This is a genomic window from Streptomyces nidicola, assembly GCF_050106155.1.
Classification (GTDB): domain Bacteria; phylum Actinomycetota; class Actinomycetes; order Streptomycetales; family Streptomycetaceae; genus Streptomyces.
In genome coordinates this window covers 4252540-4364070 of record NZ_JBNBPI010000001.1, presented here as the reverse complement: position 1 = coordinate 4364070, position 111531 = coordinate 4252540, and the positions used below count along the sequence as shown (strand labels likewise).

The following is a 111531-nucleotide window of genomic DNA, read 5'->3' as shown; positions in this document are numbered from 1 at the left end:
CGCTCGGCGGCAACGGCCTGACCCGCGAGTTCGGCCTCGCGTCACTCATCACCGGCTCGCGGGTGGCGCGGATCGCCCCGGTCAGCCGCGAAATGATCCTCAACTACGTGTCCCACCAGACCCTGGGCCTCCCCAAGTCGTACTGACCCCAACGTCCGTGCTGTAGCGAGGAGTTCGTCATGATGCACGTGAGTGCGTACGCGGACGTCGCGGTCGTCGTCGAGCCCGTCCACGGCGCGGCGTGAACCCAGGGAGATCCGATGACTGTTGAGGACCGTTCCGGCAACCTGGTGGCGCACGCCCACGAACGCGGCGTCACCACCCTCGCCCTCGATTCGCCCGGCAACCGCAACGCCCTGTCGTCGGCCCTCGTCGGCGAGCTGAGCGACCGGCTGCGGGGCGCGGGCAAGGACCGCGACGTACGCGCCGTCGTCCTCACCCACACCGGCGGAACCTTCTGCGCGGGCGCCGACCTGCGGGATCCTCCGGACCCTGACGCGCTGGTGGGACTGCTGCGGCAGATCGTGGAGTTGGGCAAGCCGGTCGTCGCGCGAGTCGACGGGCACGTACGGGCGGGCGGCCTGGGCCTGTTGGGCGCGTGCGACATCGCGGCGGCCTCCGCGGCGTCGTCCTTCGCCTTCACCGAGGTACGCATCGGGGTCGCGCCCGCGGTGATCTCGATGCCGCTGCTGCCGCGCGTCGATCCGCGGGCGGTGGCCCGGTACTACCTGACGGGTGAGCGGTTCGACGCGGCGGAGGCGGCGCGGATCGGGCTCGTGACAGTAGCGGGGGAGGAGGTGGACGAGGCGTTGGCGCCGGTCCTGGAAGGGGTACGCAAATCGTCCCCCGAGGGCCTGGCCGAGACGAAGAAGCTGCTCACGGTTAAGGTCCTGGAGGCCTTCGACCGGGACGCGGAGTCTCTGACGGCGCTGTCCGCGCGGCTGTTCGGCTCCGCGCAGGCCCGCGAGGGCATGACTGCCTTTCTCGAACGACGGGATGCCGCATGGGTGTTGTGACGCTGCCGAAGCAGGACCGTTCGCGGGTGACGCGGCAACGGCTCCTGGAGTCCGCGGTCGCCTGCCTCGCCGCGCACGGCTGGGCCGGTTCCACGGTCTCCGTCGTCGCCGAGCACGCCGGTGTCTCGCGCGGGGCCGCCCAGCACCACTTCCCCACCCGGGAGGACCTGTTCACCGCGGCGGTGGAGTACGTCGCCGAGGAGCGGTCCACCGCGCTGCGGGGGTTGCGTCCGCAGGGGCGGGCGGAGGCGGTCGCGGCGCTCGTCGACCTCTATACGGGGCCGTTGTTCCGGGCTGCGCTGCACTTGTGGGTGGCCGCGTCGAACGAGCCGCAACTGGGTGGGCGGGTGACCGAGTTGGAGGCGCGGGTCGGGCGTGAGACCCACCGGATCGCGGTAGAGCTCCTCGACGCGGACGAGTCCCTGCCGGGGGTGCGGGAGGTCGTCCAGGGCCTCCTCGACATGGCCCGTGGCCTCGGCCTCGCGAACCTCCTCACGGACGACGGGGCGCGGCGGGACCGGGTCGTGTCCGAATGGGCCGGGATCGTGGAACGCGCACTGTCCTGACCCGCTCACCCCCGCCACCGGGCTCCGCCCCGGCCCCCCCCGCGCCGCACACCCAGAGCGTGGCCCACGCCACGGGGCTCTGCCCCGGACCCCGCGCCTCAATCGTCGGCGGGGCTTGAATTGCTCCGGTTCCGGGACCTCGATCGCGGCGGGGGCTTGATGTACCGGCACGGTCCTCACGCCACGGGGCGATGCCCGGCCCCGCGAGTCTCGTCCCGGAGCGGGGCTCAATAGGGCCGATCTCCCCCGCCCATCTCCCACCCACCCGCCCCCTCCGGGGGCTCTGGCCCAGAGCGTGGCCCACGCCACGGGGCTCCGCCCCGGACCCCGCGCCTCAATCGCCGGCGGGGCTTGATTTGCCCTGGCTCCGGCGCTTCGACCGCCGCAGGGGCCGATGCACCGGCATGGTCCTCTCAGGCCACGGGGCTCCGCGCCTCAATCGTCGGCGGGGCTTGAATTGCCCCGGTTCCCCACCCGTCGCGGTCAACCGCACCCGGCTTGGACGGCCTGCCGCAAACCCCGGCTCCCGCCCCGTTGCGGTCGACCGCACCCGACTTGGGCGCCCTGCCGCCAACCCCGGCTCCCCACCCACCGACGGTCGGCGTCAGCCGACTTGGGCAATCTGCCGCCTGGGGCGGCAGGGTGGGCAAGGCGGCGCCCCGGTGCAGGCTGCGTCTGACGAGGGCGCCGGCCACGGCACCGCCAAGAATTACGGTGCCGCGCAACAACCTCCGGCTAACGGGCGATGTTCCCGAAACCGTCGATGTCCTGCGGAGGACGTGAGGCGGGGCCTACGTAGCGGGCCGAGGGGCGGACGAGGCGGCCCGTGCGCTTCTGCTCCAGGATGTGCGCCGACCACCCCGCCGTACGGGCGCACGTGAACATCGACGTGAACATGTGCGCCGGCACCTCCGCGAAGTCCAGCACGATGGCGGCCCAGAACTCCACGTTCGTGGCCAGGACACGGTCGGGCCGCCGCGCGTGCAACTCCGCCAGCGCCGCCTTCTCCAGCGCCTCGGCGACCTCGAAGCGCGGCGCTCCCAACTCCCGTGCCGTACGCCGAAGTACACGCGCCCGAGGATCCTCCGCCCGGTACACCCGGTGCCCGAACCCCATGAGCCGCTCACCCTTGTCGAGCGCCCGGCGCACATACGCCTCCGCGTCCCCGGTCCGCTCGATCTCCTCGATCATGCCGAGCACCCGGGACGGCGCACCGCCGTGCAGCGGCCCCGACATCGCACCGACGGCCCCGGACAGCGCCCCCGCCACATCGGCCCCGGTCGACGCGATGACCCGGGCCGTGAACGTAGACGCGTTCATGCCGTGCTCGGCGGCCGACGTCCAGTACGCGTCGACGGCCGCGACATGCTTCGGGTCCGGCTCCCCGCGCCAGCGCTTCATGAACCGCTCGACGACCGTGTCCGCCTTGTCGATCTCCCGCTGCGGCACCATCGGCAGCCCCTGCCCGCGCGCGGACTGCGCGACGTACGACAGCGCCATGACGGCCGCGCGCGCGAGGTCGTCACGCGCCCGCTGCTCGTCGATGTCGAGCAGCGGCTTCAGCCCCCACACGGGGGCGAGCATGGCGAGCGCCGACTGCACGTCGACGCGGATGTCACCGGAGTGCACAGGAATCGGGAACGGCTCGGCCGGCGGCAGGCCCGGGTCGAAGGCCCCGTCGACGAGCAGCCCCCAGACGTTCCCGAACGACACGTGGCCGACCAGGTCCTCGATGTCGACGCCCCGATAGCGCAGGGCGCCGCCTTCCTTGTCCGGTTCGGCGATCTCGGTCTCGAACGCGACGACACCTTCGAGGCCTGGAACAAAGCCGGGGGTGAGGTCGGACATCGGGCGGCTCCTCTGGATGCGTGGGCGGGTCCGGGTGCTGGATCACCCGTGGTCTGTACGGGGTACACCCGTAATGCCCCGTACGGCAGGCGGCTGAACCGTTTCGGCCTCTGGAACATAACCCTCCGTGCCACAGTTGGCGAGGGCTCGCGGCACTCAGTGCCATGTCTCACCCTGGGTGCGTCCGTGACCGTCCGTCCGGCAGGATGACGCCGTGAGCGCCCACGACGATCCCGAACTCGACCTCGCCGACATGCGCGAGCAGTACCGCGCCAAGAACGGCGGCCTGCTGGAGGGGGACCTCGCCCTGCACCCGATGGAACAGTTCACGCGCTGGTTCAAACAGGCGGCTGCCCCCGGCTCCCCGCTGCCCGAGCCCAACGCCATGGTCGTCTCCACCGCCGACGCCGAGGGCCGGCCCAGCTCCCGCACGGTGCTGCTCAAGTCGTACGACGAGGCGGGCTTCGTCTTCTACACCAACTACGGCTCCCGCAAGGCCCGGGACCTCACCGCGAACCCGCACGTCGGGCTGCTCTTCCCCTGGCACCCGATGGGGCGCCAGGTCCTGGTGACCGGGACGGCGGAGCGTACATCGCGGGCCGAGACGGAGGCGTACTTCCACACCCGCCCGCACGGCTCCCAGCTGGGCGCGTGGGCCAGCGCGCAGTCGTCCGTGGTCGCCTCGCGGGAGGAACTCGACGCGCGCTACGCGGAGCTGGCCGCGCGCCACCCGGAGGGCACGGCGGTCCCGGTGCCACCCCACTGGGGCGGCTACCGGATCACTCCGGAGACCATCGAATTCTGGCAGGGCCGCGAAAACCGCCTCCACGACCGTCTGCGTTACGTCCGGGAGCCCGGGACCCCGACAACCTGGCGAACGGAACGCCTGAGCCCTTGACGACAATCCACATCTGGCCTCGGCGACGGGTATCCACATCGGTCTCGGCGGCGGGTGACCATTTTCAGCCCCCGCGGCGATTGAGCGGCGGGGCCCGGGGCGGAGCCCCGCAACGTCAACCCCGCCTCCCGGTCACAACTCCGCCAAGACCCCGTCCAGGAACGGCTCCACCGCGGAGCGCCACGCCTCCGGCTGGTCGTAGTGCACGAGATGCCCGGCGTCGGCCACCTCCGCGTACACCCCCCGAGGCAACACCCGCACCATCTCCTGCGCCTCCGCCCGCCCCAGCTCCCCGTCGAGCCCGCGCAGTACGAGCGCGGGGCACTGGACCGCCGCCAGTTCCTCCCAGTGCGCGTCGAACACCCACGTGGAGCGCGCCTCCAGCATCTGCCGCCGCGAGAACACCGGCCGCCAGCCGTCCGGCGTCTCCGTCATCACCTCGGCGTAGAACTCCCCGCGCGCAGGGTTGGGCCGCTCGACCCAGGGGTCGTCCTCGCCGAACCACTTCCGTACGTCCGCGAGCGTCGCGAACGGCAGCGGCCACGCCTTGAACCAGTCCTCCCACTCCCGCTGGGAGGCCGCCCCGAGCGCGGAGGCCCGCATATCGCAGATGACCAGGCCGCGGACGAGATCGGGCCTGCGGGCGGCGAGCTGCCAGGCCGTGAGCGCCCCCATGGAGTGCCCGATCAGTACGGCCGGTTCGAGGCCCAGCTGGACGAGTGCCGCCTCCGCGTCCAGGACGTACGCCTCCCGGTCGAACGGGCCTTCCGGCGGCTTGTCGCTCTGTCCGTGCCCGCGCTGGTCAAGGGCGACCGCGCGATGTCGCTCGGCCAGCCAGCGCGTCGTTCCCGCCCAGTGGGACGCCCGCCCCATGAGCCCGTGCAGCAGCAGAACTCCGGGATTGTGCCCGACCTCGCCCGTCTTGGGCGGGTCGGCGAACTCCCAGGCAGCCAGGTGGATCCCGCCTGCTCCGGTCACGTCGATGCGCCGTGCCATAGGCCCTGGCACCCCCTCGTGGTCGCGCCTGCAGTCGCGTACCCGCGCACGCTATCGAACCTGTTTTCGAAAGCGCGGTGCTCTCGGACAACACCCCTCATTTGAGTGACAGAACTCAAGGAATGACCGGCGCTGTCGAGGGGATCTCTTCAGCGGGAGGCGGACCGCTCGGGGAAATCGGTCCGAGGGGATCGACCCTGGGAGCTCGGGGCTCCGGGTCGGAACAGGGGAGGACAGGCCCCGGCGCCGCAAGGCGCCGGGGCCCTCTGTATGCGGTGCGGCGTTCGACGCCGCCTCCGGTGCACCCCGTGCCCCCCAGGCCCGTCGCGCCCCGATCGGCCGGTCCATGCGGCCCCCTCTGGTCATATGCCTCTCGCGACAGCCTTGCACGCCGAGCGTCCGATCGCTGCCGTTCCGCACAGTGAATCTTGTTTTCTGCGCGGAAGTGCAGCATGTGCGGATACAAGTCAACTTACCCGCACGACACGGAAGTTGACGCCCGGCCCGCAGCCGGTCGCCCGGCTCAGCGCTTCGCCACGAGGACGCCGGCGCTTCGCCACGAGGACGCCGGCGCATCGCCACGAAGACGTCAGCGCTTCGCCACGAAGACGTGCGAGGCGATCTCCGCCTCCAGCTCCGCCGCCTCACCGCTGCTGCCGACGAGTACCCCGCCCGGCGACTGCGTCACGCTGACCACCGAACCGGGCTGCACACCCGCCCGGCGCAGCGTGTACATGAGCTGCGCGTCCGTCTGGATCGGCTCGCCGATGCGGCGCACCACGACCGTCTTGCCGTCGGCGCCCGGGTCGAGGTCGGACAGCGAGACCATCCCCTCGTCGAGGAACGGGTTCGCCCCGTCCTTCTCGCCCAGCTCCTCCAGGCCCGGGATCGGGTTCCCGTACGGCGACTCCGTCGGGTGCCGGAGCAGCTCGAGGACGCGGCGCTCCACCGCCTCGCTCATCACGTGCTCCCAGCGACAGGCCTCCGCGTGCACCTGCTCCCACTCCAGGCCGATCACGTCCACGAGCAGACACTCCGCGAGCCGGTGCTTGCGCATCACGCGCGTCGCGAGCCGCCGGCCCTCGTCGGTCAGCTCCAGATGCCGGTCGGCCGCCACGGCCACCAGGCCGTCCCGCTCCATGCGGGCCACGGTCTGGCTCACCGTCGGCCCGCTCTGGTCGAGCCGCTCGGCGATCCGGGCGCGCATGGGGACCACACCTTCCTCCTCCAGCTCGAGGATGGTGCGGAGGTACATCTCCGTGGTGTCGATCAGTCCGGACATACGTGCCCCTCGTGTAGCTCTCTAGCTCCGCGGCAGCTCCGCTGGCTGTCCGCGCAGCGCGTGCGCTGGCCCCAGGGCCCTTCTGACGGATCCTGCTGGAGTCGCGGGCCCTGGCACGCGCATCTGCGGCGTTGTCGTCGGTTGCCAACGCTCCGCGTTGACGCCCTCCTCCGCCTTGCAGCTGCACGCTTCCCCAAGCTCTCGGCTTCGCTCGAGCAGGGGAGGCCCCACTACCCCGCTCGCCGGAACCGAACATTCACGGCCTCCCGCGTCCAGCCTGATCCGTCAGAAGGGCCCTGGAACCCAGAACTCAATTCTGACGCATACCGCTGACAACCGTGACGCGCCAGGGAAACACCGGGCCCGCGGGGGCCGGGAACCGTATTGACAGAGCACTGGTCCAGACCGCACCGTGATCCGCGAACGCGCCGAGCACCACCGGGACGCGACCCGACTCACCAGGACCCAAGGGGCACGCCGATGAGCGAGAGCAAGCTGGCAGCGCAATACCTCGACGCCTCGATCGGACTCCTGACGCGGATCCGTGACGAGGAGGCCGACAACATCGCCGCCGCCGGCACCCTCCTCGCCGACACCGTCGCCGCCGGCGGCCGCCTCTTCGCCTTCGGCGCGGGCCACTCCGGGCTCGCCGCCCAGGACGTCGTCTACCGGGCGGGCGGCCTCGCCCTGATGAACCTGCTGTCGGTGCCCGGCACCGTCGGCATCGACGTCATGCCCGCGACGCTCGGCTCCGCCCTCGAACGGGTCGACGGGCTCGCGGCGGCCGTCCTCGAGGCCAGCCCCGCGCAGGCAGGCGACGCGCTGGTGATCATCTCCCTGTCCGGGCGCAACGCGCTCCCCGTGGAGATGGCCCTCAGCGCCCGTGCGGCCGGCATCAAGGTCATCGGCGTCACCTCCCTGTCGTACGCGACCGGGCCCGACGCCCCCACCTCCCGCCACGTCTCCGGCAGCTACCTGCGCGACCACTGCGACGTCGTCCTCGACTCCAAGATCGCGATCGGCGACGCGGAGCTCACCCACGAAGGCGTCGACACGCCCTTCGCGCCCGCCTCCACGGTCACCGCCAGCGCCCTCATGCAGGCGACCCTCGCGACCTGCGCCGCGAACCTGGCCGACCGGGGCATCCAGCCCCCGCTGCTGCGCTCGGGGAACGTCGACGGCGGCCTGGAGTGGAACGCGAAGGTCTTCGAGCAGTACGGGGACCGGATCTACTACCGGCGCTGAACCGGCCCGGCCGGGCGCTCCGAGCGTCCCGGGCCCTACCGCTCCGCCGCCAGCGCCCACGCCAGATCCACCGCACCCGCGATCCGCACCGCCACACTCTCCGCGTACACGGCGTCCCCACGCTCGAACCCGACCCTGCTGGCGCCCCGCAGAAACGTCACCACGCCGACCGTCCGGCCCCGGCTGCGCAGCACCGCGCACAACGCGTACACCGTGCCCTCCGGCCACTGCCGGTCCTGGGCCCAGTCCCCGCGCACCACGCCACCCTCCGCGGCGGCCCGCACCGACCCTGCCCGCTCCACGCACTGCAACGCCGGATGCCCCTCCGCGTACCGCACCGGCAGGGCGCCCCGCGACACCAGGAGGCTCGGCCCCGGCGCGCCGGAAGGCGTGGCCGCGGACCGTACGAGACGCAGCGGCTCCTCGCTCGCCACCAGGTCGATCACCGCGTGATCCGCGAACCCGGCGAGCGCGAAGTCCAGGTGCACGGTCGCCGCCTCGGCCGGGTTCTCGCACTCGGCGGCGGCCCGCGCCGCACGGTGCAACTGCTGCGACCGGAAGCGGAGCTGCGCCGCCTCCTGCTCGGTCTGCTTCGACTCGGTCACGTCCTGGAACAGCCACCCCACGCCCAACGGCACCGGCTCCTCCGCGAGCGGCGACGCCAGCCGCACGAAACCGCTGCGCCAGCACCGGCGCTCCGCGCGCCCACCGGCCTCACCGGGCCGCCGCAGCGTCACCCACACCTCCGTAGGCGACGGCGGCGGACCCTCGGCGAGTACATGGGCGAGCGCGCTCTCCAGCTCCTCCACGCCCTGCCCGATCAGATCCCCGAGCGGCCGGCCCAGCGCGGCGGTGCGCCCGGTGCCCATGGCCCGCGCCGCATGCCCGTTCACCACGGCGGGCCGCAGGTCCGCGTCGACCAGCACGACACCCCACGCGGCGTCCTCGAACAGCGCCTCGCTCAGGGCGATGGACCGCTCCAGGTCGATCTGCGCGTGCACCTCGCTGAAGGCGCAGTACACACCGGCGGGCTTCCCGTCGGGACCCCGTACGGCGGCCGACTGCGTCCGTACGAGCACCCGCCCGCCGTCCTTGGTGAGCAGCGCGAACTCGTTCACCTGCCGTCCCGGAGCGTGCATCGAGGCGAGCAGCCGCCCCTGCACCTCCTCCGCGTCGGCCGGCCGCACGGCCCACCCCGCGAATCCGTGTCGCCCGACGGCCTCCTCGGCCGACCAGCCGAGCACCCGCTCGGCCTCCCGGTTCCAATGGGTCACGACCCCATCGGCGTCGAAGGCGCACAACGCGGCGTCCATGCCGTCCAACAACGCGGCCAGCAGATCGGCCCCGTCCGGCTCCGGCTCCTCGGGCCCGAGCTCATCAGTGGTCCCACTACGCCGGGAAGCACTCACCTGGAACCCCCTGCAGGCTGTGTCGGCGCGACGAATTCCTCGTACCGCTCCAGATCATTCAACTCGAACGTGACGCATCCCACACGGACTTCACGCAAGTTCGGAGAAACCCAAGAGCACATACAACAAGCATGCAACGCATGACGACATTGCCCGACGGCCGCCCCGTCCCGCCCGTGACCTCCGACGAACGCGCCACTCTCGAAGGCTGGTTGGACTTCCACCGCGAAACACTGGCCGTCAAATGCGCGAACCTGACGGACGAACAGGCACGCACGCGCGCGATCCCCTCCTCGTCCCTCACCCTCCTCGGCCTGGTCCAACACCTGGCCGAGGTCGAACGCAACTGGTTCCAACGAGTCTTCGCGGGCGCCCCCGACACCCCACCGGTCCACGAAACAACCGGCCCGGACGCCTTCACCCTCACCCCTGACCGCACCCTCTTTGACGCCCTGGCCGCCTGGCGCACCGAGGTCACCCGCGCCCGCGAACTCACCGCGACGGCCCCCCTCGACGCCACCGGCACCCTCTCCCCCCAGGAAGCCGCCTTCACCGGCGACCCCAAGGTCTCCCTCCGCTGGATCCTCACCCACATGATCGAGGAATACGCCCGCCACAACGGCCACGCGGACCTCCTCCGCGAGGCCATCGACGGGACGGCGGGAGCCTGACGGCACGGCCGCTCGTCGTGGTCAGCCGGCAACGCTGTCCAGGTAGCGCAGGACTGCCAGGACCCGACGGTTCCCGCCGTCGGCGACGGGCAGTCCCAGCTTCACGAAGATGTTGCCGATGTGCTTCTGCACCGCGTTCTCCGTGATGAACAGACGCTTGCTCAGCTCCGCGTTGTCGAGCCCCTGCGCCATCAAGGTGAGCACCTCGCGCTCGCGGGCAGTCAGCGCGTCGACGGCGCCCCCGCCCGGCCCCGCCAGCAACTGCGTGACGACCTCGGGATCCATCGCCGTGCCGCCGGCCGCCACGCGCCGCAATGCGTCAACGAACTCGCCGACCCGGCTCACCCGGTCCTTGAGCAGATAGCCGACACTTCCTGATCCATCGGTCAGGAGCTCACGGGCGTACACCTTCTCGACGTACTGGGACAGAACCAGTACGGGCAGTCCCGGGCGCTCTTTGCGGAGTTGGAGCGCTGCCCTGATGCCCTCGTCGCGGAACGAGGGCGGCAGCCTGATGTCCGCGATCACCGCGTCCGGGGCGTGGTCAGCGACCGCGGCCAGCAGGCCCGGCGCGTCTGTCACCACCGCCGCGACCTCGATCCCTTTGGTACCGAGGATGAGTTCAAGACCCGCCGACAGGAGCACGTTGTCCTCGGCGATCACGACGCGCACGGCAACTCCACCGTGACGGCGGTCGGCCCGCCGGCCGGGCTGCTGACGAGCACGGTCCCGTCGAGTGCGGCCGCACGGCGCCGGATCCCGATGACACCGGAACCGAGTGTCTCGTCCACACCGCCGAGGCCGTTGTCAGTGACCTCGACCAGGAGGGCCGCGTCCTGCCGGGACAGCCGTACGGTGACCCGGGTCGCGCCGCTGTGCTTCGCCGCATTGGTGAGCGTCTCGGCCACGATGAAGTAGGCAGCGGCCTCAACGGCCGCGGGCAGCCTGCCCAGTTCACCGAGCTCCACCTCGGCGGGAATGCCCGCACCGGCCGCCACCGCGGACACCGCGCCCTCCAGGCCCCGGTCGGCGAGGACCGGCGGGTACATGGTGCGGATCACCTCGCGCAGCTCCGTCATCGCTTCCTCGGCGCCCTCATGAGCGTCCTGGAGAAGCTTGGAAAGGGCCCCCGAGTCGTCGGGCAGCTCCTCCCGGGCCAGGCCGAGACGCATCGCGATGGCGACGAGGCGTGCCTGGGTACCGTCGTGCAGATCGCGTTCGATACGGCGCAGCTCGGCACCATGGGCGTCGAGGACCCCGGCGCGGCTGTCGGCCAGCTCACCGACGCGCCTGACGAGCCGGGCCTCCGCAGACGGCTCCAGTGCGGCCACTGTGCTGCGCGCATGCATCCCGGCCAGGCGAGGCACGGCCCACCAGGTCAGAGCGCCGGCGCCGGCGCCCTGTACGACACCGAGAGCGAGTGCGGCGCCCCAGCCCTCCACCGGCACCGCGCCGAGCAGGCGCAGCGGCTCATCCGCCGGAAACACCTGCCACAGCAGGGCCGCGACCACACTGAACACAGCGACCCCGACACAGGCGAGGGCGGCAAGCCCTGCGGGTATGCCGGTGACGACGTGCCTCAGGACCCACCGCAGGTCACGGCGGCTCTCGGCGTCGTCGAGCAGCTGCCGCCACTGCGCGCCCAGCCCTTTGGGCAGTTCGGCAACGCGCGGACGTATGTCGACGCCGAGCAGTGCGGCGGCTCTGCGCCGATGCCACTCCGACCAGTGCCGCAGAGCCCTCATCAGCACGGGTAACGCGGTCAGACCGGAGACGACCGCGCCCACGACCAACAGCGGCAGTACGAGCATGGACACCATCGCCGTGAACAGGCCGACCAACAGGTACCGGCTGCCATGTCCCACTTGTCTCTGTGGCTTCTGCATGCGGCCCAGTGTCTTCCACGGAAGGCCCCACGAGCACTACAGCCAACTGCCCCTTCCGCCAGCCAACTTCGCCAAGAAGCAGCCCCTATCAGACCCAATGTCTGTTGCGCGACCGAACAGATCGCATTCGCGCGATCGTGGGGGTGATCGACGCATTCATGTGGCACTTGGCACTCACACATAACGTCTCTTGTACACATCAGAAGGGAGGCCGCCTGTTCCCCGGCCGAACAGCCGATGGGCGGCCAGCCCCAGTCATCGTCACGAAGGAGATGCCCCTTCGATGGCTACGTTTCCGACAGGCGAGCAGACCCACCCCGGCGTGCTTCCTCAGCGCCGGGCTCTGGAATCCGTGGGAGCAGACACCTCTGGGAGCAGGGACGAAACGGCTCACGGACATCCCGCGGCTCCGCGGCGGGACACCGGTCGGGAACATGGGCGAGGGGAGACCGACGGGCACGGCACCCAGGCCCGTCGGCGTCACGCCGATCAGGCAGAGACCGGGAGCGGTGACGCTCCCACACCCCAGAAATACGAAGGCGGCTACGGAGCGGGCAGGGTCTTCGTGCTCGCCAAGGACGGGCAGCCGCTCATGCCCTGCCACCCTGCCCGCGCACGCGAACTCCTCCGGAAGGGACGGGCCGTGGTGGTGCGGCAGGTTCCCTTTGTCATTCGGCTGAAGGACCGGACACGCTCCGATTCCGAGGTCGAGGGAGTGCAGCTACGTATCGACCCGGGCTCCAAGGGCTCAGGAATCGCACTCACCGACGAGAAGTGGGAAGCGTGCTCCACCGTACGGCGAGGGTTGCTGAGCGCCGAGCTGCGGCACCGCGGCGACCGAATCAGCCATGCCATGCGACAACGCGCCGGATACCGCCGCAGACGCCGCTCGGCCAACCTCCGCTACCGCGCCCGTAGATCAGACAACCGCGCACACTCAGCAGACTGGCACCCACCCTCGTTACGGCACCGCGTGGACACCATCACCTCCATCGCGTCCCGGTTCTGCCGCTACGCCCCCGTCACCGAAATACACATCGAGACGGCGACATTCGACACCCACTCCATGAGCGTGGGCAGACAGCTGTACGGCAGCGAATACCAACAGGGCGCGCTCGCCGGTATCGGCACACGCGGCTATCTACGTACAAGGTGGTCCCGCACCTGCGCGTACTGCGGCGCGGCGAACGTGCCCCTCAACATCGAACACGTAAGGCCTCGAAGCCACGGCGGCTCTGCCCGTATCTCCAACCTCGTCCTGGCCTGTGTGCCCTGCAACCAAGCGAAGGGAAGCAGGGCTGTGACGACGTTCCTGTCACAGGCCCCCGAGCGCTCGGCCGAGATCGTCGCCCAGCTCAAACCCTCGCTGCGCCACGCCGCAGCCATGAACTCGATACAGCCCGGGCTGTATCGCGCATTGCACCGCCTTGCTGTGCCGATCCGGTCATGGCCGAGCAAGGTGACCAGCGACAACCGCAGAGCGGCCGGCCTGGACAAGACCCACACCCTCGACGCCCTCGCCGTCGAACCTCTCGACCAGGACAGGGGCGACACCATCGTCCGTGTCCCGGACCGGGTACTCGTGCTCGAAGCGACCGGACGAGGCTCCTACGCGCGTACGACACCGGACCGCTTCGGATTCCCCCGGCTCCGCCGAGAGCGCAGGAAGCAGCACTTCGGATATGTCACCGGCGACCTGGTGCGAGCGGTTATCCCGAAGGGGAAATGGGCCGGCACCTGGACCGGCCGCATCTCGGTCCGGGCCCGTGGCCAGCACAGTCTCACCACGCCCGGCGGCCGCATCAACGTCTCGTACCTCCACCTGCGCCTGCTGCAACGGGCGGACGGCTATGCGTACAGCAGTCGTCAGGAAGCCGGTGTGTCAATGTCTCGAAAAATCGGTTGAGACCTGCCGTGCGGGTTCCTAGGCTGCGTAGCAAGACGGAAGGAGGTGGTTCGGAGCATGCATGAACGCCGGACAGTCGAGGTGACTGCGGGCTAGCGGCCCGACGTCGCATTTCGAATTCGGCGCCGGACCAGTGCGCGATATGTGCGCGCAGCCGGCCCAATCCCAAGCAGTCACCCGACCCGCGAGCCGCCGGTACGTCCGGCCGGCTTCCGACCGTCCTCAGGGGCGGGAGGAACCAGGCTCGCGGGTCGTCTGCGTTCCCGGGGGGCGTGAGGACTCAGCCCTTGCTTACCGCCAGCAGGATTTCCGGGAGGCGGTTCGATGTGCGGGGGGCCGCGAGGCGGAGGCCGAGGAGCGTCGCCGCCGCGCCGTATACCGCTCCGATCGGGAGCAGGATCCAGGTCCAGGACGCCGAGTCCGTCGCGTGCAGGGTGATCGTGAGGGCCAGGACCGGGGTGCAGATGAGGGCCGCCGCGACCATGCCGCCGAAGATGGAGATCCACGCCAGGCCCGCCTGCCCCGGAGCCACGTTCTTGTAGCTCTCCGCCGGGATCGAGTACGGGAAGCGCGCCGAGGTCCACGCGCCGGTGGCGAGCATCGCGCCGAGCAGGGCGTAGGAGAGGCCGAGGACCTCGGGGAGGTCGGGCCAGGCGTCCAGCATCGCCGTCGTGACGACGGTGACGAGCGTGGCGTACGGGAGGGTGATCAGGAGCAGGGCGTACGCACGCGCGCGTAGTTCGGTGTAGGCGTCCTTCGGGGACGCGATCGTCATCGCCACCATCCAGAACGCCGATGTGTCCTGGCCGAACTGGTTGTACATCTGGATGCCGAGCATCCCGGAGGCGAAGCACGCGAAGTAGACGGTGCCGGTGCCCTGGAGGGCGTTGAAGACGGGGACGATCAGGCCGATCGCCAGGGATGTCACCCAGGCCGCCTTGGTCTTCGGGTCGCGCCATACGTAGCGGAGGCTGCGTTCCATGACCGTGCCGGTGCGGCCCTCCGGGAGCAGCCGTGGGCCCGTACGGGTGCGGCGGCGGCCGGGGGTCGCCGCTTCGAGGGTGGAGCCGTCCGGCGCGGTCATCAGGCGGGTCAGGGCGCGGCGCCAGAGGGTCAGGAGGGTCAGGAGCGCCGCGGCGCAGAGGGCGAGTTGGGCGAGTGCTGTTCCGTACGATGCCTTGCTTGTCGCGTCGACCGCCGCGATCGCGGACGCCGGGGGGATCCAGCTCAGGACCTTCGCCACCGGGTCGAGCGCGTCGACCCCGCCCGCCGCACCGAGCCGCTGTATCCCGAAGTTCACGAGCTGCGCGCCGACCGCGATGACGAGCCCGCTCAGGACGGCGAGGTCGCGGCCCTTGCGGCTGGTGAGCAGCCGGATGTTGGCCGCGGCCACGGTCCGCGCGAGGGCGACGCAGGTGAGGACGGTGAGGGGGACCGCCAGTACCGCGACCACCGCGCCGGCCGCCCCGTGGGCCACCGCGTACGCCGCACCGAATGCGAGGCACAGCGTGAAGAGGGGGCCGATGCCGACCAGTGATGCCACGAGGAGGCCGCGGACCAGCGGGTCGGGGCGCAGCGGGAGCATCGCGAGGCGGGTGGGGTCGAGGGTCTCGTCGCCGCTGGGGAAGAAGAGCGGGAGGACGGCCCAGCCGAGGGCGAGGAGGGTGGTGAGGGGGATGCCGACGGTTGCGGCGTGCGCGTTGCCGTGGAGGAGGATCAGGCCGAGGAGTTGGAGTGCGGCGACGAGCGTTGCCGCGAGGAGGGATGCGATGTAGGCGGCGCGCCTGCCGGCGGATTGGCGGAGGCCGTTGCGGAGGAGGGCGAGTTTGAGCTGGACCAGGACGGATGTCATGGGCGGGTCCGCTTGTCGCGCCGCGGCGGGGTTGACGTCGCGGGGCTCTGCCCCGGGCCCCGCTGGCTCTCGTCCAAGAGCGGGGCTTCAATTTGTGGTGCTGACTTGCTCCCAAGCCAGTCCAGCGTTCCCCCGGCGCCTCGTCCTTGCGCCCCCACCAAGTTCAGGAACGCCTCCTGCAAGGAGTTCGCCTCGCCGCGGACCTCCGCCAGGGGGCCCTGGGCCCGGATGCGGCCCGCTGCCATCACCGCGACCCAGTCGCAGAGTGACTCGACCAGTTCCATGACGTGGGAGGAGAAGACGACCGTCGCGCCGGAGCGTGTGTAGCGTTCGAGGACGCCGCGGATCGTCTGGGCCGAGACCGGGTCGACGCCCTCGAACGGTTCGTCCAGGAAGAGGACTTCGGGGTTGTGGAGGAGGGCCGCGGCGAGGCCGATCTTCTTGCGCATGCCGGTCGAGTAGTCGACGACGAGTTTGTTGCGGGCCCCGGCCAGGTCGAGTACGTCGAGGAGCTGGTCCGCGCGTTTGTCGACCTCCGTGCCGGGCAGTCCGCGCAATCGGCCGGTGTACGCGAGGAGTTCGTGGCCGGAGAGGCGTTCGAAGAGGCGCAGGCCCTCCGGGAGGACGCCGATGCGTGCCTTGACCTCGGCGGGGTCGGCCCAGACGTCGTGTCCTGCGACGTGCACGGTGCCCCTGTCGGGGCGGAGCAGGCCGGTGACCATGGAGAGGGTGGTGGTCTTGCCCGCCCCGTTCGGCCCGACGAGGCCGATGAACCGGCCTGCGGGCAGGGCGAGTTCGATGCCGGCCACGGCGGTCTGCTGCCCGAACGACTTCCATAGGTCGTGTACGCGTACGGCTGCGGTTTCCTCGGCCGAGGTCAACTGTGCCCGCCCTTCCTCGTCTTCGTCCGTCCGGGCACGATACGTCGGCCGGGGGCGGGGCACGGGGAGGCGCCGGGTCCTGTCCTGAAGACTGCCCTACCCGCGTCGGCCTTCGCGCCCGCACGCGTACGCCAGCGGGGAGACGAGTTCCTCCGCGTCCGGGAGCCAGCGGTTCGCGGCGGTCGGGCGGCAGGCCCACTGGGCGGCGCCCCGGCTGCCGAAGCGGGTCGGGGGAGCGGCGACGTACTGGCCCTCGCCGAGCGTGAGCAGGTCGAGGGAGGCCGGGGGCCAGCCCAGCTTCCGTACGAGGTCGGGGATCTTGGCGGTGGCGCCGGGGAGCACGAAGAACTGCATGCGGCGGTCCGGGGTGCAGGTCACCGGGCCGAGGGTGAGTTCCATGCGCTCCATGCGGGCGAGGGCGAGGAACCCTGCGGTCTCCGGCACGTCGATCGCGTCGAAGGTGCGGCCCGTGGGGAGGAGGATCGACGCGTTCGGCTGCTTCGACCACAGCCTGCGGGCCACGGTCGCGCTGCCGGTGGCCTGCGTCGCCCAGTCGGGGCGGGCGGGGTGCGCGCCCGGGGCGGGGCACTGGGGGGAGCCGCACGAGCAGCGCTGGACACCGTCGCCGATCTCCAGCCAGGTGCCCGGGACCACGTCCCAGTGCCGCTCTTCCGCGTAGCGGACGGCGGTGTCCAGGAGGGAGTCGCCGCGCTGCTGCGGGATCTGCCCGGTGGCGGTGACGGGAGGGTTGACGTCCGAGGTGCCTGCGATGGTCTCTTCCACGTGGTTCTCAACTCTCGCCGCCACGGAGGGTTACGGGCGCACGTACGGGCGGAGCGGGGGCATCGTTCCCGCATGTGGGGCGCATGGGTGCATGGGTGGGGGCGCGCGGGCGAGGAGGCCCCGGGTGGTGGGTAGTGCGGGGAGGTAACGAGCGCGGCAACGCGGCGGGCCGGCGTCACACGGGCGTGTGTTTGACACCCGTTTGTGGTGCATCTTCCGTTTCCACTCAGGGCAGTGATGATCCAACGACCGGCTGTTGACCGGCAGTCGGACACCCGGACGGGCACAGCAGGGGGTACGTCATGGCCGCACGGCCTCTGGTAGCGCGACAGCCCAATGAACGGCTGCAGGCGCTCATTCAGGAAGCGGGCTGTTCGAACGCGGGGCTCGCGCGCCGGGTCAATATGTGCGGTGCGGAGCACGGGCTAGATCTGCGCTACGACAAGACGTCCGTGGCGCGTTGGCTGCGTGGGCAGCAGCCGCGCGGCCGGGCGCCGGGGATCATCGCGGAGGCACTTGGCCGCAAGCTCGGGCGCACGGTGACGATCGACGAGATCGGGATGGCGAACGGGAAGAACCTCGCCTCCGGTGTGGGGCTCCAGTTCTCGCCGACCGTGCTCGGTGCCATTGAGCAGGTGTGCGAGCTGTGGCGAAGCGACGTGGGGCGCAGGGACTTCCTGTCCGGTTCGTCCGTCGCGTCCTCGGCGCTCGTCGAGCCGAGCAGGGACTGGCTGATCTCCGTGCCGGACTCGCAGGTGGCGCGGGCGGCAGGGCCGCGGGTCGGTCCTTCGGACGTGGCGGCGGTGCGGGCGATGACGCAGGCGCTGACCGACCTCGACCATCAGTACGGGAGCGGGCACGTGCGCCCGGTGCTCGTGCACTACCTGAACAGTGTGGTGAGCGGGCTGCTCGCGGGCTCGTACCGGGAGGCGGTGGGGCGTGAACTGTTCTCCGCCGTCGCGCGGTTGACGGAGCTCGCCGGGTACATGGCGATCGACACCGGTCAGCCGGGGCTCGCGCAGCGGTACTACATCCAGGCGCTGCGGCTCGCGCAGGCGGCCGGTGACCGTGGCTACGGCGGGTACGTGCTGGCCGCGTCCATGAGTCATCTGGCGGCGCAGCTCGGCAACCCGCGTGAGATCTCCCAGCTCGCCCGCGCGGCTCAGGAGGGGGCGCGCGGGCGTGTGACGCCGCGCGCTGAGGCGATGTTCCACGCCGCCGAAGCGCGCGGCCACGCACTCCTCGGGGACGCGCGGTCGGCGCAGTCCTCCTCCTCGCGCGCGGTCGCCGCCCTGGAGCAGGCCGAGGGGCGGACGGACTCGGGGGACGACCCGGTGTGGATCGCGCACTTCGACCACGCCTATCTGGCGGACGAACTGGCGCACTGCCACCGGGACTTGGGTCAGTCGAGGGACGCGGCGCGGTGTGCGCAGGAGTCGTTGGACGGGCATCCGGAGTCGCGGGCCCGGCGTCGCGCGATCGGTCTCGTGCTGCTGGCGACGGCGCAGGTGCAGCAGCGGGAGGTGGAACAGGCCTGTCATACGGGACTTCGGGCCGTCGAGCTGCTCGGCACGGTGCGTTCGAACCGGGGCGCGGAGTATCTGGACGACTTCAGGGAGCGCCTCGATCCGTTCCGGGAGGAGCCCGTGGTGCGGGAGTTCGGGGCGCGCATGGAGCTTCAGGCGGCGTGAGCGGCGCACTTGTGTGGACATGGGCGGCGTACTGGTGTGACGTGAGCTGTGTCATAACGGGCAAGCCGGCAGGCGGTTTTGTTAGTCGCGTCACTGGGGAGACTTCCGGGGTTTGAGGTGCGTAGCACGGGCGTACGAAGACCCGGTAGCGTGAGCCGACGATTCCGACCCCCTACGTAGGAGTCTTACGGTGACGGAGCAGAGCGGGCAGAGTGGGCAGGGCGAACGCCCGCACCTTCCGCAGGCGCGGCAGGCGCACGAAGGTGTCGTGCTGCCTGCCGACGGCGGTGAGCCCCTGTTGCCGGGCACGTACGGCGACCAGGCGGGTCCGGCGGGCGCGAGCCCGTGGGGGCAGCCGTGGGGGCCGGAGTCCCAGCAGGCGCACAACGCCGGGCCGATGCCGACCTACGACGGGTCCGTGCCCACGTACGAGTGGGGTCAGCCGCAGGGCTCCGCACCGATGCCGCCCGCGCCGCCGCAGAACCCCGGTGCGCTGCCGCCCCAGTCCTACGGTGCCGCCCTGCCGCAGCAGCAGCCCCCGCAGGCGCTGCCGCAGCAGTACGCGGAGGCAGGGCCGCTGCCGCCCGCGGCTCCCGCGGGGCCCGCCGCCGGTGCGTACGACGGGGATGCCACGCAGTACATACCCCCGGCGGACCAGCAGGCCGCTCAGCACGCGGCCGGTCCCGGGCTGCCGCCGGAGGCTCCCGCCCCGGACGCCACACAGTTCCTCGGGCGCGCGCAGCCGATGCCCGACGCGGCGCCGCCCGGCTACGGGGGATCTCCCGACAGCGAGGCCACGCAGTACATACCGCCGGTTCCCGGCCAGCCGATGCCGGGCCAGGCGATGCCCCCGCAGGGGATGCCGCCTCAGGCGATGCCCGCTCAGGACCAGGGCTACGGGGTACGCCCCGGAGCGCCCGGTGAGCGGCAGCCGCCGGCCGAGTTCGACGCCCTGTTCCGCACGGAGCCGGAGGGCGGCGCTTCGGCGACGCAGCAGATGCCGCGCTTCGACCCGCACGCGGCGCAGGCCGGACCCGGTGGACCGGGGATGCCGGGCATGACGCCGCCCCCGCAGCAGTACGGGTACGAGCCCGAGCCCCCGCGCGGCGGCAAGTCCCGCACCGGTTCCAAGGCGCCGCTGATCGCCGCGGTCGGCGTGGCCATCCTCGTCGTGGGTGTCGGCGCGGGCGCCATGCTCAGTGGCGGGGACGACGACGACAAGAAGACGGACGCGACGAAGAACGTGTCGAACTCGGCGCCCGCGTCCGAGTCGGCCTCGCCGTCCGCCGACCCGGCCAAGGCGCAGGCCGTCGAGCTCGACAAGCTGCTCGGCGACTCCAACAACAGCCGTTCCGCCGTGGTGCGTTCGGTCGCGAACATCGGTAGCTGCAAGGCGCTGCCCCAGGCGTCGAAGGACCTGCGCGCCGCGGCGAACCAGCGCAACGACCTGGTGACGCGCCTCGGCTCGCTCCAGGTGGACCAGCTGCCCGACCACGCCCGCCTCACCGCCGCGCTCACCAGCGCCTGGAAGGCCTCCGCGTCCGCGGACGCCCACTACGCGAAGTGGGGCGACCAGGTCGCCGCGAAGAAGCACGCGCTGTGCAAGAAGGGGCACGCCAAGCCGACGTCCGAGCGCAGGGCCGGTGACGGGTCGAGCAGCACGGCGTCGACGCAGAAGCAGCAGGCGTCGAAGCTGTGGAACCGGATCGCGAGCAAGTACGGGCTGACCCAGCGCTCGGCCGTCCAGCTCTGACGGGTTCGCAGGCAGCGGCGGTTTCGGAAGCGGTCGCGATCAGGAAAGCCCGGAGAGCGTGCCCGTCACGTCCACCGAGGACTTCCTGGTCGCCTTGAGCCGCCCGGAGACGACCTTCTGGAAGGTCACCCGCGCGTTGACCAGGCGCGGGAAGTCGCCGACCGTGGACATGTGGTTGTAGCCCCAGCGCAGCGGCGGCGTCAGCCCGCCCGTCGTGACCTTGAGATCGTCGTCGAGGGCGGTGCGCACGGTGCGCGCGGTGACCGCGCCGTCGCCGACCGACTCGATGACCTGCCGCAGCACCTCGTACGCGATCCAGGTGGTCTGCACGCCCGCGTCCGCCGGATCGATCCGGTTGTCGCCGAAGGCCTGCTCGTTGATCGCCCGCTTCATGGGGTCCCAGCGCGCGTCGCCCGACGCCGGGTACCAACTGGTGACGTACGCCCCTTCGTACGGGCTCTCCGCGCCGCCGGTGCGGTCGACGACGGTCTGGTCGACGCTGCCGAGGACGGTGGCGGTGCGCACGGAGGGGTAGTCCTCGCGCAGCCGCCGGAACGAGTCGAAGAACGTGTTCGTACGCTCCCCGAGCACCGCCGCGACGCAGCCCTCGCCCTGCGGCGCCCGGCTCGCGGTGTCGAGGGCGCGGCGGGCCTGGTCGGCGTAGTCGGTGGCGTCGTCGGCGGCGAGTACGTCGACGGCGGCGGGGCGGTGGCGCAGCGCGAGGCCTGAGTTGAGCAGGGGCGCGAGCTGGTCGCCGGCGATGGAGTCGGGGCGGATCAGGACGGTGCGGGCGCAATCCTCGGACAGCTGGCGCCCGTTGCCGGCGAGGAGGGCGGCCTGGCCGCCGTTGACCGGGTACGACAGCGGGCTGGTGAACTCCGCCTCGGTGGCGCCGTAGCCGCCGATGTAGGGGATGCCCGCGGACTCCAGCGGCGGCAGGAAGGCGTTCGAGTGCTGGCTGTACGAGCCGACGACCGCCACGGCGTCGTGCTCGACGGCGGAGCGGGCGCACCGGGCGGCGCCCACGCTGTCGTTGTGGTCGTTGCAGGTGAGGACCTTCAGCGTCCGGCCGCCGATGCCGCCGTGGGCGTTGATCCAGCGCGCGTAGGCCCGCGCCATGGCGGGCACGCCGGGCATGTTCGTCGCCTCGGTCTTCTCGGGGGCCCAGGTCATGACGGTCACCGGCTCGTCTCCCGCGCTCTTGGCGTCGGTGGGGACGAGCCCGCACCCGGCGACCAGGGCGGCGCTCAGGAGCACGGCCGCGGTGCGTATGTGGCTTCGGGGGGCGATGCGGTTACGGGTGCTGCTGGGACGCCTGCCGGTCATGTCCCCGCACGATTCCGCCGCGCCGCCAACGGTCGAGTGACCCGCGGTCAACGTGTGGTGACGATGAGGTGAATTACGGGGGTCGTGCGGGGCTCGAGGGGCCGGGACGTACGATCGATGACCGTGCAAACCTCGGACAAGTCTTCCCGTCGCGGCCGTCGCTCAACGAAGATGGGCGGCATGCCACTCAACGACATGCCGTGGTGGCGCTGGCGCAGCAACGTGCGTTCCGCGCTGCACATGCTCTCCGACCCGTCGTTCCAGCGGGACGTCTGGCAGGCAGGCGTGGACGGATACGGAGACGTGACCGACGCCGTGTACCGCCTCGTCGAGGACACCTGGCTGGACAACTGGTCCGCCGAGAAATACGTCGGGACGATCTTCCGGGACTCGCAGGAGGCGGCCCTCGTCGACTCCGCCGTGCTCCGGGTGCTGCGGATCATGCACCAGGTGGGGCCCGACGCCCCGGTCGCCGCGTACCTGAACCACGAGGGCTGGCCGGAAGCGGTCCGCGCGGCCCGCGACGCCCATGTGAGGCTCGCCACGAGCGACGCCGAGGACCCGGACACGGCCCCGCAGACCCTCGAGGTCCTGCGGATCATGACGAGGGCGGCGTAGCCGGGCAGCCCGGTGGGACGGGCCGAGGGTATGGGACCCTTGGGGCCATGAACGCGCAGTCCACTCCCGAGCAGTACGTCCTCACCCTCTCCTGCCCCGACAAGCAGGGCATCGTGCACGCCGTGTCGAGCTATCTCTTCATGACCGGCTGCAACATCGAGGACAGCCAGCAGTTCGGTGACCACGACACAGGACTGTTCTTCATGCGCGTCCACTTCAGCGCGGACGCCCCCGTGACCGTGGAGAAGCTGCGCGCCAGCTTCGCCGCGATCGGCGACTCGTTCCAGATGGACTGGCAGATCCACCGGGCCTCGGACCGGATGAAGGTCGTCCTGATGGTCAGCAAGTTCGGCCACTGCCTCAACGACCTGCTCTTCCGGGCCCGGATCGGCGCGCTGCCCGTCGACATCGCCGCGGTCGTCTCCAACCACACGGACTTCGCCGAGCTGGTCGCCTCGTACGACATCCCCTTCCACCACATCCCGGTGACGAAGGAGACGAAGGCGCAGGCGGAGCAGCAGGTGCTGGATCTGGTGCGGGCCGAGGGCGTCGAGCTGGTCGTGCTCGCGCGGTACATGCAGGTGCTGTCGGACGACCTGTGCAAGCAGCTCAGCGGGCGGATCATCAACATCCACCACTCGTTCCTGCCGAGCTTCAAGGGTGCGAAGCCGTATCACCAGGCGCATGCGCGTGGTGTGAAGCTGATCGGTGCGACCGCGCATTACGTGACGGCGGACCTCGACGAGGGGCCGATCATCGAGCAGGAGGTCGAGCGGGTCGGGCACGACGTCACGCCGGACCAGCTGGTCGCCATCGGGCGGGACGTCGAGTGCCAGGCGCTGGCGCGGGCCGTGAAGTGGCACGCGGAGCGGCGGATTCTCTTGAACGGCCGGCGTACGGTCGTCTTCGCGTAGCCGTCACCCGGGGTTGACGTCGCGGGGCTCTGCCCCGGACCCCGCGCCTCAATCGCCGGCGGGGCTTAATTTTGCCGAGCCGGGCTTGATGGCACCGAACGGAACCTGGCTCGGCGTTACAAACGGCTCAGGCCAGCCGTCGCAGACAGGACGTCGCGGATGGCCTCGCGGTCGCCGACCTGGCCCGCGGCCGCTTCCTCCGGGAGGACGTGGCCGGCGGCGAGGCGGCAGAACTCGACGCCGTCCAGGGCGACATGGGCCACTTCCCGCTCCTCGGAGCCGACCGCCGCGGGGGAGTCGAGGGCGATCAGCCACTCGCCGCCGCCCGCTCCCTCGACCTCCAGGCGCAGGCTGCGACCGGGGCGCCCCGCACCGATGAGCTCCCGGGCGGGGGCCGCGAGGCCGTGCCTGCGGCGCGTGGCCAGGGAGCCGGGGAGCAGCCGGGCGGCGAGGTCGATCATCCGGTTGAGGTGACGCGGGGCCGGGGCCTCGTAGGGGTAGTCGACCGCGTCCGCGATGTCACCGGCGTGGATCCAGCACTCGAAGGCCCGGTCGATCATGGCGTCGCGCAGCGCGAGCTCGAAGTCGCCGTACGAGACGGGGAGTTGCCCCGAGCCGCCGGTACCTGCCTCGTCCGAGCCCGCGAAGGACACCGTGCGGATCACGGCGTGCGACTGCTCGCGCCAGGGCGCCCGTACCGCGCGCGTGGGCGGGAAGTAGGAGGACTTCCAGTACGCCTTGGTGCGAGCCGTGGGGCCGAGCTCGACCGGTACGGGGGAGGGGTCCTCCAGGCCGAGGGTGCGGGCGACCAGGCCGTCGACGCTGGTGAGGTGGGCGATCACGCCCGCGACCGTGGTCTTCTTGCCGACCTGCTCCGCCCCCTCGTACCAGCGCAGCCGCACCGGCGCGTGCCACTCGCCGTCGCCGATGTCCTGGAGCAGCGCGTCGAGCCGGGCGGTCTCCGCGTCGTACGGAGCGGCCCAGCCGGGGACGGGGATGCGGGCGGGGCGCCGGGTGAGGCAGCCCTCCAGGACGCGGGAGCGCAGCATCGGGTCGAGGTCGAGGCTCTCCTCGGCGTGCAGCAGGCCGACCGCGTCGCGCAGCCGCAGCGCCTCTTCGGCGCAGGTGCCGCAGTCGCCGAGGTGGATCTCGACGGCGGCCGCTTCCTCGGGGGAGCAGGCGGCCAGCGCCCAGGCGCCGAGCAGCGACTTGAGGACGCGGTGCTCCAGGACGGCCGGTTCGGCCGCCGTCACGTCGGGCAGCGGGCGGCCGGTGTCCTCGACGGAGGAGCGGGGCGTCGGTATCCAGGGCCGGTCCGCGGGGCCGGGGCCCTCGGGCTCCCCCTCGTGGGGGTCGAACCGGTCCGGTCCGTTCGCCGCGCTCACGCCGGCCTCCCGTAGCCGCGGCCGGGCGGTGTGCCCGCGTTGTGGGCCGTCGACAGGAGCTGGAGGCCGAGGCGGAGCCTGCGGCGGGCCTCGTCCTCCGTGACGCCGAGGTCGGCGGCGGTCTGGCGGTAGTCACGGCGCTGGAAGTACGCGAGGTTGAGCGCTTCGCGCAGCGGGGCGGGCATGGACGTCACGATGTAGTCGGCGCGGGCCGCTGCGGAAGCGTGACGCACCTTGCGCTCCAGGTCCTCGGTGGTGCCGAGCCCGGTGCGCACGAGGGCGGCGGACTCGGTCTGGCGCAGGCGCTGCACCGCGTGCCGGTGGGTGAGGGTGGCGATGAACGAGCGCAGCGGGCCCTGCTTGGGGTCGTAGGACTCCGGATTCTCCCAGATCTGCGTGAACACGTCACGGGTGATCTGGTCGGCGGCCGTCTCGTCGTCGAGCACGCGGTGTGCCAGGCCGTGCACCAGCGAGGCGAACCGGTCGTAGAGCTCACCTAGCGCGGCCGCCTCCCCGTGGGCCAGGCGCTGCTGCATCCTGCGGTCCCAGCGGGACGGGGTGTCCTTGGGCATGGGGCCCCCTCACCGACTGCCCGAACTACGTACTCTGCCTTGTACTCGCTCTGCCTTGTACTCGAATGTAACTGTCGGCGCCGACAGCGCACTCTCCTTTGCCGCATTGTGCGCGCCTGGGGAGCAGTAGGTGGTAAAGGCATTCGCCCCCGGAAACGCGCTGAGCGATTCGCTTCACATGTGACCGGCCAGGGCTTAACCAGGCCATATGTGATAGGTCTGCGGGAGTGTTTCATCCCGGTGCGGCAGGGCAGCCGCGCAGAAGAAACGTAGGGACAGATTCCGGATCGTCGATATTCCCGAACGAGAGGCGTGGCGCGTGACGCTCAAGGTGACCGAGTCAGGGCAGGGCGACTGGGCCGTCGTGTGCGTGTCCGGCGAAATGGACCTGGTGACGTCCCCGGCGCTGCGCCAGCAGGTGCACGAAGCGGTGGCGGAAGGCCGCCGCAGCGTCGTGCTCGACCTCTCCGACGTGCTGTTCTGCGATTCGAGCGGCGTCGGCGTGCTGATCGCGGCGCGCCGCCTGATGCGCTCCTGCCAGGGCCGCCTGCGCCTGATCCTCCCGGCCCAGGGCGCGGTCGACGGCTCCCACGTGAACCGCGTGCTCGGCGCCCTCGGCGTCCGCCGCCTCTTCGACGTCTACCCGGACGTCGCCTCGGCGGTGGACGAGGACGCGGCGCCGATGTCGGCGTAGCGGCTCGTACCGGGTAACGGCTTGTACCGGATTTTCACCGGCCTTGACACAAACACCGCAGTTCGGGGCGTGCGCGCCCGGCGCCGTCGTACGCTCCGATGCGTAGCACCCAACGACTCGAGAGGCGGCCCATGAGCATGGACGAGCGGAGGATCGCGGCCCGGTTCGCCGGCTTCGACCAGGACGGCAACGGATACATCGACCGCGAGGACTTCTACGTCGCCGCGAAGGCGCTGCTCGCCGAGTTCGGTGTGGCGGCCCGCTCCGAGCGGGGGCAGGCGCTGTTCGCCGGGGCCGAGGCGTTCTGGCAGGGCATGGCCGGGATCGCGGACGTCGACGGGGACCAGCGGGTGACCCGTGAGGAGTTCGTGACCGGGGCCGTGAAGCGGTTGCGGGACAACCCGGACCGGTTCGCCGAGATCGCCAGGCCGTTCCTGCGGGGGGCCCTCGCGGTGGCCGGCGCGGAGGCCTCCGGGGGCGGGGTCGATGTGGATACCGCGGTGCGGGTGCTTGGTGTGCTCGGGGTGGAGGCGGATGTGGCGCGGGCGGCGGCCGCCGCGTTGGATGCGGATGGCTCCGGGCGGATTTCGGAGGATGCGGCGGTCCGGGCGTTCGCCCGGTACTTCACCGTCCCGGAATAGCCGGCGCATCGGCGTTGCGGTCGCGGGGCTCTGCCCCGGGCCTCGCGCCTCAATCGCCGGCGGGGCTTGAGTGGAAGCGTTCCCGCAGTTTGTACTTCAGGACCTTGCGGAGCGTCTCGTTGCGGGGCAGGGCGTCCAGGGTCTCCAGTTGCTCCGGCAGTTTGAACGTGGACAGGCCCTGGTCGCGCAGGTACGTGGTGAGGTCGGGCAGGGTCAACCGGTCGGCGCCCGACCGGAGTTCGAGCACCGCGCAGACCCGCTCGCCCCGCTCCGCGTCGGGCAGGCCGATCACCGCCGCGTCCTGGACCGCGGGGTGTGCGTGCAGCAGGTCCTCGATCTCCTTCGCGGAGATGTTCTCGCCCTTGCGGATGATGACGTCCTTGGCGCGGCCGGTGAGGACCAGGTGGCCCGTGGGCAGCAGGTGCCCCAGGTCGCCGGTGATCAGGAAGCCGTCCTCGTCGAAGGCGTCCGCGGTCTGGCGCGGGTCCAGGTAGCCCTGGCAGACGGCCTCGCCGCGCAGCCGTACGTCGCCGTCGACGCCGGGCGGCACCTGCTTGCCGTCGGCGTCGACGACGCGGATCTCCATGCCCTCCGGCGGGCGACCCTCCGTCGTCGCCAGCATTTCGGCGGTGTCGTCGGGCGCCCCCATCGTGATCATCGGCACCTCGGTCATGCCGTATCCGTGGGTGAGTTGGACGTCCATCTCGCGGACGACCGAGTGGTAGACCTCCGGCGGTTTCGGGGCGCCGCCGCCCGCCAGGAGGCGCAGGGTCGGGATCAGTTTCTCGGCGGGCTGCTTGCGCTGTTCGGTCAGGAACATCGAGTAGAAGGCCGTCGAGCCGCCCGCCACCGTGACGCCGTGCCGCCGGTACTCGTCGAGGCAGTCCGGCATCGCGAAGTGCTCGAACATCGCCGCCGGGAAGCCGTAGAGGAGCAGCATCACGGTGTAGTCGGGGCCCGCTATGTGCGCGAACGGGAACGCCATCGAGCCGACGTCGGACGACGACAGATGCAGGGCGTGGGCGAGGCAGGAGCCGCCCGCGATGAGGGAACGGTCCGTGTGCAGCACGCCCTTGGGGTCGGACGTCGTGCCCGACGTCCAGTAGATCCAGCGGACGTCCGTGCCGGAGGCGGGCGGCGGGGGCAGTACGGACGGGTCGCCCTCCGGCAGGTCCTCGTACGCCTCGAAGATGCCGCGCGCGCCGAGCCGTCGGGCCATGTCGGTGTGGTCGAAGCCGCGCCACACGCCGGGCGTCGCGAAGAAGTCGGCCTTCGACTCCCGTAGCGCGAAGCCGACTTCGCGGTCCCGGTAGAAGGGGATGACCGGCGACTGCACCGCCCCGATGCGGGCGAGCGCGAAGGAGAGCAGGGCGGTCTCGATGCGGGTGGGGAGCTGCCAGGCGACCACCGTGCCGGGGCGGACGCCCAGGTCGTACAGGCCCGCCGCCACGCGCTCGCCCCGGTCGCGCAACTCGCCGAAGGTCAGGGTGCGTTCGCCCTGGAGGAGCACGGGGTGGTCGGGGGTGAGTTCGGCGCGGCGCTCGACCAGCTCCCAGAGCGTGCGGGAGGCGCCCAGGGCGTGTGCGGTGTCGGTCATCTCCAGAACCCCTTCACGGCCGGTGCCGCGACCTGACGGGTTGTCAGATCTGGCTGAGAGCGTAAGTCCGCGCTCCTTGTCGGTCCAGAGGTGCGGGGCTAGCCTGCTTTCTGACGGGTCATCAGATACGGCGAGGGGCTGAACACTCATGACGGAACTGCCGCGCATCGTCAGCGTCGACGACCATGTGATCGAACCGCCCCATCTCTTCGAGACCTGGCTGCCTGCCAAGTACCGGGACAAGGGGCCGAAGCCGCTGACCGAGGGAATCGGTGAACTCGCCTACGTGGCGGGCAAGTACCAGATCACGATGGATCCGGCGGGGCCGCCGACGGACTGGTGGATCTACGAGGACCTCAAGTTCCCGTACAAGCGCAATATCGCGGCCGTCGGCTTCGACCGCGACGACATGACCCTGGAAGGGATCACGCGGGCCGAGATGCGGCGCGGGTGCTGGGACCCCAAGGCGCGCCTGGCGGACATGGACCTCAACCACGTCGAGGCCAGCCTCTGCTTCCCGACCTTCCCCCGCTTCTGCGGACAGACGTTCGCGGAGGCGCACGACAAGGAGGTCGCGCTCGCCTGCGTGCGTGCCTACAACGACTGGATGGTCGAGGAGTGGTGCGGGGACAGCGGCGGCCGGCTGATCCCGCTGTGCATCATCCCGCTGTGGGACGTGGACCTCGCCGTCGCGGAGATCCGGCGCAATGCCGCGCGCGGCGTCAAGGCCGTGACGTTCTCCGAGATACCCACCCACCTGGGGCTTCCGTCCATCCACTCCGGCTACTGGGACCCGTTCTTCGCGGTGTGCGAGGAGACCGGGACCGTCGTCAACATGCACATCGGCAGCAGTTCCCAGATGCCCGCCGCCTCCCCCGACGCACCACCCGCCGTCCAGGCCTCGCTCAGCTTCAACAACGCGATGGCCTCGATGATGGACTTCCTGTTCAGCGGCGTCCTCGTGAAGTTCCCCCGCCTCAAACTCGCGTACAGCGAGGGGCAGATGGGCTGGGTGCCGTACGCCCTGGAGCGCGCCGACGACGTGTGGGAGGAGCACCGCGCGTGGGGCGGCGTCCGCGACCTGATCCCCGAGCCCCCGTCGACGTACTACTACCGGCAGATCTTCTGCTGCTTCTTCCGTGACAAGCACGGGGTGGCGTCCATCGACACCGTCGGCCGGGACAACGCGACGTTCGAGACGGACTACCCGCACGTCGACTCGACCTTCCCGAACACCAAGGAGGTCGCCCTCGACCACGTGAAGGGCCTCGACGACGAGACGATCTACAAGCTGATGCGCGGCAACGCCATCCGCATGCTCGATCTCGACCTCGACAAGTAGGGGTCCCTCCATGGACCTCACGTACACCGACGAAGAAGAGGGGTTCCGGGCGCGGCTCCGGGAGTGGCTGGGCGGCGTGCTGCCCACGCTCCCCCCGAAGCCGTCGCCCGACGACTGGCCGGGCAGACGCGCGTACGACATGGGCTGGCAGCGCCGCCTGTACGACGCCGGGTACGGGGAGGTGCACTGGGACGCCTCACCTACGAAGCGGCTCATCTTCCTGGAGGAGACGGAAAAGGCGGGCGCACCCTACGTAGGCGCGAATTTCGTCGGGCTGCTGCACGCGGGGCCGACCATCGCCGCCGAGGGCAGCCCCGGCCAGCGGGACCGCTGGCTCGAGCCGATCCTGCGCGGGGACGAGGTGTGGTGCCAGGGGTTCAGCGAACCGGACGCCGGATCCGACCTCGCGGCGCTACGCACGAAGGCCCGGCGCGAGGGCGACGAGTACGTGATCAGCGGCTCGAAGATCTGGACCTCGCACGCGGAGGTCGCCGACTGGTGCGAACTCCTCGTCCGCACCGATCCGTCGGCCCCCAAGCACCGAGGCATCTCCTGGCTCGCCATGCCGATGGACGCGCCCGGCATCACGGTGCGGCCGCTGCGCACGCTCGCCGGGTCGACCGAGTTCGCCGAGATGTTCCTCGACGACGTGCGGGTACCGGTCGGCAACCGGGTCGGCGAGGAGAACGACGGCTGGCGCGTGACCATGGTGACCCTGTCCTTCGAGCGCGGCACCGCGTTCGTCGGCGAGGTCGTCGCCTGCCGCCGGGTGCTCGGCGAGCTCGCCGCCCACGCGAAGAAGACCGGCCGCTGGGACGACGCCGTGCTCCGCCGCGAACTCGCCCTGTTGTCGGCCGAGTTCGGTGCCCTGTGGCGGCTCACGCAGTGGAACGTGAGCGAGGCACAGGCGACCGGCGGCGTGCCCGGCGTCGGCGGCTCGGTCTTCAAGCTGCGCTACTCGCACGCCAGGCAGCGGCTGTACGAGGCCGCGGCCAAGGTCCTCGGCGGCGCGGGCGCCCTCGACACCGACCAGGAGTGGACGCTCGACCGGCTCTCCTCGCTGTCGTACACGATCGCCGCCGGCACCTCGCAGATCCAGCGGAACATCGTCGCCGAGCGGATCCTCGGGCTGCCCAGGTCTTCAAAGGGGGGACGGTAGGCGTGCACTTCCAACTGACCGAGGAACAGCGGGCGTTGCGCGACGGCACGCGGGAACTCCTCGCCGGGCGGTTCGGGCGCGACGCGCTGCGGGCCGCGGTGGACGCCGACACTCCGGCCGTCGACCGGGGGCTGTGGCGCGAGCTCGGCGAGGCCGGTCTTTTCTCGCTGTGCCTGCCCGAGTCGGAGGGCGGGGTGGGGCTCGGCCTGCCGGACGCGGTGGTGGTGTTCGAGGAGGTGGGGCGAGCTCTTGTGCCGGGCCCGCTGGTGGCGACCTTCCTCGCGGCGGGCGAGGTGCCGGGCGCGGCGACCGGCGAGACGGTGGTGACCGCGCCGTACGGGTCCCTGCTGCCGTGGCGGGACGACGCGGACGTGGTGCGCGGCGACGCCTCCACGGCCCGCCCGATCGCCTCGGCGGACCCGCTCACCCCCCTGCACGCGCTCCCCGGGCCCGCCCCCGTACCGCTCGAAGCGACCCTCCTCTACGCCGCTGAACAGCTCGGCTCGGCCGGCCGGACGCTCGACATGGCGGTCCAACACGCCCGGGAACGTGAGCAGTTCGGATCACCGATCGGCTCGTTCCAGGCGGTGAAACACCTGTGCGCCGAGATGCTCGTACGGGTCGAGGTGGCCCGCGCCGCCGTGTACGCGGCGGCGGTCACCGCCGATCCGGTCGAGGTCGCGGCGGCCGAACTGCTCGCCGACGAGGCCGCCGTGCAGGGCGCCCGGGACTGCCTCCAGGTGCACGGCGGCATGGGCTTCACCTGGGAGGCCGACGTGCATCTGCATCTGAAGCGGGCGTGGGTGCGGGCCGAGTTGGGCGGCAGCGCGAGGGACGCGGAGGAGACGCTCGCGGCCGCGCTCTGACCTGCGTACGAAGACAGCCGCGCGTCCGGAAAGCGGACGCGCGGCTGTCTGAGCGGAGGGCCTGAGCAAGGGTGCACGCACAGTGACCGTGCGTGGTTATCGGGTTGTGTCCTGTGCGGGGCTCGTCACGGCACGGAGTCGGCGTTCCGCTCCGGTACCTTGTGGCAGATGCGAGTGGTGCTGAACCCGAGCGACGGCGCCGGTGTTGTCTCCGAGGCAACTCCGGGCCCCTGGATGTGCGCCGCTCGCAGCGCAGGGCGGGGTTTCGCACCCGTCTGTTCGACCCCCGGCGAGACGCGTCGCACAGTATGCCGTACGCGTACTCCTTCGCGCTGGAATATGCCCGAAGCGCTTGTTGGGGTGACTGTACGTCAACCATGCTGTGCTCCAAGGGGTTCACGTTCCGTGATCCCTCTCACTGGACAGCACGGTACGTGGCGCGAGGCAGTACTCCAGCGGTCCCGCCGGATTCGGATGGTGTGAGCGGTGCAGGTGCTTCAGGTTCAACTGGAGGTCGGGGCCGACCCCGCAGAGGTGGGGCGGGCCCGCAGGTGGGCGCGTTCGCGTCTCGCCGGTTCGGGCATAGAGGCCGATGAGTCCTTGGCGGAGACGCTGATTCTGATCGTCTCCGAGCTGGTCACCAACGCCGTGGTGCACACGGGGCATCCGGCCGTGCTGCGCATGGCGCTGCCCAGCGGTGTCCCGGCGGCGTGCCTCGGCACGGTCCGCGTGGAGGTCGCCGACACCTGCGAGCGGCCGCCGACGCCCCGGCACGCGGACGGCGAGGAGACGAACGGGCGGGGGCTCGAACTCGTCGACGGGCTCGCGGATCGCTGGGGCTGGCGCCCCGAGGGGACGGGCAAGGCGATCTGGTGCGAGATCGACCAGTGCGCGGTCGCGACGACCGGCGCGTTCCAGGGTGTGGCGTTCGAAGCGGTGTGAGCGCGCACGAAGCGGCGCGGGCCCCGTGGGGGGTGCCCGCGCCGCTTTCCGTGTCCGGCGGGACCGTCAGAACACCGCCACGGGAGCCACCGGCGTCCCCGTTCCACCCTTGAAGGGTTCCGGCATCGCCGACAGCAGGAACGAATAACGTCGAACTTCTCCACAGGCTGTGGACAAGGATTCGAGATTCCAGTTCTGGCCCTGGAGCATCCCCATCTCGACCAGGTCGAGCGCGTGCACGGGCAGCCACAGGTTCTCGATCTCCGGCGGGAAGATCTCGAAGGTCAGCGTGTCGTTGGCGACGGCCGCCACGTCCCGCGCGTGGAACCACTCGGGCGTACGCACCGAGAGGCCCGGCGACGGATAGCCGTAGCCGTGCTTGTCCCCGGCCAGGTACACCTGGATCTGCCCGGTCCGTACGAGCACGATGTCGCCGGCCCTGACCGTCACTCGTCCGAACTCGGCCGCCTCGTCCAGGTCTTCCGGTGTGACCGCGTGGTCCCCGGGCAGCCGGTCGAGGCCCTTCGCCGCCGCCACGTCGAGCAGCACGCCGCGCGAGACGATGTACGGCGCCTTGTCGATGCCGCTGAACTCGGCGCCGTGGTGCGCCGTGATGGTGTCGGCGGGACGGCCGTTGTAGAGCTTGCCCGAGTGCGAGACGTGCGTGAGGGCGTCCCAGTGGGTGGCCGCCTGAAGGCCCATCGTCACCGCGTCGTCGCTGGTGGCGACGGTCTCCGGGCCGAAGATCTCCTGGTTGATCTGCACCATCGTGTGGAACGGGTTGATCCGGCCGGGGATCAGACCCGACTGCACGCCGTCCTCCTTGAGAGGCAGCGCGAGGGGGACGCGGCGGCCCGTGCGGACCTCGGTGGCGGCCTCGCGCACACAGTCGTCGGTGACGAGATTCAGGGTGCCGATCTCGTCGGCCTCCCCCCAACGCCCCCAGTTGTTCACGCGTTTGGCGATGTCGTGGAACTCGGCGGGCAGGGGCATCGGGTCCTCCCGAGGGTTGTGTTCCAGGTCTTGTGTTCCCGTATCTGACGGGTCGTAGAATCCGATCGGAGTGAAAATCTAACGGGTCGTCAGAAACCGCGGGAAGGGTCGGGCATGGGGAACTTCTTGGCAGGCAAGGTCGTCGCCGTCACGGGAGCGGGGCGAGGCATCGGCAGGGCGGTGGCGCTCGCGTGCGCCGCCGAGGGCGCGAAGGTAGTCGTCAACGACTACGGGGTGTCCATAGAAGGCGGCGAGCCCACGTCGGAGGTCGCGCAGGGCGTCGTCAAGGAGATCGAGGCTGCGGGCGGCACCGCGGTCGCCGTGGCCGACGACGTGTCGACCATGGCCGGTGGCCAGCGCATCGTGGACACGGCCGTGAACGAGTACGGGCGGATCGACGGAGTGGTGTGCGTCGCCGGGATCCTGCGCGAGCGGATGCTGTTCAACATGGCCGAGGAGGAGTGGGACCCGGTGGTCCAGACGCACCTCAAGGGCACCTTCACCGTCTTCCGCGCCGCGTCCGCCGTCATGCGCAAGCAGAAGACCGGCACGCTCATCGGCTTCACCAGCGGAAACCACCAGGGCTCCGTGGCGCAGGCCAACTACAGCTCCGCCAAGGGCGGCATCATCTCGCTCGTACGCAGCGCGGCCCTCGGGCTCAACAAATACGGGGTGACCGCGAACGCCGTCGCGCCCGTGGCCCGTACCCGGATGTCGGCGAACGTGCCGATGACGCTGAAGGAGATCGGGGAGCCGGAGGACGTCGCGGCCTTCGTCGTCTACCTGCTCAGCGAGCGGGCCCGCGAGGAGAAGATCACCGGGCAGGTCTACACGGTGGCCGGGCCGAAGATCGCCGTGTGGGCGCAGCCGCGCGAGCTGCGCGCCGGGTACGCGGAGGGCGGGTCCTGGACGCCGGAGAAGATCGCGGACTTCCTGCCGGGGACCGTCGGCACCGACCCCATGCCGCTCCTTGAACAGCTCCAGGAGATGGCCCGGGCGGCGGCCGCCAAGGAACGACCCAACCAGTAACGGGGGTGGCGGGGCGTGGAGTTCGGGTTCGACAAGGCGTCCAACGAGGACACAGCCTTCAGAGGCGAGGTCCGGGAGTGGCTCGAGAAACATCTGGACGAACGGTTCACGGCCGCCGTGGGGCGCGGCGGCCCGGGCAGTGAGCACGAGGGCGGCGCCGAACGGCGCGCCTGGGAACAGGAGTTGGGCACGGGCGGCTGGATCGGCATCGGCTGGGGCCGGGAGGGCTTCGGCAACCGCGTCGCCACGCTGACCCAGCAGGTCGTCTGGGCGGAGGAGTACGCGCGCGTACGGGCGCCGGGCCGCTACGGCCACATCGGCGAGAACCTCCTGGCCCCCACCCTGCTCGCGTACGGCACCGAGGAGCAGCAGCGCCGCTTCCTGCCCGGCATCGCCCGCGGCGAGGAACTGTGGTGCCAGGGCTACAGCGAACCAGGAGCGGGCTCCGACCTGGCGTCACTGCGCACATCCGCGAGCCGGGGGAGCGACGGTCGCTGGCGGGTGACCGGTCAGAAGGTGTGGACGTCGCTCGCGCACGAGGCCGACTGGTGCTTCGTGCTGGCCCGCACCGACCCGGACGCGCGCCGCCACAAGGGCATCTCCTTCCTCCTGGTCCCCATGGACCAGCCGGAGCACATCGACGTACGGCCGATCCGGCAGCTCACCGGGACGAGCGAGTTCAACGAGGTGTTCTTCGACGGCGCCGTCGCCGAGGAGGTCGTCGGCGGCGAGGGCGACGGGTGGAAGGTCGCCATGGGCCTGCTCGCCTTCGAGCGCGGCGTGTCGACGCTGGCCCAGCAGATCGGTTTCGCCGAGGAACTGCGGGCGGTCGTGGTGGCCGCCGTCGAGTCCGGGGCGGACCGTGACCCGCTCGTCCACGCCCAGCTCGTACGCCTGTGGGCCGAGCTGCGGACCATGCGGTGGAACGCGCTGCGCACCCTCGGCGGCGCACCCGACGCCGGCGCGCCGAGCGTCGCCAAGCTGCTGTGGGGAGGCTGGCACCAGCGGCTCGGGGAGCTGGCCCTGCGGGTGCGGGGCGCGGCGGCCTCCGTCGGCCCCACGGACTGGACACCCGAAGCACCCTACGAACTCGACGAACAGCAGCGGCTGTTCCTCTTCACCCGCGCCGACACGATCTACGGCGGCTCGGACGAGATCCAGCGCACCATCATCGCCGAGCGCGTGCTCGGCCTGCCCAGGGAGGCCACGTGAGGGGTGTTGTGTTCGACGGCCAACAGGCCGTCGTCGTAGACGACTTGGAGATACGGGACCCGGGCCCGGGCGAGGTGCTCGTCGGTGTCGCGGCGGCGGGACTGTGCCACAGCGACCTGTCGGTGATCGACGGCACGATCCCGTTCCCGCGCCCGGTGGTCCTCGGGCACGAGGGCGCGGGCGTGGTGGAGGCGGTGGGAGCGGGCGTGACCCATGTGGCGCCCGGTGACCATGTGGCGCTGTCCACGCTCGCCAACTGCGGGGCCTGCGCGGAGTGCGACCGGGGCCGGCCGACGATGTGCCGCAAGGCGATCGGCATGCCGCAGAAACCGTTCGCGCGAGGCGGGAAGGATCTCTTTCAATTCGCCTCGAACTCGGCGTTCGCCGAGCGGACCGTGGTGAAGGCCGTGCAGGCGGTGAAGATCCCGAAGGAGATCCCGCTGACGTCGGCGGCGCTGATCGGCTGCGGGGTGCTGACGGGTGTCGGAGCCGTGCTGAACCGGGCGAAGGTCGACCGCGGCGACTCGGTCGTCGTCATCGGCACGGGCGGGGTGGGGCTCAACGTCCTTCAGGGGGCCCGTGTCGCGGGCGCGCTGCGGATCGTCGCGGTCGACACGAATCCCGACAAGGAGGAGGTGGCGCGGCAGTTCGGCGCGACCGACTTCCTCACCGACGTGGGGGCGGTGCGGGAACTGCTGCCGGACGGCGCCGACCACGTCTTCGAGTGCGTGGGCCGGGTCGAACTGATCCGGGCGGCGGTCGACCTCCTCGACCGGCACGGCCAGGCCGTGATCCTCGGCATGCCGGCGGCGAAGGCGGAGGCGAGCTTCGTGCCCGCCGAACTGTTCCTCGACAAGTCCATCCTCGGCTGCCGCTACGGCTCCTCCCGCCCGCAGCGCGACATCAAGCTGTACGCGGACCTGTACGCGGAGGGCCGGCTGCTGCTCGACGAGCTGGTGACACGGACGTACCCGGTGGAGGACTTCGGGAAGGCCGTCGAGGACGCGGAGGCGGGGAGGGTGGCGCGCGGGGTGCTGACCTTCTGAGTCCAGGAGGGGGTGTCGGTCGCCCGTGGCAGTGCCGCACCCCTTCCAATCTGACGCCCCGTCAACTTCAATGGATTCCATGAGGGGAAACGCAGCATGATGGGACACGCAGGGATGGCGGCCACCGTCGTCCGCTACCTCAGGTCGGTCGGCGCTCCCACTGCGGAGTCACCGGTGGAGGCGCTGCCGCGCCCGCATCTCCGGGCCGTCGGGGACGACGAGCGCGCACCAGTCGATCCGGCCGAATTCCGGCGCGTCATGGGCGAGTTCGCCAGCGGCGTGACGGTGGTGACGGCGGCCGAACCGGACGCGGGCCCCGCCGGGTTCGCCTGCCAGTCCTTCGCGTCCCTGTCCCTCGACCCGCCGCTGGTCGCGTTCATGGTGGCGCGGACCTCGACGACGTGGCCGCGGATCGCCCGGGCGGGGTCGTTCTGCGTGAACGTACTGGGGGCGGACCAGGGCGAGTTGTGCCGGGGGTTCGCGGTCAGCGGGGCGGACAAGTTCGCCGGTGTCGCCTACGACGAGGCGCCGGTGTCCGGCGCGCCGCGGCTGGACGGCGCGGCAGCGTGGATCGACTGCGCCATCCACGCGGTGCACACGGGCGGGGACCACCTGATCGTGGTGGGCCGGGTGGCGGCGCTGGGCTCGCAGGGCGGCGGCGCGGAACCCCTGGTCTTCCACCGGGGGGCCTTCGCGGCGCTACGCGACTGACGCGACCGGCGGGACGGGAGCGGTGTCGGCCCGGCCCCGGCGGATGATCAGTGACATCAGCGCCGCCGCCGCGCACAGCGCGCCCGAGGCGTACCAGACCACGTCGTACGAGCCGAAGACGTCCCGCGCCACACCACCCAGGAAGGCCACGACCGCGGCCCCCACCTGGTGCGAGGCGAGCACCCAGCCGAACACGATCGCGCTGTCCTCGCCGTAGTGCTCGCGGCACAACGCGATCGTCGGCGGCACCGTGGCGACCCAGTCCAGACCGTAGAAGACGATGAAGAACAGCATCGGCGGCCGAACGTCCGGCGCGAGCAGCATCGGCAGGAACAACAGCGAGATGCCGCGCAGCGCGTAGTACACGGCGAGCAGCCGGCGCGCCTCGATCCGGTCGGTGAACCAGCCCGACGCGACCGTCCCGACGACGTCGAAGACACCGATGACCGCGAGCAGTGAGGCGGCCGTGGTGATGGGCATGTGGTGGTCGTGGGCGGCGGGCACGAAGTGCGTCTTGACCAGGCCGTTCGTCGAGGCGCCGCAGATCGCGAAGGTACCGGCGAGCAGCCAGAAGGGCCCGGTGCGGGCGGCCTTCACGAGGACGGTCACGGCCCGCTTCCCGGCGCCTCGTACGGGCGCGGGCTTCGGCACGAACTCCTCGGCGCCATAAGGCTTTACGCCCGCGTCCGCCGGATGATCCCGCAGCAGCAGCCACACCAGCGGGACCACGGCGAGCGCCGACAGCGCCACGGTCACTGCGGCGGGCCGCCAGCCGTGCCGGTCGACGATCCAGGACAGCAGCGGCAGGAAGACCAGCTGCCCGGAGGCCCCGGCCGCGGTCAGCACGCCGGTGACGAGCCCGCGCCGCGCGACGAACCAGCGGTTGGTGACGGTGGCCGCGAAGGCGAGCGCCATCGACCCGCTCCCGAGCCCGACCAACACGCCCCAGTACATGACGAGTTGCCACGCGGCCGTCATCCACACGGTGAGCAGCGACCCGACGGAGATGACGGTCAGCGCGACCGCCACCACCTTCCGTATCCCGTACCGGTCCATGAGCGCGGCGGCGAACGGGGCCGTGACCCCGTACAGCGCGAGGTTCACGGACACGGCGAAGCCGATCGTGCCGCGCGACCAGCCGAACCCCGTGCCGGGATCGTGCAGCGGCTCGATGAGCAGCCCGGGCAGGGAGGCGAAGGCGGCGGCGCCGACGATGGTCACGAAGGTCACGGCGGCAACGGCCCAGGCACGGTGGGGCCGGCGGCGTCTCGGTCGGGCGCCGTCCTGAGCCTTGGGTGGTGTCTGCGTCTCGGTCACCCGAAAAGCTTCGGCGATCCCCGCACCCGGAACGAGTGGCCCGAATGCCAGCATTCGCTAGGATCGGGCCATGGGACCCATGCGAGGCACCGGACGTATCCGAGGTACGGGACCTACCCGAGGCACCGGACGCACCCGACGGCATACCCCGCACCGCATCGCGGTGCTCGCGCTCGACGGCCTCATCCCCTTCGAGTTCGGCATTCCCCAGCGCATCTTCGGCCGCGCCCGTGACGCCACGGGAGCGCGCCTGTATGAAGTGGTGACCTGCGCGGTCCGCGAGCCGGGGAGGGTGCGGACCGACGCCGACTACGCGATCCACGTGGAGCACGGCCCGGACGCCCTCGCCACCGCGGACACGGTCATCGTCCCGGCCTCGTACGAGATGGGGCCCGTCTACGAAGAGGGCCGTCTCACGCCGGAGTTGGAGGCGGCGCTCGCGTGGATCCGCCCCGGGACCCGGATGGTCTCGATCTGCACCGGCAGCTATGTCCTTGCCGCGGCGGGCCTGCTCGACGGCCGGCCCGCCACCACGCACTGGGCGGACGCCGACCACTTTCAGAGCCTCTTCCCGCACATCAAGGTCGACCCCAACGTGCTGTTCATCGACGACGGTGACGTGCTCTCGTCGGCGGGCGTCGCCGCGGGCATCGACCTGTGCCTGCACCTCGTACGGCGCGACCACGGCGCCGCCGTCGCCAACGACGTGGCCCGCCGCACCGTCGTACCGCCGCACCGGGACGGCGGCCAGGCCCAGTACATCGAACGCCCGCTCCCCGAGCCCCAGTTGGCATCCACCGCGCGCGCCCGCGCGTGGGCGCTCGAGCACTTGGGCGACCCCATCCAGCTCCGCGATCTGGCCGATCGCGAATCCCTGTCCGTACGCACCTTCACCCGCCGCTTCCGGGAGGAGGTGGGGGTGAGCCCCGGCCAGTGGCTCACCGGCCAGCGGGTGGAACGGGCCCGCCACCTCCTGGAGACCTCCGGCCTCTCCATCGACGAGGTGGCCCGCCGCTCCGGCTTCGGCACGGCCCAGTCCCTGCGCCAGCACTTCCACGCGTCGGTGGGGGTGACACCGACGGCCTACCGGCGGACGTTCCGGGCGGGGGTGCCGGGGTGAGCGGTGGGGGCACCGCGCCAAGGGGCGGGCCCGCACGAACCGTGGCGGGAAATGACAGCCGAGTCGTCATTTCCCGCCACAGTCACACGCTCAACCGCCTCAGCGGCCCCTGAACTCCGGCCGGCGCCGCTCCACGAAGCTCGCGACACCCTCGTTCGCGTCGTGCGTGCCCATGTTGAGTTCCTGGGCCGTGGCCTCCGCCGCGAGGGCCGTGGAGCGGTCCGAGTCGAGGGAGGCGTTGACCAGCGCCTTGGTCATGGCGAGCGCACGCGTGGGGCCCGCCGCGAGGCGTTCCGCCCACTCCCGCGCCACCTTCGCCAACTCGCCGTCCGATACGACCCGGTTGACCAGCCCGAGCCGCTCCGCGTCGGCGGCGGGCAGCGCGTCGCCGAAGAACATCAGCTCCTTGGCGCGCTGCGGGCCGATCAGGCGGGGCAGGAGGTAGGCGCCGCCCCCGTCCGGGACGAGCCCCCGGCGGACGAACACCTCGATGAAGCGCGCCGACTCGGCCGCCAGGACCAGGTCGCAGGCGAGTGCGAGGTGCGCGCCGATGCCTGCCGCCGTGCCGTTCACCGCCGCGATCACCGGCTTCTCGCAGTCCTGGACCGCGGTGATCAGGCGCTGCGCGCCGAGGCGGATCATGCGGGCGACGTCGCCCGTGACCCGCTCCCCGGCGTCCGGGCCCCCGCCCCGCAGATCGGCCCCGGCGCAGAAGCCCTTGCCCGTCGCGGTGATCACGACGGCCCGTACGTCCGGGTCCGCGGAGGCCTCGGCGAGCAGCGCGATGACGCGTTCCCGCTGGTCCCAGGTGACGGCGTTCATCGCCTCGGGGCGGTTGAGGGTGATCCACGAGACGCCGTTGTCAGTGGCGTGCAGTACCAATGAGTCCAGGGACTTTTCGGGTTGGGCGGGTTCCGCGGGGGAGGGCTGGGTCATGGGGGAGCTCCGTTACGTGGGTGAGGGGTCAGCGGCACACGGCGAGGGCGTCGAGGGCGACGGCGCCCTGGCCGCGCGGGAGCACCATCAGCGGGTTGATGTCCAGTTCGGCGAGTTCGTCGCCGAGTTCGAGCGCCATCCGCTGCACGCGCAGGATCACCTCGACCAGTGCGTCGATGTCGACGGGCGGCGCGCCCCTGACCCCGTCGAGCAGGGCCCGCCCGCGGAGCTGGTCGAGCACGGCCCGCGCCTGGCTCTCGCCGAAGGGGGGCACGGCGACGGCGGTGTCCCGCAGTACTTCTACGAGTACGCCGCCGAGGCCGACGGTCACGGTGGGGCCGAACAGGTCGTCGCGGGTGACGCCGACGACCATCTCGACGCCCCGCTCGACCATCTGGCAGACGAGGACGCCGTCGAGCTCGATGCCTTCGTAGCGGGCGATGTCGGTGAGTTCGCGGTACGCGTCCCGTACCTGGCTCGCGGACGTCAATCCGACCTTGACCAGGCCGAGTTCGGACTTGTGGGCGAGCTGGGGCGCCGATGCCTTCATGACGACCGGGTAGCCGACGAGGGAGGCGGCCCGCACCGCCGCCGCGGCGCTCGTCACCAGCTGCTCGCGCGGCACCCGGATCCCGTACGCCCGCAGCAGTTGCTTGGCCGCGTGCTCGCTCAGCTGGTGGCCCGGGCGCATCAGGGCCTGCGCCTTGCGGAAGGACGGCGAGGGCGTGCGCGGCGCCTCGTCGAAGGGGGAGACGTACGAGGCGGTGAAGCGGTGGTGGTCGAGGTAGGCGCGGACCGCGCCGATGCAGTTGGCGAAGGTGCGGAAGGTGGCGACGCGGGAGGAGCCGAGGAGTGTCGTGCGGTAGGCGTCCTCCGTGCCGACGGGCGAGCCCCACACCACGCACACCAGCTTGTCCGTCTGCTCGGCCGCGTCCACCAGGTCCTGCGCCAGCTTGTCGCTCATGGGCGGGAAGGGGCCGGTGATCGGGCAGATGAGGACGCCTACGGACGGGTCGGCCAGGATCGCGTCGAGGATCTTGCGGCCGCGCCAGTCGCCGACCGGGTGGCCCCCGTTGTCGACCGGGTTCGCGACGCTCAGGTACTCCGGTATCCACTGGTGCAGTTCGTCCTGCTTCTCCTGCGGGAGCGTGGGCAGTTGGAGGCCGGCTTCCGTCGCCAGGTCGGAGAAGTGGGCGCCGGTGCCGCCGGAGATCGAGTAGACGACGACGCCGTCGGCCTGCGGCTTCTTGGCGCGGGCGAGGAGGGCGGAGGTGTCCTGGAGCTCGTCGAGCCCGTCGACGCGGATGACGCCGAACTGCCGCATCGCGGCGTCCACGACGGTGTCGGCGCCGGTCAGCTTCCCGGTGTGGGAGGCAGCGGTGCGGGCGCCGGTCTCGGTCCGCCCGACCTTCACGGCGACGACCGGCACCCCTTCGCGCGCGGCCCGGTCGGCGGCGAGGAGAAAGGAGCGGCCGTCCTTGAGGCCCTCCACGTAGCAGGCGATGGCGCCGACCTCGGGGCGCTGCGAGAAGTACGAGATGAAGTCGGCAGTCTCCAGGTCGGCCTCGTTGCCGGTCGGGGCCCAGTGGGAGAGCCGGATGCCGAGCTCCTGGAGGGAGAAGACGGGGCGGCCCTGGTGGCCGGACTGGGTGATGAGCGCGATGGCCGGGCCTTCGAGGTCGTCGCGGAAGCGCTCGAAGGCGTTGAGGTTGGTGTTCGGGCCGAGGAGTCGGATGCCGGAGCGCTCCACGGCCGCGGAGAGCCGCTCCTGCGCCGCGGCGCCCTCGCCACCGGTCTCGGCGAAGCCGGAGGCGAAGGCGACCGCGAACTTCACCTTCGACTCGGCGAGCTGCTCGATGACGGGCAGCGGATCGGCGACGAGCAGCACGGCGAGGTCGACCTGCTCGGGCAGCTCCGCGACGGAGGGGGAGCAGGGGAGGCCGAAGACGGTCTCGCGGGTGGGGTGCACCGGATACAGGCGCGCGCCGACCCGCTCCGCCCAGCCCATCAGCTGTCGGGTGATGCCGGTGTTGGGCCGCCCCTCGGCATCGGACGCGCCGACGACGGCGACGGACTCGGGCCGGAAGAACCGGTCCAGGTCCGGTACGTCGGAGTGCAGCGGGAGGCCGCTGACGTCCAGCTCTTCGGTACCGGCCCGCCCGTGCACGGCGGGTCCGGGCTGCTCACCGCAGGCGATCACGCGGGCCCGGCGGGAGTCGGTGGTCAGGGTGCCATACGTCGATCCAAGCATCGGTCCGCCCGCTCCTGTGTGTCAGCGACATCTCTTGCGTGTGCAGTGCCTCGAAGTCCCCCGAGGGGTCATTGGAACTCAATAACTGACGCATAGTCAGATTACTGAACTGACGCTGTGTCAGGAACAGGGCTGCAGCAAAGAGATGGGGCGAATGTTCCGCGCGGCGGGCTCAGGAGGGGAGTTGGGCGGCCACTGCCTTGCCGATGCGGCCGGCGTCCAGGGCCAGTTCGCGGAGCATGCCGGAGATCGGGTTCGTGTAGCCGGTGAAGTGGAGGCCGGGAGGTGAGGGGGTGTGCCGCGAGGGGATGCGTGGTCTTCCGGTGGCGGGGTCCAGGACGTCCAGGTGGCCCACCAGGTCCTGGAGGCCCTGCTGGTAGCCGGTGGCCGCGATCACCGTGTCCGGGGTGACACGGGTGCCGTCGGAGAGGACCACCGCGTCCGCGTCGAAGGAGGTGACGGCGGCGACGGGCTCGACCTTCCCGGACCGTACGGCGTCGATGAAGCCGACGTCCTGCACCGGGATGGCCCCCTGGCGCGCCCGCGAGTAGAGGCCGGTGTCGGGACGGTGCAGGCCCTGCGCCGACAGGTCGGGGACGCTCAGCTTGCCGAGCGGCACGGCGAGCCGGTCGACCAGGCCGACCGGGAGGCGCCGGCAGAGGATGCCGGTGCGCTGGGCGGCCCAGCCGAGCGTGGAGCGGCGCACGATGTGCGGCGCGGTGCGCACGGCGATGCGGACGCGCGCGGCGCCGCCCTCGATCAGGTCGACGGCGATCTCGGCACCGGTGTTGCCCGCGCCGACGACGAGGACGTCCTGGCCGGTGAAGGGGGCCGGGTTGCGGTACTCGCCCGCGTGCAGCAGCTTCCCGGTGTACGTGGCGGCGCCGGGCCAGTCGGGCAGGTGCGGGGTGTGGTTGTAGCCGGTGGCGACGACCACGGCGGCCGAGGTCAGCTCGCGGCCGCCGGTGGCCCGCAGCAGCCAGCCCGAATCGTCGGCGGTCCGCTCGATGCGGGTGACCTCGACGCCGGTGACGACCTCCAGGTCGTGGTGTTCGACGTACTTCTCCAGATAGCGCACGACGTCGTCGCGGGCGACCCAGCGGCCGAAGCGGCGCGGCATCGGGAGCCCCGGGAGGCCCGAGAGGCGGCGCGTGGTGTGCAGGTGGAGGCGGTCGTAATGGCCGCGCCAGGAGGTGCCGACGCGGTCGGACTTCTCGAGGACGACGGCCCGGACGCCGTGCGCCTCGAGCCCGACGGCCGCGGCGAGTCCGCCGGGGCCGCCCCCGATGACGTACACGGGCGGGCGTTCATGGCTGCGTGCCGGTGCGTGTGGGGAGTCGGCCATGTACGGAGCGTATTGCGGCGCCGGTTTGAGCGGGACCGGTCAAGACGGAAACCGGTTGCGAATTGATCACGGGCCGCGATCGGGGCCGCGCGGCCGTTGCCCCGTGCGGGGCCCTTGCGGAGGCGGTGCCGGATGCGTTGAACTGGCCTACCCGAGTAACTGACGTACCGTCAGAAAATGGAGGAGGGGCCGGACTTCATGGACGCGATAGGGCTCAGCGGCGCCGAATGGCTCGCCGTGCTGCGCATCGGGCTCGGCCTGTGGTGGCTGGAGAGCTGGCGGCACAAGGACAAGAAGGGCTGGTTCGAGCGCGGGACGGGGATCGCCTGGGCCGCCGATGTGGCCGGCAAGCACAAGTGGAACGCGGTGCGCAGCGGCTTCGAGGTCGTCGTGAAACCGCGGCCGAAGACGATGGCGTACGTCGTGGTGTATGCCGAACTCGCCCTGGGGGTCGGCCTGATCCTCGGGTTCCTGACGCCGATCGCGCTGGTCGGCGGACTGCTGCTCAACCTCCTGTACTTCACGCTCATGATCCACGACTGGGCCGAGCAGGGGCAGAACGCGATGATGGGCCTGATCTCGCTCGTCGCGCTGTTCGCCATGTCCTGGCAGGCCTGGTCCCTCGACCACGCGATCGGACTGTTCTCGTGAGTGCTGACACCGCCGGTGCCGCCGGCGCCGACGTACGTTTCGATGTTCCCGAGCCCGATGCCTTCACGCGGCCCTACTGGGACGCGGCCGCCGGGGGGCGGCTGCTGCTCAGGCACTGCGTGAGCTGTGGGCGTGACCATCACTATCCGCGCGAGTTCTGCCCGTTCTGCTGGAGCGAGGACGGGCGTTGGGCGGACGCGAGCGGCCGGGCCACGCTCTACACGTGGTCCGTCGTGCACCGCAACGATCTGCCGCCCTTCGGGGGCCGCACCCCGTACACCGCCGCGGTCGTCGACCTCGCGGAGGGGCCGCGGATGATGACGGAGATCGTGGGGTGCGCGGAGGCCGACCTGCGGGTGGGGATGGAGCTGACGGTCGACTTCCGGGAGGGCGGGGACGGCTTCGCGGTGCCGGTGTTCAGGCCGGCGGTGTAGCGGGGCGGGCGGTGCCGTAGCTGGGCGGGCCCCTGTGGTGGCGCGCGCCGTAGCCGGGCGGGTCTGTCGTGGTGTGCACCGTGACCGGGCGGCCGTGCAGGGCGGGGACGGCTTCGCGGTGCCGGTGTTCCGGCGCGCGCCGTGACCGCACGGGGCTGTCGTGGCGGGCGGCGTGACCGCGCGGCCGTGCCTTGGCCCGCGCCGTAATCCGGTGGCTGTGCGGCTGCGGGCGCGGCCATCATGGCCCGATGACGACCTCACGGACGCGCACGGGTGAGTGGCTGCTGACGTCGGCCCTCGACGAATTCGACGAGCGGGCCGGGGAGTTGCTGGCCTCCGACCCGGCCCTGCACACGGTGGCGCTCAGCGTCACCGCGCGCATGCGGGCGTCCGGCTGGGCGCGTGACGGCGCGCGCTTCGGGGTGTGGACGGGGCCCGGCGGCAAGGCGGACGGCTACTTCTTCTGGACGCCGCCGCACTTCCTCTACGTGGCGCTGCCCGGCGAGGACGCGGGCCGCGAGGAAGCGGCGGGCGCCCTGGTCGACGCCCTCGCCGAACTCCCGGTCGACGGTGCGAACGGCGCGCTGGAGTCGACCGCCGCCCTCGCCGAGGCCTGGCTCGAACGGCATCCCGGCGCGCGGGCCGAGCGCGTGATGCGGCAGCGGCTGTTCCGGCTCGGCGAGCTCACGCCGCCGAAGAGCCTGCCCGAGGGCGGGGCGCGGATCGCGGGCGAGGCCGACCGAGGCCTCCTCGCGGACTGGTATCTGGCATTCGAGACGGAGGCGCACGCGGGCGCCGCCGTGACGCGGGAGCAGGCCGAGGCCTGGGCCGACGAGCGCATCGCCTACGGCGGCATCACGCTGTGGGAGGACGCCGACGGCGACACCGTCTCGATGGCGGGCGTCACCCGCGGGTCGGTGGGCACCGTCCGGGTCGCCCCCGTCTACACGCCGCCCGCACTGCGCGGTCGGGGGTACGCGGCCGCCGTCACCGCCGAGGTCAGCCGGGCCGCGCGGGCCGAGGGCGCCGAAGAGGTACTGCTCTTCACGGACCTCTCCAACCCGACGAGCAACGCCCTCTACCAACGCCTCGGCTACCGGCCGGTCCGGGAGTTCGCGGTGTGGGAGTTCACGGGCTGAGGGACACGGCCGGGGAGGCGCGGGGCCCGGCTGACGAGCTGAGGGACACGGCCGGGCGAGCCGAGGTGCCCGGCGAGCCGACGTGCCCGGCCGAGAGGAGCTGAGGGGCACGGCCGGGAGTCGAGGTGCCCGGCCGTCGGGCTGAGAGGCACGGCTGAGGAGTCGCGGGGCCCGGCCGACAGGCTGAGGGACACGGCCGGGCGAGCCGAGGTGCCCGGGCGAGCCGACGTGCCCGGCCGAGAGGAGCCGCGGGGCGAGGCCGGAGAGCCGAGGCGCGCGGCCCACGCCCTGGCGGCCTCGGGCGGCCCGGCCCCTCACGGCCACAGCAGCTCCTTGGCCCAGCCCTCCGGCGTGCGCCGGTACCTGAGGCGTACGTGGCGGCGGCGGGCGTCGCCCTGGAAGAACTCCACCTCGTCCGGGGCCAGCTCGTAGACCGTCCAGGACGGGGCGGCGGCGTCGGGTTCGCGCTGCGCGCGTTCCCACGCCGCGTCCGAGGCACGCTCCAACTCTTCGTACGAGCCGAGGAGTTCGCTCTGGTGGCCGACGAGGGCAGAGGCGAGTGCGCCGGTCGAGCGGGCGTGCAGATCGGTGTGGGCGACCTCGGGCGGCGCCGTGCGGACGGGGCCGCGGACCCGGATCTGGCGGCCCTGCGCCGGCCAGTAGAAGCCGAGCGCCGCGTACGGGTGCGCGGCGAGCTGGCGGCCCTTCGCGCTGCCCGCGTGCGAGGCGAAGTGCCAGCCGTGCGCCTCGTCCGCGCCGTGCAGCATCACCGTACGGACATCGGCGCGGCCCTCGGCGTCCGTCGTCGCGAGCGAGGGGGTGTGCGGCTCGGGCTGGCCCGCCGCCACGGCCGCGGCGAACCACTCCGTGAACAGGGGGAGGGGCGCGGCGGGCGCGTCCCGCGGGTCGAAGGCGGGCAGCTCGGTGTCCCATACGCGCAGGGAGCGCAGCAGGTCGTCGAGATCGGGTGCGGATTCCGGTTCCATCCCCCGATTCTCACTCCCCGCCCCTTCGGCCCCGCCCCCGGCGCCACGGTCCCCGCCCGCTCGATCCTGCCCCCGGCGCCACGGTCCCCGCCCTCTCGGGCCGGCCCCGTCACCGCCGCACCATCGCCCCGCCCCTCACTCCCGCCCCAGCACCACCGTCCCCGCCGAGCAGAACCACCCGCCCGTCCCCGACGCCACGGCCAGCTGCGGCAGCGAACCGTCGGGCCGTCGCACCTGATGGCCGCCCGCCTCGCCGCGCAGCTGTCGCGCCGCCTCCACCAGGAGGAAGAGGCCGCGCATGCCGGGGTGCTGGGCGGAGAGGCCGCCGCCGTCCGTGTTGGTCGGCAACTCGCCGTCGTGCAGGAGGCGGCCCTTCTCGACGAAGGCGCCGCCCTCCCCCTTGGCGCAGAAGCCCAGGTCCTCCAGGGTCACGAGCGTCATGTACGTGAAGGCGTCGTAGATCTCCGCGATGTCGATCTCGTCGGGCCGCACCCCGGCCCGCTCGAAGGCGAGGCGGCCGCTGACCGCCGCCGGGGAGACCGTGAAGTCGTCCCACTCGGACATCGTGGTGTGCGAGACGTGCTCGCCGGTGCCCAGCACCCACACCGGAGGTTTCGCGCAGTCGCGCACCAGGTCCTCGGCCACGAGCAGCACCGCCGCGCCGCCGTCCGAGCGTATGCAGCAGTGCAGCTTCGTGAACGGGTCGGCGATCATCGGCCCGTCGAGCACCTCGTCGACCGTGATCGGGTCGCGGAACATGGCGTCCGGGTTGCGGGACGCGTTCGCGCGGGCCTGGACCGCGACCTGGGCGAGCTGTTCGAGCGTCGTGCCGTACTCGTGCATGTGGCGGCGGGCCGCCATCGCGTACTTGGCGATGAGCGAGTGCCCGTACGGGACCTCGAACTGGAGCGGGCCGCGCGCGCCGAACGACAGGTTCGAGGTGCGGCGCTTCGCCTTGATGTCGGCGCGGGCCGTGGAGCCGTAGACGAGGAGGACGGCGCGCGCGTGGCCCGCCCGGATCGCGTCGGCCGCGTGCGCCGCCATGACCTCCCAGGTGGAGCCGCCGACCGAAGTGGAGTCGACCCAGCGGGGTTTGAGTCCCAGGTACTCGGCGACCTCGACCGGCGCGAGGGTGCCGAGGCCCGCGCTCGCGAAGCCGTCGACGACGTCGGGTGTGAGCCCCGCGTCGGCGAGCGCCCGGCGGGCGGCCTGGGCGTGCAGGGCGTAGGGAGTGGCTTCGTCGACGCGGCCGCAGTCGGAGAGGGCGATGCCCGTGATGGCGACCTTGCTTCCGGTCTCAGTCATGAATCTGACGGTACATCAGATACTGGATGTCGAGCAGTGGGTCGTGGAGGAGTGCGCACGGCTCTGGGCATCCGGCGATCGGCGTCCTAACATGACGCCCCGTCAGAAAGGGGCCCACATGGACGCCAGGTTCACCGAGGAACAGCAAGAGATCCGCCGTACCCTGCGCGAACTCGCCACCAAGCGCTGCACCCCGGACGACGTCAAGGCCGCCACCCGTACGCCCGTCGGCCATGACCTCGCCCTGTGGGGCACCCTCAGCGCGGAGCTCGGACTGCCGGGGCTCGCGCTGCCGGAGGAGTGCGGGGGCGTGGGCGGAACCATGGTGGAACTCGCGCTCGCGGCAGAGGAGTTGGGGCGCGTCCTCGCCCCCACGCCACTGCTCGCCGGCAGCGGGCTCGCGGCCCCGCTCGTCTCCGCCCTCGGCACCGAGGCCCAGCGCTCGGCGCTGCTGCCGAAGATCGCCGAAGGCGCCCTGACCGCCACGCTCGCCGTGCCGGGCACGGGCCTCGCCACCGCCCTCGGGCTCGTTGCCGACAACGCGGGGGACTGGGCGGGCGGCGGCCGGGCCGGCGGCGTGCAGGCCGCCCGGCAGGAGAGCGGATGGCGGCTCTACGGGCAGGCCGAGCAGGTGCTCGACGGCCACAGCGCCGGGCTGCTGCTCGTCGCCGCGCACACCGGAGGCTTCGCCCGCTCCCGCACGCTCCTGTTCCTTGTACGCGCGGACGCCCCCGGGCTCGTACGCGTACGCCAGACGGCCATGGACGAGACGCGGCCGCAGGCGCGCATCGAACTCCGGGACGTCGAGGCCGAGTTGCTCGGCGAGGAGGACGGCGATGTGACCGGGGCGCTCGCCGCCGTAGGGGACACCGCCGCCACCCTGCTCGCCGCCGAGGCCGTGGGCGCCGCGGACCGGGCGCTGGAGCGGACCGTCGAGTACGTCAAGGAGCGGGAACAGTTCGGCCGGCCCGTCGGCTCCTTCCAGGCCGTGAAGCACCGGCTCGCCGATGTGTACGTACAGATCCAGGCGGCGCGCTCCGCCGCCTACTACGCCGCATGGGCGGCGAGCACCGCCGACGAGGCCCGCGTCGGCGGCCTCGCGCTCGCGCAGGCGCTCGAGGCGCTGCGGACCGGGGCGGGGGAGGCCGTACAGCTGCACGGCGGCATCGGGTTCACCTGGGAGCACGACGCGCATCTGTACCTGAAGCGGGCCGCAGGCGACGAGCTGCTGTTCGGGCCCGTGCACCTGCTGCGCGACCGCGCCGCGCAGGCCGCCGAGCTGTTCGCTCCGGGGCCAGGCCTTGAGGTGGCGGTCTGATGGCGCCGCCGGGCATCAAGCTGGTGCAGAAGGTGTCGTCGACGCGGACGTTCGGCCGCCTCGCCCCGCACGTCATCCCCGTTCTCGACCGCACGGTGCACCGGCTCACACGCGGAAAGGTGCTGCTCAGCGCGCAGATGCTGCCGGGCGTGATCCTCAGCGTGCGCGGCGCGAAGAGCGGGATCGAGCGGCGTACTCCACTCGCGTGCATGCCCGAGGAGGAGCGGGGGACCTGGCTGCTGATCGGGTCGAACTTCGGGCGGCCCGGTCATCCCGCCTGGACCGCGAATCTGCTCGCGCATCCGGACGCCGGGATCAACTGGCGCGGGGCGGACGTCCCGGTGACGGCCCGGCTCCTCGAAGGCGGTGAGCGGGAGGAGGCCTGGGCGGCGGCGCTGAAGTTCTGGCCGCCGTACGCCACGTATCAGCGGCGGGTGGACCGGGAGATCCGGCTGTTCCGGCTCGAACGCCGCTGAACGGGGACCGCGCAACTGCAACAGCGGCGGCTCACGTTGCACCACGCGAACCGCCGCTGCACGACAGGACCAGGAAGAGTTACTTGGTGGGCTTCTTTCCGGTCACGCCCAGGTGCACCAACAGAGCGAGGTTCGGCTTGAGTTCGGCCTGCTTCACACCCCAGGACTGGAAGCCCTTCTGGTGCGAGGCGACCGCCGCGAGCATCGCGACCAGCGAACCGGCGACCGCGGCCGGGCTCACGTCCTTGTCGACCTTGCCCTTGTCCTGAAGGTCCTTGACGGCGTCCGCGAGGGAGTTGTTCACCGAGTTCAGGATCTTCATGCGGAGCTTGTAGAAGCGCTTGTCGCCCTCGGCCGCGCCGAGGTCGACGACGCGCAGGATCGCGTCGTTCTTGCGCCAGAACTCCAGGAATCCGTCCACGAGTTCCTGCGCCGTGGTCCAGCCGGTCTTGCCGACCCAGGAGCGGTCCGCGACCAGACCGGTCAACCCGGCGCCCTCGGTGGCCACTTGATCGGCGATCTCCAGGACGGCGCCCTCGACGTCCGGGAAGTACTGGTAGAAGGTCGCGGGCGAAGTGCCCGCCTTTCGTGCCACATCGATGACTTTGACGTCCCGATAAGGCGAGGAGCTGAGCATCTCGCCGAGGCATTCGAGCAGCTTCTGACGTGTTGCCTGACCACGCCGTCCGGCCACACGGCCGTCGACGGTCCGTACTTGTCCTGTCATGCCGTCAGCTTACCGAGGGGTGATCGGAGCGCGATCTGACCGACTGCAAATGGGGTTGGCCGTCATGACCTCCGGTCAAATGACGCGCCGTGAGCGACCGGAATTGGCCAAACGTTCGAATTTCAAGCGCGGCGGTCCGTCCTGCCTGGTTAGCGTGACGCCCATGCGTCCCGCCCGCCGCGACCGGCCCGCCCTCCCCGAATTTTCCGAAGGGGCCCCGTGCTGGGCCGACGCCCGGCTCGCGGACGTCGAGGCGGGCAAGCGGTTCTACGGCGATCTCTTCGGCTGGACCTTCGACGAGGGCGCGGGCGCCGAGCGCGACTACTACACGGCGGCCTACAGCGAGGACATCGCCGTCGCCGCCCTCGCCCCGGCGAATCTGGGCGTCCAATGGCGGGTGCACCTGGCCGTGCGCGACGCCTACGCCGCCGCCGAACGGGTCCTCGCGGCGGGCGGGCACATCGAGGCGGGGCCGCTGTCCGGCGGAACGGAGGCGACCGTGGCGCTCGCGCGGGGGCCCGAGGGGGCGGCGTTCGTGCTGCGGCAGGCGGGGAGCCACCGGGGTTTCGAGCGGGTGGGCGGGGTCGGAGCGTTCTGCGGCGTCGAGCTGCTCACGCCGGATGTCGAACTGAGCGATTCCTTCTACGGGGCCGTATTCGGAGAGGGGACCTTCGGGGCGGCGGTCCGCCGTAGGGTCGTCCCCGAGGGGCTCGGCCGGTTCCTGCTCCACTTCGGCTGCGCCGACGCCGGCGCCACGGCGGCGGCCGCGGTCCGCCTCGGCGGGCGGGTGCGGGTGCGGCCGCACCCCACGGCGTACGGAAGGGCCGCCGTGATCGAGGATGATCAAGGGGCGGTGTTCGCGGTGTGCGAGCAGGCGTAAGAGGGGTCCCGAATGCTCCGAGACACCCCGTTTTGACCCGAGGTTCGCAACTGAGGGCCGAGACAGGAAGAATCGGGGTGCGTGCCGCCGTGGCGCTTCGGTGGTGAGACGCTGACGGGGGCCGTGAGTGCGGTGGCCCGCACGGGGAGGTGGCAGGCAAGTGATGGATCAGCTGACGCAGCACGATCCGAGGCGGATCGGTCCGTTCGAGGTTCTGGGACGGCTCGGCGCGGGCGGCATGGGCCTGGTCTATCTGGCGCGCTCGGCTTCGGGCCGACGCGTGGCGATCAAGACGGTGCGTACGGAGCTCGCAGAGGACCAGCTGTTCCGGGTCCGTTTCACGCGCGAGGTCGAGGCGGCACGGGCGGTGTCCGGCTTCTACACGGCCGCCGTCGTCGACGCCGACCCGCGCGCGGCCGTGCCCTGGCTCGCCACCGCGTACGTACCGGCGCCCTCCCTCGAAGAAATAGTGAACGAGACCGGGCCGCTGCCCGCCCAGGCCGTGCGCTGGCTCGCGGCCGGTGTGGCGGAGGCCCTTCAGTCGATCCACGGCGCGGGCCTGGTGCACCGCGACCTCAAGCCGTCGAACGTGCTGGTCGTCGAGGACGGCCCGCGCGTCATCGACTTCGGCATCGCTTCCGGCGTCTCGAACACGCGCCTGACGATGACGAACGTGGCGGTGGGCACGCCCGCGTACATGTCGCCCGAGCAGGCGAAGGACTCGCGCAGCGTGACGGGCGCGTCGGACGTCTTCTCGCTCGGCTCGACGCTCGTCTTCGCGGCGACCGGGCACGCCCCGTTCCACGGCGCGAACCCGGTCGAGACCGTGTTCATGCTGCTGCGCGAGGGCCCGGACCTGGAAGGGCTCCCGGAGGAGCTGCGGCCGCTGCTCGAAGCGTGCATGCAGATGGACGCCGCCAAGCGGCCCTCCCCGGCCGACCTCCAGGCCCAGCTCGCCCCGCACCTGTTCGGCGCGGGCAGCGACGACAGCGGCACCGCCTCCGCCTGGCTGCCCGAGCGGTCCGTCGCGCTGATCGAGTCGCGCCGCGGCGGCCGCCCCGCCCCCAAGGCCCCCGCGACCCGGCCGCCGGGCCCGGGCGCGCACGCCGCTCCGAACGGGCACGGGGCGCCGATCCCCGCCATGCCCTCGCAGCCGCCCGCGCCGCCCGCGTCCCCGCCCGTGGGCACGGACGGCTGGCGGCACTCGCCCGTGCCCGCGGGCCAGAGCCTCGTGGCCGACGGGCCCGTGCACCTGGCCGGGGCACAGGTGCCGATCGGACCCGGACCGCGGGTCGCCGACGCGCGGGCCGCCGCCGTGAAGGCGCCGCCCGCCGAATCGGGCCTCGCCGGCTCCTGGTCCCGCTCCAAGCCCGCCGTGAACGGCTCGCACGAACCGGTCGTGCCCGCGCCCTCCGTCGCCGAGGGCGCGCCCTGGCGGCCCTGGCGGTTCCGCATGTCGAACGATGTGTGGGGCACGCCCGCGGTCGCCGGCGACCTGGTCTACGTCACGTCGTTCGAGGTGCACGTCCTGGACGTGGCCACCGGGCGGCGCCGCTTCAAGACCCGCGACGTCGCCTGGTCCATGGCCGTCGCCGACGGCTGTATCCACGCCTCCGACGGCCCCACCCTGTGGGCGCTCGACGCCCGCGACGGCGGCGACCTGTGGCGGATCCAGACCGACGCCTGGGTGTACGCGCTGCAGGCCGACCGCGGCACCGTCGTCACCGCCACCCGCGGCGGCGGCGTCCAGGCCCGCGAGGCCGTCAGCGGCGACCTCCAGTGGGAGATCACCGGCTGCCAGACCGACTTCGAGGCCACCGAGGCCGGACCCGTCATGTACGACGGCACGGTCTACGTGTGGCAGGACGCGCGGCTCCGCGCCCTCGACGCCCGTACGGGGAACGAGCGCTGGTCGTACCCGATCGGCGACGCGGCCTCCTGCGGCGGCGTCCCGATGCGCCTCACGCCCGCGCCCGACGGCCATGTGTACGTCGCAGCGGGCACCCGGGTCCTCGCCATCGACGCCGCCTCGGGCCACGTCCGCTGGCACTTCGAGGCGCCCGCCGTGTTCCTCAGCCCGCCCGCGTTCGCCCCCGGCGCCGCGGTCACCGGCGGCGGCGTCTACCTCGTCGACCACCTCGGCACCGTGTACGCGCTCGACGCCACCGACGGCCGCGACCGCTGGCGCATCGCGACCGAGGCCCGGCCCTCTTCGGTCGACCCGGTCCTCGTCGCGCAGGGCCACGTCCACGTCGGCAGCGGCCAGGGGCTCTACACCCTGGACGCCGTGACCGGCACTCCGAAGTGGCGCTTCCAGGCCGGCGGCGAGATCGTCGGGGCGCCCGTGGTGGCGGACGGGCGCATCCACTTCGGCTCCACGGACCACCTGCTCTACACGCTGAAGGCCGACGACGGCCGGCTGCGCTGGAAGCTCGCCACGGGCGGCGAGATCACGGGCACACCGGTCGTCAAGGACGGCGTCGTCTACGCGTGCAGCAAGGACCGCTGCGTGTACGCGCTGGACGCGGAGAAGGGAACCGGAACCAGCAAGTGACCGCCCCGGGGCTCCGCCCCGATGCGCCCTGCCGCGCGGCGCCCGGCCCCGATAAGGTGCTCCGCGTGATGAAACGGGGACTGAAACTGACAGCCGTGGCGACCCTGGTGGTGGTGGCCCTCACGGGGTTCACCACCGGCCGCAGCCACGGACATTCCAAGAGCCGGAGCAGCAGCAGCGGGGGCGGGTGCAGCAGCTCGTCCCAGAGCCACGACTCGACCTCCTCGCGCGTCTCCAAGGGCGGCAGCGGCAGCAGCTACACCCGGCACACCCGGCACCGCTCCACGACGCCGTCCTCCTCCGCCACGAGGAACCTTCAGGACGCCACCGTGAAGCTGCTCAAGTGCGCCGACGCACACCAGGCGTACGCCCTGGTCACGGTCACCAACCCGAACAGCAAGCGCGTGCGGTTCGACGTGCACGGCGCCTTCCTCGGCGCGGGCGGCAACACGGTGGCCGACCGCCACCACGAGGTCGAGGTGGCCTCGCGGGGCAAGGTGACCGTTCAGGTGCCGGTCGGCAGCGAGACCCTCGCCGCCGACGTCGACCGCTGCCGCATCGACCCGTACGCCCGCGCGCTCGGCTGACCGCCCTCAACGCACCCCGAACTCCCCGCTCTGCGTACGGGAGTTGAAGAGCTCGGCCTGCCGCTCCGGCGGCAGGTTGCCCAGCTTGATCAGGTCGGGGGCAAGGGCGAAGGCGCGCTCCCGATTGGCCGCGGTGGCCGCCCAGACCGCCTTCACGGTGCCCTGGACGGCCTCCGTCGGATACGAGGCGATGGTGGCGGCGCACCGCGTCGCCGCCGCCAACGCCCCACCCGCTTCGGTGACTTCGGACACCAGGCCCACCTCGTGCGCCCGCCGCGCCGACATGCGTTCCGCCGAACCCATCAGTGCGAGCCGGGCCACCTCGCCCGGCGGCATCCGCTGCGCCAGGTAGATCGACTCGAAGGCGTTGACCATGCCGTACGTGGTGTGCGGGTCGAAGAACGTCGCCGTCTCGTCCGCGACCACGAACTCCGACTCGCCGATCAGGTAGAACGCCCCGCCGCAGGCCATCCCGTTGACCGCGGCGACGACCGGCTTCCACAGGTCGTTGGCCTTCGGCCCGACCGTGGGGAGCGGATCGTCCGCCGAGTACGGGGAGCCCGGCTGCGGCACGTCCCATCCGCGGTCGATGCCCGTGCAGAACGCCCGGTCACCCGCACCGGTCAGGACGACCGCCCGCACGGTGTCGTCGAAGCGGAACTCCCGCCAGGTCTGCGCCAGTTGGGCGACCGTGGCCTGGTCCAGGGCGTTGTGGCGGCGCGGGCGGTCGAGGGTGACGGTGGCGACGCCCGTGCCCTTGTCGATCTCCGTGCGTACGGTCATGAGCGCTCCAGCACCCAGCGCGGCACCGTCACCCCGTCGACCTCCGTGAACGCCACCTGCACCCGTGCGCCGATCTTGATGCGGTCCGGGTCGACGGAGTTGAGCGGGGCGTCCGGGGCGGAGACCAGATTGCCGACGAGGCGGATCCGGGGCGCCTCGGCCAGTTCGACGACGATCGCGTTGTACGGGGCCTGGGCGGCGTAGGCGGGAAGCAGCGGCGGGTGGGGGATGACGTAGGACCAGATGCGGCCGCGGCCGCTCATCCTGCGCCACTCGCTGTCGAAGGACTGGCAGTGCGGGCAGCAGGGCCGGGGCGGGAAGCGGAGTTCCCCGCAGTCCGCATCCGCGCAGGCCTGTATCCGTAGCTCGCCGCTGGCCGCGTAGTCCCAGAAGGGGGCGCCGTCGTCGTCGAGGGTGGGGGTGAGGAGTTGGGAGGTGGTCGTCGCTTCCGCCATGAGGTCGTCCTTCGCTCAAGAGGGGTTGCGGCCCGGGGCTCTGCCCCGGACCCCGCTGGCTCTCGTCCAAGTGCGGGGCTGGAGTGGGTCACCCAGTACGCAGCAACAACGCGGACGTGGGGACGCCCTCACCCGCCGTCACCAGGCAGGTTTCCGCGTCGGGGACCTGCGCCGTGCTGACGCCCCGCAACTGCTTCACGCCCTCGTTGATGAGGTTGAAGCCATGGACGTACGCCTCCGAGAGGCCGCCGCCGCCCGTGTTGATGGGGAGCCGTCCGCCGATCTCCAGGGCGCCGCCCTCGGTGAACGCCGCGCCCTCGCCGCGCCCGCAGAACCCGTACCCCTCCAGGGAGAGCGGGATGAGCGGGGTGAACGCGTCGTAGATCTGCGCGACGTCGACGTCCTCGGGGGTGACGTCCGCGTTCTTCCACAGGTGGCGGGCCGCCGTCCACGCGGGCCCGGTCAGCGGGTCGTCGTTCCAGTAGTTGACCATGCCGTGGTGCTGCGCGGGCAGGCCCTGCGCCGCCGAGTGCACGTAGACCGGCTTCTGCCGGCAGTCGCGGGCGCGCTCGGCCGACACGATCACGCACGCCAACGCGCCGTCCGTCTCCAGGCAGTTGTCGAAGAGACAGAGCGGCTCGCTGATCCACCGCGAGGTCATATACATGTCGCGGGTCATGGGCCGCTCGTACATCATCGCGGCCGGGTTCTGGTTGGCCCGGTTGCGGCAGGCGAGCGCGACGTTGAACAGGTGGTCCCGCGTCGCGCCGTACTCGTGCATGTAGCGGCGGGCCAGCATGCCGATCTCGTCGGCCGGGCGGAGCAGCCCGAAGGGACGTGTCCACTGGGCGGGCGTGGGGAGTTGGACGGCCGTGTTCTTCCAGGGGCGCGGTCCCGAGCCCCGCTTCCGGGAGCGCCACGCGATGCCGACGCTCGCCTGTCCCGTGGCGATCGCCGCGACCAGGTGGGCGACGGTCGCGCACGAACCGCCGCCCCCGAAGCCGACCTTGGAGAAGAAGGTGACGTCCCCGGCCCCGATGGCCTTGGCCACCTCGACCTCGTCCGTCTCCTCCATCGTGTAAGAGGCGAAGGCGTCGACCTCGGACGGGGATATCCCCGCGTCGTCGAGCGCGTCGATGATCGCCCGGCACGCCAACGTCTTCTCGGATTCCGGGAGTTGCTTCGCGAAGGCCGTCTGTCCGATACCGACGATGGCCGTCGCGTCCTTGAGTCCCGCCATGGGCACCCCCACTTGTTCCGTCTGCCGCCTGGTCCGCTGTGCTGACAGCGCGTCAGGCTACAGCTAATCTGACGGATAGTCAGCTACGGCGTTGTGGGAGGTCGTTCGATGTGTACGGATGGCGAGTGGGGAACGGTCCCGGAGCTGGTACGGGACGCCGCCGAACGGTACGGCGAGCGCGAGGCCGTGGTCGAGGGGCGTACCCGGATCTCCTACGCGGAACTCGGCGAGCGCGTCGAGCGGGCCGCGGCGGCGTGCATGGCGGCGGGTGTCGAGGCGGGGGACCGGGTCGCGGTCTGGGCGCCGAACACGCTGGACTGGATCGTCTCCGCGCTCGGCGCGGTGAGCGCGGGAGCCGTCCTCGTACCGCTCAACACCCGCTTCAAGGGCGGCGAGGCCGCCGACATCCTGGGCCGCTCCCGGGCCCGGCTGCTGTTCGTCACGGGCACCTTCCTCGGCACGTCCTACGTGGCGTCGCTGCGCCGCGCGCAGGAGGCGGGGGCCGAACTGCCCGCCCTGGAACAGGTGGTGGTGTTCGGCGACGGCGCACCGGAGGCGCCCGGCTACCGGACCTGGAAGGAGTTCCTGGCCGCCGGCGACAAGGTCACGGCCGCCGAGGTCCGCGAACGCTCCGCCGCCGTGGACGCCTCCGCCGCCTCGGACATCATCTTCACGTCCGGCACGACGGGACGCCCCAAGGGCGCCGTCATCACCCACGCCCAGACGCTGCGCGGCTACGAGATCTGGGCGGACCTCGCGGGCCTGCGCGAGGGCGACCGCTATCTGATCGTGAACCCCTTCTTCCACACCTTCGGCTACAAGGCGGGGGTACTCGCCTGCCTGATGCGAGGCGCGACGATGGTGCCGCAGCCGGTCTTCAACGTGGACACGGCCCTCGCCAACATCGCGTCCGAGCGCATCTCGGTCCTGCCGGGCCCGCCCACCCTCCACCAGTCCCTCCTCGATCACCCCGCACGCGACTCCCACGACCTGTCGGCGCTGCGGCTCGTCGTGACGGGCGCGGCGGTGGTCCCGCTGCGGCTCGTGGAACGGCTGCGCGGCGAGCTGCACGTGGCCACGGTCCTCACCGCGTACGGGCTCTCCGAGTCCAGCGGCATCGCCACGATGTGCCGCCGCGGCGACCCGGCGGAGGTGATCGCCGAGACGTCGGGGCGGGCGATACCGGGCACGGAGGTCCGGGTCGACTCGTCCGCCCCCGGTGAGCCCGGCGAGGTCCTGGTGCGCGGCTTCAACGTCATGCGCGAGTACTTCGAGGACCCCGCCGCCACGGCCCAGACGATCACGCCGGACGGCTGGCTGCGGACCGGGGACGTCGGGGTCATGGACGCGGCCGGCAATCTCCGGATCACCGACCGCATCAAGGACATGTTCATCGTGGGCGGCTTCAACGCCTACCCGGCCGAGATAGAGCAGCTCATCGGCCTCCACCCGGCCGTCGCCGACGTCGCGGTCGTCGGCGTCCCCGACGGCCGCCTCGGCGAGGTCGGCAAGGCGTACGTGGTGCGCAGGGCGGGAGGCGTCCTCACCGAGGACGACCTCATCGCCTGGTCACGCCGCGAGATGGCGAACTACAAGGTGCCGCGCGAGGTCGCCTTCGTGCCGGAGCTGCCGCGCAACGCGAGCGGCAAGGTGGTGAAGGGAAAGCTGCGCCGGTGAGAGCCCGGCCGGGCACATGCGCTCGGGCTCGGCCGGTTACGTCAGCGAGCGACGAACTGCGTCAGGATCGCCTGCACCTCGTAGATGTCGACGCCCTTGGTGAAGGTCTTCTCGATCGGCACCGAGTTCCCCGATATCCAGATCTTGAGTTCGGCGTCCAGGTCGAAGTGACCGGCCGTCTCCACGGCGAAGTGGGAGATGCTGCGGTACGGCACCGAGTGGTACTCGACCTTCTTGCCCGTCATCCCCTGCTTGTCGATGAGGATCATGCGCCGGTCGGTGAGCAGGATCGCGTCGCGTATCAACTGGTAGGCGCCGTATATCTGCTCGCCCTGGCCGAGCAGCCGCCCGTAGTCCTGCGCGGCCTTGGCCGGGTCGATCGGATGAGCGTTGCCGAACAGTGCCATGGAGATCCCCGTTCCGTCGTCGTACTGCGTGGTCCTCCGGAGAACGGGCGCGTCCACGCGAGGGTTCCCGTGCGGGGCGGGCTCAGCCGGGTACGTCCACGATCACGTCGGCCCGGTCACGGCCGGACGCCACCCGGCGCGCGTTCGCCTCGTCCGAGCGGAGCACCCACGCGCGGGCGCGGTCCGGGGACTTGCCGAACTCGACATGGCGGGCGATCAGCCGCTCCACGCGCACCGCGTCGTCGACGTCGACCCACCACACCTCGTCGAGCAGCGGACGGACGGCCGTCGACCACGGCGGCTCGTCGAGGAGCAGGTAGTTCCCCTCGGTGACGACCAGCGGAACGTCCGGCGGGACGGGCAGCGCGCCCGCCACCGGCTCCTCCAACTCCCGCTCAAAACAAGGCGCGTACACCGTCTCGTCGGGGTGCGGTGTCCGCAGCCGGGCGAGAAGCGCCGCGTATCCGTACGCGTCGAAGGTGTCGGGTGCACCCTTGCGGTCCGCGCGGCCGAGGCGCGCAAGCTCCCTGTCGGCGAGGTGGAAGCCGTCCATGGGAACCAGCACCGCCGCGCCGTCGAGCGCGTCCACCAGGGCCTCGGCGAGCGTGGACTTGCCCGCGCCGGGCGGGCCCGCGATGCCGAGGAGGCGGCGCGGACCCGAGGCCGCCAGGGCGCGTGCGCGGGCGGCTGGTCCATCGACGTACGACATGGTCAGAGCCTGCCAGACCGTCGGCCCACGCCGCGGCGCACGTACAAGTGCGGTCAGAGCTTCTCGGGCGTGCGGATGCCGAGCAGTGCCATGCCCCGGTGCAGTGTCCGCGCCGTCAGGTCGCACAGGAACAGGCGGTTGGCGACCTGCTCCGTCGAATCCGCCTTCAGGACCGGGCACTTGTCGTAGAACGACGTGTACAACGACGCCAGCTGGTACAGGTACGCGGCCAGCTTGTGCGGCGCGTACTCGGCCGCCGCCTCGAAGACCGTGTCACCGAACGCGTCCAGGTGCAGGCCCAACGCCCGCTCCGCCGGGGCGAGTTCGAGCTCCGCGTGCGCGGCCGGCTTCGTGTCTCCCGCCTTGCGCAGGATCGACTGGATACGGGCGTACGCGTACTGGAGGTACACGGACGTGTCGCCGTTCAGCGACACCATCTGGTCCAGGTCGAACTTGTAGTCGCGGCTCGGCGACGTCGACAGGTCCGCGTACTTCACCGCGCCGATACCGACCTGCGCGGCCCGCTCCTGGATCTCCTCCTCGGTGAGGTCCCGCGCCTTCTCCCGGACGACCTCGGCGGCACGCTGCACCGCCTCGTCGAGCAGGTCCTCCAGGCGCACCGTCTCACCCGCACGCGTCTTGAACGGCTTGCCGTCCGCGCCGAGCACCGTGCCGTACGCCATGTTGTGCGCGCTCACCTCGTCGGACAGCCAGCCCGCGCGCCGCGCCGTCTCGAAGACCATCTTGAAGTGCAGCGACTGGCGTACGTCCACGACGTAGAGGAGCGACGTCGCGTCCAGGTCCTGGACGCGGTTGCGGATCGCCGTCAGGTCGGAGGCCGCGTAGCCGAAGCCGCCGTCCGCCTTCTGCACGATCAGCGGGACCGGCTGGTCGTCCTTGCCCTTGATGTCGTCGAAGAACACGACGAGCGCGCCCTCCGAGCGAACCGCGACACCCGACTCCTCAAGGAGGCGGGCCGTCTCCGGCATGCCGTCGTTGTACGCCGACTCACCGACGATCTCGTCGTCGCGGATCTCCATGTCGAGCTTCTCGAAGACCGAGTAGAAGTAGACCTTCGACTCGTCGACGAACCGCTGCCACAGGTCGAGCGTCTCCTTGTCGCCGGACTGGAGCGCCACGACCCGCTTACGGGCCCGCTCCTTGAAGTCCTCGTCCGCGTCGAAGACCGCGCGCGAGGCCTTGTAGATCCGGTTCAGCGTCGACATGGCCTGCTCGCCGTCGGCGTCCGCACCGGCCTTCGGCAGCTCGTCCGGGTGCTCGATCACGTACTGGATCAGCATGCCGAACTGCGTGCCCCAGTCACCGATGTGGTGCCGGCCGATCGTCCGCTCACCCGTGAAGTCGAGCATGCCGCGCAGCGCGTCACCGATCACCGCGGAGCGCAGGTGGCCGACGTGCATCTCCTTCGCCACGTTCGGCTGCGCGTAGTCGATCACCGTGACGCCCGGCTCGGCCTTCGTCGGCACGCCGAGCCGGTCCGTGTCGGCGGCGCGCGCCGCGAGCGTGTCGGTGATCGCCTTGTCGGTGACCGTCACGTTCAGGAAGCCCGGGCCCGAGACCTCGACGTCGGCGATCAGCTCGCCGTTCGTGATCTTCTCGACGACCTGCGTGGCCAGCTCCCGCGGGTTCGCCTTCGCCTTCTTGGCGAGCGCCAGGATCCCGTTGGCCTGGTAGTCGGCCCGGTCGCTACGTCGCAGCAGCGGGTCCGCGCCGCCGGCCTCCGGCAGGGCGGAAGTCAGGGCGTCGGCGAGGCGTGCGTTGACGGAAGCGGTGATGGACGGGACCGGGGCCATGGGTAAGGGCTGCCGTTCTGGTCGGGGCTGGGTTGAAAACAGTCACGGCCAGTATCCCACGGGGCCGCAAAGCGGTTTTTCGACGTGCTCACCGCCCTGCCCGCCACCCCTGCCGAGCCCCGCTGAACAACGCGTTTTTCCCAGAGACCGGGTAGCTGGGACAATGGCAGCGCGCGACGTACGCGCACACCCCGATCACGGAGAGAAGGACGAGCCGACCGTGGCCCAGAGCACCGGAGCGGAACCCCAGGCCAACACCGAGAACGCCGACTGGGTCTCCCGTTACGCGGACGATGTCATCGCCGAGTCCGAGCGGCGTGCCCCGGGCAAACCGGTCGTCGTCGCCTCCGGCCTGTCCCCGTCCGGCCCGATCCACCTCGGCAACCTCCGCGAGGTCATGACCCCGCACCTGGTCGCCGACGAGGTCCGCCGCCGCGGGTACGAGGTCAGGCACCTCATCTCATGGGACGACTTCGACCGCTACCGCAAGGTCCCGGCCGGCGTCCCCGGCGTCGACGAGTCCTGGGCCGAGCACATCGGCAAGCCGCTCACCTCCGTCCCGGCCCCCGCCGGATCGGAGTACCCGAACTGGGCGGAGCACTTCAAGGCCGCCATGGTCCAGGCCCTCGCCGACCTCGGCGTCGAGTTCGACGGCATCAGCCAGACCGAGCAGTACCAGGCCGGTACGTACCGCGAGCAGATCCTGCACGCGATGAAGCACCGCGCCGACATCGACGCGATCCTCGACCAGTACCGCACCAAGAAGGACCCGAAGAAGCAGCAGAAGAACCAGAAGCCGGTCGACGAGGCCGAACTGGAGGCCGCCGAGGGCTCCGGCGCCGCGTCCGAGGACGACGGCAGCGGCGGCGCGGGCGGCTACTACCCGTACAAGCCGTTCTGCGGCCAGTGCGGCAAGGACCTCACCACCGTCACCTCGTACGACGACGAGACGACGGAGCTGTCCTACACCTGCACCCTCGACGGCTTCACCGAGACCGTCCTGCTGTCGGAGTTCAACCGCGGCAAGCTGGTCTGGAAGGTCGACTGGCCGATGCGCTGGGCCTACGAGGGCGTCATCTTCGAGCCGTCCGGCGTCGACCACTCCTCGCCCGGCTCGTCGTTCCAGGTCGGCGGCCAGATCGTCGGCATCTTCGGCGGCAAGCAGCCCATCGGCCCGATGTACGCCTTCGTCGGCATCTCCGGCATGGCCAAGATGTCGTCGAGCAAGGGCGGGGTCCCCACCCCCGGCGACGCGCTCGAGATCATGGAGCCGCAGCTGCTGCGCTGGCTCTACGCCCGCCGCAGGCCCAACCAGTCGTTCAAGATCGCCTTCGACCAGGAGATCCAGCGGCTCTACGACGAGTGGGACAAGCTGAACGCGAAGGTCGCCGACGGCACCGTGCTGCCCGCCGACGCCGCCGCGCACAGCCGCGCCATCGGCGTCGCCGGACGCGAACTGCCCCGCACCCCGCGCCCGCTGCCGTACCGCACGCTCGCCTCCGTCGCCGACGTCACCGCCGGGGACGAGGAGCAGACCCAGCGGATCCTCTCCGAGCTCGACCCGGAGAACCCGGTCACGGACCTGGACACCGTCCGCCCCCGGCTCGACAAGGCCGAGGCCTGGATCACCAAGTACGTACCCGCCGAGTCCCGCACCATCGTGCGCACCGAGCCCGACACCGAGGCGCTCGCCGCGCTCGACGAGCAGGCCCGCGAATCCATCCGCCTCCTCCTGGAGGGCCTGGACTCGCACTGGTCGCTCGACGGCCTGACCCACCACGTGTACGGCGTTCCGAAGGTCCAGGCCGGCTTCCCCGCCGACGCCACCGCCAAGGAACTCCCCGCCGAGATCAAGGTCGCCCAGCGCTCGTTCTTCGCGCTGCTCTACCACCTGCTCGTCGGCCGTGACACCGGGCCGCGACTGCCCACGCTGCTCCTCGCCGTCGGCGCGGACCGCGTGCGCAAGCTGCTCGGGGCGTAACCAGATACGGCTGAGGGGCGGCACCGGATCCGATCCGGTGCCGCCCCTCACTCGTGCCCGTACCTACGCGTAGTCGCTCATCATGTCCTGCTCGAAGCGGACCGCGAACTGGTTCATGTACCGCTGCACGTCCTCCGCCGTCAGCCGCTCCCCGTACTGCGCCTCCACGTTCGCCGCGAACGCCTTCGGCGTCGGCAGCCCCTCGCCCTCTATCGAGCCGCGGAACACCTGGTACAGCTCGTCGTCCGTCGGCTGATCGACGAGCTCCGGCGCACCGTCACCGAGCGGCCGCGTCCCACCCGCCCCATTGGGCACCGGGAACTCGGGCTCCTCGAACTCGGGCTCCTGGAAAGCCGGTTCCGGTTCCGGAGCGCGGGGAGCGGGGACCTGGGCGGGGGCCTGCGGCCGTCGCACCTGCTCGTACCGGCCCTCGTGCTCCGGCTCGGGGGCGTACGCCGGCGGCGCGAAATCCTGCTCGACGTCCGACTCGTAGTCGGACCCGAGGTCGGGCCGATAGCCGCCGCGGTACTCCTTGTGCAGCTCGGCCTTGAACGCGGGCGGAACGTAGTTGCCGTCCTCGGCGAGCGGCTGTGACTGCGCCTGCGGTCGTGGCTGTGGCCGTTGCTGGGCCTGCGGGGCCACCGGCGCGGGAGCCGCCTCCAGGAGAGCGGGCGCCGGCGGCAGCAACTGCGGCTCGATACCCGCCGCGGCAAGGCCCTCCGGCGCGGTCCGCGCCAACGGCACCCCGTACCGCGCAAGCCGCAACGGCATCAGCGACTCCACCGGAGCCTTCCGCCGCCACGCCCGCCCGAACCGCGAACGCAACCGCGCCTGATAGACCAGCCGCTCCTGCTCCAACTTGATGACCTCGTCGTACGAACGCAGCTCCCACAGCTTCATCCGCCGCCACAGCAAAAACGTCGGCAACGGAGACAGCAGCCAGCGCGTGATGCGCACGCCCTCCATGTGCTTGTCCGCGGTGATGTCCGCGATCCGCCCGATCGCGTGCCGCGCCGCCTCCACGGCCACCACGAACAGCACCGGGATCACCGCGTGCATCCCGGTGCCCAGCGGATCGGGCCAGGCCGCCGCGCCGTTGAAGGCGATCGTCGCCGCAGTCAGCAGCCACGCCGTCTGACGCAGCAACGGGAACGGAATCCGGATCCACGTCAGCAGCAGATCCAGTGCGAGGAGCACACAGATACCGGCGTCGATACCGATCGGGAAGACGTACGAGAAGTTCCCGAAGCCCTTTTGCAGGGCCAACTCCCGCACAGCGGCGTACGAACCGGCGAAACCGATGGCGGCGATGACCACCGCCCCGGCGATGACCACCCCCACGAGTATCCGGTGCGTCCGTGTCAGCTTCAGTGGCGCGGCCACTCCACTTCCCCTCCAAGTTCCGGCTGTTGCGGCCAACAGACTGGCACATGCGTGCGCACGGGCGCGGGCCGGTACACGCGGAAGCCCGGCTCCCCAAGGGGGAACCGGGCTTCCGTCACAAGGCCGACCAGGAGGTCAGCGGGCCGCGATCACGCGCCCTTCTCGGACTCCTAGGACTTCTCGGACTTCTCCGAGTCCTTGGACTTCTCGGAGTCCTTCGAGTCCTTCGAGTCCTTGGCGGGGGCCGACGGCTTCGCCGAACCACCGGCGTCACCACCCTTGGCGGACTCGATGACCTTGGCCACCGCCTCCTTCGCCGCCTTCTGCGCGTCCTTCGCCAGCGAACCCGCGGCGGGGGCCTCCTCGCCGGCCAGACCCGAACCGTTGTAGTCGACCGTCACCACGACGTTGTCCACGCGCGACACGATCGTCTGCTGCTTGGACGTGACGGTGTCCTTCTTGTCCTTGTACTTCCGGTCGTAGCTGATCTGCGTCGCCACGTCGCCCGTCTTGGACACCGGAGTCGTCTTGACGTCCTTCGCGCCCTTGGTCGCCTTGGCGTCCTCGATCTGCTTCGCGTAGTAACTACCGGCCAGCTTGTCGCCGCTGCCCCGGTTCACATCCGAGTCGAAACGGACCAACGACACGTTGAGCCAGCGGAACTGCGAGCCCTTCACGCCGTTGTTCTCCAGGCTGGACCAGGAGCAGCTCGCACGCGTCGACTCGTCGTCGGACGCGCCGGCCTTGCTCTCGGCCTTCGGCACCAGATCGCCCAGCGTGTCCTTCGAGAACGCCGAGCACGCCTGCGGCAGCTCCTTGTACGTCGCGGGCGCGACCTTCTTCGCCTTGGCGCCCGAGGTCGAGGCCGAGGCCTTCGCCTGCGAGTCGTCCTTCGCGCTGTCGGAACCGGAACCGGACGAGCAGCCGGCTACGACGAGAACCGCAGGCACGGCGGCCGCGCAGACAAGGGTGCGGGTGAGTCGCTTGGTCGGACGGTGCATGGTTCCTTCACTAGGACGCTGACAGGGCCACGGCCCCGACACGTGATGACCATTCGACCTTCACGAGTGGGGTCCGATGGGTCACCGTACGCCGTGGCCGACGCACACGTCTCGCCTTCACCATGCCATCGGGCTGTGCCCGAATGCCCCTAATCGCCGAACTTGCCGACCAGGTTCCCGGCCAGATTCCGGGCTGTGTCCTGCATTTCCTTGCTGTCCGGCACCTTCGCGGCGGTCGCCGACTGCACCTCGTACCGGACGGTCACCAACACATTCGACGTGCGGAACGCCACAGTCACCGTGCGGTGCCGACCGGTCGTGGGACCCGCCAGCACGTCGTCGACGAACGCCTCGTCGCCGAGGTCGTCGAGCAGCCGCGGCTGAAGATCAACCGGTGTCCCGGAGGGCGACCCGCTGTCGGAGGAACTCGGGGAGTCGGAGGCGTCGCTGGACGGCTCGTCCGAGGGGGAGGAGGACGCGGACGCCGAGGCCGACGCCGACGCCTCCGAGGAGGCCTCCGACGCCACCGGCTCAGGCAGATGGGCCGCATCCACCTTCGACGCGAACACGGACCCCGCGCGGTCGTCATCGCTCACCGCGGTGTCGTACGACACCACACGCTCGAAGTCGAGGCTCAGACGATGCGTGCCGTCCCGGGCCGAATCGTCCTTCCACCGGCACCCGACCCGGCGATCCGTGTCGTACGTGACCGTGGCCACACCCTCGTACGCCTTCTCCCGCTGCTCCGCGTCCGGGAGCTTCCGGATGCCGGGCAGCATCTCGTCCAGCGTGTCCTGGTCGGGCTGGCTGCACGGCTCGGGCAGCGTCCGGTACCGGCCCGGCTCCGCGGTCGACGCGGTCGCGGTCGGCTCACCCGGCTTCGAGTCGTCGGCACTGCCGTCGCCGTCGGAACCACTGGTGCAGCCGGCGAGCACAGCCGCAAGGAGCACGGCGACACCCGGTACGAACGCGTACGACTTCCGCTGCACCCTGAGGCTCCTCTCGGCGCCTTGCGCCTGGTTAATCGGTTGCCGCGGCGGGGCGGCCAATGGGCACTATGTGTATCGCACCGGCTGCCGTGAACGCCGGTCCGGCATCCGATTTGCCGCGCTGGCGCCGGTATTTGCGCTACATCCATTTCCGCTGCTTCAACTCGAAGTTGACCAACTGTTCCGATTTCCGGGGGATTTCATGTCATACGTAGAGGTTCCGGGCGCCAAGGTCCCGATCCGCATGTGGACCGACCCGGCCACGGTTGAGGACGTCGCGATGCGGCAGCTCCAGAACGTGGCAACGCTCCCCTGGATCAAAGGCCTGGCCGTCATGCCCGACGTCCACTACGGAAAGGGCGCCACGGTCGGCTCGGTGATCGCGATGCAGGGCGCGGTCTGCCCGGCGGCGGTCGGCGTCGACATCGGCTGCGGCATGAGCGCGGTGAAGACGTCCCTGACAGCGAACGACCTCCCCGGCGACCTCTCCCGCCTCCGCTCAAAGATCGAGCAGGCGATTCCGGTGGGCCGCGGCATGCATGACGAGCCGGTGGACCCGGGGCGACTGCACGGGTTCGCCACGGGTGGGTGGGACGACTTCTGGGGGCGGTTCGGCGGGGTCGCCGACGTGGTGAAGTTCCGGGAGGGGCGGGCCGTGAAGCAGATGGGAACGCTCGGGTCGGGCAACCACTTTGTCGAACTTTGTGTTGATATGTCCGATTCGGTCTGGCTCATGCTGCACTCCGGTTCCCGCAACATCGGCAAGGAACTGGCGGACCATCACATCGGCGTGGCGCAGAGCCTGTCGCACAACCAGAACCTGGTCGACCGCGACCTCGCCGTGTTCATCGCGGAGACTCCGCAGATGGCGGCCTACCGCAACGACCTGTTCTGGGCGCAGGAGTACGCCAAGTACAACCGCACGATCATGATGGCGCTCTTCAAGGACGTGATCCGCAAGGAGTTCAAGAAGGCGAAGCCGACGTTCGAGCCGGAGATCAGTGCTCACCACAATTACGTGAGCGAGGAGCGGTACGAGGGTGTCGACCTGCTGGTCACCCGCAAGGGTGCGATCCGTGCCGGCTCCGGCGAGTACGGGATCATCCCCGGTTCCATGGGGACGGGCTCGTACATCGTGAAGGGCCTCGGCAACGCGGCGTCCTTCAACTCCGCGTCGCACGGCGCGGGTCGGAAGATGAGCCGCAACGCCGCGAAGAAGCGCTTCTCGACGCGTGACCTGGAGGAGCAGACGCGGGGCGTGGAGTGCCGCAAGGACTCCGGCGTCGTGGACGAGATCCCAGGCGCGTACAAGCCGATCGAGCAGGTCATCGATCAGCAGCGCGACCTCGTGGAGGTCGTGGCCAAGCTCAAGCAGGTCGTCTGTGTGAAGGGCTGACCCGCCGGGGCCGCGCGTACCCTGGGCTGCGATTCAGTGGATCGTCGCCGAAAGGTAGGGCAAGACCATGGCTCCCGCCCCCGCATCCCGTATTGCCGTCGTCACGGGCGCGAGCAGTGGCATTGGTGCTGCCACTGCTCGGCGGCTGGCGGCCGAGGGGTATCGCGTGGTGCTCACGGCTCGTCGGCAGGACCGGATCGACGCGGTCGCGAAGGAGATCACGGCTGCCGGGCACGATGCCGTCGCGTATGCGTTGGACGTGACCGATCGGGCTGCCGTTGACGAGTTCGCTTCGGCGTTCAAGACCATCGGCGTGCTCGTGAACAACGCCGGGGGTGCCCTCGGTGCCGATCCCGTTGCCACCGGGGACCCGGATCAGTGGCGGCAGATGTACGAGACGAACGTCATCGGCACGCTCAATGTCACGCAGGCGCTGCTGCCCGCCCTCACCGCGAGTGGGGATGGGACCGTGGTGGTGCTGTCGTCGACTGCGGGGCATGGGACGTATGAGGGTGGGGGCGGGTACGTCGCCGCCAAGCACGGGGAGCATGTGCTCGCGGAGACGCTGCGGCTGGAGATCGTCGGGACTCCGGTGCGGGTCATCGAGGTCGCGCCGGGGATGGTGAAGACCGACGAGTTCGCGCTGACCCGGTTCGGCGGGGACGAGGAGAAGGCCGCGAAGGTGTACCAGGGCGTGGCCGAGCCGCTGAGCGCGGACGATGTCGCCGACACGATCGGCTGGGCCGTGACCCGGCCGTCGCACGTGAACATCGACCTGCTGGTGGTGCGGCCGCGGGCTCAGGCGTCCAACACGAAGGTGCATCGTGAGCAGTCATAGCCCTGGCTCTGGCTCTGAGCAGGCGGGGGTGCCCGATCCGTTGGACGTGCTTCAGCGGGAGTACGACGAGCGGCGTCGCGCGGAGGAGAAGCGCGGCGAGCGGTACATGTGGTGGTACCTGGGGTACTTCCTGTTCGGGATTCATATCGTCGCGTTTGTCATGATTTACGCGATCAAGCACGCCAACTAGCCCGCGTATGCCGTGGGTGGTACTCCCACCGTCGACGTGAAGTCCCGGACGAGGTGGGCCTGGTCCGCGTAGCCGAGGTCGGCGGCGAGGGCGGCCCAGTCGATGTCGCGGCGGGCCGCGGCCGTCTCCACGGCCTCGTGGATGCGGTAGCGCAGGATGCACCACTTGGGGCTGACGCCGACGTACGCGTGGAAGAGGCGCTGGAGCGACCGCACCGTCATGCCCTCGGCGCGCGCGAAGTCGGCCACGCGGCGGACCCCGCGGTCGGCTCTTATGCGGTCGACCAGGCCGATCGCGAGCTCGGCCTGCGGGTCGGGTGCGGTGGGGGCGAGCGGCAGCAGGTACGCGTCGAGGGCGGCGATCCGGCCCGCGTCGTCGGTGGAGTCCGTGGTGTCCGTGGTGTCCGTGGTGTCCGTGGTGTCCGTGGGGGAGAGGATGGCCGCCGGGTCCGTGGCCGGGAAGACCTCCTCGTACGGCAGGACGCGGCCCGTCCACTCCGAGACCGGCGCGTCCGGCGCGAACGGTCGGAACGCCCCCGGCCGGAACTTCACCCCGCACACCCTTCCCCGCCCATGGATCTTGCGCGTGTAGAGCCCGGGCGCGGCGACGCCGGTCAGCTCCCCGTACGGCGGTTGGTCGGCGTCGTCCTGCTGGAAGGTGAGGTGCACGGACGGGTGGGGCAGCACGTTCGAGACGTAGGGCTCGGGCAGGTCCCAGTCGATGAACCAGTAGTGCTCGACGTGCCGGCGCAGCGGCTCGGCGGGCTGGTGGTGCCGCAGCCGCACGCGCGTGAGCAGCGCGGTCGGGGCGACGATCCCGCGGGTGTCGGGGCGGTTCTGCGGCATGTCCTGTGACATGGGGAGAGCGTAGAGCGCGGCACTGACAGTGCGTTTTCGTGGCGTCGTGTTTCTTCAAGCGGGGCGGGGCCCGCGCTCGTAGCGTCGAGGCATGGACACGAACGAGAAGCAGATGCACACCAAGCCCCTGGGTGCGCTGCTCGCCGCGGCCGCCTCCCGTGCCGTCCCGGTCGTCGCCGGGATCGAGGACAAGGCCCTCGACGCTCCCACGCCGTGCGCGGACTACGACGTGCGGGCCCTGGCCAATCACCTTTTCCACGTGGTCGTCGAGTTCCAGAAGCTCGCGGTGAAGCAGGACTCCGACTTCTCCTCGCCGCCGGACTACGTGGCGGAGACCGGCTGGCGGGAGCGGTTCGCGCGTGAGGCGGAGGCGCTGGTCGAGGCCTGGTCCACGCCCGGCGCGGAGGAGGGGACGACGGGGGCGCTGAACATGCCGGCGCGGACCGTGGGCGGGATGGCGCTGCTGGATCTGACCGCGCACGCGTGGGATCTGGCGCGGGCGACCGGCCAGGAGTACGGGGCCGATCCCGCGGTGGTGGCGGAGCTCGCGGGGGTGGTGGAGCGGCTCGCGCCGACGGGCCGGGAGATGGGGGCGTTCGGGGCGGCGGTGCCGGTGGGCGCGGACGCGGATCCGCTCGCTCGGCTGCTGGCGGCCACGGGCCGGGATCCGTACGGGGAGTAGGCGGGGGCCGCGGCGGGGAATAGCGCGCGGCCGCGCACCGTTCCGGAGGTATAGTTGAAGCGTCAACAACCTGCGGAAGGTGAGCAAGGTGAGCAGCATGCAGTTCGGGGTCTTCACCGTCGGTGACGTCACCGTGGACCCGACGACCGGACGCGCGCCGAGCGAGCACGAGCGCATCAAGGCGATGCTCGCCATCGCGCAGAAGGCGGAGGAGGTCGGCCTCGACGTCTTCGCGACCGGTGAGCACCACAACCCGCCGTTCGTCCCGTCCTCGCCGACGACGATGCTCGGCCACATCGCGGCCCGCACCGAGAACCTGATCCTGTCCACGTCGACGACGCTGATCACCACGAACGATCCGGTGAAGATCGCCGAGGACTTCGCGATGCTGCAGCACGTCGCGGACGGCCGGGTCGACCTGATGATGGGCCGCGGCAACACCGGGCCGGTCTACCCGTGGTTCGGCAAGGACATCCGGGACGGCATCGACCTCGCCATCGAGAACTACGCGCTGCTGCGCCGCCTGTGGGACGAGGACGTCGTGACCTGGAAGGGCAAGTTCCGTACGCCGCTCCAGTCGTTCACGTCGACGCCGCGTCCGATGGACGGTGTCGCGCCCTTCGTGTGGCACGGCTCCATCCGCTCGCCGGAGATCGCCGAGCAGGCCGCGTACTACGGCGACGGCTTCTTCCACAACCACATCTTCTGGCCGGCCTCCCACACCAAGCAGATGGTGAACCTGTACCGGCAGCGCTACGCCCACTACGGGCACGGCACGCCGGAGCAGGCGATCGTCGGCCTCGGTGGCCAGGTGTTCATGCGGCGCAACTCGCAGGACGCGGTACGGGAGTTCCGTCCGTACTTCGACAACGCGCCGGTGTACGGGCACGGTCCGTCGCTGGAGGAGTTCACGTCGCAGACGCCGCTGACGGTCGGTTCGCCGCAGGAGGTCATCGAGCGGACGCTGTCGTTCCGGGACTACGTCGGTGATTACCAGCGCCAGCTGTTCCTGATGGACCACGCGGGGCTGCCGCTGAAGACGGTCCTGGAGCAGCTCGATCTGCTGGGCGAGGAGGTCGTGCCGGTGCTGCGCAAGGAGTTCGCGAACAAGCGGCCGGCGAACGTGCCGGATGCGCCCACGCACGAGGCGCGTGTCGCCGCCAAGTCGGCTTCTGCTGAGGGGAGTTCGAAGTGAAGCTCGTCGTCGTGTCGGCGGGGCTGAGCGCTCCGTCGTCCACGCGGCTGCTGGCCGATCGGCTGGCCGCCGCGACCACGGAGCGGGTGGACGCGGAGGTCGAGGTGCTCGAACTGCGTGACTACGCCACGGAGATCGCCCAGCACTTCGTCACCGGGTTCCCGCCGGCCCGGTTGGCCGCCGCGCTCGACGCGGTGGCGGCGGCGGACGGGTTGATCGCGGTCACCCCGGTCTTCTCCGCTTCATACAGCGGCCTGTTCAAATCGTTCTTCGACCTGATCGACAAGGATGCGCTGACGGGGAAGCCGGTGCTTGTGGGGGCGACGGGCGGCACGGCCCGCCACTCGCTGGTCACCGAGCACGCGCTGCGCCCGCTCTTCACGTACCTCCGGGCCGTCGTGCTGCCGACCGCCGTGTACGCGGCGTCGGAGGACTGGGGCGAGGAGGGCCTCGCGGCTCGTATCGCCCGTGCGGGCGGGGAGTTGGCGCGGTTCATGACGCCTTCCGCGCAGGCCCCCGACGTGGACACGGCGTCGGCGATCGCCCCTCGCTCACTGCACGGCGCGATCACGTCCGTGGACCCGGAGGACGGCTTCGAGGTGGTCCCCTTCGCGGAACGCCTCGCCGCGCTGCGGGTCGGCTGACGCCGCGGTTCTGGTGGGGCGGGCCGGTTCCGTACCGGGGTTGGTGCCCACCGTTCCGGTTACGCGGCACCGGGGGCCGGGGCCGTTGCCGGGGGCGGCGCCTGCCGTCCTGGTCGCGCGGTACTGGCCTCTCGCCGGCTGGGCCGGTGCCCGGTCATCTCCCACCCGCCCGCCCCCTCCGGGGGCTTGGGCCTGTCCGGGGCCCGGTCTCTGTGCCGGGGTGGGCGCTCCTGCGTTCGGCTCGCGGTGCCGGGTTCTGGAGCCATGCCGGGGTCGACGCCCCCACGATCGGCGCGCAGCTCCAGCCCTGACCGGCTGCGCCGGTGCCCGGTCATCTCCCTCCCACTCGCCCCCTCCGGGGGCTTTGGCCCGTCCGGGGCCCGGTCGCTGTGCCGGGGTCGGCGCCTGTCGTGAGGGGCGCGCGGCACCGGGGTGCCGCCTTGCCCACCCTGCCGCCCCAGGCGGCAGATTGCCCAAGGCGGGGGCGGCGTTGGCCGTCAGGGGTGGGGAGTCGTCCTTGCCGTAGCTCACCCATGGCGATTGCGGCTGACCGCAATGGGTGGCAGCCGTCTTGGCGGTCGCTCGCCCGAGGCCGAGGCGTCGCCCCGTCAGGCCGACGCCCCCGGAGGGGGCGGGTGGGTGGGAGATGGGCGGGGCGACCTCGTCGGCCCCTTCGGCGTCGTCGGGGCGGGGCGGGCAAATCAAGCCCCTGCGGCGATTGAGCAGCGGGGTCCGGGGCGGAGCCCCGTGGCGTGGGCCCGGGCGGCGCGCCGGGATCGACTCCGCTTCGGGACGAGACCCGGCGTGGGCCGGGGCGGAGGGCGACGTCGCGGCGCAAAGCCCGTCTGCCGTGCCACGCCGGGCGCCGCACCGCGCCGGGCGCTGCACCGCGCCGCGCACCGCACCGCCCCGGACGCCACGCCGGGCGCCGCACCGCGCCAAGCGGCCCGCCGACCAGCGCCCCGTCACCGCACCACGCGGCGGACCCGGCCACCCGCCCGTGCGCGGAGCTTCTGCCAGGACCGTCGGTGGCGGGAGGCGTGGAGGTCGGCGAAGAGGGACTCGTAGCGGGCCGCGATCGGCTCCGGGTCGTAGCGGTGCGCCGAGGCGAGTGCCGCCGCGCCCATCTTCCGGCGGGCCGGCTCGTCCTCGATGAGGTCCATGACCGACTCGGCGAGCGCACTCGCGTTCCCCACGGGGACCAGCCGCCCGTCGACCCCGTCCGTGATGATCTCGGCGGGGCCGAGCGGCGCGTCCGTGGACACAACAGGAACGCCGCAGCGCATCGCCTCGACCAGCGTCATCCCGAAGGACTCCGCGTCCGAGGCGCTCACCACGATCGACGCCCGCGCGAACTCCGGCTCGATCGGCGACACCGTCCCCATGAGGCGGGCCCGGCCGCGCAGCCCGAGCTCGTCCACGAGGGCCCGCAGACGCGGCTCCTGCCGGCCGCCGCCGTAGATCCGCAGCTCCCAGTCCGGATACTTCGCCGACACCGCGCTGAAGGCCTCCAGGAGCAGGTCGTAGCGCTTGCCGCGGGCGAGCCGTCCCGCCGCGGCGATGATCTTCGAACTGCCGTCCGACGGCGGCACGGCGGCCGGCGGCACGATGTTCGGCACGCACAGGATCCGCACACCGGGCAGCCGCATCGCGGCCCGGTACACCTCCGCGTCCTCCTCCGTGACCGTGACCAGCGCGTCCAGCGCCCGGTAGCGCCGGGCGAGGGTCTTGAGCAGTTTGCGGCTGTGCGCGTCGTGCCGCAGGTGTTCCTGCGCGATCCGCAGCGCCCGCTTCGGCCCCCACTCGGCGAGGTAGACATTGAGCCCGGGCCGCGTCCCGATGACGACGTCGGCCTCGCAGCGCTCCTCCAGGTATGCGCGTACGCGCATGTCGTGCAGGAGCGTGTACTGCTGGTGGCGTTTGTCGGCGGCGGGGAAGACCTGCGCCGGTTCCCCGTACGCGGGGTGGCGCGTGTCGGGCGCCCCGTCCTGCAGGTCCACCAGCGGTACGAGAGTGATCCGCGGGTCGACCGGGAAGCGTGGGGTCTCCCGGTGCCGGGAGAGCGACACGATCTCCACCTCGTGGTCGCCGTGCTCGATGAGCGCGGTGGCGAGGTTGAGCGTGGTGCGCGCCGTGCCGCCGACGGCGTACACGTTGTGCAGCAGGAACGCGATCTTCATGTGCCCATGCCTTCCCCGGAAGGGGCGCGCCGCGGGTGAGAGCTGGGGAAGAAGCCCTTCGGCGGACCACCGAACAGGCGATCCTCCAATGCCTCGGCGTTCGCCGTGCTGCCCACCATGCCGCCCGCCGTGCTGCCTGCGCGCCACCCGCCGGGGAGGATGCGTGGCACTCTGTCGGGCGGGCGTCCCGGCCGACATCATGGCGTCATGCGCTTCTCCGTCAACATCCCGAACTTCGGTGACTTCGCCGACGCCCACACCGTCGCCCGCACGGCCGTCGCGGCCGAAGAGGCGGGCTGGGATGCCCTGTTGGTGTGGGACCACGTCGTGCATGACAAGAAGGTGCGGCGCGGCAAGCCCTTCGGTGATCCCTGGATGCTGCTCACGGCGGCGGCCCTGGCCACGTCCCGGATCAAGGTCGGCACGCTCGTCGCGGCGGTGCCCCGATACCGGCCCGAGCAACTCGCCCGCCAGGTCGCCACGTTGGACGCGCTCAGCGGTGGGCGCGTCGTGTTCGGCGCCGGTCTCGGCGGTCCCGTCGACGACGAGTTCGGTGACTTCGGGGACACCGTCGACCGGATCGTGCACGCCGAACGCCTCGACGAGGGGCTGGAGTTGCTCGCCCGGTACTGGTCGGGCGGCACGGTGGACCACGACGGCGCCCACTTCCGCGTAAAGGAGACGCAGCTGTTGCCCGCGACCGCGCAGCAGCCCCGCCCGCCCGTCTGGATCGGCGGCTTCTGGCCGGCCCGCCCGCCGATGCGCCGCGCGGCCCGCTGGGACGGCGCGGCCCCCTTGTTCGCCGACGCCCTGCACGGAGTGCCGCCGCGCCCCGACCAGTTCGCGGACGTCGTCCGTTACGTGAACGAGCACCGGGAGTCCACCGAGGGCCCCTTCGACTTCGTCGTCGGCGGGCTCACGCCACCCGGCAAGGCGGCCGCGCTCGACGTCGTAGGGCCGCTGGCCGACGCGGGCGCCACCTGGTGGGACGAGCGGCAGTTGCAGACGGGCGGGACGATCGACTCGTACGAGGCGGTGCTGCGAAGGATCGAGGCGGGTCCGCCGGTGCTCTAGGCCGGGAAACCTACGGCCACACCAGGCAGTACGCCTGATGCCCCGCATCGTGCAGCCGGTGGCTGAAGTCCTGCCACTCGTGCAGCAGTTGGTACACGTTGAACGCGTCGCGCGGCCCGCCGCGGTCGGGGACGGTGGACCAGATGAACGCCGCGGCGCCAACGGACTCCTCGCCGACCCCGCGCAGCGGGTCGACGACCGTCATGGGGAGCTTGACCACCGCGTAGTCGGGGTGGAGGACGACGAGCTCCAGGGGCGGGACCTTGTGCAGGGGTATGCCCTCTATGCCGGTGAGGACCATCGCGGCCATCGTCTCCGGCTTGATCTTGGTGAACATGCCGCCCATGCCCAGCTCGTCACCGCCGAGCTCCTCGGGGCGCATGGAGATCGGGACGCGGGCGGCCGTCGCGCCGTCGGGCGCGCCGAAGTATTTGTAGGTCACCCCCACCCGGCCACCATTCCCGATGTCCCCGTCCGTGATGTCGCTGGCCGTGATGTCCCTGGCCTCTTCGCCCTCTTCGCGTCGGTGCTTCCCCCGCCGGGCACGCCGGGGGCCCAGGTCGCCGGTCCCCTCGCCCAGTCCGCCACCGCGATGCATATCTCCACCCGACTGCTGTTCCCCGGGCCGCGCAAGCCCTTTTGTAGGCCGCGCGACCGCCTGCGCGCAACCCGATCATCGTGTCAGTGACCTCCCCCACGGTCCCCCGCCGAAACGTGCCCGCAAGGTATGGCGCGAGGCAGAGTCTAGAGTCCCCGCGGGTCCACGCGCTGGGGCGCGCGAGGGTGGGCCGTACGCTGAGAGGTATGGCAGAGGCGAACAACACTCCCTATCCCTATGAGGCACCCGCGTCGCAGGGGCTTTTCGACCGTGCGGAAGCGGTGACGCCCGGTGGCGTGAACTCGCCCGTGCGCGCGTTCCGTGCGGTGGGCGGAACGCCCCGGTTCATGGTGTCCGGTAACGGTCCGTATCTCACCGATGCCGACGGGCGCGAGTATGTCGACCTCGTGTGCTCGTGGGGGCCGATGATCCTCGGCCATTCCCACCCCGAGGTGATCGCGGCCGTGCAGGAGGCCGTCTCGCGCGGCACCTCCTTCGGTACGCCGGGCGCGGGTGAGGTCGAGCTGGCCGAGGAGATCGTCCGGCGGATCGACCCCGTCGAGCAGGTGCGGCTCGTGTCCTCCGGCACCGAGGCGACCATGTCGGCGATCCGGCTGGCCCGCGGATTCACGGGTCGGGCGAAGGTCATCAAGTTCGCCGGCTGCTACCACGGGCACGTCGACGCGCTGCTCGCCGCCGCCGGTTCCGGTGTCGCCACGCTGGGCCTGCCTGACACCCCGGGTGTCACGGGCGCGCAGGCCGGCGACACGATCGTCCTGCCGTACAACGACATCGAGGCCGTGCGTGCCGCGTTCGCCGCGCACCCCGGCGAGATCGCCTGTGTGATCACGGAGGCCTCGCCCGGCAACATGGGCGTCGTGCCGCCGAAGGCGGGCTTCAACCAGGGGCTCAAGGACGTGTGCGCCGAGAACGGCGCGCTGTACATCTCCGACGAGGTGATGACCGGCTTCCGTACGTCGAAGGCCGGCTGGTTCGGTGTCGACGGCGTCGTGCCCGACCTGCTGACGTTCGGCAAGGTCATGGGTGGCGGCTTCCCGGCCGCCGCGTTCGGTGGCCGCGCCGATGTCATGGCGCACCTCGCTCCGGCCGGTCCCGTCTACCAGGCGGGCACGCTGTCCGGTAACCCCGTCGCCACCGCCGCCGGTGTCGCCCAGCTGCGGCTGCTCGACGACGCCGCGTACGCGAAGGTGAACGCGACCAGCGAGCAGCTGCGCGGCCTGGTGAGCGAGGCGCTCACCAAGGAGGGCGTCGCGCACCGCGTGCAGAACGCCACGAACATGTTCACCGTGTTCTTCACGGAGAACGAGGTGAACGACTACGAGGACGCGAAGGGGCAGGACGCCTTCCGCTTCGGTCCGTTCTTCCACTCGATGCTGGAGCAGGGCGTGTATCTGCCGCCGTCGGCCTTCGAGTCCTGGTTCGTCTCGACGGCCCACGACGAGCGGGCGATCGAGCGCATCGCCGCCGCGCTGCCCGCCGCCGCCCGCGCCGCCGCGGAGGCCACCGCATGAGCGCCCCGAAGTCGGGCGACGACATCACCGTCGTCCATCTGATGCGCCACGGCGAGGTGCACAACCCGGAGGGGATCCTGTACGGGCGCCTGCCCGACTACCACCTCTCCGAGCTGGGCCGGCGGATGGCCGACCGGGTCGCCGAGCACCTCTCGGCGCGTGACATCACGCACGTCGTGGCGTCTCCGCTGGACCGGGCGCAGGAGACGGCGACGCCGATCGCGAAGTCGCACGGCCTCGACCTGGACAGCGACGAGCGGCTCATCGAGGCGGGCAACGTCTTCCAGGGCAAGACCTTCGGCGTCGGCGACGGCGCGCTGAAGAACCCGGAGAACTGGAAGCACCTGGTCAACCCGTTCAAGCCGTCCTGGGGCGAGCCGTACATCGACCAGGTCGTGCGGATGATGGGCGCGCTCGACGCGGCGAAGGACGCCGCGCGCGGGCACGAGGCCGTGTGCGTCAGCCACCAGCTGCCCATCTGGATCGTGCGGAGTTACGTCGAGAAGCGGCGCCTGTGGCACGACCCGCGCAAGCGGCAGTGCACGCTCGCCTCGCTGACGACGTTCACGTACCAGGGCGACAAGATCGTGTCCGTGGGCTACACCGAGCCCGCCCGCGACCTCGTTCCCGCGCATCTCCTGGCCGGCGCCAAGCCGGTGAAGGGGAAGGACAAGGCCTTCGGGGCCTGATCCTGGGCAAACGAATCGCCTGATCCCGGCAACACATTCCGCGTGAAAGGCCGCCGTCAATCCGGCGGCCTTTCGCGTACCCCTTCAATTCACTGCAAAACCGGACGGTTTACCGGAACCCGCGTGTTCCTCCTGCCCTCTTCCGGGGCGCCCCTGTGAATGGGGCAGCGTGAGGAATGGGGACGACGGAATGCGGGACGTGAGTCGCAGGGGACTGCTCGGGCTCGGCGCGGGCGCGGCGAGCGGGGCGCTGCTCGCCGGGTGCGGTACGGGCGGTGGCCGGAAGGTCGGCTCCCAGGAGCACGGCAACGCGGGCCCGCCCGGCCGGGAGCAGCTGAGGCCCATCGGCGACGGCTCGACGGCGTACACCGGAAAGCAGCCGCGGCAGCCCGGCAGGCCCGAGCGGCTCGAACCCGGCCAGAAGCCGCCGCAGTTCGTGGTCTTCTCCTGGGACGGCGCGGGCGAGGTGGGCAACGGGCTCTTCCCGCGCTTCCTGAAGCTCGCCGAGGACCACGGCGCGCACATGACCTTCTTCCTGTCGGGGCTCTATCTCCTGCCGGAGTCGAAGAAGCGGCTCTACCGCCCGCCGAACAACCCCGTCGGCGCCTCCGACATCGGCTATCTGACCGACGCCCACATCAAGGAGACCCTGAAGTACGTCCGCCGCGCCTGGCTCGAAGGGCACGAGATCGGCACGCACTTCAACGGGCACTTCTGCGCGGGCTCCGGCTCCGTCGCCAACTGGACGCCCGCGCAGTGGCGCGACGAGATCGACCAGGCGACGTCCTTCGTAAAGAAGTGGCGTACGAACACGGGCTGGAAGGACCTGCCTGCGCTGCCCTTCGACTACGACAAGGAACTCGTCGGCGGCCGCACACCCTGTCTGCTGGGCCAGGAGAACCTGCTGCCCACCGCCCGCGAACTCGGCTGGCGCTACGACGCGTCCTCGCCCGGCGGCGTCCAGCGCTGGCCGCACAAGCGGCTCGGGATCTGGGATCTGCCGCTGCAGGCCGTCCCGTTCCCCGGCCGGAGCTTCGAGGTCCTGTCGATGGACTACAACATGCTGGCCAACCAGTCCCTCAACTCCACGCGCGCGCCCGCCGCCAACTACCCGGGCTGGCGCGAGCAGTCCGCGCAGGCGTACATCCAGGGATTCAAGCGGGCATACGAGACGAACCGGGTGCCGTTCTTCATCGGCAACCACTTCGAGGAGTGGAACGGCGGCATCTACATGGACGCCGTCGAGGACGCGCTGAAGCACATCGCGGCCACCGCGGAGACCCACCGTGACGTGCGGCTCGTCTCCTTCCGGCAGTTCGTCGACTGGCTCGACGCGCAGGACCCAAAAACGCTGGCGAAGCTGCGTACGCTCGACGTGGGACAGCAGCCGTCCGAAGGCTGGCGCAAGTTCCTCGCAAACCCCTCTTGAAGTGGGCTTTTCCCACCGCGAGGGGGGTGCGGAAGATCCCCTAAACAGACATGCGAAACTTTTCACATGAGTGCCGCCTCCCGCACCCCCCGCACCACCGCGACGAAGCGCCGCGCCGCCAAGCTGACCGTAGGAGCCGCCGTGGCGGCCCTCGCGCTGACGGCCTGCGGCTCCGGCGGTACCTCGGGCGGCGGCAACAACACCAACTTCGTCACCGGGTCCGGCGGCATCGCCACGGTCAAGAAGGGCGAGCGCCACGACGCCCCCTCCCTGACCGGCAAGGACCTGGAGGGCAAGCAGCTCGACATGTCCGACTACAAGGGCAAGGTCGTCGTCCTCAACGTCTGGGGCTCCTGGTGCCCGCCCTGCCGGGCAGAGGCGCCGAACTTCGTGAAGGTCGCGGGGGACACCGAGAAGCAGGGCGTCCAGTTCCTCGGCATCAACACCCGGGACACCAGCACCAACCCGGCCAAGAAGTTCGAGGAGTCCTACGACGTCCCGTACCCGAGCTTCTACGACCCGACGGGCCGGCTCCTCCTCAAGTTCGAGAAGGGCACCCTCAACCCGCAGGCCATCCCCTCGACGATCGTCGTCGACCGCGAGGGAAAGATCGCCGCGCGTTCGCTCAAGCCACTCAGCGAGAAGGCCCTGCGCAAGATGGTCGCGCCGGTCGTCGCGGAGAAGTGAGCGAAGGTGAGCTCCTCCCTCGTCACACTCGCCGCCGGTGACACCGTCACCGACGGTGCGCTCCTCCTGGCCGTCCCCGTGGCTCTGCTCGGCGGCCTGGTCTCCTTCTTCTCCCCGTGCGTGCTGCCCCTCGTACCCGGCTATCTGAGTTACGTGACCGGCATCACCGGCACCGATCTGATGGAGCAGCGGCGGGGCCGGATGGCAGCGGGCGCCAGCCTGTTCGTCCTCGGGTTCACCGCCGTCTTCGTCTCCGGCGGCGCCCTGTTCGGCTTCTTCGGCCAGACGCTCCAGGAGTACCAAGGGGTGCTGAGCAAGGTGCTCGGCGTCCTCATGATCGGCATGGGGATCTTCTTCATGGGCTTCATGCCCTGGATGACGCAGCGGGAGTTCCGCTTCCACAAGAAGCCCGCCGCCGGTCTGGCCGGAGCCCCGGTCCTCGGCGCGCTGTTCGGCATCGGCTGGACCCCCTGCATCGGCCCGACCCTCGCCTCCGTGATCGGCCTCTCCTCGGTGCAGAGCACCGCGGGCCGCGGGGCGATACTGACCATCGCGTACTGCCTCGGCCTCGGCGTGCCCTTCGTGCTCGCCGCGATCGCCTTCCGCAAGGCGCTCGGCGCGTTCGGCTGGGTCAAGCAGCACTACACGTGGGTGATGCGCATCGGCGGCATCATGATGATCCTGACCGGAGTTCTGCTGCTCACGGGTGCGTGGGACGCCCTCGTGGGGCAGATGCGGACCTGGTCCACCGGCTTCCAGGTGGGAATCTGATCCATGAGCAACACGACCGACGACGTGCAGACCGGCGGCGATCCCGCTGAGCTCGAAGCCGCGTCCCAGCTGAGCACGGCCCCCCAGGAGGACCGTGCGCCCAACCTGCCCCGGCTCGGTGTCATCGGCTGGGTCCGCTGGTTCTGGCGGCAGCTCACCTCGATGCGGGTCGCCCTGATCCTCCTGTTCCTGCTCTCCCTCGGCGCCATCCCCGGCTCGCTGATCCCCCAGCAGGGCACGGACCCGACCAAGGTCGACACCTTCCGCAAGGCCCACGACACGCTCGCGTCGATCTACGACAAGATCGGCTTCTTCCACGTCTACAGCTCGGTGTGGTTCTCCGCGATCTACCTGCTGCTGTTCATCTCCCTCATCGGCTGCATCGTGCCGCGCACCTGGCAGTTCGTCGGGCAGCTGCGCGGCCGTCCGCCGGGCGCGCCCAAGCGGCTCACCCGGCTGCCCGCGTACGCGACGTGGCGCACCGAGGCGGACCCCGAGCAGGTGCGCGCCGCCGCCCTCGCGATGATGAAGAAGCGCCGCTACCGCGCACACGTCGCAGGGACCGCGGTCGCGGCCGAGAAGGGCTATCTGCGCGAGGTCGGCAACCTCGTCTTCCACATCGCGCTGATCGTGATGCTGGTGTCCTTCGCCTGGGGCCAGCTGTTCAAGTTCGAGGGCGGCAAGCTCGTCACCGAGGGCGACGGGTTCGCCAACACGCTCACGCAGTACGACGACTTCAAGTCCGGCAACCTCTTCGACAGCGATAACGACCTGTCGCCGTTCAGCTTCACGCTCGACAAGTTCACGGCCACGTACGAGCGCACGGGCCCCGAGAAGGGCACCCCGCGCACGTTCCGCGCGAACGTCAGCTACACCGAGGGATCGGGCGACAAGACGAAGCAGGCCAAGATCGAGTCCAACCACCCGCTGGACATCGACGGCACCAAGATCTTCCTCAACGGGCACGGCTACGCGGTCCCCGTCACGGTCCGCGACGGCAAGGGCAAGGTCGTCTCGAAGCAGACCGTGCCGATGCTGCCGATCGACTCCAACATCTCCTCGCAGGGCGCCATCAAGGTGATGGACGGCTACAAGAACGCGCAGGGCAAGAAGGAACAGCTGGGCTTCGCCGCCTGGTTCGTGCCGACGTTCGCGGGCGCGGGCAAGGGCACGATGCTCTCCCAGTTCCCCGCGCTCGACTTCCCCGTCCTCGCGCTGAACGCGACGCACGGCGACCTCGGCGTCGACGCCGGCCTTCCGCAGAACGTGTACCAGCTGGACACCTCGCACATGAAGGCCTTCAAGGACTCCAAGGGCAAGGCGCTCAAGCAGCGGCTGCTGCCCGGCGAGACGATGAAGCTGCCGGGCGGGGCGGGGTCCATCACGTTCGACAAGGACATCAAGGAATGGGTCACCTTCCAGATCTCCCACCAGCCCGGTGACACCTGGGCACTGGGCGGCGCCATCGCCGCGATCGGCGGTCTGGCCGGCTCCCTGTTCATCCAGCGCCGCCGCGTCTGGGTGCGCGCCGTCGAAGGCGAGGACGGGGTGACCGTCGTCGAGATGGCGGGCCTCGGCCGCAGCGAGTCCGCGAAGCTGCCGGAGGAGCTGGGCTCCTTGGTCGAGCAGCTGCACAGCGAGGCGCCGAGCGCCCCCGAACCCACCGAAACCTCCGCATCAACCACCGCTGTTCCTGCCGCCGAAGGGGCTGAGAAGTGACTCTCGCCGCCGCAGTCAACGAGAACCTGGCTCACACCAGTAACGTCCTCATCTACTCGTCGATGGCCGTGTATCTGCTCGCGTTCTTCGCGAACATGGCCGAGTGGATCTTCGGTAGCCGCAGCAAGGTCGGCCGAACCGCCGCCGCGCTGACCGGCAACGCCGAGACGAAGGCCGCCGCGCCCGCCGTCACGGTGAAGAAGGAGGGCGGCACGGCCGTCCTGGAGCGGCCGAAGGTCGTGACGCGGGCCGCGGCCGGCGCGCGTGACGTGCCGGACGGCCCCGGCGCCGCCGGCGGTGACGCACAGGGCGACCTGTACGGGCGCATCGCCATCTCCCTCACGGCGCTCGGCTTCATCATCGAGTTCGGCGGCGTGCTCACGCGCGCGCTCTCGGTGGAGCGGGCCCCGTGGGGCAACATGTACGAGTTCAGCATCACCTTCTCCACCGTCGCCGTGGCCATCTACCTGGTCCTGCTGGCGCTGAAGAAGAACGTGCGCTGGCTCGGACTGCCCCTGGTCATCACGGTCCTGCTCGACCTCGGTCTCGCCACCACGGTGCTGTACACGTCCAGCGACCAGCTGGTGCCGGCGCTGCACTCGTACTGGCTGTACATCCACGTCTCGACGGCGATCTTCTGCGGCGCGGTCTTCTACGTCGGCGCGGTCGGCACGATCCTGTACCTCTTCAAGGACTCGTACGAGAGCAAGCTCGCGGGCGGCGGCACCCCCGGCCGGTTCGCGACCTCCGTCATGGAGCGGCTGCCCGCCTCGCAGTCCCTGGACAAGTTCTCCTACCGCGTGAACGCGGCCGTCTTCCCGCTGTGGACGTTCACGATCATCGCGGGTGCCATCTGGGCGGGCGACGCGTGGGGCCGCTACTGGGGCTGGGACCCCAAGGAGACCTGGTCGTTCATCACCTGGGTCGCCTACGCGGCGTACCTGCACGCCCGCGCGACGGCCGGCTGGAAGGGCCGCAAGGCCGCGTACCTGGCGCTGATCGCGTTCGGCTGCTGGATCTTCAACTACTACGGCGTGAACATCTTCGTCACGGGCAAGCACTCGTACGCCGGCGTGTGAGCCACCTCGCTTCGTGAAAGGCCGGTCCTGCTCCTGCGGGGCCGGCCTTTCGCGTACGCGCGTCAGCCCACCGTGATGGCGTCCAGCTTTCCGCGCAGGTACGCGTGCGAATCGACGGGCTCGTATGCGACGCGGCCCTTCGGTGCGGGCAGTGGTTCGACGGTCGTGCCGGGGTCGCACTCGTAGAAGTAGACGAGCGACATGAGCTCCTCGGCGGGCGCGTCCGCGGGCGGCGGCAGGACGCGGTGGCGGCCGGAGCGCCAGCGGTCGCCGGTCCAGCGGGCCATCAGGTCACCGATGTTGATGGTGAAGGCGTCCGGATCGTACGGGGCGTCCTCCCAGCCGCCCTCGTCCGTGAACACCTGGAGGCCGCCCTTCCCGGCCTGCCGGTCGAGGACCGTCACCGTGCCGAAGTCGGTGTGCGGGCCGATCCGGAACTGGCCCGGCTCCGGAGCGCCGACGACCTCCGTGCCCGGGTACCAGTTGATGTTGAAGCCCCAGGTGGGGTGCGCGGTGTGCCGGGTGAAGAAGTCGGCGGGCTCGTCGAGGGCGGCCGCGAGGAGTTCGAGCAGCCGGTCGGAGAGAGTCCGCATCTGCTCCAGGTACGTCTCCACGAGCGCGCGCAGCTGCGGCGACTCGGCCGGGAAGACGTTCTCGCCCGACCACTCGGCGCGCACCGCCGGGTCGTCGAAGGGCGTCGCCGTGGCGAAGGACAGCGACTCCTTCAGGTCGGGCGGCGTCTCGGTGCCCTCGGCGTACCCGTTGGCCTCGGCGCCCGGCCCGAGCCAGCCGCGGCCGCCGACCTTCACGCTGTACGGCTCCTTCACGGGCGCCGGCAGCCGGAAGAACCCGCGGGCCGCGTCCCGGATCCGGGTGCGCAGGGCCGGGTCGACGCCGTGCCCGGTGACCAGCAGGAACCCGGCCGTGCGCAGCGCGTCGTCCACGGTGGCGGCGATCGCGGCGCGGGCCCGCGGGTCGCCGGACAGCCAGGGCCGGAGGTCGATGGTCGGGATGCGCGGCGCGGCGCCGGGGGAAGCGGTCATGCGGTCCACTCTCGCGGCGCGGAAACACCGGGGCAACGTGCGGGGCGTACTGTCCCGGCCGTCCCCACCCCGACGGAATGTCCGCACGCGCGCGTGCGGACCGGGAGGTCCCGTGTCCGCTCTTACGCTCCGCGAGATCCTGAGCCTCGACGTCGTCGGCGCCGCCGAACCCGAACTGCTCGCAGGGGAGGGGGCGTTGGACCGTCCGGTGCGCTGGGTGCATTCGAGCGAGGTGTACGAGGGGGCGGGCTTCCTGGACGGCGGGGAGCTGCTGCTGACGAACGGGTTCGCGTTCCTCGACGCCGACGGGGGCGCGCTGCGCCGCTACGTACGGGAGTTGACGGCGCGCGGGGCGGTGGGCCTCGCCGTGGAGGTGGGCCGGGCCCTGGAACGTATGCCGTCCGAAGTGGTGGCGGCAGCAAGGGAGTTGGGGTTCCCGCTGATCGCGTTGCGGCGCGTCGTGCCGTTCGTGCGGATCGCGGAGGCCGCCAACCGGGCCATCGTCACCCACGGGCTCGCCGCCCGCCCCGCGGTGACGCTGCGGGCCGCCGACCATTCGGCCGCGCTGCTCGCCGATCTGGCCGAGCGGCAGGCACTCAATCAGCCGGAGGTGCAGGCGCGTTCGGCGCTCGCCGGGTTCCGGCCCGGGCCCGGGGCGCGGCTCGTCGGGGTCTCCGTGCACGGTCCGGCGGTGGCGGCCCGCGCGGCGGTCGACCGGGTGGCGGGGCGGGGCGCGCTGTGTGCCGCGTTCCCCGGTGATGTGCTCGCGCTGGTGGCGGCGCCGGCCGGGCGTGACCCGGTGCGCGCCGTCCTCGACGCCTTCCGTGCCGTGGCCGCGCCGGGGCTCACCGTGGCGGTCGGGCCCGCGGTCGCCGCGGGTGACGGGTGGCTGCGCTGGAGCGACACGCTGCGCACGGCCCGTACGACGCTGGAGCTGGCGCTGACCGTGCCGGCGGCCGAACCGGCGCTCGCCGAGGGGCCGTTGGTGGCGTCCTCGCGGGCGCTCGCCCTCGAGCGGGAGCTGACCAGGGGCGGTGTGGAGGCCAACCGGGAGCGGCTGACGCGGCTCGTCGGTGACGTCCTCGGGCCGCTCCTGGAGTGGGAGGCCGTGCACGGCAGCGACCTCGTGCACACCCTTGAGGTGCATCTGCGGCACGGCTGCAGCCCCACGCGTACCGCCGCGCTCCTGCACATCGGACGGCAGTCCCTCTACCAGCGCCTCGAGCGCATCGAGTCGCTGCTCGGCGCCGAGGTCGGCGACCCGGAACTGCTCGGGGAACTGCTCCAGGCGGCGTGCGCGGCCCGGGTCGTGGGGGCCGGGCGGGCCGGTCAGGGGGCCAGCGAGCGCCAGATCCTCTCCGACAGGACGCGCGCGGCCTGATCGAGGTCGGTCTCGTGCGTCCCGGCGAGCCAGCCGCGCGCGAGGCCGACGACCGGGCCGAGTACCAGGGCCTCGATGAGCGGCTCGGGCAGCGGGGCGATCGCGCCGGAGTCGACGTGCTGCCGCATCCACTCGGTCAGCGGCGAGAGCCGGGCCTCCTGCGTGTCGCGCAACTGGCGGGCCTGCGCCATCCCCAGCCGGTCGGCGTACGAGGAGTGCAACAGGCGGGAGGCGTCGGGGTGTTCGCGGATGAAGCGCAGATACGTTTCGACGATCGCCTGGATCCCCGTGCGCGGTGTGCGGGAGCGTTCGAGGGCCGCGGTGAGTTCTCCGAGGAGCCGACCGAGCCAGCGCAGCAACAGCGCCTGCATCAGCCCGTCGACGCTGCCGAAGTGGTGGTACAGGCTGCCCGGACTCGCCCCGCCCGTCCGCGTCAGGGAGCTGACGGTGATGCCCTGCTCGCCGGCGTCCGCGTACACGCGCAGAGCGGCATCGAGGAGGCGGTCGACGGTTTCCGCGCCGCGCAGTTGCTTGGGGCTCATGACGACGACCAGCCTAAGGCACCTCCCCAGGGCTGTGTTTCTATAGTGAATTTCTAGAAATTCACTCCAGTTCAGTAAGGTGCTGAGCCACACTGATCCCCGTGTCGGACAACACAGGGATCACCCTGGCCGAGGCCGTCGAGCGGCACTGGGGACCGCTCGACGGCCCGGCCGTCTCCCGTTCTTGACCTGCTCGCCCAGCGGGCGGGGTTCGCGGCGCGGGTGCCGGAGGGGGATGCCCGCGCCGCCCGAGCCCGCCGCTGCTCACCCGCCGCACCGGCTTGATCGGCCCGCCCGCAGCAGCAGCTTGCCCGTGCTCGTGCGCGAACCCATCAGGCGGTGGGCCTCCGCCGCCTCCGTGAGGGGGAATTCCGCGGTCACCGGGAGTTCGACGCCCGGTACCGCGAAGGCGTGTTCGGCGAGTGACCGCAGTTCGGCAGGGGCCGTCCGGGCGAGGCCGAGGATGGAGAAGCCGGCCACGGAGAGGCCCGTCGGGTACAGCTCGGGCTGGCCGACCTGCCACGCGGGCGCGGACGACGCGTTGCCGAAGGACACGAGCCGCCCGAACACCGCGAGCGCCTCCCGGGTTTCCCGGAGCGTCTCCCCGCCCACCGGGTCCAGCGCCAGATCGACCCCGCGACCGCCCGTCAACTCCCGTACCGCGGCGCCGAATCCATCGGCCAGGACCACGTGGTCGTACCCGTACCCCTTCGCGTACGCGGCCTTCGCCTCGCTCGACACGACGCCGATCACCTGCCCCGCGCCCGCCGCCCGCGCCAACTGCCCGGCCACCGTGCCGACTCCGCCCGCCGCGCCCTGCACGAGCACGGTCTCGCCGGAGCGCAGCCGCCCCACCGAGTGCAGCAGCGCGTACGCCGTCGGCAGCACGGTCGGCAGTGTCGCGGCCGTGCGCAGGGAGAGGCCGTCGGGGAGCGGGAAGGTGGTGACGGCGTCGGCGACGGCCACCTCCGCGTAGCCGCCGGAGGTGGTGAGCGCGGCGACCTCCTGGCCGACCGCGAGCCCCTCGACTCCCGCCCCCAGGGCGCGTACGCGGCCGGAGACCTCCAGGCCGGGGGAGTACGGCAGTGCGTCCACCCGGTAGCCCTCCGCGCGGGCCTTGAGGTCGGCGAAGTTCACCCCGGCGTACGCCACATCGATGCTCACCCGGCCGGGCCCCGGCTCCGGCACCACCACGTCCTCCGTCACCCGCAGGACCTCGGGCCCGCCGTACTCCTCGAACCGCACCGCTCGCATGACACACGCCTTCCGTCGCCCGAGAAGAACCGACAGGTGTTCGTCGCTCGACGAACACCAACGGCTCAGACTGTACGACGCTCAGCGAACACTCGGCAAGCTGTCGCGTACACCACCGCGCTCACCGCGAAGCCGACCAGGCACGTCACGTCGCCGATCGAGGACCAGTGCCGCGCCGCCCACCCCGCGTACTGCTCCTGATTCGAGAAGAGAGGGACGGAGACCGCGATGCCCGCCAACAGGGCCGCGAATCCTGGCCAGTTGGAGAATCCGGGGTTGCCGAGGCGGCCGACGAGATCGGCCCCGGGCGTGCGTCGCGAGCGCCACCTCTCCGTGAGCACCACGCCCAGCCACGGGCCGATCCAGTACGCGATCACCAGCAGGAACGCCTCGTACGCGTGCCCCGCGTCGGAGAGTGAGGACCACGCCGCCGCCGTGCCCGCGAGGCCCGTCAGGACGACCAGCGTGCTGCGGCCGAGCCACCGCGGCAGCCGCAGGCCGATGGCGGTGATCGACATGGAGGACGAGTAGATGTTGAGGGCGTTCGCCGAGATCGCGCCCAGGATGATCGCCACCAGCACCAAGTGGCCGAGCCAGGACGGGAGATGGCTGGTGAAGGCGGCCGTGGGCGTCGCTCCCGCGGGCGCGGCGATCGTCGCCGACGCCGCGCCGGTCAGCGCCACGACCGAGACGGACAGGAACATCCCGAGCGCCGGGTACAGGACCGTACGGAAGCGGTTCGCGGTGCGCGGCAGATAGCGCGAGTAGTCCGACGCGTTCGGGTTCCAGCCCGCCGCGTACCCCCACGCCGAGCTGAACGCGAGCAGGAAGCCGCCGATGCCACCCTCGCCACCGGCCGCCGACAGGTCCGCCTCGCCGAACGTCCAGGCGCCCGCCACCAGGAAGACGACGGCGAGCACCGGGAACGCGTACCGCTCGAAGGTGTGCACGAAGTTGTGCCCGATGAAGCCGATGACGATCTCGGCGGCGACGACCACGAGCAGCGAGGGCAGCGGCCGCAGACCGGTCAGCGTGTTCAGGGCGAACGCGGCGCTCACGCTGTTCACGGCGAACCAGCCGACGCCCGCCACCAGAGCGTTGACCCCCGCGGGCAGCGCGTTGCCGCGGAAGCCGAAGGCGAGGCGCCCGATCGCCATCTGCGGCACGCCGAACCGCGGCCCGTCCAGCGACAGGATCCCCTGCGTCAGCGCGCCGAGCGCGGTGCCGAGCAGCAGGGCCGCGGCCGCCTGCCAGAAGCTGAGGCCGAAGAACAGGACGGAGATCACGCCGATGTAGACCGTCGCGAACTCGATGTTCGGCGAGGCCCAGGTCCACAGCAGCTGCCGTGGCCCGCCGTGCCGTTCGGCGTCGGGGATCGGCTCCGCCCCGGCCGTCTCCACGGCGACGATCTTGTCGCCGTAGGCGGGAGGGGGTGGGGACGTGCTGGTGGGAGCGGTGCCCGGGGCGGTCGTCATGCCCCCTGAGTGTCCGGGTGCGGAGCGGTCCCGCACAGGGGCGCACTGTCCGCTTCAGGGGGCGCGACGGCGTACAACTTGTACGCGCCCTACGCCGTCCGCGAGCCGTCCACCGTCACGCGCCTTTCACTGCCGACGGCTCATTCGCCGATGTCCTCGTTCCACAGCTGCGGCTTCGCCGCGATGAAGTCCTCCATCATGGCGACGCACTCGGGGTCGTCGAGCAGCACGATCTCGACGCCGTGCTCCGCGAGCCAGTCGTGCCCGCCGTGGAAGGTGCGCGCCTCGCCGACCACCACGCGCGAGATCCCGAACTGCCGCACCAGACCCGAGCAGTACCAGCAGGGGCTGAGCGTGGTCACCATCGTGGTGCCCTTGTACGTGCGCTGCCGCCCGGCGTTGCGGAACGCGTCGGTCTCCCCGTGCGAGGACGGGTCGGCGTCCTGAACGCGCCGGTTGTGGCCGCGGCCGAGGAGCTTGCCGTCGGCGGAGTACAGGGCGCCGCCGATCGGGATGCCGCCCTCCGCGAGACCGGCCTTCGCCTCCTCCACGGCGGTGGCGAGCCAGGTGCGGGCGAGATCGAGATCCATGGCGCTCATTCGTCCTTTTTGTCGTCGTCCTTCAGGGACCGCAGGAATTCGGGGTTGTCGTCGGGCGCGACGAACCGTGTGCCGCCGCCGCCCGCGGGGGTGCGGCGCGGCCTGCCCACCGCCAGCCAGGCGATCGGTCCGAGCAGGACCTCGCCGAACAGCAGGATGATGATGACCCACACCACCTTGGGCAGCTTGCGCACCTCTTTTTCCGGGGTGTTCAGGCAGTCGATGAACGCGTAGATCCAGAGCGCGAGGACCAGCAGGAAGGGCAAGTAGCGCAGCATGGTGTCGCGATCCCCCAAGGAACGGAACGGGGCGTACTGGGCCCCCGGTGACTCGGCCAGGTTAACGGTTGCCCGATACTGGAACGCATGGCTTACGACGATCTTCGCTCCCTGCTCAGGGCTCTGGAGCGCGAAGGCGACCTGAAGCGCATCAAGGCCGAGGTCGACCCGTACTTGGAGGTCGGTGAGATCGTCGACCGGGTGAACAAGGCCGGCGGCCCCGCCCTCCTCTTCGAGAACGTGAAGGGCGCGTCGATGCCCCTCGCGATGAACGTGTACGGCACCGACCGGCGCCTGCTCAAGGCGCTCGGCCTCAAGTCGTACGACGACATCAGCGACAAGATCGGCGGCCTGCTGAAGCCGGAGCTGCCGCAGGGCTTCGTCGGCATCCGCGAGGCGTTCGGCAAGCTCGGCGCGATGACGCACGTACCGCCGAAGAAGGTGAAGTCGGACGCGGCCCCCGTGCAGGAGGTCGTGCTGCGGGGCGAGGACGTCGACCTGGACAAGCTGCCGGCGCTGTTCACCTGGCCGGAGGACGGCGGCTCCTTCTTCAACCTGGGGCTCACCCACACCAAGGACCCCGAGACGGGCATCCGCAACCTCGGGCTCTACCGCCTGCAGCGCCACGACAAGCGCACCATCGGCATGCACTGGCAGATCCACAAGGACAGCCGGAACCACTACCAGGTGGCCGCCAAGCGGGGCGAGAAGCTGCCCGTCGCCATCGCCTTCGGCTGCCCGCCGGCGGTCACGTACGCGTCGACGGCGCCGCTGCCCGGCGACATGGACGAGTACATGCTGGCCGGGTTCATCCAGGGCAAGCGCGTCGAGATGGTCGACTGCAAGACGGTGCCGCTCCAGGTCCCGGCCAACGCGGAAGTCGTCATCGAGGGCTGGCTCGAGCCGGGCGAGATGCTCCCGGAGGGCCCCTTCGGGGACCACACGGGCTTCTACACCCCCCAGGAGCCGTTCCCGGCCCTCAAGATCGACTGCGTGACGATGCGGAAGCGTCCGCTGCTCCAGTCGATCGTGGTGGGCCGCCCGCCGACGGAGGACGGCCCGCTGGGCCGCGCCACGGAGCGCTTCTTCCTCCCCCTCCTCAAGGTGATCGTCCCGGACATCGTGGACTACCACCTGCCGGAGTCCGGCGGCTTCCACAACTGCGCGATCGTCTCGATCGACAAGAAGTACCCGAAGCACGCCCAGAAGGTGATGAGCGCGATCTGGGGCGCGCACATGATGTCGCTGACGAAGCTCATCGTCGTCGTCGACTCCGATTGCGACGTCCACGATCTTCATGAAGTCTCGTGGCGCGCGCTCGGGAACACGGACTACGCCCGTGACCTGACCGTGGCCGAGGGGCCGGTCGACCACCTCGACCACGCCTCGTACCAGCAGTTCTGGGGCGGCAAGGCGGGCATCGACGCGACGAAGAAGTGGCCCGAGGAGGGCTACACGAGGGACGGAGGCTGGCCCGAGATGGTCGTCTCCGACCCCCGTACGGCGGCCCTCGTGGACCGTCGTTGGAAGGAGTACGGACTCTCGTGACCAGCGCTTCAGCAGCAATCCCGCAGCAGCCGGGACGGACCAGGGCGTTTCTGCGCCTGGTCATGATCGAGCACTCGGTCTTCGCGCTGCCCTTCGCCTACATCGCGGCCCTCACGGCGATGTTCCAGCTGGACGAGAACATCCACTGGGGCCGACTCCTCCTGGTCACCATCTGCATGGTGGGCCTGCGGACGTTCGCGATGGCGGCGAACCGGATCATCGACCGCGAGATCGACGCCCGGAACCCGCGCACCGCGCACCGCGAACTGGTGACGGGCGCGGTGTCCGTGAAGTCGGCGTGGACCGGCGCGCTGATCGCCCTGGTCGTCTTCCTGGCATCGGCGGCGCTCCTGAACCCGCTCTGCCTGGCGCTCGCGCCCATCGCGGTGATCCCGATGGTCGTCTACCCGTACGGCAAGCGGTTCACGAACTTCCCGCAGGCGATCCTGGGCCTCGCCCAGGCGATGGGCCCGATCGGCGCGTGGATCGCGATCACCGGCGAGTGGTCCTGGACGGCCGTCATCCTCGGTCTCGCGGTCGGCATCTGGATCGGCGGCTTCGACCTCATCTACGCCTGCCAGGACGTGGAGACGGACCGAGAGGTCGGCGTGAAGTCGGTCCCGGCCCGCTTCGGCATCCCCGGGGCGATCTGGGGCGCGCGCGTCTGCCACACCCTCACGACGGCCCTGTTCGTCTGGTACGCCCTGGCCACCGACGCGGGCACCTTCTTCTGGGTCGGCCTCGTGATCGTCGCAGGCGCCTTCCTGTACGAGCACTCGATCGTGAAGCCCCACGACCTCTCCCGCCTGAACCGGGCCTTCTTCCAGGTCAACGGCTTCATCGGCATCGCACTCTTCGTGTGCGCGCTGCTCGACCTGCTGGTGCGGGGGCTGACGGTCTAGCTGTCTGCTCTCTGAGTAGGTCGGCGGCGGCACCGCGTCCGGGTGCCGCCGCCGACGCTCATACCGCCACGACGGTGACGCGGTCGCCCAGGCCCTTGAAGTCATCGGCGTTGCGCGTGTACAGCGGCAGGCCGTGTGCGGAGGCGATGGCCGCGATCATCAGGTCGAGGCGGCGGGGGCGGGGGTCGCGCCCGGCCGCGAGGGTGAGCGCGACCAGAGAGCCGTAGCGGGCGGCCGCATCGCTGTCGAACGGGAGGGCATCGAAGTCGGCCACCGCCGCCGCGAGCTTCTCCGTCCGCGCGGCCCGCGCGGCAGCGTCCCGCGCCATGGCGACGCCCTGGTGCAACTCGGCGAACGTGATGGCGGTCAGCCGGGGACGATGGGGCAGAGCGGCGACGTCGAGCAGATCCAGATCGATGTAGGTACAGGTGTCGAGGACGCCGACGGCGTGGCGCTGCCCCGCGGAGGGATCAGCCACGAGGCCGCTCCCAGGGGTCGTCCAGCTCATCGGGGCCGAAGAACTGCTCCGCCTCGCGCCGCATCTCGGTCGCGTCCACCCGGGCCAGCAGACGATGCCTGGCCACCAACTCCCCGGCGCTCGGCTCCCGTCGGCGCCGTATCGGACGCAGCTCCGCCACTTCCACGCCGTTACGGGTGATGCGGTACGTCTCGCCGTTCTCGACGGCGTCCATGACGGCAGCGGAGTTGTTGCGAAGCTCGCGCTGGGTGATGGTCTCCATGACACCAATGTAGCGCGGTGTGTCTCACGGTGCTACGCCCTGCGAGGGTGCCCGGCGCCGCAGGGCGAACGCCGCCGCCACCCCGGCCACGAGCCCGATCAGATGGCCCTGCCAGCTCACCCCGTCGTTCGTGGGGGAGAGGCCGGCCAGGAATGATGTGCCCCAGTACGCGGCTATGAGGATGCCGACGACGATGCCGAGTGGGCGGCGTTCCACGAAACCGGACAGGACGACGAAGGCGAACAGGCCGAATATCAGGCCCGAGGCGCCCGCCGTGTTCGTGTGGGACGGGGCCACCAGCCACACCCCGAGGCCGTCCGCGACGACGATCAGGGCGCAGGCCAGGAAGAAGCGGCGCAGTCCGCCGAGCGCCGCGACGAAGCCGAGGACCAGCAGCGGTATCGAGTTCGCCGCGACGTGCGCGAAGCCGAAGTGGATGAAGGACGCCGGGACGACGTCGATCAGCTCGGAGGGCTCGCGCGGCTGGATGCCGAAGGTGTCCAGGGCGTTGCCCGATGCCACGTCGACCACTTCGAGGAGCCAGAGCAGCGCCACCCAGGCGAGCATCACCTTGCCCGCCGTCAGTGCCCGCTCACGCCTCGGCCGCCGCAGGACCGCCGCCCGGCCCGATCCGTCCTCGTACGTCATCCCAGCCCCCGCCCGTCATGGAAAGAACGCTCACAGCCCCTGCTCAAGTTCCCCCGCAGGGCCGCCGGATAGGCTCGTGGTGTGGAGCACGTCAAAGCAAGCAGCCGCAAGCCCTGGGTCGTCGGGGTGTCCGGAGCGTCGGGGACCCCGTACGCCGCTTCCGTGCTGCGCGCCCTGCTCGCGGCGGGCGAAGCCGTCGACCTCGTCGTCTCGCGGGCCTCGCGGCTCACGCTGCTCGACGAGACGGGGATCCCGCTGCGGGACGCGCACTGGCGCGAGGACCTGGCCCAGTGGCTGGCGCGCGGCGCCGACGGCAAGCCGGGCACGTTCGCCGGCATCGGGCTCGACGACGTGCGGTACTGGCCCGCAGGTGATCTCGCGGCCGGTCCTTCCTCCGGCTCGTACCCGGTCAAGGGCATGATCATCGTGCCCGCCTCGACGGCGTGCGTGGCCGGTGTCGCGCTCGGACTCTCGAAGGATCTGCTGCAGCGCGCGGCGAGCGTGACGCTCAAGGAGCGGCGGCCGCTGATCGTCGCCGTACGGGAGACGCCGCTGAACGGGCAGACCCTCAAGCACCTGGTGGCGCTCGACGAGGCGGGCGCCGTGGTGCTGCCGGCGTCACCAGCGTTCTACGCGGGGGCGACGCACATCCAGGACCTCGTGGACTTCGTCGCGGGGCGGGCGCTGGACGCGGCGGGTGTGCCGCACACGCTGTACCGCCGCTGGGAGGGCGAGCTCGGGGGAGGCTCCCGTGCGGCCGAGTGACGCCGTTCCCCGTCCGTGAGGGGGCTCCGTCGCCCGGTCGCCCCGAGTGAAGAACTTTGGATTTTGCGGGGATTCACCCTAGCGCGCCTTCGTTTCTGTACATAAGCTCGCGTCAACGCTGAACAATGAAAGGCATTGGACCTTATGGACGCCGTGGACAGGCAGCTCATCCAGGCCCTGCGCGAGAACGGCCGCGCCTCGTATGCGGAGTTGGGCCGGCTCGTCGGCCTGTCCGGACCCAGCGTCACGGACCGCATCAACCGCCTCGAGGCGGCCGGCGTGATCACCGGCTACCGCGCCACCGTCGACTCCGCCTCGCTCGGCCTCGGTGTCACCGCCCTCATCGGCATCTCGCTCTCCGACGCCGCCGACCACGAGGACGTGGCGCACCGGCTGCGCGACCTGCACGAGATCGAGGACTGCTGGTTCATCGCGGGCGACGACTCGTACATGCTGAAGGTCCGCGCGGGCGACGTGGACAGCCTGGAGCGGACGATCCGCCGCCTGAGCGGCACGAAGGGCGTGTCCCGGACCCGTACCACCATCATTCTCTCCACGAAGTGGGAGAACCGGGTGGGGGAGCTTCCCGAGGAGGCGTGAGCCCCGGGGCGTACGGTGGGCTGGTCTGTTGAGTTGAGGGAAGGTACGGGCATGGACGCAGGGCTCAAGCGCGAGCTGGAGCAGAAGGTCAGGGACGGCGAGCGGCTGTCCCGCGAGGACGGCATCGCGCTCTACGAGTCGGACGACCTGGCCTGGCTCGGCGGCCTCGCCCATGAGGTGCGGACGCGGAAGAACGGCGACGTCGTGCACTTCAACGTCAACCGTCACCTGAACATGACGAACGTCTGCACCGCCTCCTGCGCCTACTGCTCCTTCCAGCGCAAGCCCGGCGAGAAGGACGCCTACACGATGCGCATCGAGGAGGCCGTCAAGCTCGCCCAGGCGATGGAGTCGGAGAACCTCACGGAACTCCACATCGTCAACGGACTGCACCCGAACCTGCCGTGGCGCTACTACCCGCGTTCGCTCAAGGCCCTCAAGGAGGCCCTGCCGAACGTCGGGCTCAAGGCCTTCACCGCCACCGAGATCCATCACTTCGAGAAGATCTCCGGGATGAGCGCCAGTGAGATTCTTGACGAGTTGATCGAGGCCGGTCTGGAGTCGCTGACCGGTGGCGGCGCCGAGATCTTCGACTGGGAGATCCGGCAGCACATCGTCGACCACGACACCCACTGGGAGGACTGGTCGCGCATCCACCGCCTCGCGCACGAGAAGGGCCTCAAGACCCCCTCGACGATGCTGTACGGGCACATCGAGGAGCCCCGCCACCGCGTCGACCACGTGCTGCGGCTGCGTGAACTGCAGGACGAGACCGGCGGCTTCCAGGTCTTCATCCCGCTGCGCTACCAGCACGACTTCGTCGACATGCAGGACGGCAAGATCCGCAACAAGCTGCAGGCGCGGACGACCATGGCCACGGGCGCCGAGGCGCTGAAGACCTTCGCGGTCTCCCGGCTGCTGTTCGACAACGTGCCGCACGTGAAGTGCTTCTGGGTCATGCACGGGCTGCACACCACGCAGCTCGCGCTGCAGCACGGGGCGGACGACATGGACGGCTCGGTCGTCGAGTACAAGATCACGCATGACGCGGACAACTACGGGACGCCGAGCAAGATGACGCGGGAGGATCTGCTCGACCTGATCCGTGACGCGGGGTTCCGGCCGGTGGAGCGCAACACGCGGTACGAGATCATTCGAGAGTACGAGGGGGCGGACCCCGGGCGGCGGGATGAGCCGCAGCCGATGCGGGTGTGAGTTTTACGGGTCCCGGTTCCGCCGGGGCCCGTTTTCGTTGCGGCCTCCCGTGGCACGGTCGCGGGGCTCCGCCCCGGACCCCGCGCCTCAAGCGCCGGCGGGGCTGGAAAGATCGGGGCTCCGCCCCGGACCCCGCTGCTCAATCGCCGCAGGGGCTCAAATTGCTCACCGCCGTAAGGGATGGAATTGCTCACCCGGCGCAGGGGCGGCCCTAATTGAGCGGCAGCATCATGTGGACGTCGTCCCTGTCGTCGCCCGGGGCCACCCGGATCGCGCCCGGGACGCGGCCGACCTCCTTGTAGTCGCAGGCCGCGTAGAAGGCGTCCGCGCCCGTGCCGCCGCGGCAGGTGAGGCGGAGGGCCTCGATGCCCTCGAAGGTGCGGGCGACCTCGGCGGCGGCCGACATCAGGGCGCGGCCGTAGCCCTTGCCCTGGTGCTCGGGGTGGACCATCACCGTGTAGAGCCACAAGTGGTGCTTCATCAGGCGGTGCTGGTTGTACGCGAGGAAGGCCGTCGCCGCGACCCGGCCGTGCTCGTCGCGGCCCACGAGGAGCCGGGTCCGGCCCTCGGCGAGATCCGCGAGGCGCTTGACCAGCTCCGGACGTATGTCCTCGGGCGTGACCGGCGGGACGAAGCCGACCGCGCCGCCGGCGTTCGTCACGTCCGACCACAGGGTGAGGAGCCCGTCGCGCAGATCGGGGTCGACCGCCGGGTCGAGTTCGAAGGTGAGGGGAGGTGTGGTGCGCATGGGCCCGAGCGTAACCAGAGGCGAGGTCGTGACGTTCGGACGTCCGTATCGGGACCTTCGACCGTAGGGGCGGGCTAAGCACCGGGCGTAGCTTGTGAATGTATTCACGAGCAGCCCGTACCGCGGGGTGCGGCAAGGAAGAAGGCAACGGTCATGGCTCTTCACGCTTCGGACAGTCCCGCCCGACACGGCGCCGCGGGCGCCCCGCGCCGGGGTGCCGGCAGCCAGGACGACGTCGTCGTCCGCGCGCCCGTCGCCCGCGGCGCCCTCGCCGCGTCCCGCGTACTCGTCGGCTTCTACTTCCTGTGGGCCTTCCTGGACAAGACCTTCGGCCTCGGGAAGGCGACGCCCTCCAGCGGCAGCTGGCTGAACGGCGGCAGCCCCACCGAGGGCTTCCTGCTGCACGGAACGACCGGCCCCTTCGCCCACATGTTTGACTCCGTGGCCGGGGCCTGGTGGCTCGACCTGGTCTTCATGCTCGGCCTGCTCGGCGTCGGCCTCGCCATGATCCTCGGCATCGGTATGCGGATCGCGGCCGTCGCGGGCACGCTGATGATGGCCTTCATGTGGCTCGTCACACTGTGGCCCGACAGCAACCCGTTCATGGACGACCACTGGATGATCGCCCTCGTCCTGCTGATCACCGCGGCGACCGGCGCCGGCCGGTACTACGGCCTCGGCGGGGTCTGGGCCCAGCTGCCCGCCGTCCGCAAGAACCGCTGGCTGATCTGACGCCGGGACTCCATGAGCCCCCGCTGAAATCGGACGCCCCTCCCCGTGCTTCACTGGAGGGGCGCTCGTCCTGTAAGGGCACCATTTCGGAACGGAAGAGTGGATTGACATGCTCCGCTACACGCTGATGCGGCTCGGGATCTTCGTGGGCTGCTTCCTCGTCGTCTGGGGTCTCGTCGCCACCGGCATCGTGCCCGCTGGCATCGGCGGCTCCTACTGGATGTGGATCGCGCTGCTCGGCCTGGTGATCTCCGCCCCCATCAGCTACGTCGTGCTGCGCGGCGAGCGGGATCGCGCCTCCGAAAAGGTCGTCGCCCGCGTGGACCGCGCCAAGGCGAACATGGCGGCCAACCGCTCCATGGAGGACGAGGCGGACGACGCCGCCCGCACCCGCGCCCACACGCAGGACGCGTAAGTTACCTCACACTCGCGGCGGCCCCGGCACCTGACAGGTGCCGGGGCCGCCTGTGTTTTCAAGGTAAATGGGGGTTAAGGGGGTTACGAGCTGTCCACCGGCCCCAAAGAAGACCTTTGATGTTCTCAAAGTTGCGGTGTTAATCTTCCTGTCATGAAGGCATCAGCAGCGCACCAGAAGGCCATGAGCGTTCCGCTCGTGGAGCGCCTGCATGTCGATCTCTGCCGCTGCATGTCCGCGGCGTGTCGCGCCTGATCGCGAAATTCCGAAGTATGCAGCGGCGTCGTTGACCGGGTCTCGAGGATCCAGCGGTCGCCGCTCCCGCACGTTGCCCCGAACCCCGCGCGTCCTCACTGGAGTGCCTCCGTGTCCGCGAACACCCCCGCAGCCGAACAGAAGTCCGGCTTCCGAATACCCAAGATCCCGTTCTGGGCGCAGATCCTCGGCGGTCTCGTCCTGGGTGTGCTGCTCGGCTGGCTGGCCCGCAGCCAGGACATCTCCTGGCTCGTCACCACCCTGCAGAAGGTCGGCGACACCTTCATCCAGCTCCTGAAGCTGGCCGTCGCCCCGCTGGTCTTCTTCGCGATCCTGGTGTCCATCACCAACCTTCGTAAGGTCAACAACGCCGCCCGGCTCGCCACGCGCACGCTGATCTGGTTCATGGTCACGTCGCTGATCGCGGTCGTCATCGGCCTCGCCATCGGGCTGCTCACCAACCCGGGCGCCGGCACCGGCCTGACCCCGAAGGACGGCGCGAAGCCGGACCACGCGGGCTCCTGGATCGACTTCCTCACCGGCATCATCCCGACGGACGTCATCACGCCCTTCACCGAGCTGAACGTCCTGCAGATCGTCTTCATGGCCGCCGTCGCCGGCATCGCCATCCTGAAGATCGGCGAGAAGGCCCAGCCGATCCTGACCCTCTCCGAGTCGGTCCTCGAGCTGCTCCAGAAGGCCCTGTGGTGGGTCATCAAGCTCGCCCCGATCGGCACCATCGGCCTTATCGGCAACGCCATCGCCACGTACGGCTGGAACCTGATCAGCAAGTACGCGACGTTCACCGCCGACATCTACGTCGGTTGCGCACTGGTCCTCTTCGGCGTCTACCCGCTGCTGCTCGCCACGGTCGCGAAGCTCAGCCCGCTGCAGTTCTTCAAGGGCGCCTGGCCCGCGATCCAGCTGGCCTTCGTCTCGCGTTCGTCGGTCGGCACGATGCCGCTGACGCAGCGGGTGACCGAGCGCCTCGGCGTTCCGAAGGAGTACGCCTCCTTCTCCGTGCCGTTCGGCTCGACGACGAAGATGGACGGTTGCGCCTCGATCTACCCGGCGATCGCCGCGATCTTCGTCGCGCAGATCTTCGGCATCGACCTCAACGTCGGTGACTACCTGCTCATCGCCTTCGTGTCGGTGATCGGTTCCGCCGCCACCGCCGGTCTGACGGGCGCCACGGTCATGCTGACGCTGACCCTGTCGACGCTCGGCCTGCCGATGGAGGGCGTCGGCCTGCTCCTCGCGATCGACCCGATCCTGGACATGATGAGGACGGCGACGAACGTTGCGGGTCAAGCGCTCGTCCCGGTGATCGTCTCGGCTCGCGAGAAGATCCTCGACCGTGACGCCTACGACTCCGCGACGTCCTCCCCGGTGGACGAGCCGCAGGAGGTGGCCGTCCCGGCCGCCGCCTGACGTCCCCCAGGCTCGTCCCACACGAATTCCCGCCTTTCCGGTCCCCGGGGGGCGGGAATTCGTGTGTCCGGGGTCGGTGGGGTTGCGGTTGGGGTCGGGTTTTTGTGGCGCGGTGCCGTGGGTTCGGAGTGTGCCGGGGCGGCGCTTGGGGTTATCGGGGCGTGGTGGCGGGGGTTTGGAGGGCTGCCGGGCGGGCGGCCTCCGTACTGGTTGCGCGGGGCGTGCTTACTCCGGCTGGGCCGGTACCCGCCTATCTCCCTCCCACCCGCCCCCTCCGGGGGCTTCCGCGCCCCGGGGCGGGGTCGTCTTTGTTGTGCGGCGCCGAGGGGCGGCTGGGCTGTGCCGGGGTGACGGCCGGCCTGTGTTCTGGTTGCGCGGCGTTGTGCCTCTCCGACTGCGTCGGGGCTGGGTCGTCTCCCGCCCGACCCCTTCGGGGATTTCGGCACCCCGGGTGGGGTGGTTCCGTTACGCGGGGCGGGGCCGGTTGCTGCGCCGGGGGCGGGTTCCGTGGTGATGGGGGTGTGGCCCTCGGTCCTGGAATCCCGCCGGGGTGGGCGCCGATGCGATCGGTACGGGGTGCCGTGCTTCCTTCGGCTGGGCCGGTGCCCGGTCAGCTCCCGCCCGCCCCCTCCGGGGGCTTTGGCCCGTCCCGGAGCCCGGCTGCTGTGGCGGGGCGGGGGCCGTCGGGGGCGCGCCGCGCCCGACCGGACCTTTTGCCGGGGGCGGCACCTGTCGTGAGGGGTGCGCTGCACCGGGGTGCCGCCTTGCCCACCCTGCCGCCCCAGGCGGCAGATTGCCCAAGGCGGGTGGCGTCGGCCGTTTCGGGCGGGGAGCCGTGGTGGGCGGGGTTGCCGAAGGTGGTGGTGGCGTCGGCCGCTAGGGGTGGGGAGCCGTGGTTGGTGGGGGTTGCCGAAGGTGGTGGCGGGTTCGGCCACTAGGGGGCAGCTGTCGTTGGCGGGGGTTGCCTGTGGCGGGTCAGTGCCGGCGGTCACGGGTGGGGAGCCGTTGGGGGTGGTGGGGTGCCCGGGGGCCCCGTGAGGCCGACGCCCCCGGAGGGGGCGGGTGGGTGGGAGATGGGCGGGGCACCCGAGCTCGCTCGTGGACGAGAGGCACGGGCCCGAAGGGCGACGGAGCCCGGGGTGCAGCCCCGAGGCGTGGGAACGGTTGGCCGTGACGCCGGCCGGCCCGGGGTGCAGCCCGGGGCGTGGGGGACGGTGACTGGAACGGCGGCGGAGTTCCGGGGCTACAGCCCGGTCGGAGCCGGGGTGGAGGCCCGGGGCAGGGGAGTGGTCCCGGTGGGGCCGGAGGTCATGGCGGAATGCGTACGCTGAAGCGTGCAGAGCGGGCGAGGAAAGGCGGCTGGGGTGGGCGGCGAGGTGCGGTCCGGGGTGGTGCGGCAGAAGAGGATGCCGCGGGCCGAGCGGGAGCGGCAGATGCTGGACGCCGCGGTGCGGGTGTTCGGGAAGCGGGGGTACCGGGCCGCGTCGATGGACGAGATCGCCGAACTGGCGGGCGTGTCCAAGCCGTTGGTGTACCTGTACCTGAACTCGAAGGAAGACCTGTTCAGCGCCTGCATCCGCCGCGAGGCGAAGGCGTTGGTCGACGCGGTGCGGGCGGGCGTGCGCACGGACGTGGCAGCCGACCAGCAGCTCTGGGAGGGGCTGACCGCCTTCTTCACGCACACTGCCGAACGCCCCGACGGCTGGGCGGTGCTGCACAGTCAGGCGCGATCCGGCGGGGACGCGTCCCAAGGCTCTCAGCTTCGTTCGAGCAAGGGAGAGCCCGTTGTCGCGGAGGTCGGCGCGATGCGCGAGGAGATCGTGGCGTTCGTGACCCACCTGATCGCGGAGGCCGCACGCGAGGCGCACGACAACCCGGAGCTGGCCGAGCGGGAGGTCGCGGGCCTCGCCCAGGCCCTCGTCGGCGCGGCGGAGGCGCTGGCGGACTGGGCGAACGGCGACGCGACGGTGTCCGCGAAGGAGGCCGCCACGACGTTGATGAACTTCTCCTGGTCCGGCCTCGGCAACCTGATGGACGGGGAACGCTGGTCGGCCCGTTAGGGCCCTAGTCGGCCAACCCGTGGACCTCGCCGGTGACGTGCACCCGGTCGCCCTCGGCCGCCCGCAGCTCGAAGGCCGGGCCCTGGGCCGCGTACACCACCTCGCCAGGCAGCAGCACCGGTGCCTTGAAGCGGGCCTGTACGTGGACGGGCCCGTGCGTCTTGTGTTCCGCCAGGCAGCGGGCCACGGTCCACATGCCGTGGGCGATGGCGCGCGGGAAGCCGAAGAGGCGGGCCGTGAGCGGGTGCAGGTGGATGGGGTTGCGGTCGCCGGACGCGGCGGCGTAGCGGCGGCCGAGGTCGTCGCCGAGCCGCCAGCGGGCCTGCTCGGGGAGCGGGTCGGCGGGGGTGTCCTGGTGGGGTGTGTCCTGCTGGGGTGCCGCGGCCTTCGACGTGGGCGTCTTGTGGCGGGCCAGGTATGTACTGGTCGACTGCCACACCGGTTCCCTCGCGACGTGCAGCTCGGTGACGACGACGGCCTCCGTGCCGCGGCGGTGCGGCTGCAACTCCTTTACGTAGACGCTCAGTTCGAAGGTCTCACTGGGTGAAAGGTCGCGCTGCTGCGTGATCGCGATCGACGTGTGGACGAGGCCGAGCACCGGCAGCGGGAACGTGCGCTCCGACATCAGCCGCATGGCCAGTGGGAAGCCCAGGATGTGCGGGTACGTGACGGGCAGCTCAGGCCGCTCGGTCGCGAACCCGCAGGCGCGTTCGTACGCGGTGAGGTGGTTCTGCGTGACGCGGAGGCCGGGGACGGTGAGCCGGGTGTCGGGCAGCGGTGCGTCCTGGCGCGGTCGCTTGAGCGGGGAGAGGGTGGCGCCGCGGAGCATGAGGGGGAGGAGGGAGGGGGTGCGGTCGAGGGTGACGGTGCGGGGGGTCATGGCGGGTCCTCGTGACGGGTGCGGGAGGCGTTGCGGGGGTCGTGGTGTGGGCTGCGACGGGGTGGGTGCCGACCGGTGGGCGCTGCCCGCGCCGGGGTGCCGCCTTGCCCACCCTGCCGCCCCAGGCGGCAGATTGCCCAAGGCGGCCGGGGTCGGCGGCGGATTGCCCGAGGCGGCCGGGGCCGCCCACGGCGGGGGTCGCCCCGGAGGGCCTACGCGCCCAGCAAGGACTGACCGCACACCCGGACCACCTGGCCGTTCACCGCCCCCGATGCCGGGGACGCGAACCACGACGTCGTCTCCGCCACGTCCACCGGAAGCCCGCCCTGGCCGAGGGAGTTCATCCGCCGGCCGGCCTCCCGGATGAACAGCGGGACGGCCGCCGTCATCTTGGTCTCGATGAAACCGGGGGCCACCGCGTTCACCGTCACCCCGTGCTCCGCCGCGGCGCGCGGCGCGAGCGACCGTACGAGGCCGACGATGCCCGCCTTGCTGGCCGCGTAGTTGGTCTGCCCGGCGTTGCCCGCGATCCCGGCGATGGACGCGGTGGCGACGATCGACCCGCCGCGACGTACGGCCCCCGCGTCGAGCAGCGCGTCCGTCGTCCGCAGCACGCTCGCGAGGTTGACCTCGAGGACCGAACTCCAGCGCTCGGCAGGCATGTTGGCCAGGCGCCGGTCGCGGGTGATGCCCGCGTTGTGCACGAGCACGTCCAGGCCGTCCGGCACGAACTCCGCGATCCGCGCACCCGCGTCGGCCGCCGTGATGTCCAGCGGCAGCGCGCGCCCGCCGAGCCGCTCCGCCACCTTCGCGAGGTCGGCCTCGGCGGACGGCACGTCGAGCAGGACGACCTCGGCCCCGTCCCGTACGAGGGTCTCGGCGACGGCCTCGCCGATGCCGCGGGCGGCGCCGGTGACGAGGGCGGTGCGCCCGGCGAGCGGCCGGTCCCAGTTCTCGGGGAGCGTCAACTCGTCGCCCGCAGCGCCCACTTGGATCACCTGCCCGCTCACGTACGCCGACTTCGGCGACAGCAGGAAGCGCAGGGTCGACTCGGCTCCGGCCACCGGGCCCGCGACGCGCACCAGGTTCACGGTGCGGCCGCGCCCGATCTCCTTGCCGAGCGAGCGCACGAAGCCTTCGAGGCCCTGCTGCGCGGCCGCCTGGTGGTGGTCATCGGCAGAGGGGGGTGCGCCGATGACCACCACGCGGCCGCCCGTCGCCACCGACCGGACGACCGGGTGCAGCGCGGCGTGCACCTCGGCGAGGGTGTCGAGGCCGGTGACGGCGGTGGCGTCCACGACGACGGCGGCGGGCCGCTCACCCGCGGAGGCCGGGGAGGCGGTCGACACGACGTCGAGGCCGGCCCCCGCGAGCAGCTTCCCGAGCTCCTCGCGGTGCGCGGGCTCACCCGCCGTGAGGTGCAGCAACTGCCCTTCCAGGCACGGCCGTTCGGGGCTGAAGCGGTGCAGCGGTGCGGGCTGCGGCAGGCCGAGGCGGCGGGTCAGGAAGCGGCCGGGGGCCGTGCCCGTGAAGTTCAGATAGCGGTCGGCCATTGTCCAGCTCCCAGCTCGGTCGTAAATTTACTACAGAGTAAGGTTACTCATTGGTCAGTACTTGTCGAGAGCTCAGGAGCTGCCGAACATGGCGCGAACCCCGAAGGCCTCTGCCGCAGGAAAGGGGCCGGCCGCCCCGGTCGCAGGAAACGCCCCCCGTCGTGTCGCCGTCGTCGCAGGCAACCGGATCCCGTTCGCGCGCTCCGACGGCCCGTACGCGACCGCGTCCAACCAGGACATGCTGACCGCCGCGCTCGACGGCCTCGTGGGGCGGCTGAAGCTCCACGAGCCGGGCGCCGTCGGCGAGTTCGTGGCGGGCGCCGTGCTCAAGCACAGCCGTGACTTCAACCTCGCGCGCGAGACCGTGCTCGGCTCGATGCTGGACGCGCGCACGCCCGCGTACGACATCCAGCAGGCCTGCGGTACCGGCCTGCAGGCCGTGATCGCCGCCGCCAACAAGATCGCGCTCGGCCAGACCGAGAGCGCGATCGCGGGCGGCTCCGACACCGCGAGCGACGCCCCGCTGGGCGTCAACGACGAACTGCGCAAGATCCTCCTCGAGGCCCGCCGCGCCAAGTCGGCGGGCGCCAGGATCAAGGCGCTCGCCAAGGTCAGGCCGGGGCATCTGATCCCCGACATCCCACGCAACGCCGAGCCGCGCACCCGCCTGTCCATGGGCGAGCACGCCGCCGTCACCGCGCGCGCGTGGGGCATCGCGCGCGAGGCCCAGGACGAGCTGGCCGCCACCAGCCATCAGCGGCTCGCGGCGGCGTACGACCGCGGGTTCCTGGACGAACTCGTGGTGCCGTACCGGGGACTTGAGCGCGACCAGAATCTGCGGCCGGGTTCGACGGTCGAGAAACTCGGCACGCTGAAGCCGGTGTTCGGGGTCAAGGGCGACAACCCGACCATGACGGCCGGGAATTCGACGCCGCTGACGGACGGCGCGGCGGTGGTGCTGCTCGCGAGCGAGGAGTGGGCGCAGGCCCGCGGCCTCGAACCGCTCGCGTATCTGACCGCGTACGAGACCGCGGCCGTGGACTTCGTGGACGGTGACGTCACCGGTGGCGAGGGCGACGGGCTGCTCATGGCGCCCGCGTACGCCGTGCCGCGGATGCTGGAGCGGGCCGGGCTCGGGATCGAGGACTTCGACCTGGTCGAGGTGCACGAGGCGTTCGCCTCGCAGGTGCTGGCGACGCTCGCCGCGTGGGAGAAGTCCGGCCTCGCGCCGGTCGACCGGGACCGGTTGAACGTGGCGGGGTCGTCCCTCGCGACCGGGCACCCGTTCGCGGCGACGGGTGCGCGGATCGTCGCCACGCTGGCGAAGTTGCTGGCCGAGCGGGGTGGTTCGGGTCGCGGGTTGATCTCGATCTGCGCCGCGGGTGGGCAGGGCGTGACGGCGATTCTGGAGCGCGCCTGACGGGGTTGACGCCTCGGGGCTCTGCCCCAGGCCCCGCGCCTCAATCGCCGGCGGGGCTCGATGATGCTCAGCGCGGGCTTGCCTGTTGGGGGTCCAACCTCAGCACCGCCTCCTCGTCCGCCGACCCCGCAGGGGCCTGGTACACGACCATCCGCTGGCCGCCCGTACGCGCGAGTTGCATCACCTCGAAGGTGAGCGTCATCGCGCCGACCTTCGGGTGGTCGAAGGACTTCGTGCCGCCGCTGCGCTCGTGGACGTCGTACCGGTCCCAGATGCGGGCGAAGTCCGGTGACTTCAGGAGGAGTTCGCCGACCAGCGCCGCCATCCGCGGGTCGTCCGCGTCCGTGCCGCCGATGGCCCGCAGGTGCGCGACCGACGCGGTCACCGTCTCCTCCCACGGCACGTACAGCGCCCGCCCGACCGGGTGCAGGAAGAGATAGCGGGTGATGTTGCGCTGCTCGGCGGGCAGGTCCCACAGGCCGGGCAGCAGGCGCCGGCCCGCCGGGTTCGCCGCGAGGACGTAGTTGAAGCGGCTGACCACGTACGCGGGCAGTGGCCGCAGCGCCTCCAGCATCCGGAGCACGGACTCGCGCACCGTGTCGTCGGTGGTGGGGCGGGGCTCGGTGTGCCGGCCCGAGGCCATCTCGGCGAGGTCGTGCAGCCGCTCGTGGGCGTCGCCGCGCAGCCGCAGCGCGTGGGCGATGGCGTCGATCACGGCGGGGGAGGGGTTCGTCTCGCGGCCCCGCTCCAGGCGTGTGTAGTAGTCGACGCTCACTCCGGCGAGCGTCGCCAGCTCCTCGCGCCGCAGCCCCGGCGTGCGCCGCAGGCCCGTGCCGGCGGGCAGCCCCGCCTCGGCCGGTGTCACCTGCCCCCTGCGGGCCCGCAGATAGCGGCCCAGTTCCGTGGTCTCAGCCATACGTGCATTGTCCATCGTCGTGGAGTGCGGTGGGGGGCCGTGTCAGGGCCAGGAACGCGGCACCCCGGTGCGGCGCGGTCTGCCACCTTTCGCGCGCCGGCCGCAGAGTTGTCCTCGCTGCGGGTGGCCGGCAGGCAGGGGCCCTTCACGTAAGGGCCCGGGGGCCCAGGGAGTGCATGTCACAGGGCCGCGGCCCGTGCCTGCCGCCCACCCGCACTTCGCACACCACGCCCCAGGAGGACAGCGTGACCACCGTCGCCGCCAGAGCCCGCAGCCGTACTCGTACGCAGCCCGTACTCGAAGCCGGGGCCGCACCCGGCCGTACCGGCCAGACCCCCGCCCTCCTCGCCGCGCTGCTCGGCTTCGCCGTGATCACGATCGACGTGTCGGCCGTGAACATCGCCCTGCCCGGCATCCGCGACGACCTGCACAGCGGCATGACCGGACTGCAGTGGGTGGCGGACGCGTACACGCTGATGTTCGCCGGTCTGATGCTGTCGGCGGGCGCGCTCAGCGACCGCACCGGCGCCCGCCGCGCCTACGTCCTCGGCACCACCCTCTTCACCCTCGCCTCGCTGGCCTGCGCCGTCGCCCCCGGCCTCGGCGCGCTGATCGCGGCGCGCGTCGTCCAGGGCGGGGCGGCGGCTGTCCTGATGCCGGCCTCGCTCGCGCTGATCCGGGAGGCGTACGACGACGCGCGGCGGCGGGCGCGGGCGATCGCCCTGTGGACGGTCGGCGGTTCGGTGTCGATGGCGGCGGGCCCGGTGCTCGGCGGCGTACTCACCGAACACGTGGGCTGGCGTGCGGTGTTCTTCCTCAACCTGCCCGTGGGCGCGGCCATCCTGCTCCTGCTCACCAAGGTCGCCCCCTCGCCGCGCCGCCCCGCACCACTGGACATCCCCGGTCAGATCACGGCGGTCCTCACCCTCGCGGGTCTGACCTTCGCGGTGATCGAGGGCGGCGGCGCGGGTCTCGCGGCGCTGGCGGTGGCGGTGGTGTCGGCGATCACCTTCTACGTGACCGAGAAGCGCCACCGCGCCCCGATGGTCCCGCTGACCATGCTCCGCGACCGCACGGTCTCGGTCTCCCTCGCGGTCGGCTTCGCCATCAACGTCGGCTTCTACGGTGTGGTGTTCCTGCTCGGCCTCTACCTTCAGCAGCTCCGGGGCATGTCCGCGACGGCGGCGGGCCTGGTCTTCGTACCGCTGGCCGTACTGATCACCGGCACGAACCTGATCTCCCCGCGCGTCGCCGAACGCTTCGGCCGCCGCCCGGTCGTCGTCATCGGCCAACTCGTCCTGGCCCTCGCGATGTTCGCCCTGCTGCCCCTGACCGCGCACACCCCGACCTGGCTGCTCCTGACCCTCCTCGTCCCGACGGGCCTCGGCGGAGCGTTCGCCATCCCGGCGGTGACGGCGATGCTGATGGACGCCGTCCCCGGCCCGCGCGTGGGCACGGCCTCCGGCCTCCTCAACGCCCTCCGCCAAACCGGCGGCGCCCTCGCGGTCGCCGTCTTCGGCACCCTCCTCGCATCCAACGGCGAGGGAACGTTCTCCCTGACCGGGATGCGGGTGAGCCTGGTGGTGGCGGGCGTGCTGTTGGTGGCGACGGCGGTGGTGAGCGGAGTGGCGCTGCGTACCTCAGGGCCGGTTCGGCGAAATTGAGTCCCAGGCGGCGGTCTTTCCAGCCCCTGCGGCGATTGAGCAGCGGGGCATGGGGCAGAGCCCTATATCCAGCCCCGCCGGCGTTTGAGGCGCGGGGTCCGGGGCGGAGCCCCGAGACGTCAACCCCGGCTGGGCGCAAGATCACCGCTCACGCCGACCGCCGCGCGCATAGCGCCCCGGCGGCACCCCCACCACCCGCTTGAAGCACCGCGTCAAATGCGCCTGGTCGTAAAACCCACACGCCTCCGCCACCCCGGCGGGGGCCTGCCCGTCGAGCAACAGCCGCCGCGCCCGATCCACCCGCCGCGACATCAGGTACTGATGCGGAGCGATCCCGTACGCCGCCCCGAAGGACCGCACCAGATGCGCCGGATGCGCGTGCACAAGCCCCGCCGCCTCCTTCAGCTCGACGCCCTCGACGACCCGCGCGTCGATCAGCTCCCGCAGCGCCGCCGCCACACGCCGGTCGGGCACGGCCCTCGGGGCGTCGGCGAGCGCGGGCCGCAGCCGCTCACGCAGCCGCTCCCCGACGAGCGCGAGCCGCGCCGCGGCCTCCAGCTCGTCCCCGGGGTGCGCGAGCGCGGCGTGCAGCTGCCCGATACGTCGCCGCAGCAGCGGATCCACGAGATCGGGCGTGTCCACGGCGGCCCCGATGAACGACGCGTCCAGCGGCCCGTCGTCCCCCGCCGCCTCCAGATACAGCACCCGCTTG

The 111531-nt window shown here is 71.3% G+C and carries 105 protein-coding genes (2 of these 105 cut by a window edge); 58 read left to right on the top strand and 47 right to left on the bottom strand.

The window, feature by feature from the left end:
• From ACOKM3_RS19845 to ACOKM3_RS19835, 3 genes are all read left to right on the top strand, one after another.
• Positions 1 to 146 carry the 3' end of an acyl-CoA dehydrogenase family protein gene (locus ACOKM3_RS19845; RefSeq protein WP_426902224.1) on the top strand. Its footprint begins 1039 nt before the window's first position, so only the last 146 of its 1185 coding nucleotides appear in the window; the start codon falls outside the window, past its left edge; it ends in the stop codon at positions 144 to 146.
• 114 nt (positions 147 to 260) lie between these two features.
• Positions 261 to 1016, top strand: coding sequence for an enoyl-CoA hydratase family protein (locus tag ACOKM3_RS19840; protein WP_426902222.1), 756 nt, complete (start codon positions 261 to 263; stop codon positions 1014 to 1016).
• Positions 1004 to 1582, top strand: a complete 579-nt coding sequence (locus ACOKM3_RS19835; protein ID WP_426902220.1) for a TetR/AcrR family transcriptional regulator — start codon at positions 1004 to 1006, stop codon at positions 1580 to 1582. The genes ACOKM3_RS19840 and ACOKM3_RS19835 overlap by 13 nt, the downstream gene beginning before the upstream one ends.
• Positions 1583 to 2317: 735 nt before the next feature.
• On the opposite strand, the gene ACOKM3_RS19830 is transcribed toward ACOKM3_RS19835, so the two are convergent.
• The gene (locus tag ACOKM3_RS19830; protein ID WP_426902218.1) at positions 2318 to 3430 is read right to left on the bottom strand and encodes a citrate synthase 2; all 1113 of its coding nucleotides are present in this window, start codon (positions 3428 to 3430) and stop codon (positions 2318 to 2320) included.
• A 253-nt stretch (positions 3431 to 3683) separates the two neighbouring features.
• Here ACOKM3_RS19830 and pdxH point away from each other — a divergent pair, with 253 nt between their 5' ends.
• Complete coding sequence (pdxH, locus tag ACOKM3_RS19825) at positions 3684 to 4328, top strand: pyridoxamine 5'-phosphate oxidase (RefSeq protein ID WP_426906843.1); 645 nt, start codon at positions 3684 to 3686, stop codon at positions 4326 to 4328.
• A 132-nt stretch (positions 4329 to 4460) separates the two neighbouring features.
• On the opposite strand, the gene ACOKM3_RS19820 is transcribed toward pdxH, so the two are convergent.
• Together ACOKM3_RS19820 and ACOKM3_RS19815 are read right to left on the bottom strand one after the other, a co-directional pair.
• Positions 4461 to 5324, bottom strand: coding sequence for an alpha/beta fold hydrolase (locus ACOKM3_RS19820; protein WP_426902216.1), 864 nt, complete (start codon positions 5322 to 5324; stop codon positions 4461 to 4463).
• Positions 5325 to 5913: 589 nt separating this feature from the next.
• Positions 5914 to 6606: a metal-dependent transcriptional regulator gene (locus tag ACOKM3_RS19815; protein ID WP_327662146.1), complete on the bottom strand. Its 693-nt coding sequence runs from the start codon at positions 6604 to 6606 to the stop codon at positions 5914 to 5916.
• Positions 6607 to 7086: 480 nt separating this feature from the next.
• Between ACOKM3_RS19815 and ACOKM3_RS19810 the strand changes: the two genes are divergently transcribed.
• On the top strand, positions 7087 to 7851 hold the full coding sequence (locus tag ACOKM3_RS19810; protein ID WP_426902206.1) for an SIS domain-containing protein: 765 nt from the start codon (positions 7087 to 7089) through the stop codon (positions 7849 to 7851).
• A 35-nt stretch (positions 7852 to 7886) separates the two neighbouring features.
• Here the strand turns inward: ACOKM3_RS19810 and ACOKM3_RS19805 are convergent, their stop codons facing one another.
• Complete coding sequence (locus ACOKM3_RS19805) at positions 7887 to 9260, bottom strand: PAS domain-containing protein (RefSeq protein ID WP_426902204.1); 1374 nt, start codon at positions 9258 to 9260, stop codon at positions 7887 to 7889.
• Positions 9261 to 9400: 140 nt separating this feature from the next.
• Between ACOKM3_RS19805 and ACOKM3_RS19800 the strand changes: the two genes are divergently transcribed.
• Positions 9401 to 9931, top strand: coding sequence for a DinB family protein (locus ACOKM3_RS19800; RefSeq protein ID WP_426902202.1), 531 nt, complete (start codon positions 9401 to 9403; stop codon positions 9929 to 9931).
• Between the two features lie 21 nt (positions 9932 to 9952).
• On the opposite strand, the gene ACOKM3_RS19795 is transcribed toward ACOKM3_RS19800, so the two are convergent.
• A complete protein-coding gene (locus ACOKM3_RS19795) occupies positions 9953 to 10603 on the bottom strand; it encodes a response regulator transcription factor (RefSeq protein WP_426902200.1) in 651 nt (216 codons plus the stop codon).
• Positions 10591 to 11817 carry a sensor histidine kinase gene (locus ACOKM3_RS19790; protein WP_426902198.1) on the bottom strand — a complete coding sequence of 409 codons (1227 nt, stop codon included), beginning with the start codon at positions 11815 to 11817 and terminating at the stop codon, positions 10591 to 10593. The genes ACOKM3_RS19795 and ACOKM3_RS19790 overlap by 13 nt, the downstream gene beginning before the upstream one ends.
• 565 nt (positions 11818 to 12382) lie before the next feature.
• On the opposite strand from ACOKM3_RS19790, the gene iscB reads away from it, so the two are divergent.
• Complete coding sequence (gene iscB / locus ACOKM3_RS19785) at positions 12383 to 13723, top strand: RNA-guided endonuclease IscB (RefSeq protein WP_426902196.1); 1341 nt, start codon at positions 12383 to 12385, stop codon at positions 13721 to 13723.
• Between the two features lie 280 nt (positions 13724 to 14003).
• On the opposite strand, the gene ACOKM3_RS19780 is transcribed toward iscB, so the two are convergent.
• The 3 genes from ACOKM3_RS19780 to ACOKM3_RS19770 form a co-directional block, all read right to left on the bottom strand.
• A complete protein-coding gene (locus tag ACOKM3_RS19780; protein WP_426902195.1) occupies positions 14004 to 15575 on the bottom strand; it encodes a transporter in 1572 nt (523 codons plus the stop codon).
• On the bottom strand, positions 15572 to 16456 hold the full coding sequence (locus tag ACOKM3_RS19775) for an ABC transporter ATP-binding protein (protein ID WP_426902193.1): 885 nt from the start codon (positions 16454 to 16456) through the stop codon (positions 15572 to 15574). The genes ACOKM3_RS19780 and ACOKM3_RS19775 overlap by 4 nt, the downstream gene beginning before the upstream one ends.
• A gap of 96 nt (positions 16457 to 16552) precedes the next feature.
• Positions 16553 to 17239, bottom strand: coding sequence for a bifunctional DNA primase/polymerase (locus ACOKM3_RS19770; RefSeq protein ID WP_426902192.1), 687 nt, complete (start codon positions 17237 to 17239; stop codon positions 16553 to 16555).
• Between the two features lie 302 nt (positions 17240 to 17541).
• On the opposite strand from ACOKM3_RS19770, the gene ACOKM3_RS19765 reads away from it, so the two are divergent.
• Together ACOKM3_RS19765 and ACOKM3_RS19760 are read left to right on the top strand one after the other, a co-directional pair.
• Positions 17542 to 18930, top strand: coding sequence for a transcriptional regulator (locus ACOKM3_RS19765; RefSeq protein ID WP_426902191.1), 1389 nt, complete (start codon positions 17542 to 17544; stop codon positions 18928 to 18930).
• Between the two features lie 190 nt (positions 18931 to 19120).
• The gene (locus ACOKM3_RS19760) at positions 19121 to 20683 is read left to right on the top strand and encodes a hypothetical protein (RefSeq protein WP_426902189.1); all 1563 of its coding nucleotides are present in this window, start codon (positions 19121 to 19123) and stop codon (positions 20681 to 20683) included.
• A gap of 39 nt (positions 20684 to 20722) precedes the next feature.
• Here the strand turns inward: ACOKM3_RS19760 and ACOKM3_RS19755 are convergent, their stop codons facing one another.
• The gene (locus ACOKM3_RS19755; RefSeq protein ID WP_426902187.1) at positions 20723 to 22009 is read right to left on the bottom strand and encodes an ABC transporter substrate-binding protein; all 1287 of its coding nucleotides are present in this window, start codon (positions 22007 to 22009) and stop codon (positions 20723 to 20725) included.
• Positions 22010 to 22126: 117 nt separating this feature from the next.
• Here ACOKM3_RS19755 and ACOKM3_RS19750 point away from each other — a divergent pair, with 117 nt between their 5' ends.
• Together ACOKM3_RS19750 and purU are read left to right on the top strand one after the other, a co-directional pair.
• Positions 22127 to 22627, top strand: a complete 501-nt coding sequence (locus ACOKM3_RS19750) for an SCO4402 family protein (protein ID WP_426902185.1) — start codon at positions 22127 to 22129, stop codon at positions 22625 to 22627.
• Positions 22628 to 22674: 47 nt separating this feature from the next.
• Positions 22675 to 23541 (top strand): formyltetrahydrofolate deformylase, encoded by an 867-nt coding sequence (gene purU, locus ACOKM3_RS19745; protein ID WP_426902183.1) that lies wholly within the window; start codon positions 22675 to 22677, stop codon positions 23539 to 23541.
• A 116-nt stretch (positions 23542 to 23657) separates the two neighbouring features.
• Here purU and ACOKM3_RS19740 read toward each other — a convergent pair whose 3' ends face one another.
• Together ACOKM3_RS19740 and ACOKM3_RS19735 are read right to left on the bottom strand one after the other, a co-directional pair.
• A complete protein-coding gene (locus ACOKM3_RS19740; RefSeq protein ID WP_426906842.1) occupies positions 23658 to 24845 on the bottom strand; it encodes a zf-HC2 domain-containing protein in 1188 nt (395 codons plus the stop codon).
• A 77-nt stretch (positions 24846 to 24922) separates the two neighbouring features.
• Positions 24923 to 25498: a sigma-70 family RNA polymerase sigma factor gene (locus ACOKM3_RS19735; protein WP_327662134.1), complete on the bottom strand. Its 576-nt coding sequence runs from the start codon at positions 25496 to 25498 to the stop codon at positions 24923 to 24925.
• A 319-nt stretch (positions 25499 to 25817) separates the two neighbouring features.
• Here ACOKM3_RS19735 and ACOKM3_RS19730 point away from each other — a divergent pair, with 319 nt between their 5' ends.
• On the top strand, positions 25818 to 26192 hold the full coding sequence (locus ACOKM3_RS19730) for an STAS domain-containing protein (RefSeq protein ID WP_266712718.1): 375 nt from the start codon (positions 25818 to 25820) through the stop codon (positions 26190 to 26192).
• 137 nt (positions 26193 to 26329) lie between these two features.
• Positions 26330 to 26833 carry an EF-hand domain-containing protein gene (locus ACOKM3_RS19725; protein ID WP_426906841.1) on the top strand — a complete coding sequence of 168 codons (504 nt, stop codon included), beginning with the start codon at positions 26330 to 26332 and terminating at the stop codon, positions 26831 to 26833.
• Positions 26834 to 26882: 49 nt separating this feature from the next.
• Here ACOKM3_RS19725 and ACOKM3_RS19720 read toward each other — a convergent pair whose 3' ends face one another.
• Positions 26883 to 28430 (bottom strand): class I adenylate-forming enzyme family protein, encoded by a 1548-nt coding sequence (locus ACOKM3_RS19720; RefSeq protein WP_426902180.1) that lies wholly within the window; start codon positions 28428 to 28430, stop codon positions 26883 to 26885.
• Between the two features lie 148 nt (positions 28431 to 28578).
• Here ACOKM3_RS19720 and ACOKM3_RS19715 point away from each other — a divergent pair, with 148 nt between their 5' ends.
• The 4 genes from ACOKM3_RS19715 to ACOKM3_RS19700 all read left to right on the top strand — a co-directional run bounded on the left by ACOKM3_RS19715 (position 28579) and on the right by ACOKM3_RS19700 (position 32739).
• The gene (locus tag ACOKM3_RS19715; protein WP_426902179.1) at positions 28579 to 29772 is read left to right on the top strand and encodes an amidohydrolase family protein; all 1194 of its coding nucleotides are present in this window, start codon (positions 28579 to 28581) and stop codon (positions 29770 to 29772) included.
• Positions 29773 to 29782: 10 nt separating this feature from the next.
• Positions 29783 to 30931 (top strand): acyl-CoA dehydrogenase family protein, encoded by a 1149-nt coding sequence (locus tag ACOKM3_RS19710; RefSeq protein ID WP_426902177.1) that lies wholly within the window; start codon positions 29783 to 29785, stop codon positions 30929 to 30931.
• A 2-nt stretch (positions 30932 to 30933) separates the two neighbouring features.
• Entirely contained in the window at positions 30934 to 31797 is an 864-nt protein-coding gene (locus tag ACOKM3_RS19705) for an acyl-CoA dehydrogenase family protein (protein ID WP_426902175.1), read from the top strand.
• Positions 31798 to 32283: 486 nt separating this feature from the next.
• The gene (locus ACOKM3_RS19700) at positions 32284 to 32739 is read left to right on the top strand and encodes an ATP-binding protein (protein WP_426902173.1); all 456 of its coding nucleotides are present in this window, start codon (positions 32284 to 32286) and stop codon (positions 32737 to 32739) included.
• A 66-nt stretch (positions 32740 to 32805) separates the two neighbouring features.
• Here ACOKM3_RS19700 and ACOKM3_RS19695 read toward each other — a convergent pair whose 3' ends face one another.
• Complete coding sequence (locus ACOKM3_RS19695; RefSeq protein ID WP_426902171.1) at positions 32806 to 33732, bottom strand: cyclase family protein; 927 nt, start codon at positions 33730 to 33732, stop codon at positions 32806 to 32808.
• Between the two features lie 114 nt (positions 33733 to 33846).
• Between ACOKM3_RS19695 and ACOKM3_RS19690 the strand changes: the two genes are divergently transcribed.
• From ACOKM3_RS19690 to ACOKM3_RS19675, 4 genes are all read left to right on the top strand, one after another.
• Positions 33847 to 34761 carry an SDR family oxidoreductase gene (locus ACOKM3_RS19690; protein WP_426902169.1) on the top strand — a complete coding sequence of 305 codons (915 nt, stop codon included), beginning with the start codon at positions 33847 to 33849 and terminating at the stop codon, positions 34759 to 34761.
• A gap of 15 nt (positions 34762 to 34776) precedes the next feature.
• Positions 34777 to 35973 (top strand): acyl-CoA dehydrogenase family protein, encoded by a 1197-nt coding sequence (locus tag ACOKM3_RS19685; protein WP_426902167.1) that lies wholly within the window; start codon positions 34777 to 34779, stop codon positions 35971 to 35973.
• Positions 35970 to 37019 (top strand): Zn-dependent alcohol dehydrogenase, encoded by a 1050-nt coding sequence (locus tag ACOKM3_RS19680; protein WP_426902165.1) that lies wholly within the window; start codon positions 35970 to 35972, stop codon positions 37017 to 37019. The genes ACOKM3_RS19685 and ACOKM3_RS19680 overlap by 4 nt, the downstream gene beginning before the upstream one ends.
• 96 nt (positions 37020 to 37115) lie before the next feature.
• A complete protein-coding gene (locus ACOKM3_RS19675; RefSeq protein WP_426902163.1) occupies positions 37116 to 37730 on the top strand; it encodes a flavin reductase family protein in 615 nt (204 codons plus the stop codon).
• On the opposite strand, the gene ACOKM3_RS19670 is transcribed toward ACOKM3_RS19675, so the two are convergent.
• Positions 37719 to 39098, bottom strand: a complete 1380-nt coding sequence (locus tag ACOKM3_RS19670; protein WP_426906840.1) for an MFS transporter — start codon at positions 39096 to 39098, stop codon at positions 37719 to 37721. The two genes, ACOKM3_RS19675 and ACOKM3_RS19670, sit on opposite strands and share 12 nt — an antisense overlap.
• A 28-nt stretch (positions 39099 to 39126) precedes the next feature.
• Between ACOKM3_RS19670 and ACOKM3_RS19665 the strand changes: the two genes are divergently transcribed.
• Positions 39127 to 40167 (top strand): GlxA family transcriptional regulator, encoded by a 1041-nt coding sequence (locus ACOKM3_RS19665; RefSeq protein WP_426906839.1) that lies wholly within the window; start codon positions 39127 to 39129, stop codon positions 40165 to 40167.
• 99 nt (positions 40168 to 40266) lie between these two features.
• Here ACOKM3_RS19665 and ACOKM3_RS19660 read toward each other — a convergent pair whose 3' ends face one another.
• From ACOKM3_RS19660 to ACOKM3_RS19650, 3 genes are all read right to left on the bottom strand, one after another.
• Positions 40267 to 41103 (bottom strand): enoyl-CoA hydratase/isomerase family protein, encoded by an 837-nt coding sequence (locus ACOKM3_RS19660; protein WP_426902161.1) that lies wholly within the window; start codon positions 41101 to 41103, stop codon positions 40267 to 40269.
• A gap of 28 nt (positions 41104 to 41131) precedes the next feature.
• Entirely contained in the window at positions 41132 to 43354 is a 2223-nt protein-coding gene (locus ACOKM3_RS19655) for an acetate--CoA ligase family protein (RefSeq protein WP_426902159.1), read from the bottom strand.
• 172 nt (positions 43355 to 43526) lie between these two features.
• Positions 43527 to 44699 (bottom strand): flavin-containing monooxygenase, encoded by a 1173-nt coding sequence (locus ACOKM3_RS19650; protein WP_426902157.1) that lies wholly within the window; start codon positions 44697 to 44699, stop codon positions 43527 to 43529.
• 198 nt (positions 44700 to 44897) lie between these two features.
• On the opposite strand from ACOKM3_RS19650, the gene ACOKM3_RS19645 reads away from it, so the two are divergent.
• The 3 genes from ACOKM3_RS19645 to ACOKM3_RS19635 all read left to right on the top strand — a co-directional run bounded on the left by ACOKM3_RS19645 (position 44898) and on the right by ACOKM3_RS19635 (position 46923).
• A complete protein-coding gene (locus ACOKM3_RS19645) occupies positions 44898 to 45350 on the top strand; it encodes a DoxX family membrane protein (protein WP_266718772.1) in 453 nt (150 codons plus the stop codon).
• Entirely contained in the window at positions 45347 to 45784 is a 438-nt protein-coding gene (locus ACOKM3_RS19640; RefSeq protein WP_426902155.1) for a Zn-ribbon domain-containing OB-fold protein, read from the top strand. The genes ACOKM3_RS19645 and ACOKM3_RS19640 overlap by 4 nt, the downstream gene beginning before the upstream one ends.
• Positions 45785 to 46032: 248 nt before the next feature.
• Positions 46033 to 46923, top strand: coding sequence for a GNAT family N-acetyltransferase (locus ACOKM3_RS19635; protein WP_426902153.1), 891 nt, complete (start codon positions 46033 to 46035; stop codon positions 46921 to 46923).
• 314 nt (positions 46924 to 47237) lie between these two features.
• Here the strand turns inward: ACOKM3_RS19635 and ACOKM3_RS19630 are convergent, their stop codons facing one another.
• Positions 47238 to 47909 carry a pyridoxine/pyridoxamine 5'-phosphate oxidase gene (locus ACOKM3_RS19630; protein WP_426902151.1) on the bottom strand — a complete coding sequence of 224 codons (672 nt, stop codon included), beginning with the start codon at positions 47907 to 47909 and terminating at the stop codon, positions 47238 to 47240.
• Between the two features lie 135 nt (positions 47910 to 48044).
• Positions 48045 to 49214: a thiolase C-terminal domain-containing protein gene (locus ACOKM3_RS19625; protein ID WP_426902150.1), complete on the bottom strand. Its 1170-nt coding sequence runs from the start codon at positions 49212 to 49214 to the stop codon at positions 48045 to 48047.
• A 118-nt stretch (positions 49215 to 49332) separates the two neighbouring features.
• Here ACOKM3_RS19625 and ACOKM3_RS19620 point away from each other — a divergent pair, with 118 nt between their 5' ends.
• The gene (locus ACOKM3_RS19620) at positions 49333 to 50532 is read left to right on the top strand and encodes an acyl-CoA dehydrogenase family protein (RefSeq protein WP_426902148.1); all 1200 of its coding nucleotides are present in this window, start codon (positions 49333 to 49335) and stop codon (positions 50530 to 50532) included.
• Positions 50532 to 51008, top strand: coding sequence for a nitroreductase family deazaflavin-dependent oxidoreductase (locus ACOKM3_RS19615; RefSeq protein WP_426902146.1), 477 nt, complete (start codon positions 50532 to 50534; stop codon positions 51006 to 51008). Before ACOKM3_RS19620 ends, ACOKM3_RS19615 begins: the two co-directional genes overlap by 1 nt.
• A 79-nt stretch (positions 51009 to 51087) precedes the next feature.
• On the opposite strand, the gene ACOKM3_RS19610 is transcribed toward ACOKM3_RS19615, so the two are convergent.
• Entirely contained in the window at positions 51088 to 51735 is a 648-nt protein-coding gene (locus ACOKM3_RS19610; RefSeq protein WP_426902144.1) for a TetR family transcriptional regulator, read from the bottom strand.
• Positions 51736 to 51898: 163 nt separating this feature from the next.
• Between ACOKM3_RS19610 and ACOKM3_RS19605 the strand changes: the two genes are divergently transcribed.
• The 3 genes from ACOKM3_RS19605 (at position 51899) to ACOKM3_RS19595 (ending at position 55756) form a co-directional block, all read left to right on the top strand.
• On the top strand, positions 51899 to 52615 hold the full coding sequence (locus ACOKM3_RS19605; protein WP_426902142.1) for a VOC family protein: 717 nt from the start codon (positions 51899 to 51901) through the stop codon (positions 52613 to 52615).
• 160 nt (positions 52616 to 52775) lie between these two features.
• Positions 52776 to 55169, top strand: a complete 2394-nt coding sequence (locus tag ACOKM3_RS19600; RefSeq protein ID WP_426902140.1) for an outer membrane protein assembly factor BamB family protein — start codon at positions 52776 to 52778, stop codon at positions 55167 to 55169.
• 95 nt (positions 55170 to 55264) lie between these two features.
• Entirely contained in the window at positions 55265 to 55756 is a 492-nt protein-coding gene (locus ACOKM3_RS19595; protein ID WP_426902139.1) for a hypothetical protein, read from the top strand.
• A 6-nt stretch (positions 55757 to 55762) separates the two neighbouring features.
• Here the strand turns inward: ACOKM3_RS19595 and ACOKM3_RS19590 are convergent, their stop codons facing one another.
• From ACOKM3_RS19590 to ACOKM3_RS19580, 3 genes are all read right to left on the bottom strand, one after another.
• Entirely contained in the window at positions 55763 to 56539 is a 777-nt protein-coding gene (locus tag ACOKM3_RS19590; RefSeq protein ID WP_426902137.1) for an enoyl-CoA hydratase/isomerase family protein, read from the bottom strand.
• Positions 56536 to 56994 carry a Zn-ribbon domain-containing OB-fold protein gene (locus tag ACOKM3_RS19585; RefSeq protein WP_426902135.1) on the bottom strand — a complete coding sequence of 153 codons (459 nt, stop codon included), beginning with the start codon at positions 56992 to 56994 and terminating at the stop codon, positions 56536 to 56538. The genes ACOKM3_RS19590 and ACOKM3_RS19585 overlap by 4 nt, the downstream gene beginning before the upstream one ends.
• Positions 56995 to 57082: 88 nt before the next feature.
• Positions 57083 to 58234 (bottom strand): lipid-transfer protein, encoded by a 1152-nt coding sequence (locus tag ACOKM3_RS19580; protein WP_426902133.1) that lies wholly within the window; start codon positions 58232 to 58234, stop codon positions 57083 to 57085.
• A 108-nt stretch (positions 58235 to 58342) separates the two neighbouring features.
• Here ACOKM3_RS19580 and ACOKM3_RS19575 point away from each other — a divergent pair, with 108 nt between their 5' ends.
• Positions 58343 to 59911: a FadD3 family acyl-CoA ligase gene (locus ACOKM3_RS19575; protein WP_426902131.1), complete on the top strand. Its 1569-nt coding sequence runs from the start codon at positions 58343 to 58345 to the stop codon at positions 59909 to 59911.
• 41 nt (positions 59912 to 59952) lie between these two features.
• Here ACOKM3_RS19575 and ACOKM3_RS19570 read toward each other — a convergent pair whose 3' ends face one another.
• The 3 genes from ACOKM3_RS19570 to argS all read right to left on the bottom strand — a co-directional run bounded on the left by ACOKM3_RS19570 (position 59953) and on the right by argS (position 62841).
• A complete protein-coding gene (locus ACOKM3_RS19570; protein ID WP_326021061.1) occupies positions 59953 to 60318 on the bottom strand; it encodes a PH domain-containing protein in 366 nt (121 codons plus the stop codon).
• A gap of 82 nt (positions 60319 to 60400) precedes the next feature.
• A complete protein-coding gene (locus tag ACOKM3_RS19565; protein ID WP_426902129.1) occupies positions 60401 to 61027 on the bottom strand; it encodes a nucleoside/nucleotide kinase family protein in 627 nt (208 codons plus the stop codon).
• Positions 61028 to 61080: 53 nt separating this feature from the next.
• Positions 61081 to 62841: an arginine--tRNA ligase gene (gene argS / locus ACOKM3_RS19560; RefSeq protein WP_426902128.1), complete on the bottom strand. Its 1761-nt coding sequence runs from the start codon at positions 62839 to 62841 to the stop codon at positions 61081 to 61083.
• A gap of 163 nt (positions 62842 to 63004) precedes the next feature.
• On the opposite strand from argS, the gene lysS reads away from it, so the two are divergent.
• Entirely contained in the window at positions 63005 to 64822 is a 1818-nt protein-coding gene (gene lysS, locus ACOKM3_RS19555) for a lysine--tRNA ligase (RefSeq protein ID WP_426902126.1), read from the top strand.
• Positions 64823 to 64885: 63 nt separating this feature from the next.
• On the opposite strand, the gene ACOKM3_RS19550 is transcribed toward lysS, so the two are convergent.
• The 3 genes from ACOKM3_RS19550 to ACOKM3_RS19540 form a co-directional block, all read right to left on the bottom strand.
• Entirely contained in the window at positions 64886 to 66205 is a 1320-nt protein-coding gene (locus ACOKM3_RS19550) for a DUF2637 domain-containing protein (RefSeq protein WP_426902124.1), read from the bottom strand.
• Between the two features lie 170 nt (positions 66206 to 66375).
• The gene (locus ACOKM3_RS19545) at positions 66376 to 67206 is read right to left on the bottom strand and encodes a DUF3558 domain-containing protein (protein ID WP_426902122.1); all 831 of its coding nucleotides are present in this window, start codon (positions 67204 to 67206) and stop codon (positions 66376 to 66378) included.
• A gap of 149 nt (positions 67207 to 67355) precedes the next feature.
• Positions 67356 to 68195: a DUF3558 domain-containing protein gene (locus ACOKM3_RS19540; RefSeq protein WP_426902120.1), complete on the bottom strand. Its 840-nt coding sequence runs from the start codon at positions 68193 to 68195 to the stop codon at positions 67356 to 67358.
• Between the two features lie 202 nt (positions 68196 to 68397).
• Between ACOKM3_RS19540 and ACOKM3_RS19535 the strand changes: the two genes are divergently transcribed.
• From ACOKM3_RS19535 to ACOKM3_RS19525, 3 genes are all read left to right on the top strand, one after another.
• Positions 68398 to 69591, top strand: coding sequence for an RtcB family protein (locus tag ACOKM3_RS19535; protein WP_426902118.1), 1194 nt, complete (start codon positions 68398 to 68400; stop codon positions 69589 to 69591).
• 67 nt (positions 69592 to 69658) lie between these two features.
• Entirely contained in the window at positions 69659 to 70429 is a 771-nt protein-coding gene (locus ACOKM3_RS19530; RefSeq protein WP_426902116.1) for an SDR family NAD(P)-dependent oxidoreductase, read from the top strand.
• A gap of 28 nt (positions 70430 to 70457) precedes the next feature.
• Positions 70458 to 70619: a hypothetical protein gene (locus tag ACOKM3_RS19525; protein WP_426902114.1), complete on the top strand. Its 162-nt coding sequence runs from the start codon at positions 70458 to 70460 to the stop codon at positions 70617 to 70619.
• Here the strand turns inward: ACOKM3_RS19525 and ACOKM3_RS19520 are convergent.
• On the bottom strand, positions 70616 to 71464 hold the full coding sequence (locus tag ACOKM3_RS19520) for an AraC family transcriptional regulator (RefSeq protein WP_426906838.1): 849 nt from the start codon (positions 71462 to 71464) through the stop codon (positions 70616 to 70618). The genes ACOKM3_RS19525 and ACOKM3_RS19520 overlap by 4 nt on opposite strands.
• 103 nt (positions 71465 to 71567) lie before the next feature.
• Between ACOKM3_RS19520 and ACOKM3_RS19515 the strand changes: the two genes are divergently transcribed.
• From ACOKM3_RS19515 to ACOKM3_RS19505, 3 genes are all read left to right on the top strand, one after another.
• Positions 71568 to 72158, top strand: coding sequence for a TIGR03086 family metal-binding protein (locus tag ACOKM3_RS19515; RefSeq protein ID WP_426902112.1), 591 nt, complete (start codon positions 71568 to 71570; stop codon positions 72156 to 72158).
• Between the two features lie 97 nt (positions 72159 to 72255).
• The gene (locus ACOKM3_RS19510; RefSeq protein ID WP_426906837.1) at positions 72256 to 73353 is read left to right on the top strand and encodes an LLM class flavin-dependent oxidoreductase; all 1098 of its coding nucleotides are present in this window, start codon (positions 72256 to 72258) and stop codon (positions 73351 to 73353) included.
• On the top strand, positions 73350 to 73997 hold the full coding sequence (locus ACOKM3_RS19505; RefSeq protein WP_426902110.1) for a CE1759 family FMN reductase: 648 nt from the start codon (positions 73350 to 73352) through the stop codon (positions 73995 to 73997). The genes ACOKM3_RS19510 and ACOKM3_RS19505 overlap by 4 nt, the downstream gene beginning before the upstream one ends.
• Positions 73998 to 74962: 965 nt before the next feature.
• Here ACOKM3_RS19505 and ACOKM3_RS19500 read toward each other — a convergent pair.
• Complete coding sequence (locus tag ACOKM3_RS19500; RefSeq protein ID WP_426902108.1) at positions 74963 to 76177, bottom strand: glycosyltransferase family 4 protein; 1215 nt, start codon at positions 76175 to 76177, stop codon at positions 74963 to 74965.
• Between the two features lie 207 nt (positions 76178 to 76384).
• Between ACOKM3_RS19500 and ACOKM3_RS19495 the strand changes: the two genes are divergently transcribed.
• A complete protein-coding gene (locus tag ACOKM3_RS19495) occupies positions 76385 to 77251 on the top strand; it encodes an LLM class flavin-dependent oxidoreductase (RefSeq protein WP_426902106.1) in 867 nt (288 codons plus the stop codon).
• Between the two features lie 10 nt (positions 77252 to 77261).
• Here the strand turns inward: ACOKM3_RS19495 and ACOKM3_RS19490 are convergent, their stop codons facing one another.
• A complete protein-coding gene (locus ACOKM3_RS19490; protein ID WP_426902104.1) occupies positions 77262 to 77849 on the bottom strand; it encodes a hypothetical protein in 588 nt (195 codons plus the stop codon).
• A gap of 206 nt (positions 77850 to 78055) precedes the next feature.
• Here ACOKM3_RS19490 and hemL point away from each other — a divergent pair, with 206 nt between their 5' ends.
• The 7 genes from hemL (at position 78056) to ccsB (ending at position 85755) form a co-directional block, all read left to right on the top strand.
• Positions 78056 to 79381, top strand: a complete 1326-nt coding sequence (hemL, locus tag ACOKM3_RS19485) for a glutamate-1-semialdehyde 2,1-aminomutase (protein WP_426902102.1) — start codon at positions 78056 to 78058, stop codon at positions 79379 to 79381.
• On the top strand, positions 79378 to 80070 hold the full coding sequence (locus tag ACOKM3_RS19480; protein ID WP_426902100.1) for a histidine phosphatase family protein: 693 nt from the start codon (positions 79378 to 79380) through the stop codon (positions 80068 to 80070). The genes hemL and ACOKM3_RS19480 overlap by 4 nt, the downstream gene beginning before the upstream one ends.
• 190 nt (positions 80071 to 80260) lie before the next feature.
• Positions 80261 to 81499: a polysaccharide deacetylase family protein gene (locus ACOKM3_RS19475; RefSeq protein WP_426902098.1), complete on the top strand. Its 1239-nt coding sequence runs from the start codon at positions 80261 to 80263 to the stop codon at positions 81497 to 81499.
• Between the two features lie 66 nt (positions 81500 to 81565).
• Complete coding sequence (locus ACOKM3_RS19470; protein WP_426902096.1) at positions 81566 to 82186, top strand: TlpA family protein disulfide reductase; 621 nt, start codon at positions 81566 to 81568, stop codon at positions 82184 to 82186.
• A gap of 6 nt (positions 82187 to 82192) precedes the next feature.
• Positions 82193 to 82957: a cytochrome c biogenesis CcdA family protein gene (locus ACOKM3_RS19465; protein WP_426902094.1), complete on the top strand. Its 765-nt coding sequence runs from the start codon at positions 82193 to 82195 to the stop codon at positions 82955 to 82957.
• A gap of 3 nt (positions 82958 to 82960) precedes the next feature.
• Positions 82961 to 84676, top strand: coding sequence for a cytochrome c biogenesis protein ResB (gene resB / locus ACOKM3_RS19460; RefSeq protein WP_426902093.1), 1716 nt, complete (start codon positions 82961 to 82963; stop codon positions 84674 to 84676).
• A complete protein-coding gene (ccsB, locus tag ACOKM3_RS19455; RefSeq protein ID WP_426902091.1) occupies positions 84673 to 85755 on the top strand; it encodes a c-type cytochrome biogenesis protein CcsB in 1083 nt (360 codons plus the stop codon). Before resB ends, ccsB begins: the two co-directional genes overlap by 4 nt.
• 62 nt (positions 85756 to 85817) lie before the next feature.
• Here the strand turns inward: ccsB and ACOKM3_RS19450 are convergent, their stop codons facing one another.
• A complete protein-coding gene (locus ACOKM3_RS19450; RefSeq protein WP_426902089.1) occupies positions 85818 to 86798 on the bottom strand; it encodes an isopenicillin N synthase family dioxygenase in 981 nt (326 codons plus the stop codon).
• A 112-nt stretch (positions 86799 to 86910) separates the two neighbouring features.
• Between ACOKM3_RS19450 and ACOKM3_RS19445 the strand changes: the two genes are divergently transcribed.
• Positions 86911 to 88179, top strand: coding sequence for a PucR family transcriptional regulator (locus ACOKM3_RS19445; protein WP_426902087.1), 1269 nt, complete (start codon positions 86911 to 86913; stop codon positions 88177 to 88179).
• Here the strand turns inward: ACOKM3_RS19445 and ACOKM3_RS19440 are convergent.
• The 5 genes from ACOKM3_RS19440 to ACOKM3_RS19420 all read right to left on the bottom strand — a co-directional run bounded on the left by ACOKM3_RS19440 (position 88128) and on the right by ACOKM3_RS19420 (position 92327).
• Complete coding sequence (locus ACOKM3_RS19440; protein WP_426902085.1) at positions 88128 to 88721, bottom strand: TetR/AcrR family transcriptional regulator; 594 nt, start codon at positions 88719 to 88721, stop codon at positions 88128 to 88130. The two genes, ACOKM3_RS19445 and ACOKM3_RS19440, sit on opposite strands and share 52 nt — an antisense overlap.
• A 264-nt stretch (positions 88722 to 88985) precedes the next feature.
• On the bottom strand, positions 88986 to 89975 hold the full coding sequence (locus ACOKM3_RS19435; RefSeq protein ID WP_426902083.1) for a quinone oxidoreductase family protein: 990 nt from the start codon (positions 89973 to 89975) through the stop codon (positions 88986 to 88988).
• A 65-nt stretch (positions 89976 to 90040) separates the two neighbouring features.
• Entirely contained in the window at positions 90041 to 91450 is a 1410-nt protein-coding gene (locus tag ACOKM3_RS19430; RefSeq protein ID WP_426902081.1) for a purine-cytosine permease family protein, read from the bottom strand.
• 140 nt (positions 91451 to 91590) lie between these two features.
• Entirely contained in the window at positions 91591 to 92040 is a 450-nt protein-coding gene (locus tag ACOKM3_RS19425; RefSeq protein WP_426906835.1) for a nucleoside deaminase, read from the bottom strand.
• Positions 92041 to 92045: 5 nt separating this feature from the next.
• A complete protein-coding gene (locus ACOKM3_RS19420; RefSeq protein ID WP_426902079.1) occupies positions 92046 to 92327 on the bottom strand; it encodes a PLD nuclease N-terminal domain-containing protein in 282 nt (93 codons plus the stop codon).
• Positions 92328 to 92414: 87 nt separating this feature from the next.
• Here ACOKM3_RS19420 and ACOKM3_RS19415 point away from each other — a divergent pair, with 87 nt between their 5' ends.
• Positions 92415 to 93875, top strand: a complete 1461-nt coding sequence (locus tag ACOKM3_RS19415; RefSeq protein ID WP_426902078.1) for a menaquinone biosynthesis decarboxylase — start codon at positions 92415 to 92417, stop codon at positions 93873 to 93875.
• Entirely contained in the window at positions 93872 to 94777 is a 906-nt protein-coding gene (gene mqnP, locus ACOKM3_RS19410) for a menaquinone biosynthesis prenyltransferase MqnP (RefSeq protein ID WP_426902076.1), read from the top strand. The genes ACOKM3_RS19415 and mqnP overlap by 4 nt, the downstream gene beginning before the upstream one ends.
• Before the next feature lie 58 nt (positions 94778 to 94835).
• Here mqnP and ACOKM3_RS19405 read toward each other — a convergent pair whose 3' ends face one another.
• The 3 genes from ACOKM3_RS19405 to ACOKM3_RS19395 are packed head-to-tail and all read right to left on the bottom strand — an operon-like array spanning position 94836 to position 96165.
• Entirely contained in the window at positions 94836 to 95255 is a 420-nt protein-coding gene (locus ACOKM3_RS19405) for a PIN domain-containing protein (protein WP_426902075.1), read from the bottom strand.
• Positions 95248 to 95517 carry a type II toxin-antitoxin system Phd/YefM family antitoxin gene (locus tag ACOKM3_RS19400; RefSeq protein WP_426902073.1) on the bottom strand — a complete coding sequence of 90 codons (270 nt, stop codon included), beginning with the start codon at positions 95515 to 95517 and terminating at the stop codon, positions 95248 to 95250. Before ACOKM3_RS19400 ends, ACOKM3_RS19405 begins: the two co-directional genes overlap by 8 nt.
• Before the next feature lie 24 nt (positions 95518 to 95541).
• Positions 95542 to 96165: a rhomboid family intramembrane serine protease gene (locus tag ACOKM3_RS19395; RefSeq protein WP_426902071.1), complete on the bottom strand. Its 624-nt coding sequence runs from the start codon at positions 96163 to 96165 to the stop codon at positions 95542 to 95544.
• Between the two features lie 81 nt (positions 96166 to 96246).
• Here ACOKM3_RS19395 and ACOKM3_RS19390 point away from each other — a divergent pair, with 81 nt between their 5' ends.
• The 3 genes from ACOKM3_RS19390 (at position 96247) to mqnE (ending at position 98745) form a co-directional block, all read left to right on the top strand.
• The gene (locus tag ACOKM3_RS19390; RefSeq protein WP_426902069.1) at positions 96247 to 96930 is read left to right on the top strand and encodes a UbiX family flavin prenyltransferase; all 684 of its coding nucleotides are present in this window, start codon (positions 96247 to 96249) and stop codon (positions 96928 to 96930) included.
• 144 nt (positions 96931 to 97074) lie between these two features.
• Positions 97075 to 97530, top strand: a complete 456-nt coding sequence (locus tag ACOKM3_RS19385) for an Lrp/AsnC family transcriptional regulator (RefSeq protein ID WP_422408774.1) — start codon at positions 97075 to 97077, stop codon at positions 97528 to 97530.
• Positions 97531 to 97581: 51 nt separating this feature from the next.
• A complete protein-coding gene (gene mqnE / locus ACOKM3_RS19380; RefSeq protein WP_426902067.1) occupies positions 97582 to 98745 on the top strand; it encodes an aminofutalosine synthase MqnE in 1164 nt (387 codons plus the stop codon).
• A 211-nt stretch (positions 98746 to 98956) separates the two neighbouring features.
• Here the strand turns inward: mqnE and ACOKM3_RS19375 are convergent, their stop codons facing one another.
• Entirely contained in the window at positions 98957 to 99493 is a 537-nt protein-coding gene (locus ACOKM3_RS19375) for a GNAT family N-acetyltransferase (protein ID WP_426902065.1), read from the bottom strand.
• A 153-nt stretch (positions 99494 to 99646) separates the two neighbouring features.
• Here ACOKM3_RS19375 and ACOKM3_RS19370 point away from each other — a divergent pair, with 153 nt between their 5' ends.
• From ACOKM3_RS19370 to ACOKM3_RS19355, 4 genes are all read left to right on the top strand, one after another.
• Positions 99647 to 100225 (top strand): DoxX family protein, encoded by a 579-nt coding sequence (locus ACOKM3_RS19370; protein WP_426902063.1) that lies wholly within the window; start codon positions 99647 to 99649, stop codon positions 100223 to 100225.
• Between the two features lie 109 nt (positions 100226 to 100334).
• Positions 100335 to 100640, top strand: coding sequence for a DUF4229 domain-containing protein (locus ACOKM3_RS19365; protein ID WP_426902061.1), 306 nt, complete (start codon positions 100335 to 100337; stop codon positions 100638 to 100640).
• Positions 100641 to 101006: 366 nt separating this feature from the next.
• Positions 101007 to 102326, top strand: a complete 1320-nt coding sequence (locus tag ACOKM3_RS19360) for a dicarboxylate/amino acid:cation symporter (protein ID WP_426902059.1) — start codon at positions 101007 to 101009, stop codon at positions 102324 to 102326.
• A 1406-nt stretch (positions 102327 to 103732) separates the two neighbouring features.
• Entirely contained in the window at positions 103733 to 104386 is a 654-nt protein-coding gene (locus ACOKM3_RS19355; RefSeq protein WP_426906834.1) for a TetR/AcrR family transcriptional regulator, read from the top strand.
• 4 nt (positions 104387 to 104390) lie between these two features.
• Here ACOKM3_RS19355 and ACOKM3_RS19350 read toward each other — a convergent pair whose 3' ends face one another.
• On the bottom strand, positions 104391 to 105266 hold the full coding sequence (locus tag ACOKM3_RS19350) for a MaoC family dehydratase (protein ID WP_426902057.1): 876 nt from the start codon (positions 105264 to 105266) through the stop codon (positions 104391 to 104393).
• Positions 105267 to 105478: 212 nt separating this feature from the next.
• Entirely contained in the window at positions 105479 to 106819 is a 1341-nt protein-coding gene (locus ACOKM3_RS19345; protein ID WP_426902055.1) for a 3-oxoacyl-ACP reductase, read from the bottom strand.
• Positions 106820 to 106907: 88 nt separating this feature from the next.
• Here ACOKM3_RS19345 and ACOKM3_RS19340 point away from each other — a divergent pair, with 88 nt between their 5' ends.
• A complete protein-coding gene (locus tag ACOKM3_RS19340) occupies positions 106908 to 108239 on the top strand; it encodes an acetyl-CoA C-acetyltransferase (protein WP_426902053.1) in 1332 nt (443 codons plus the stop codon).
• Between the two features lie 67 nt (positions 108240 to 108306).
• Here the strand turns inward: ACOKM3_RS19340 and ACOKM3_RS19335 are convergent, their stop codons facing one another.
• Positions 108307 to 109155 carry a helix-turn-helix domain-containing protein gene (locus ACOKM3_RS19335; RefSeq protein WP_426902052.1) on the bottom strand — a complete coding sequence of 283 codons (849 nt, stop codon included), beginning with the start codon at positions 109153 to 109155 and terminating at the stop codon, positions 108307 to 108309.
• A gap of 176 nt (positions 109156 to 109331) precedes the next feature.
• Between ACOKM3_RS19335 and ACOKM3_RS19330 the strand changes: the two genes are divergently transcribed.
• Complete coding sequence (locus ACOKM3_RS19330) at positions 109332 to 110819, top strand: MFS transporter (protein WP_426902050.1); 1488 nt, start codon at positions 109332 to 109334, stop codon at positions 110817 to 110819.
• Positions 110820 to 110960: 141 nt separating this feature from the next.
• Here ACOKM3_RS19330 and ACOKM3_RS19325 read toward each other — a convergent pair whose 3' ends face one another.
• On the bottom strand, positions 110961 to 111531 hold the 3' portion of the coding sequence (locus ACOKM3_RS19325; protein WP_426902048.1) for a helix-turn-helix domain-containing protein. It continues 263 nt past the right edge of the window; 571 of the gene's 834 nt are visible here — the last part of the coding sequence; the start codon falls outside the window, past its right edge — the gene reads right to left on this strand; it ends in the stop codon at positions 110961 to 110963.

Excerpts from the sequence above, each read along its gene's own strand:
- ACOKM3_RS19820 (WP_426902216.1), bottom strand. The coding sequence starts at position 5,324 with ATGGCACGGCGCATCGACGTGACCGGAGCAGGCGGGATCCACCTGGCT.
- ACOKM3_RS19535 (WP_426902118.1), top strand. The coding sequence starts at position 68,398 with ATGTCATACGTAGAGGTTCCGGGCGCCAAGGTCCCGATCCGCATGTGG.
- ACOKM3_RS19420 (WP_426902079.1), bottom strand. The coding sequence starts at position 92,327 with ATGCTGCGCTACTTGCCCTTCCTGCTGGTCCTCGCGCTCTGGATCTAC.
- ACOKM3_RS19650 (WP_426902157.1), bottom strand. The coding sequence starts at position 44,699 with ATGGCCGACTCCCCACACGCACCGGCACGCAGCCATGAACGCCCGCCC.
- ACOKM3_RS19725 (WP_426906841.1), top strand. The coding sequence starts at position 26,330 with ATGGACGAGCGGAGGATCGCGGCCCGGTTCGCCGGCTTCGACCAGGAC.
- ACOKM3_RS19510 (WP_426906837.1), top strand. The coding sequence starts at position 72,256 with ATGCAGTTCGGGGTCTTCACCGTCGGTGACGTCACCGTGGACCCGACG.
- ACOKM3_RS19605 (WP_426902142.1), top strand. The coding sequence starts at position 51,899 with ATGCGTCCCGCCCGCCGCGACCGGCCCGCCCTCCCCGAATTTTCCGAA.
- purU (WP_426902183.1), top strand. The coding sequence starts at position 22,675 with ATGAACGCGCAGTCCACTCCCGAGCAGTACGTCCTCACCCTCTCCTGC.
- ACOKM3_RS19815 (WP_327662146.1), bottom strand. The coding sequence starts at position 6,606 with ATGTCCGGACTGATCGACACCACGGAGATGTACCTCCGCACCATCCTC.
- ACOKM3_RS19415 (WP_426902078.1), top strand. The coding sequence starts at position 92,415 with ATGGCTTACGACGATCTTCGCTCCCTGCTCAGGGCTCTGGAGCGCGAA.
- ACOKM3_RS19810 (WP_426902206.1), top strand. The coding sequence starts at position 7,087 with ATGAGCGAGAGCAAGCTGGCAGCGCAATACCTCGACGCCTCGATCGGA.
- ACOKM3_RS19340 (WP_426902053.1), top strand. The coding sequence starts at position 106,908 with ATGGCGCGAACCCCGAAGGCCTCTGCCGCAGGAAAGGGGCCGGCCGCC.
- ACOKM3_RS19835 (WP_426902220.1), top strand. The coding sequence starts at position 1,004 with ATGGGTGTTGTGACGCTGCCGAAGCAGGACCGTTCGCGGGTGACGCGG.
- ACOKM3_RS19355 (WP_426906834.1), top strand. The coding sequence starts at position 103,733 with ATGCCGCGGGCCGAGCGGGAGCGGCAGATGCTGGACGCCGCGGTGCGG.
- ACOKM3_RS19715 (WP_426902179.1), top strand. The coding sequence starts at position 28,579 with ATGACGGAACTGCCGCGCATCGTCAGCGTCGACGACCATGTGATCGAA.
- ACOKM3_RS19335 (WP_426902052.1), bottom strand. The coding sequence starts at position 109,155 with ATGGCTGAGACCACGGAACTGGGCCGCTATCTGCGGGCCCGCAGGGGG.
- ACOKM3_RS19800 (WP_426902202.1), top strand. The coding sequence starts at position 9,401 with ATGACGACATTGCCCGACGGCCGCCCCGTCCCGCCCGTGACCTCCGAC.
- ACOKM3_RS19655 (WP_426902159.1), bottom strand. The coding sequence starts at position 43,354 with ATGCTTGGATCGACGTATGGCACCCTGACCACCGACTCCCGCCGGGCC.
- ACOKM3_RS19720 (WP_426902180.1), bottom strand. The coding sequence starts at position 28,430 with ATGACCGACACCGCACACGCCCTGGGCGCCTCCCGCACGCTCTGGGAG.
- ACOKM3_RS19690 (WP_426902169.1), top strand. The coding sequence starts at position 33,847 with ATGGGGAACTTCTTGGCAGGCAAGGTCGTCGCCGTCACGGGAGCGGGG.
- ACOKM3_RS19475 (WP_426902098.1), top strand. The coding sequence starts at position 80,261 with ATGCGGGACGTGAGTCGCAGGGGACTGCTCGGGCTCGGCGCGGGCGCG.
- ACOKM3_RS19580 (WP_426902133.1), bottom strand. The coding sequence starts at position 58,234 with ATGGCGGGACTCAAGGACGCGACGGCCATCGTCGGTATCGGACAGACG.
- ACOKM3_RS19635 (WP_426902153.1), top strand. The coding sequence starts at position 46,033 with ATGACGACCTCACGGACGCGCACGGGTGAGTGGCTGCTGACGTCGGCC.
- ACOKM3_RS19370 (WP_426902063.1), top strand. The coding sequence starts at position 99,647 with ATGGCTCTTCACGCTTCGGACAGTCCCGCCCGACACGGCGCCGCGGGC.
- ACOKM3_RS19530 (WP_426902116.1), top strand. The coding sequence starts at position 69,659 with ATGGCTCCCGCCCCCGCATCCCGTATTGCCGTCGTCACGGGCGCGAGC.
- ACOKM3_RS19565 (WP_426902129.1), bottom strand. The coding sequence starts at position 61,027 with ATGTCGTACGTCGATGGACCAGCCGCCCGCGCACGCGCCCTGGCGGCC.
- ACOKM3_RS19375 (WP_426902065.1), bottom strand. The coding sequence starts at position 99,493 with ATGCGCACCACACCTCCCCTCACCTTCGAACTCGACCCGGCGGTCGAC.
- lysS (WP_426902126.1), top strand. The coding sequence starts at position 63,005 with ATGGCAGCGCGCGACGTACGCGCACACCCCGATCACGGAGAGAAGGAC.
- ACOKM3_RS19450 (WP_426902089.1), bottom strand. The coding sequence starts at position 86,798 with ATGACCGCTTCCCCCGGCGCCGCGCCGCGCATCCCGACCATCGACCTC.
- ACOKM3_RS19365 (WP_426902061.1), top strand. The coding sequence starts at position 100,335 with ATGCTCCGCTACACGCTGATGCGGCTCGGGATCTTCGTGGGCTGCTTC.
- ACOKM3_RS19545 (WP_426902122.1), bottom strand. The coding sequence starts at position 67,206 with ATGCACCGTCCGACCAAGCGACTCACCCGCACCCTTGTCTGCGCGGCC.
- ACOKM3_RS19660 (WP_426902161.1), bottom strand. The coding sequence starts at position 41,103 with ATGACCCAGCCCTCCCCCGCGGAACCCGCCCAACCCGAAAAGTCCCTG.
- ACOKM3_RS19585 (WP_426902135.1), bottom strand. The coding sequence starts at position 56,994 with ATGGCGGAAGCGACGACCACCTCCCAACTCCTCACCCCCACCCTCGAC.
- hemL (WP_426902102.1), top strand. The coding sequence starts at position 78,056 with ATGGCAGAGGCGAACAACACTCCCTATCCCTATGAGGCACCCGCGTCG.
- ACOKM3_RS19710 (WP_426902177.1), top strand. The coding sequence starts at position 29,783 with ATGGACCTCACGTACACCGACGAAGAAGAGGGGTTCCGGGCGCGGCTC.
- ACOKM3_RS19610 (WP_426902144.1), bottom strand. The coding sequence starts at position 51,735 with ATGACAGGACAAGTACGGACCGTCGACGGCCGTGTGGCCGGACGGCGT.
- ACOKM3_RS19570 (WP_326021061.1), bottom strand. The coding sequence starts at position 60,318 with ATGGCACTGTTCGGCAACGCTCATCCGATCGACCCGGCCAAGGCCGCG.
- ACOKM3_RS19615 (WP_426902146.1), top strand. The coding sequence starts at position 50,532 with ATGGCGCCGCCGGGCATCAAGCTGGTGCAGAAGGTGTCGTCGACGCGG.
- ACOKM3_RS19575 (WP_426902131.1), top strand. The coding sequence starts at position 58,343 with ATGTGTACGGATGGCGAGTGGGGAACGGTCCCGGAGCTGGTACGGGAC.
- ACOKM3_RS19440 (WP_426902085.1), bottom strand. The coding sequence starts at position 88,721 with ATGAGCCCCAAGCAACTGCGCGGCGCGGAAACCGTCGACCGCCTCCTC.
- ACOKM3_RS19755 (WP_426902187.1), bottom strand. The coding sequence starts at position 22,009 with ATGACCGGCAGGCGTCCCAGCAGCACCCGTAACCGCATCGCCCCCCGA.
- ACOKM3_RS19840 (WP_426902222.1), top strand. The coding sequence starts at position 261 with ATGACTGTTGAGGACCGTTCCGGCAACCTGGTGGCGCACGCCCACGAA.
- ACOKM3_RS19830 (WP_426902218.1), bottom strand. The coding sequence starts at position 3,430 with ATGTCCGACCTCACCCCCGGCTTTGTTCCAGGCCTCGAAGGTGTCGTC.
- mqnE (WP_426902067.1), top strand. The coding sequence starts at position 97,582 with ATGGACGCAGGGCTCAAGCGCGAGCTGGAGCAGAAGGTCAGGGACGGC.
- ACOKM3_RS19790 (WP_426902198.1), bottom strand. The coding sequence starts at position 11,817 with ATGCAGAAGCCACAGAGACAAGTGGGACATGGCAGCCGGTACCTGTTG.
- ACOKM3_RS19350 (WP_426902057.1), bottom strand. The coding sequence starts at position 105,266 with ATGACCCCCCGCACCGTCACCCTCGACCGCACCCCCTCCCTCCTCCCC.
- ACOKM3_RS19490 (WP_426902104.1), bottom strand. The coding sequence starts at position 77,849 with ATGCATCGCGGTGGCGGACTGGGCGAGGGGACCGGCGACCTGGGCCCC.
- resB (WP_426902093.1), top strand. The coding sequence starts at position 82,961 with ATGAGCAACACGACCGACGACGTGCAGACCGGCGGCGATCCCGCTGAG.
- ACOKM3_RS19400 (WP_426902073.1), bottom strand. The coding sequence starts at position 95,517 with ATGGAGACCATCACCCAGCGCGAGCTTCGCAACAACTCCGCTGCCGTC.
- ACOKM3_RS19665 (WP_426906839.1), top strand. The coding sequence starts at position 39,127 with ATGCGAGGCACCGGACGTATCCGAGGTACGGGACCTACCCGAGGCACC.
- ACOKM3_RS19520 (WP_426906838.1), bottom strand. The coding sequence starts at position 71,464 with ATGCCGCAGAACCGCCCCGACACCCGCGGGATCGTCGCCCCGACCGCG.
- ACOKM3_RS19385 (WP_422408774.1), top strand. The coding sequence starts at position 97,075 with ATGGACGCCGTGGACAGGCAGCTCATCCAGGCCCTGCGCGAGAACGGC.
- ACOKM3_RS19765 (WP_426902191.1), top strand. The coding sequence starts at position 17,542 with ATGGCCGCACGGCCTCTGGTAGCGCGACAGCCCAATGAACGGCTGCAG.
- ACOKM3_RS19675 (WP_426902163.1), top strand. The coding sequence starts at position 37,116 with ATGATGGGACACGCAGGGATGGCGGCCACCGTCGTCCGCTACCTCAGG.
- ACOKM3_RS19695 (WP_426902171.1), bottom strand. The coding sequence starts at position 33,732 with ATGCCCCTGCCCGCCGAGTTCCACGACATCGCCAAACGCGTGAACAAC.
- ACOKM3_RS19425 (WP_426906835.1), bottom strand. The coding sequence starts at position 92,040 with ATGGATCTCGATCTCGCCCGCACCTGGCTCGCCACCGCCGTGGAGGAG.
- ACOKM3_RS19620 (WP_426902148.1), top strand. The coding sequence starts at position 49,333 with ATGGACGCCAGGTTCACCGAGGAACAGCAAGAGATCCGCCGTACCCTG.
- ACOKM3_RS19480 (WP_426902100.1), top strand. The coding sequence starts at position 79,378 with ATGAGCGCCCCGAAGTCGGGCGACGACATCACCGTCGTCCATCTGATG.
- ACOKM3_RS19750 (WP_426902185.1), top strand. The coding sequence starts at position 22,127 with ATGACCGTGCAAACCTCGGACAAGTCTTCCCGTCGCGGCCGTCGCTCA.
- ACOKM3_RS19470 (WP_426902096.1), top strand. The coding sequence starts at position 81,566 with ATGAGTGCCGCCTCCCGCACCCCCCGCACCACCGCGACGAAGCGCCGC.
- ACOKM3_RS19590 (WP_426902137.1), bottom strand. The coding sequence starts at position 56,539 with ATGACCGTACGCACGGAGATCGACAAGGGCACGGGCGTCGCCACCGTC.
- ACOKM3_RS19395 (WP_426902071.1), bottom strand. The coding sequence starts at position 96,165 with ATGACGTACGAGGACGGATCGGGCCGGGCGGCGGTCCTGCGGCGGCCG.
- ACOKM3_RS19500 (WP_426902108.1), bottom strand. The coding sequence starts at position 76,177 with ATGAAGATCGCGTTCCTGCTGCACAACGTGTACGCCGTCGGCGGCACG.
- ACOKM3_RS19330 (WP_426902050.1), top strand. The coding sequence starts at position 109,332 with ATGTCACAGGGCCGCGGCCCGTGCCTGCCGCCCACCCGCACTTCGCAC.
- ACOKM3_RS19430 (WP_426902081.1), bottom strand. The coding sequence starts at position 91,450 with ATGACGACCGCCCCGGGCACCGCTCCCACCAGCACGTCCCCACCCCCT.
- pdxH (WP_426906843.1), top strand. The coding sequence starts at position 3,684 with ATGCGCGAGCAGTACCGCGCCAAGAACGGCGGCCTGCTGGAGGGGGAC.
- ACOKM3_RS19495 (WP_426902106.1), top strand. The coding sequence starts at position 76,385 with ATGCGCTTCTCCGTCAACATCCCGAACTTCGGTGACTTCGCCGACGCC.
- ACOKM3_RS19435 (WP_426902083.1), bottom strand. The coding sequence starts at position 89,975 with ATGCGAGCGGTGCGGTTCGAGGAGTACGGCGGGCCCGAGGTCCTGCGG.
- argS (WP_426902128.1), bottom strand. The coding sequence starts at position 62,841 with ATGGCCCCGGTCCCGTCCATCACCGCTTCCGTCAACGCACGCCTCGCC.
- ACOKM3_RS19515 (WP_426902112.1), top strand. The coding sequence starts at position 71,568 with ATGGACACGAACGAGAAGCAGATGCACACCAAGCCCCTGGGTGCGCTG.
- ACOKM3_RS19735 (WP_327662134.1), bottom strand. The coding sequence starts at position 25,498 with ATGCCCAAGGACACCCCGTCCCGCTGGGACCGCAGGATGCAGCAGCGC.
- ACOKM3_RS19645 (WP_266718772.1), top strand. The coding sequence starts at position 44,898 with ATGGACGCGATAGGGCTCAGCGGCGCCGAATGGCTCGCCGTGCTGCGC.
- ACOKM3_RS19345 (WP_426902055.1), bottom strand. The coding sequence starts at position 106,819 with ATGGCCGACCGCTATCTGAACTTCACGGGCACGGCCCCCGGCCGCTTC.
- ACOKM3_RS19780 (WP_426902195.1), bottom strand. The coding sequence starts at position 15,575 with ATGACATCCGTCCTGGTCCAGCTCAAACTCGCCCTCCTCCGCAACGGC.
- ACOKM3_RS19630 (WP_426902151.1), bottom strand. The coding sequence starts at position 47,909 with ATGGAACCGGAATCCGCACCCGATCTCGACGACCTGCTGCGCTCCCTG.
- ACOKM3_RS19625 (WP_426902150.1), bottom strand. The coding sequence starts at position 49,214 with ATGACTGAGACCGGAAGCAAGGTCGCCATCACGGGCATCGCCCTCTCC.